The sequence below is a fragment of the Escherichia sp. E3659 genome (assembly GCF_005781135.1).
GTDB lineage: Bacteria > Pseudomonadota > Gammaproteobacteria > Enterobacterales > Enterobacteriaceae > Escherichia.
In genome coordinates, this window is the sequence record NZ_VATQ01000006.1 from 1 (window position 1) to 109,954 (window position 109,954).

131 protein-coding genes, 3 tRNA genes and 1 pseudogene (1 of these 135 cut by a window edge) are annotated in these 109,954 nt (G+C 50.2%); 93 read left to right on the plus strand and 42 right to left on the minus strand.

What is annotated here, in order from left to right; genetic code table 11:
• Position 1: 1 nt before the first annotated feature.
• Positions 2–89: transfer RNA gene (locus FEK47_RS05180), tRNA-Ser, on the minus strand.
• A gap of 233 nt (positions 90–322) precedes the next feature.
• On the opposite strand from FEK47_RS05180, the gene ghrA reads away from it, so the two are divergent.
• From ghrA to FEK47_RS05200, 4 genes are all read left to right on the plus strand, one after another.
• Positions 323–1,261 (plus strand): glyoxylate/hydroxypyruvate reductase GhrA, encoded by a 939-nt coding sequence (gene ghrA / locus FEK47_RS05185; RefSeq protein ID WP_135486311.1) that lies wholly within the window; start codon positions 323–325, stop codon positions 1,259–1,261.
• 54 nt (positions 1,262–1,315) lie between these two features.
• On the plus strand, positions 1,316–2,053 hold the full coding sequence (gene ycdX / locus FEK47_RS05190) for a zinc-binding phosphatase (RefSeq protein ID WP_130205456.1): 738 nt from the start codon (positions 1,316–1,318) through the stop codon (positions 2,051–2,053).
• A gap of 22 nt (positions 2,054–2,075) precedes the next feature.
• Positions 2,076–2,630, plus strand: coding sequence for a molecular chaperone YcdY (gene ycdY, locus FEK47_RS05195; RefSeq protein ID WP_135486310.1), 555 nt, complete (start codon positions 2,076–2,078; stop codon positions 2,628–2,630).
• Positions 2,631–2,731: 101 nt separating this feature from the next.
• Positions 2,732–3,223 (plus strand): DUF1097 domain-containing protein, encoded by a 492-nt coding sequence (locus FEK47_RS05200; RefSeq protein ID WP_130205460.1) that lies wholly within the window; start codon positions 2,732–2,734, stop codon positions 3,221–3,223.
• Between the two features lie 61 nt (positions 3,224–3,284).
• On the opposite strand, the gene csgG is transcribed toward FEK47_RS05200, so the two are convergent.
• Genes csgG through csgD form a run of 4 tightly spaced genes read right to left on the minus strand, consistent with a single transcriptional unit; the run spans position 3,285 to position 5,627 of the window.
• Complete coding sequence (csgG, locus tag FEK47_RS05205; protein WP_130205462.1) at positions 3,285–4,118, minus strand: curli production assembly/transport protein CsgG; 834 nt, start codon at positions 4,116–4,118, stop codon at positions 3,285–3,287.
• A gap of 25 nt (positions 4,119–4,143) precedes the next feature.
• Entirely contained in the window at positions 4,144–4,560 is a 417-nt protein-coding gene (gene csgF / locus FEK47_RS05210; protein WP_064528489.1) for a curli production assembly/transport protein CsgF, read from the minus strand.
• 22 nt (positions 4,561–4,582) lie between these two features.
• Complete coding sequence (gene csgE, locus FEK47_RS05215) at positions 4,583–4,972, minus strand: curli production assembly/transport protein CsgE (protein ID WP_130205465.1); 390 nt, start codon at positions 4,970–4,972, stop codon at positions 4,583–4,585.
• Between the two features lie 4 nt (positions 4,973–4,976).
• Positions 4,977–5,627 carry a biofilm master transcriptional regulator CsgD gene (csgD, locus tag FEK47_RS05220; protein ID WP_064528493.1) on the minus strand — a complete coding sequence of 217 codons (651 nt, stop codon included), beginning with the start codon at positions 5,625–5,627 and terminating at the stop codon, positions 4,977–4,979.
• 757 nt (positions 5,628–6,384) lie between these two features.
• On the opposite strand from csgD, the gene csgB reads away from it, so the two are divergent.
• From csgB to clsC, 6 genes are all read left to right on the plus strand, one after another.
• Positions 6,385–6,840, plus strand: a complete 456-nt coding sequence (gene csgB / locus FEK47_RS05225; RefSeq protein WP_130215852.1) for a curli minor subunit CsgB — start codon at positions 6,385–6,387, stop codon at positions 6,838–6,840.
• A 40-nt stretch (positions 6,841–6,880) separates the two neighbouring features.
• Complete coding sequence (gene csgA / locus FEK47_RS05230) at positions 6,881–7,339, plus strand: curli major subunit CsgA (RefSeq protein ID WP_000771421.1); 459 nt, start codon at positions 6,881–6,883, stop codon at positions 7,337–7,339.
• A gap of 58 nt (positions 7,340–7,397) precedes the next feature.
• Positions 7,398–7,730 carry a curli assembly chaperone CsgC gene (gene csgC, locus FEK47_RS05235; RefSeq protein ID WP_000992819.1) on the plus strand — a complete coding sequence of 111 codons (333 nt, stop codon included), beginning with the start codon at positions 7,398–7,400 and terminating at the stop codon, positions 7,728–7,730.
• A 117-nt stretch (positions 7,731–7,847) separates the two neighbouring features.
• On the plus strand, positions 7,848–8,159 hold the full coding sequence (locus tag FEK47_RS05240; protein ID WP_130205471.1) for a type 1 fimbrial protein: 312 nt from the start codon (positions 7,848–7,850) through the stop codon (positions 8,157–8,159).
• Positions 8,160–8,253: 94 nt separating this feature from the next.
• Positions 8,254–8,787, plus strand: a complete 534-nt coding sequence (ymdB, locus tag FEK47_RS05245) for an O-acetyl-ADP-ribose deacetylase (protein ID WP_135486309.1) — start codon at positions 8,254–8,256, stop codon at positions 8,785–8,787.
• Positions 8,729–10,210 carry a cardiolipin synthase ClsC gene (clsC, locus tag FEK47_RS05250; protein ID WP_138183132.1) on the plus strand — a complete coding sequence of 494 codons (1,482 nt, stop codon included), beginning with the start codon at positions 8,729–8,731 and terminating at the stop codon, positions 10,208–10,210. Before ymdB ends, clsC begins: the two co-directional genes overlap by 59 nt.
• A 7-nt stretch (positions 10,211–10,217) precedes the next feature.
• Here clsC and mdoC read toward each other — a convergent pair whose 3' ends face one another.
• Positions 10,218–11,375: a glucans biosynthesis protein MdoC gene (gene mdoC, locus FEK47_RS05255; RefSeq protein ID WP_130258285.1), complete on the minus strand. Its 1,158-nt coding sequence runs from the start codon at positions 11,373–11,375 to the stop codon at positions 10,218–10,220.
• Between the two features lie 393 nt (positions 11,376–11,768).
• On the opposite strand from mdoC, the gene mdoG reads away from it, so the two are divergent.
• The 3 genes from mdoG (at position 11,769) to FEK47_RS05270 (ending at position 16,240) form a co-directional block, all read left to right on the plus strand.
• On the plus strand, positions 11,769–13,304 hold the full coding sequence (gene mdoG / locus FEK47_RS05260) for a glucans biosynthesis protein MdoG (RefSeq protein WP_130222255.1): 1,536 nt from the start codon (positions 11,769–11,771) through the stop codon (positions 13,302–13,304).
• The gene (gene mdoH / locus FEK47_RS05265; protein WP_135486308.1) at positions 13,297–15,840 is read left to right on the plus strand and encodes a glucans biosynthesis glucosyltransferase MdoH; all 2,544 of its coding nucleotides are present in this window, start codon (positions 13,297–13,299) and stop codon (positions 15,838–15,840) included. Before mdoG ends, mdoH begins: the two co-directional genes overlap by 8 nt.
• Positions 15,841–16,012: 172 nt before the next feature.
• Positions 16,013–16,240: a YceK/YidQ family lipoprotein gene (locus tag FEK47_RS05270; RefSeq protein WP_130205481.1), complete on the plus strand. Its 228-nt coding sequence runs from the start codon at positions 16,013–16,015 to the stop codon at positions 16,238–16,240.
• On the opposite strand, the gene FEK47_RS05275 is transcribed toward FEK47_RS05270, so the two are convergent.
• The 3 genes from FEK47_RS05275 to lpxL all read right to left on the minus strand — a co-directional run bounded on the left by FEK47_RS05275 (position 16,241) and on the right by lpxL (position 19,016).
• Positions 16,241–16,615: a MysB family protein gene (locus FEK47_RS05275; protein WP_130205483.1), complete on the minus strand. Its 375-nt coding sequence runs from the start codon at positions 16,613–16,615 to the stop codon at positions 16,241–16,243.
• 82 nt (positions 16,616–16,697) lie between these two features.
• The gene (gene mdtG, locus FEK47_RS05280; RefSeq protein WP_135486307.1) at positions 16,698–17,924 is read right to left on the minus strand and encodes a multidrug efflux MFS transporter MdtG; all 1,227 of its coding nucleotides are present in this window, start codon (positions 17,922–17,924) and stop codon (positions 16,698–16,700) included.
• A gap of 171 nt (positions 17,925–18,095) precedes the next feature.
• Positions 18,096–19,016, minus strand: a complete 921-nt coding sequence (gene lpxL, locus FEK47_RS05285) for a kdo(2)-lipid IV(A) lauroyltransferase (protein WP_130258286.1) — start codon at positions 19,014–19,016, stop codon at positions 18,096–18,098.
• Positions 19,017–19,239: 223 nt separating this feature from the next.
• Here lpxL and FEK47_RS05290 point away from each other — a divergent pair, with 223 nt between their 5' ends.
• Positions 19,240–20,292 carry a rhodanese-related sulfurtransferase gene (locus FEK47_RS05290; protein ID WP_130222911.1) on the plus strand — a complete coding sequence of 351 codons (1,053 nt, stop codon included), beginning with the start codon at positions 19,240–19,242 and terminating at the stop codon, positions 20,290–20,292.
• Between the two features lie 41 nt (positions 20,293–20,333).
• Here the strand turns inward: FEK47_RS05290 and FEK47_RS05295 are convergent, their stop codons facing one another.
• The 10 genes from FEK47_RS05295 to mdtH form a co-directional block, all read right to left on the minus strand.
• Positions 20,334–20,909: a YceI family protein gene (locus FEK47_RS05295; protein ID WP_138183133.1), complete on the minus strand. Its 576-nt coding sequence runs from the start codon at positions 20,907–20,909 to the stop codon at positions 20,334–20,336.
• Positions 20,910–20,912: 3 nt separating this feature from the next.
• Positions 20,913–21,479, minus strand: coding sequence for a cytochrome b (locus tag FEK47_RS05300; protein WP_135486306.1), 567 nt, complete (start codon positions 21,477–21,479; stop codon positions 20,913–20,915).
• Positions 21,480–21,740: 261 nt separating this feature from the next.
• Entirely contained in the window at positions 21,741–21,854 is a 114-nt protein-coding gene (locus tag FEK47_RS05305; protein ID WP_001253741.1) for a YceO family protein, read from the minus strand.
• Positions 21,855–21,901: 47 nt separating this feature from the next.
• On the minus strand, positions 21,902–23,020 hold the full coding sequence (gene solA / locus FEK47_RS05310) for an N-methyl-L-tryptophan oxidase (RefSeq protein WP_130258288.1): 1,119 nt from the start codon (positions 23,018–23,020) through the stop codon (positions 21,902–21,904).
• A 114-nt stretch (positions 23,021–23,134) separates the two neighbouring features.
• Positions 23,135–23,389 carry a biofilm formation regulator BssS gene (gene bssS / locus FEK47_RS05315; protein ID WP_000414435.1) on the minus strand — a complete coding sequence of 85 codons (255 nt, stop codon included), beginning with the start codon at positions 23,387–23,389 and terminating at the stop codon, positions 23,135–23,137.
• A 283-nt stretch (positions 23,390–23,672) separates the two neighbouring features.
• On the minus strand, positions 23,673–23,918 hold the full coding sequence (gene dinI, locus FEK47_RS05320) for a DNA damage-inducible protein I (protein ID WP_001217771.1): 246 nt from the start codon (positions 23,916–23,918) through the stop codon (positions 23,673–23,675).
• Between the two features lie 73 nt (positions 23,919–23,991).
• Entirely contained in the window at positions 23,992–25,038 is a 1,047-nt protein-coding gene (pyrC, locus tag FEK47_RS05325) for a dihydroorotase (protein WP_135486305.1), read from the minus strand.
• 105 nt (positions 25,039–25,143) lie between these two features.
• Positions 25,144–25,704: a lipoprotein gene (locus tag FEK47_RS05330; protein WP_064528527.1), complete on the minus strand. Its 561-nt coding sequence runs from the start codon at positions 25,702–25,704 to the stop codon at positions 25,144–25,146.
• A gap of 133 nt (positions 25,705–25,837) precedes the next feature.
• Positions 25,838–26,485, minus strand: a complete 648-nt coding sequence (grxB, locus tag FEK47_RS05335) for a glutaredoxin 2 (RefSeq protein WP_135486304.1) — start codon at positions 26,483–26,485, stop codon at positions 25,838–25,840.
• Between the two features lie 63 nt (positions 26,486–26,548).
• Complete coding sequence (gene mdtH / locus FEK47_RS05340) at positions 26,549–27,757, minus strand: multidrug efflux MFS transporter MdtH (RefSeq protein WP_135406377.1); 1,209 nt, start codon at positions 27,755–27,757, stop codon at positions 26,549–26,551.
• Between the two features lie 235 nt (positions 27,758–27,992).
• On the opposite strand from mdtH, the gene rimJ reads away from it, so the two are divergent.
• The 4 genes from rimJ (at position 27,993) to murJ (ending at position 31,805) form a co-directional block, all read left to right on the plus strand.
• Complete coding sequence (rimJ, locus tag FEK47_RS05345) at positions 27,993–28,577, plus strand: ribosomal protein S5-alanine N-acetyltransferase (RefSeq protein WP_130205501.1); 585 nt, start codon at positions 27,993–27,995, stop codon at positions 28,575–28,577.
• Positions 28,578–28,587: 10 nt separating this feature from the next.
• Positions 28,588–29,235: a YceH family protein gene (locus tag FEK47_RS05350; protein ID WP_064528533.1), complete on the plus strand. Its 648-nt coding sequence runs from the start codon at positions 28,588–28,590 to the stop codon at positions 29,233–29,235.
• A gap of 1 nt (position 29,236) precedes the next feature.
• Positions 29,237–30,160 (plus strand): Gfo/Idh/MocA family oxidoreductase, encoded by a 924-nt coding sequence (locus tag FEK47_RS05355; RefSeq protein ID WP_130215874.1) that lies wholly within the window; start codon positions 29,237–29,239, stop codon positions 30,158–30,160.
• A gap of 109 nt (positions 30,161–30,269) precedes the next feature.
• On the plus strand, positions 30,270–31,805 hold the full coding sequence (gene murJ, locus FEK47_RS05360) for a murein biosynthesis integral membrane protein MurJ (RefSeq protein ID WP_130205507.1): 1,536 nt from the start codon (positions 30,270–30,272) through the stop codon (positions 31,803–31,805).
• A 39-nt stretch (positions 31,806–31,844) separates the two neighbouring features.
• On the opposite strand, the gene flgN is transcribed toward murJ, so the two are convergent.
• From flgN to flgA, 3 genes are all read right to left on the minus strand, one after another.
• Positions 31,845–32,261 (minus strand): flagella biosynthesis chaperone FlgN, encoded by a 417-nt coding sequence (gene flgN, locus FEK47_RS05365; protein WP_130205509.1) that lies wholly within the window; start codon positions 32,259–32,261, stop codon positions 31,845–31,847.
• Between the two features lie 4 nt (positions 32,262–32,265).
• Positions 32,266–32,559 (minus strand): flagellar biosynthesis anti-sigma factor FlgM, encoded by a 294-nt coding sequence (gene flgM, locus FEK47_RS05370; protein ID WP_130205511.1) that lies wholly within the window; start codon positions 32,557–32,559, stop codon positions 32,266–32,268.
• Between the two features lie 74 nt (positions 32,560–32,633).
• Positions 32,634–33,293 (minus strand): flagellar basal body P-ring formation chaperone FlgA, encoded by a 660-nt coding sequence (gene flgA, locus FEK47_RS05375; RefSeq protein ID WP_135486303.1) that lies wholly within the window; start codon positions 33,291–33,293, stop codon positions 32,634–32,636.
• Positions 33,294–33,446: 153 nt separating this feature from the next.
• Between flgA and flgB the strand changes: the two genes are divergently transcribed.
• The 11 genes from flgB (at position 33,447) to flgL (ending at position 43,387) form a co-directional block, all read left to right on the plus strand.
• Positions 33,447–33,863: a flagellar basal body rod protein FlgB gene (gene flgB, locus FEK47_RS05380; RefSeq protein ID WP_130216143.1), complete on the plus strand. Its 417-nt coding sequence runs from the start codon at positions 33,447–33,449 to the stop codon at positions 33,861–33,863.
• A gap of 3 nt (positions 33,864–33,866) precedes the next feature.
• Complete coding sequence (gene flgC, locus FEK47_RS05385) at positions 33,867–34,271, plus strand: flagellar basal body rod protein FlgC (RefSeq protein ID WP_135486302.1); 405 nt, start codon at positions 33,867–33,869, stop codon at positions 34,269–34,271.
• Positions 34,272–34,282: 11 nt separating this feature from the next.
• Positions 34,283–34,978 carry a flagellar hook assembly protein FlgD gene (flgD, locus tag FEK47_RS05390; RefSeq protein WP_064528545.1) on the plus strand — a complete coding sequence of 232 codons (696 nt, stop codon included), beginning with the start codon at positions 34,283–34,285 and terminating at the stop codon, positions 34,976–34,978.
• Between the two features lie 24 nt (positions 34,979–35,002).
• A complete protein-coding gene (gene flgE, locus FEK47_RS05395; RefSeq protein WP_135486301.1) occupies positions 35,003–36,208 on the plus strand; it encodes a flagellar hook protein FlgE in 1,206 nt (401 codons plus the stop codon).
• Positions 36,209–36,227: 19 nt separating this feature from the next.
• Entirely contained in the window at positions 36,228–36,983 is a 756-nt protein-coding gene (gene flgF, locus FEK47_RS05400; RefSeq protein ID WP_135486300.1) for a flagellar basal-body rod protein FlgF, read from the plus strand.
• Between the two features lie 158 nt (positions 36,984–37,141).
• Positions 37,142–37,924 (plus strand): flagellar basal-body rod protein FlgG, encoded by a 783-nt coding sequence (flgG, locus tag FEK47_RS05405; RefSeq protein WP_000625837.1) that lies wholly within the window; start codon positions 37,142–37,144, stop codon positions 37,922–37,924.
• Positions 37,925–37,967: 43 nt separating this feature from the next.
• Positions 37,968–38,663: a flagellar basal body L-ring protein FlgH gene (gene flgH, locus FEK47_RS05410; protein ID WP_135486299.1), complete on the plus strand. Its 696-nt coding sequence runs from the start codon at positions 37,968–37,970 to the stop codon at positions 38,661–38,663.
• Between the two features lie 11 nt (positions 38,664–38,674).
• The gene (flgI, locus tag FEK47_RS05415; RefSeq protein ID WP_130258293.1) at positions 38,675–39,772 is read left to right on the plus strand and encodes a flagellar basal body P-ring protein FlgI; all 1,098 of its coding nucleotides are present in this window, start codon (positions 38,675–38,677) and stop codon (positions 39,770–39,772) included.
• A complete protein-coding gene (flgJ, locus tag FEK47_RS05420; RefSeq protein ID WP_135486298.1) occupies positions 39,772–40,713 on the plus strand; it encodes a flagellar assembly peptidoglycan hydrolase FlgJ in 942 nt (313 codons plus the stop codon). Before flgI ends, flgJ begins: the two co-directional genes overlap by 1 nt.
• A 65-nt stretch (positions 40,714–40,778) precedes the next feature.
• Complete coding sequence (gene flgK, locus FEK47_RS05425) at positions 40,779–42,422, plus strand: flagellar hook-associated protein FlgK (RefSeq protein ID WP_135486297.1); 1,644 nt, start codon at positions 40,779–40,781, stop codon at positions 42,420–42,422.
• Between the two features lie 11 nt (positions 42,423–42,433).
• On the plus strand, positions 42,434–43,387 hold the full coding sequence (gene flgL / locus FEK47_RS05430) for a flagellar hook-associated protein FlgL (protein WP_130215892.1): 954 nt from the start codon (positions 42,434–42,436) through the stop codon (positions 43,385–43,387).
• A 97-nt stretch (positions 43,388–43,484) separates the two neighbouring features.
• Here the strand turns inward: flgL and FEK47_RS05435 are convergent, their stop codons facing one another.
• The 3 genes from FEK47_RS05435 to rne form a co-directional block, all read right to left on the minus strand.
• Positions 43,485–43,976 (minus strand): GNAT family N-acetyltransferase, encoded by a 492-nt coding sequence (locus tag FEK47_RS05435; RefSeq protein WP_135486296.1) that lies wholly within the window; start codon positions 43,974–43,976, stop codon positions 43,485–43,487.
• Positions 43,973–44,266, minus strand: coding sequence for a DUF1778 domain-containing protein (locus FEK47_RS05440; protein ID WP_130205535.1), 294 nt, complete (start codon positions 44,264–44,266; stop codon positions 43,973–43,975). Before FEK47_RS05440 ends, FEK47_RS05435 begins: the two co-directional genes overlap by 4 nt.
• 133 nt (positions 44,267–44,399) lie before the next feature.
• Positions 44,400–47,591, minus strand: coding sequence for a ribonuclease E (gene rne, locus FEK47_RS05445; protein ID WP_135486295.1), 3,192 nt, complete (start codon positions 47,589–47,591; stop codon positions 44,400–44,402).
• Between the two features lie 572 nt (positions 47,592–48,163).
• On the opposite strand from rne, the gene rluC reads away from it, so the two are divergent.
• A complete protein-coding gene (gene rluC, locus FEK47_RS05450; RefSeq protein WP_130258298.1) occupies positions 48,164–49,123 on the plus strand; it encodes a 23S rRNA pseudouridine(955/2504/2580) synthase RluC in 960 nt (319 codons plus the stop codon).
• A 111-nt stretch (positions 49,124–49,234) separates the two neighbouring features.
• Here rluC and yceF read toward each other — a convergent pair whose 3' ends face one another.
• Entirely contained in the window at positions 49,235–49,819 is a 585-nt protein-coding gene (yceF, locus tag FEK47_RS05455) for a 7-methyl-GTP pyrophosphatase (RefSeq protein ID WP_135486293.1), read from the minus strand.
• A 198-nt stretch (positions 49,820–50,017) separates the two neighbouring features.
• Here yceF and yceD point away from each other — a divergent pair, with 198 nt between their 5' ends.
• The 22 genes from yceD to FEK47_RS05565 all read left to right on the plus strand — a co-directional run bounded on the left by yceD (position 50,018) and on the right by FEK47_RS05565 (position 69,275).
• Complete coding sequence (gene yceD / locus FEK47_RS05460) at positions 50,018–50,539, plus strand: 23S rRNA accumulation protein YceD (protein ID WP_001174481.1); 522 nt, start codon at positions 50,018–50,020, stop codon at positions 50,537–50,539.
• Between the two features lie 51 nt (positions 50,540–50,590).
• Complete coding sequence (rpmF, locus tag FEK47_RS05465; RefSeq protein ID WP_000290727.1) at positions 50,591–50,764, plus strand: 50S ribosomal protein L32; 174 nt, start codon at positions 50,591–50,593, stop codon at positions 50,762–50,764.
• Positions 50,765–50,844: 80 nt separating this feature from the next.
• Positions 50,845–51,915 (plus strand): phosphate acyltransferase PlsX, encoded by a 1,071-nt coding sequence (gene plsX, locus FEK47_RS05470; protein ID WP_074399521.1) that lies wholly within the window; start codon positions 50,845–50,847, stop codon positions 51,913–51,915.
• Positions 51,916–51,982: 67 nt separating this feature from the next.
• Complete coding sequence (gene fabH, locus FEK47_RS05475; RefSeq protein ID WP_130205541.1) at positions 51,983–52,936, plus strand: beta-ketoacyl-ACP synthase III; 954 nt, start codon at positions 51,983–51,985, stop codon at positions 52,934–52,936.
• Positions 52,937–52,951: 15 nt separating this feature from the next.
• Complete coding sequence (gene fabD, locus FEK47_RS05480) at positions 52,952–53,881, plus strand: ACP S-malonyltransferase (protein WP_135486292.1); 930 nt, start codon at positions 52,952–52,954, stop codon at positions 53,879–53,881.
• Positions 53,882–53,893: 12 nt separating this feature from the next.
• On the plus strand, positions 53,894–54,628 hold the full coding sequence (fabG, locus tag FEK47_RS05485; RefSeq protein ID WP_001008542.1) for a 3-oxoacyl-ACP reductase FabG: 735 nt from the start codon (positions 53,894–53,896) through the stop codon (positions 54,626–54,628).
• Between the two features lie 210 nt (positions 54,629–54,838).
• Positions 54,839–55,075 carry an acyl carrier protein gene (gene acpP, locus FEK47_RS05490; RefSeq protein ID WP_000103754.1) on the plus strand — a complete coding sequence of 79 codons (237 nt, stop codon included), beginning with the start codon at positions 54,839–54,841 and terminating at the stop codon, positions 55,073–55,075.
• 89 nt (positions 55,076–55,164) lie between these two features.
• The gene (fabF, locus tag FEK47_RS05495) at positions 55,165–56,406 is read left to right on the plus strand and encodes a beta-ketoacyl-ACP synthase II (protein ID WP_130205545.1); all 1,242 of its coding nucleotides are present in this window, start codon (positions 55,165–55,167) and stop codon (positions 56,404–56,406) included.
• Positions 56,407–56,525: 119 nt separating this feature from the next.
• Complete coding sequence (pabC, locus tag FEK47_RS05500) at positions 56,526–57,335, plus strand: aminodeoxychorismate lyase (protein ID WP_130215902.1); 810 nt, start codon at positions 56,526–56,528, stop codon at positions 57,333–57,335.
• Positions 57,336–57,337: 2 nt separating this feature from the next.
• A complete protein-coding gene (gene yceG, locus FEK47_RS05505; RefSeq protein WP_130215904.1) occupies positions 57,338–58,360 on the plus strand; it encodes a cell division protein YceG in 1,023 nt (340 codons plus the stop codon).
• Positions 58,350–58,991, plus strand: coding sequence for a dTMP kinase (gene tmk / locus FEK47_RS05510; protein WP_130205551.1), 642 nt, complete (start codon positions 58,350–58,352; stop codon positions 58,989–58,991). Before yceG ends, tmk begins: the two co-directional genes overlap by 11 nt.
• Positions 58,988–59,992, plus strand: a complete 1,005-nt coding sequence (holB, locus tag FEK47_RS05515; RefSeq protein ID WP_130215906.1) for a DNA polymerase III subunit delta' — start codon at positions 58,988–58,990, stop codon at positions 59,990–59,992. The genes tmk and holB overlap by 4 nt, the downstream gene beginning before the upstream one ends.
• A 10-nt stretch (positions 59,993–60,002) precedes the next feature.
• Positions 60,003–60,800: a metal-dependent hydrolase gene (locus tag FEK47_RS05520; protein WP_130205555.1), complete on the plus strand. Its 798-nt coding sequence runs from the start codon at positions 60,003–60,005 to the stop codon at positions 60,798–60,800.
• A gap of 294 nt (positions 60,801–61,094) precedes the next feature.
• Entirely contained in the window at positions 61,095–62,528 is a 1,434-nt protein-coding gene (gene ptsG / locus FEK47_RS05525) for a PTS glucose transporter subunit IIBC (protein ID WP_000475698.1), read from the plus strand.
• A 498-nt stretch (positions 62,529–63,026) separates the two neighbouring features.
• Positions 63,027–63,386 (plus strand): purine nucleoside phosphoramidase, encoded by a 360-nt coding sequence (hinT, locus tag FEK47_RS05530; protein WP_054445830.1) that lies wholly within the window; start codon positions 63,027–63,029, stop codon positions 63,384–63,386.
• 2 nt (positions 63,387–63,388) lie between these two features.
• Positions 63,389–63,766 carry a YcfL family protein gene (locus FEK47_RS05535; protein ID WP_130205557.1) on the plus strand — a complete coding sequence of 126 codons (378 nt, stop codon included), beginning with the start codon at positions 63,389–63,391 and terminating at the stop codon, positions 63,764–63,766.
• A 13-nt stretch (positions 63,767–63,779) separates the two neighbouring features.
• On the plus strand, positions 63,780–64,421 hold the full coding sequence (lpoB, locus tag FEK47_RS05540; protein WP_130205559.1) for a penicillin-binding protein activator LpoB: 642 nt from the start codon (positions 63,780–63,782) through the stop codon (positions 64,419–64,421).
• Positions 64,402–65,226 carry a thiamine kinase gene (gene thiK, locus FEK47_RS05545; RefSeq protein WP_135486291.1) on the plus strand — a complete coding sequence of 275 codons (825 nt, stop codon included), beginning with the start codon at positions 64,402–64,404 and terminating at the stop codon, positions 65,224–65,226. The genes lpoB and thiK overlap by 20 nt, the downstream gene beginning before the upstream one ends.
• Before the next feature lie 10 nt (positions 65,227–65,236).
• The gene (gene nagZ, locus FEK47_RS05550; protein ID WP_130222875.1) at positions 65,237–66,262 is read left to right on the plus strand and encodes a beta-N-acetylhexosaminidase; all 1,026 of its coding nucleotides are present in this window, start codon (positions 65,237–65,239) and stop codon (positions 66,260–66,262) included.
• A 22-nt stretch (positions 66,263–66,284) separates the two neighbouring features.
• Positions 66,285–66,827, plus strand: a complete 543-nt coding sequence (gene ycfP, locus FEK47_RS05555; protein WP_075331716.1) for an alpha/beta hydrolase YcfP — start codon at positions 66,285–66,287, stop codon at positions 66,825–66,827.
• Between the two features lie 394 nt (positions 66,828–67,221).
• Positions 67,222–68,526: an NADH-quinone dehydrogenase gene (gene ndh, locus FEK47_RS05560; RefSeq protein ID WP_064528597.1), complete on the plus strand. Its 1,305-nt coding sequence runs from the start codon at positions 67,222–67,224 to the stop codon at positions 68,524–68,526.
• 209 nt (positions 68,527–68,735) lie between these two features.
• Positions 68,736–69,275, plus strand: coding sequence for a glycine zipper 2TM domain-containing protein (locus FEK47_RS05565; protein ID WP_064528599.1), 540 nt, complete (start codon positions 68,736–68,738; stop codon positions 69,273–69,275).
• 62 nt (positions 69,276–69,337) lie between these two features.
• On the opposite strand, the gene comR is transcribed toward FEK47_RS05565, so the two are convergent.
• On the minus strand, positions 69,338–69,970 hold the full coding sequence (gene comR / locus FEK47_RS05570) for a TetR family copper-responsive transcriptional repressor ComR (protein ID WP_130205569.1): 633 nt from the start codon (positions 69,968–69,970) through the stop codon (positions 69,338–69,340).
• Positions 69,971–70,210: 240 nt separating this feature from the next.
• Here comR and bhsA point away from each other — a divergent pair, with 240 nt between their 5' ends.
• A complete protein-coding gene (gene bhsA / locus FEK47_RS05575; protein WP_000800147.1) occupies positions 70,211–70,468 on the plus strand; it encodes a multiple stress resistance protein BhsA in 258 nt (85 codons plus the stop codon).
• Positions 70,469–70,549: 81 nt separating this feature from the next.
• Here the strand turns inward: bhsA and ldtC are convergent, their stop codons facing one another.
• The 3 genes from ldtC to FEK47_RS05590 all read right to left on the minus strand — a co-directional run bounded on the left by ldtC (position 70,550) and on the right by FEK47_RS05590 (position 76,301).
• Complete coding sequence (gene ldtC, locus FEK47_RS05580) at positions 70,550–71,512, minus strand: L,D-transpeptidase LdtC (RefSeq protein ID WP_165383267.1); 963 nt, start codon at positions 71,510–71,512, stop codon at positions 70,550–70,552.
• A gap of 144 nt (positions 71,513–71,656) precedes the next feature.
• A complete protein-coding gene (gene mfd / locus FEK47_RS05585; protein WP_138183134.1) occupies positions 71,657–75,103 on the minus strand; it encodes a transcription-repair coupling factor in 3,447 nt (1,148 codons plus the stop codon).
• 127 nt (positions 75,104–75,230) lie between these two features.
• Entirely contained in the window at positions 75,231–76,301 is a 1,071-nt protein-coding gene (locus tag FEK47_RS05590; protein ID WP_135486290.1) for an acyltransferase family protein, read from the minus strand.
• 261 nt (positions 76,302–76,562) lie between these two features.
• Between FEK47_RS05590 and lolC the strand changes: the two genes are divergently transcribed.
• Genes lolC through cobB form a run of 5 tightly spaced genes read left to right on the plus strand, consistent with a single transcriptional unit; the run spans position 76,563 to position 81,477 of the window.
• Positions 76,563–77,762 (plus strand): lipoprotein-releasing ABC transporter permease subunit LolC, encoded by a 1,200-nt coding sequence (gene lolC / locus FEK47_RS05595; RefSeq protein WP_095092169.1) that lies wholly within the window; start codon positions 76,563–76,565, stop codon positions 77,760–77,762.
• The gene (gene lolD, locus FEK47_RS05600; RefSeq protein WP_001033695.1) at positions 77,755–78,456 is read left to right on the plus strand and encodes a lipoprotein-releasing ABC transporter ATP-binding protein LolD; all 702 of its coding nucleotides are present in this window, start codon (positions 77,755–77,757) and stop codon (positions 78,454–78,456) included. Before lolC ends, lolD begins: the two co-directional genes overlap by 8 nt.
• Positions 78,456–79,700 carry a lipoprotein-releasing ABC transporter permease subunit LolE gene (lolE, locus tag FEK47_RS05605; protein ID WP_135486289.1) on the plus strand — a complete coding sequence of 415 codons (1,245 nt, stop codon included), beginning with the start codon at positions 78,456–78,458 and terminating at the stop codon, positions 79,698–79,700. Before lolD ends, lolE begins: the two co-directional genes overlap by 1 nt.
• A 28-nt stretch (positions 79,701–79,728) precedes the next feature.
• On the plus strand, positions 79,729–80,640 hold the full coding sequence (nagK, locus tag FEK47_RS05610; protein WP_130205577.1) for an N-acetylglucosamine kinase: 912 nt from the start codon (positions 79,729–79,731) through the stop codon (positions 80,638–80,640).
• Positions 80,641–80,655: 15 nt separating this feature from the next.
• Positions 80,656–81,477 (plus strand): Sir2 family NAD+-dependent deacetylase, encoded by an 822-nt coding sequence (gene cobB / locus FEK47_RS05615; RefSeq protein WP_096938882.1) that lies wholly within the window; start codon positions 80,656–80,658, stop codon positions 81,475–81,477.
• Between the two features lie 137 nt (positions 81,478–81,614).
• Here cobB and FEK47_RS05620 read toward each other — a convergent pair whose 3' ends face one another.
• From FEK47_RS05620 to potC, 4 genes are read right to left on the minus strand one after another with little or no spacing between them, the layout of a single operon-like run.
• The gene (locus FEK47_RS05620; RefSeq protein ID WP_135486288.1) at positions 81,615–82,403 is read right to left on the minus strand and encodes a TPM domain-containing protein; all 789 of its coding nucleotides are present in this window, start codon (positions 82,401–82,403) and stop codon (positions 81,615–81,617) included.
• Positions 82,400–82,861 carry a DUF3592 domain-containing protein gene (locus FEK47_RS05625; RefSeq protein WP_135486287.1) on the minus strand — a complete coding sequence of 154 codons (462 nt, stop codon included), beginning with the start codon at positions 82,859–82,861 and terminating at the stop codon, positions 82,400–82,402. Before FEK47_RS05625 ends, FEK47_RS05620 begins: the two co-directional genes overlap by 4 nt.
• 57 nt (positions 82,862–82,918) lie before the next feature.
• On the minus strand, positions 82,919–83,965 hold the full coding sequence (gene potD, locus FEK47_RS05630; protein ID WP_130215933.1) for a spermidine/putrescine ABC transporter substrate-binding protein PotD: 1,047 nt from the start codon (positions 83,963–83,965) through the stop codon (positions 82,919–82,921).
• Positions 83,962–84,756, minus strand: coding sequence for a spermidine/putrescine ABC transporter permease PotC (gene potC, locus FEK47_RS05635; protein ID WP_000580316.1), 795 nt, complete (start codon positions 84,754–84,756; stop codon positions 83,962–83,964). Before potC ends, potD begins: the two co-directional genes overlap by 4 nt.
• A gap of 308 nt (positions 84,757–85,064) precedes the next feature.
• Between potC and FEK47_RS05640 the strand changes: the two genes are divergently transcribed.
• Positions 85,065–85,268 carry a hypothetical protein gene (locus FEK47_RS05640; protein ID WP_135486286.1) on the plus strand — a complete coding sequence of 68 codons (204 nt, stop codon included), beginning with the start codon at positions 85,065–85,067 and terminating at the stop codon, positions 85,266–85,268.
• Complete coding sequence (locus FEK47_RS05645; RefSeq protein ID WP_135522810.1) at positions 85,246–85,713, plus strand: DUF2335 domain-containing protein; 468 nt, start codon at positions 85,246–85,248, stop codon at positions 85,711–85,713. Before FEK47_RS05640 ends, FEK47_RS05645 begins: the two co-directional genes overlap by 23 nt.
• Positions 85,714–85,789: 76 nt before the next feature.
• Here FEK47_RS05645 and FEK47_RS05650 read toward each other — a convergent pair whose 3' ends face one another.
• The 8 genes and pseudogenes from FEK47_RS05650 to FEK47_RS05685 all read right to left on the minus strand — a co-directional run bounded on the left by FEK47_RS05650 (position 85,790) and on the right by FEK47_RS05685 (position 91,941).
• Positions 85,790–86,908, minus strand: a complete 1,119-nt coding sequence (locus FEK47_RS05650) for a phage integrase Arm DNA-binding domain-containing protein (protein ID WP_138183135.1) — start codon at positions 86,906–86,908, stop codon at positions 85,790–85,792.
• Positions 86,877–87,146, minus strand: coding sequence for an excisionase (locus FEK47_RS05655; RefSeq protein WP_000003742.1), 270 nt, complete (start codon positions 87,144–87,146; stop codon positions 86,877–86,879). The genes FEK47_RS05650 and FEK47_RS05655 overlap by 32 nt, the downstream gene beginning before the upstream one ends.
• 61 nt (positions 87,147–87,207) lie before the next feature.
• Complete coding sequence (locus tag FEK47_RS05660) at positions 87,208–89,679, minus strand: exonuclease (RefSeq protein WP_138183136.1); 2,472 nt, start codon at positions 89,677–89,679, stop codon at positions 87,208–87,210.
• Positions 89,680–89,772: 93 nt separating this feature from the next.
• Entirely contained in the window at positions 89,773–89,964 is a 192-nt protein-coding gene (locus FEK47_RS05665; RefSeq protein WP_129541791.1) for a DUF1482 family protein, read from the minus strand.
• Positions 89,961–90,254 (minus strand): cell division inhibition protein DicB, encoded by a 294-nt coding sequence (gene dicB, locus FEK47_RS25345; RefSeq protein WP_240726863.1) that lies wholly within the window; start codon positions 90,252–90,254, stop codon positions 89,961–89,963. Before dicB ends, FEK47_RS05665 begins: the two co-directional genes overlap by 4 nt.
• Positions 90,255–91,109: 855 nt before the next feature.
• A pseudogene (gene ydfB, locus FEK47_RS25650) lies at positions 91,110–91,211 on the minus strand (protein YdfB); the annotation flags it as partial.
• Between the two features lies 1 nt (position 91,212).
• Entirely contained in the window at positions 91,213–91,368 is a 156-nt protein-coding gene (locus tag FEK47_RS05680) for a DUF1391 family protein (protein ID WP_135486283.1), read from the minus strand.
• Positions 91,369–91,533: 165 nt separating this feature from the next.
• Positions 91,534–91,941 carry a helix-turn-helix domain-containing protein gene (locus FEK47_RS05685; protein ID WP_001585633.1) on the minus strand — a complete coding sequence of 136 codons (408 nt, stop codon included), beginning with the start codon at positions 91,939–91,941 and terminating at the stop codon, positions 91,534–91,536.
• A gap of 82 nt (positions 91,942–92,023) precedes the next feature.
• Here FEK47_RS05685 and dicC point away from each other — a divergent pair, with 82 nt between their 5' ends.
• From dicC to FEK47_RS05850, 33 genes are all read left to right on the plus strand, one after another.
• Positions 92,024–92,254 carry a dicB transcriptional regulator DicC gene (gene dicC, locus FEK47_RS05690; protein ID WP_135486282.1) on the plus strand — a complete coding sequence of 77 codons (231 nt, stop codon included), beginning with the start codon at positions 92,024–92,026 and terminating at the stop codon, positions 92,252–92,254.
• Positions 92,238–92,759, plus strand: a complete 522-nt coding sequence (locus FEK47_RS05695; protein ID WP_135486281.1) for a toxin YdaT family protein — start codon at positions 92,238–92,240, stop codon at positions 92,757–92,759. Before dicC ends, FEK47_RS05695 begins: the two co-directional genes overlap by 17 nt.
• The gene (locus FEK47_RS05700; RefSeq protein ID WP_135486280.1) at positions 92,740–93,705 is read left to right on the plus strand and encodes a hypothetical protein; all 966 of its coding nucleotides are present in this window, start codon (positions 92,740–92,742) and stop codon (positions 93,703–93,705) included. The genes FEK47_RS05695 and FEK47_RS05700 overlap by 20 nt, the downstream gene beginning before the upstream one ends.
• A 40-nt stretch (positions 93,706–93,745) precedes the next feature.
• The gene (locus tag FEK47_RS05705) at positions 93,746–94,168 is read left to right on the plus strand and encodes a DUF977 family protein (RefSeq protein WP_135486279.1); all 423 of its coding nucleotides are present in this window, start codon (positions 93,746–93,748) and stop codon (positions 94,166–94,168) included.
• Positions 94,165–94,371: a hypothetical protein gene (locus tag FEK47_RS05710; protein WP_135409910.1), complete on the plus strand. Its 207-nt coding sequence runs from the start codon at positions 94,165–94,167 to the stop codon at positions 94,369–94,371. The genes FEK47_RS05705 and FEK47_RS05710 overlap by 4 nt, the downstream gene beginning before the upstream one ends.
• Entirely contained in the window at positions 94,368–94,634 is a 267-nt protein-coding gene (locus tag FEK47_RS05715) for a hypothetical protein (protein WP_135486278.1), read from the plus strand. Before FEK47_RS05710 ends, FEK47_RS05715 begins: the two co-directional genes overlap by 4 nt.
• A complete protein-coding gene (locus FEK47_RS05720) occupies positions 94,621–95,262 on the plus strand; it encodes an ead/Ea22-like family protein (protein ID WP_135486277.1) in 642 nt (213 codons plus the stop codon). The genes FEK47_RS05715 and FEK47_RS05720 overlap by 14 nt, the downstream gene beginning before the upstream one ends.
• Positions 95,240–95,596, plus strand: coding sequence for a hypothetical protein (locus FEK47_RS05725; RefSeq protein ID WP_000403783.1), 357 nt, complete (start codon positions 95,240–95,242; stop codon positions 95,594–95,596). The genes FEK47_RS05720 and FEK47_RS05725 overlap by 23 nt, the downstream gene beginning before the upstream one ends.
• Before the next feature lie 97 nt (positions 95,597–95,693).
• A complete protein-coding gene (locus tag FEK47_RS25350; RefSeq protein ID WP_135486276.1) occupies positions 95,694–96,422 on the plus strand; it encodes a DUF551 domain-containing protein in 729 nt (242 codons plus the stop codon).
• A gap of 293 nt (positions 96,423–96,715) precedes the next feature.
• Positions 96,716–96,871 carry a type I toxin-antitoxin system toxin HokD gene (hokD, locus tag FEK47_RS05735; protein WP_000813254.1) on the plus strand — a complete coding sequence of 52 codons (156 nt, stop codon included), beginning with the start codon at positions 96,716–96,718 and terminating at the stop codon, positions 96,869–96,871.
• 338 nt (positions 96,872–97,209) lie between these two features.
• Positions 97,210–97,470 carry a hypothetical protein gene (locus FEK47_RS05740; RefSeq protein ID WP_135486275.1) on the plus strand — a complete coding sequence of 87 codons (261 nt, stop codon included), beginning with the start codon at positions 97,210–97,212 and terminating at the stop codon, positions 97,468–97,470.
• 66 nt (positions 97,471–97,536) lie between these two features.
• Positions 97,537–97,815, plus strand: a complete 279-nt coding sequence (locus FEK47_RS05745) for a hypothetical protein (RefSeq protein ID WP_135486274.1) — start codon at positions 97,537–97,539, stop codon at positions 97,813–97,815.
• A 1-nt stretch (position 97,816) separates the two neighbouring features.
• Positions 97,817–98,866 (plus strand): DUF968 domain-containing protein, encoded by a 1,050-nt coding sequence (locus FEK47_RS05750; protein ID WP_135486273.1) that lies wholly within the window; start codon positions 97,817–97,819, stop codon positions 98,864–98,866.
• A gap of 12 nt (positions 98,867–98,878) precedes the next feature.
• A complete protein-coding gene (locus tag FEK47_RS05755) occupies positions 98,879–99,250 on the plus strand; it encodes a RusA family crossover junction endodeoxyribonuclease (RefSeq protein ID WP_135486272.1) in 372 nt (123 codons plus the stop codon).
• Positions 99,243–99,620 carry an antiterminator Q family protein gene (locus FEK47_RS05760; RefSeq protein ID WP_135486343.1) on the plus strand — a complete coding sequence of 126 codons (378 nt, stop codon included), beginning with the start codon at positions 99,243–99,245 and terminating at the stop codon, positions 99,618–99,620. The genes FEK47_RS05755 and FEK47_RS05760 overlap by 8 nt, the downstream gene beginning before the upstream one ends.
• 73 nt (positions 99,621–99,693) lie before the next feature.
• Positions 99,694–100,101, plus strand: a complete 408-nt coding sequence (locus tag FEK47_RS05765) for a hypothetical protein (protein WP_205948676.1) — start codon at positions 99,694–99,696, stop codon at positions 100,099–100,101.
• A gap of 220 nt (positions 100,102–100,321) precedes the next feature.
• A complete protein-coding gene (locus tag FEK47_RS05770; protein WP_000917767.1) occupies positions 100,322–100,519 on the plus strand; it encodes a hypothetical protein in 198 nt (65 codons plus the stop codon).
• A gap of 150 nt (positions 100,520–100,669) precedes the next feature.
• Positions 100,670–101,716 carry a site-specific DNA-methyltransferase gene (locus FEK47_RS05775; RefSeq protein WP_135486270.1) on the plus strand — a complete coding sequence of 349 codons (1,047 nt, stop codon included), beginning with the start codon at positions 100,670–100,672 and terminating at the stop codon, positions 101,714–101,716.
• 168 nt (positions 101,717–101,884) lie between these two features.
• Positions 101,885–101,960, plus strand: a tRNA-Thr gene (locus FEK47_RS05780).
• A 3-nt stretch (positions 101,961–101,963) separates the two neighbouring features.
• Positions 101,964–102,043 (plus strand) — tRNA-Leu (locus tag FEK47_RS05785).
• Between the two features lie 568 nt (positions 102,044–102,611).
• On the plus strand, positions 102,612–103,037 hold the full coding sequence (locus FEK47_RS05790; RefSeq protein ID WP_135486269.1) for a tellurite resistance TerB family protein: 426 nt from the start codon (positions 102,612–102,614) through the stop codon (positions 103,035–103,037).
• Complete coding sequence (locus tag FEK47_RS05795) at positions 103,034–103,186, plus strand: DUF3927 family protein (RefSeq protein ID WP_000833649.1); 153 nt, start codon at positions 103,034–103,036, stop codon at positions 103,184–103,186. Before FEK47_RS05790 ends, FEK47_RS05795 begins: the two co-directional genes overlap by 4 nt.
• A 92-nt stretch (positions 103,187–103,278) precedes the next feature.
• Complete coding sequence (locus FEK47_RS05800; protein WP_135486268.1) at positions 103,279–103,668, plus strand: putative holin; 390 nt, start codon at positions 103,279–103,281, stop codon at positions 103,666–103,668.
• A complete protein-coding gene (locus FEK47_RS05805) occupies positions 103,662–103,937 on the plus strand; it encodes a phage holin family protein (protein WP_135486267.1) in 276 nt (91 codons plus the stop codon). Before FEK47_RS05800 ends, FEK47_RS05805 begins: the two co-directional genes overlap by 7 nt.
• A 2-nt stretch (positions 103,938–103,939) precedes the next feature.
• Entirely contained in the window at positions 103,940–104,317 is a 378-nt protein-coding gene (locus FEK47_RS05810) for a M15 family metallopeptidase (RefSeq protein WP_135486266.1), read from the plus strand.
• A gap of 166 nt (positions 104,318–104,483) precedes the next feature.
• Positions 104,484–104,597, plus strand: a complete 114-nt coding sequence (locus tag FEK47_RS05815) for a hypothetical protein (RefSeq protein ID WP_135486342.1) — start codon at positions 104,484–104,486, stop codon at positions 104,595–104,597.
• A 28-nt stretch (positions 104,598–104,625) separates the two neighbouring features.
• Positions 104,626–104,781: a hypothetical protein gene (locus tag FEK47_RS25060; protein WP_167854637.1), complete on the plus strand. Its 156-nt coding sequence runs from the start codon at positions 104,626–104,628 to the stop codon at positions 104,779–104,781.
• Between the two features lie 174 nt (positions 104,782–104,955).
• Positions 104,956–105,252, plus strand: a complete 297-nt coding sequence (locus FEK47_RS05820; RefSeq protein ID WP_135486341.1) for a hypothetical protein — start codon at positions 104,956–104,958, stop codon at positions 105,250–105,252.
• Positions 105,253–105,539: 287 nt separating this feature from the next.
• Positions 105,540–106,037 (plus strand): DUF1441 family protein, encoded by a 498-nt coding sequence (locus tag FEK47_RS05830; protein ID WP_000373396.1) that lies wholly within the window; start codon positions 105,540–105,542, stop codon positions 106,035–106,037.
• The gene (locus FEK47_RS05835; RefSeq protein ID WP_138183137.1) at positions 106,037–108,154 is read left to right on the plus strand and encodes a phage terminase large subunit family protein; all 2,118 of its coding nucleotides are present in this window, start codon (positions 106,037–106,039) and stop codon (positions 108,152–108,154) included. The genes FEK47_RS05830 and FEK47_RS05835 overlap by 1 nt, the downstream gene beginning before the upstream one ends.
• Positions 108,145–108,369 (plus strand): hypothetical protein, encoded by a 225-nt coding sequence (locus FEK47_RS05840; protein ID WP_000260557.1) that lies wholly within the window; start codon positions 108,145–108,147, stop codon positions 108,367–108,369. Before FEK47_RS05835 ends, FEK47_RS05840 begins: the two co-directional genes overlap by 10 nt.
• 8 nt (positions 108,370–108,377) lie before the next feature.
• A complete protein-coding gene (locus tag FEK47_RS05845; protein ID WP_135486264.1) occupies positions 108,378–109,889 on the plus strand; it encodes a phage portal protein in 1,512 nt (503 codons plus the stop codon).
• Positions 109,846–109,954, plus strand: the start of a protein-coding gene (locus FEK47_RS05850) for a ClpP-like prohead protease/major capsid protein fusion protein (RefSeq protein ID WP_135486263.1). Its footprint extends 1,982 nt past the window's final position; only the first 109 of its 2,091 coding nucleotides appear in the window; it begins with the start codon at positions 109,846–109,848; the stop codon falls past the right edge of the window. Before FEK47_RS05845 ends, FEK47_RS05850 begins: the two co-directional genes overlap by 44 nt.

Here is a 109,954-nt window from a genome sequence, read left to right on the forward strand (position 1 = left end):
ATGGCGGTGAGGCGGGGATTCGAACCCCGGATACGTTGCCGTATACACACTTTCCAGGCGTGCTCCTTCAGCCACTCGGACACCTCACCAAATTGTTGTTCCTGTCTTGCTGGAACGGGCGCTAATTTAGGGAAATAGTCGCCTCGGGTCAACAAACTTTTTTAAAAAAAAGTGCGTTTATTCAAACTTCAATCAATTTGTGGCTTAAATAAGCAAGTTTTGCTTTTTTTGCCACCGACAGCAGATTTGCTATTCTGATGTTCCTTGCAGATCATAACAATAAGCGCGAATAAATTCCGCTCAACTCTTTTCGGGAGCCAATATGGATATCATCTTTTATCACCCAACCTTTGACTCAAAATGGTGGATTGAGGCGCTGAGTAAAGCGATACCTCATGCCAGGGTCAGAGCCTGGAAAAACGGAGATAACCAGGGCGCGGATTATGCGTTAGTCTGGCATCCTCCAGTTGAAATGCTGGCAGGACGCGATCTTAAAGCAGTGTTTGCACTAGGTGCCGGAGTGGATTCTATATTGAGTAAACTACAGGCACACCCTGAAATGCTTAAACCCTCCATTCCGCTTTTCCGCCTGGAAGATACCGGTATGGGCGAGCAAATGCAGGAATATGCTGTTAGCCAGGTGCTACATTGGTTCCGACGTTTTGACGATTATCGAATCCAGCAAACGGCTTCGCACTGGCAACCGCTGCCTGAATATCATCGGGAAGATTTTACAATTGGTATCCTGGGCGCTGGCGTGTTGGGCGGTAAAGTCGCACAGAGTCTACAAACATGGCGCTTTCCGCTGCGTTGCTGGAGTCGCAGTCGTAAATCCTGGCCAGATGTACAAAGCTTTGCTGGAAGCGAGGAGCTGAAGGCATTTCTGAGTCAATGCCGGGTACTGATTAATCTGTTACCGAATACGCCCGAAACGGTTGGCATTATTAATCAACAATTATTCAATCAATTACCGGATGGCGCGTATCTTCTTAATCTGGCGCGTGGCGTCCATGTGGTGGAAGATGACCTGCTCGCGGCGCTGGAAAGTGGCAAGATTAAAGGAGCCATGCTGGATGTTTTTAATCGTGAACCTTTACCGCCGGAAAGCCCACTCTGGCAACATCCACGCGTCACGATAACGCCACATGTGGCAGCTATTACTCGCCCCGTCGAAGCAGTGGAGTATATTTCGCGCACCATTTCCCAGCTAGAAAGAGGTGAGGCCGTCAGCGGGCAAGTCGACCGAGTTCGAGGCTACTAATAAAGCGCCAGGATTCCTGCTATCCTTGGCAAGAATTGAATACAGGAGAGAGTTATGTATCCCGTCGACCTACATATGCATACCGTTGCCAGCACGCATGCATACAGCACATTAAGTGACTACATTGCCCAGGCTAAACAGAAGGGAATCAAGCTTTTTGCAATTACCGATCACGGCCCGGATATGGAAGATGCGCCGCATCACTGGCATTTCATTAATATGCGTATTTGGCCACGAGTGGTTGATGGGGTAGGGATCCTGCGCGGCATTGAAGCCAACATTAAAAATGTTGATGGTGAAATTGACTGTAGCGGCAAAATGTTTGAGTCGCTGGATTTAATCATTGCTGGTTTTCATGAACCGGTTTTTGCACCACATGATGAAGCGACCAATACGCAAGCGATGATCGCGACTATCGCCAGCGGCAATGTGCACATAATAAGCCATCCGGGCAATCCGAAATATTCCATTGATTTCAAAGCAGTTGCGGAAGCAGCCGCGAAACACCAGGTCGCGCTGGAAATCAATAATTCGTCCTTCTTACACTCGCGCAAAGGCAGTGAAGATAACTGCCGTGCAGTTGCCGCTGCGGTGCGCGATGCTGGCGGTTGGGTGGCATTAGGCTCGGATTCTCATACCGCGTTTACTATGGGGGATTTTGAAGAGTGTCGTAAAATTCTTGACGCGGTTGATTTTCCAGAAGAACGCATTTTGAATGTTTCACCGCGCCGTTTACTCAACTTCCTGGAATCCCGCGGTATGGCGCCGATTGCGGAATTTGCTGAACTTTAATTGCTTTTATGGAAATAAATAAATGAACGAGTTTTCTATCCTGTGTCGTGTACTGGGGTCACTTTATTACCGCCAACCGCAGGACCCTTTACTGGTTCCGCTGTTTACCCTGATTCGTGAGGGAAAATTGGCGGCGAGCTGGCCTCTGGAGCAGGATGAGTTGCTGGCACGCTTGCAGAAAAGTTGTGATATGGCGCAAGTATCTGCCGATTACAATGCGCTGTTTATCGGCGATGAATGTGCAGTACCGCCTTACCGCAGTGCCTGGGTTGAGGGCGCGACGGAAGCGGAAGTGCGTGCTTTTCTTTCAGAACGCGGGATGCCGTTAGCAGATACGCCAGGCGATCACATCGGCACGTTACTGCTTGCGGCTTCCTGGCTGGAAGATCAGTCAACGGAAGATGAAAGCGAAGCACTGGAAACGTTGTTCAGCGAGTATCTGTTGCCGTGGTGTGGCGCATTTCTCGGTAAAATTGAGGCCCATGCAACCACGCCGTTCTGGCGCACTATGGCACCACTGACCCGCGATGCTATCGGCGCAATGTGGGATGAACTTGAGGAAGAAAAAGAAGAATAAGCGTGATCGTGATCACTAATGAATGCAACATCAAACTCTACGTTGCATAAAATGTGTGCTCGATCTCATTCATGGCCGCATTTTCTGCTATCATTCGCGGCATGAACATACTTCTCTCTATTGCAATCACAACGGGCATTCTCTCCGGTATCTGGGGATGGGTGGCCGTTTCCCTTGGTTTACTCAGCTGGGCGGGTTTCCTTGGCTGCACGGCCTACTTTGCCTGTCCGCAAGGCGGCCTGAAAGGGTTGGCGATCTCCGCTGCAACGCTGCTTAGCGGTGTGGTGTGGGCAATGGTCATTATTTACGGTAGTGCGCTGGCACCCCATCTGGAAATAGTTGGCTATGTCATGACTGGCATTGTCGCTTTCCTGATGTGTATTCAGGCCAAACAGCTATTGCTGTCATTTGTTCCGGGTACATTTATCGGTGCGTGTGCGACGTTTGCCGCGCAGGGAAACTGGAAACTGGTATTGCCATCTCTGGCGCTTGGGCTGGTGTTTGGTTACGCGATGAAAAACAGTGGGCTTTGGTTGGCGGCGCGCAGTGCTAAGACCGCTAACCATGAGCAACAAGTAAAAAATAAAGCGTGAGAGAATCACGCTTTATATTGAATATGTAAAAGCCGGATTAATACTCCGGCATTTTTATGGATCAGGATTCCGGCGGTACTGACAGATGGCGGTATTTCACCAGAATGTCATTCTGCAGATCTGCTTTATTCTGCAAATCCCACAGACCGCGGTCGATACCATCATTAATCAGGAAGATAACACCGGTTTCAATCGCCGACATCAGGCATAGCATAACGGGTTCGTTCGAGGTATATCCTACTTCCCCTTCCAGTAACCGCTGGTAGTCGATAAAGCGGAAGACGCCGGCCTGGACTTCATAGGAAAGAATGGTCTTACTGGTGTTCACTGATGACAGGATTTCACCGGTGCTGACATTAACGACACGCAAGTTCACCGCGATTTGGTCAAGTTGGTACTGCGTATCGGCGCCAATACCGAAGTATCTCGCCCCGGCACCGCCCGATTTCACATTACTTTCATAACCAATAATCGACCCTTCAACCATGATATTGGCTGCCGTCAGCGACTGTAGCGGGATCCGGTTATTGAGCGCAACGGTGCCGTTTTCTTGTGCCGCACGAATAATCTTACGTTCGTTCAGTAAGTTTTGTAGGCCCTGACGCTCCAGTGGTACAAACCAACGCGAATCTTTCAATGCGGTGACCAACATGGCGGTCGCGCTTTGCGGAACTGCGGTGGAGAAGTTACTCGCCGGATAGGGTTTAAATTGTCCAGTTTCATCCTGGATGTTGTATACCGAGACAAAGATTTTGCCCGTTGGCGAAGGCAAATGGGTTAAATCTTTGTAGCTTTGAGCTCGAGGCATTAATGTCGGCTTGGCGGCTTCTTTTGGTGGTGCTGTTAAGCATCCACTCAGCAACATGACTGCAACCAAAACAAATAAGCGCTGCATATTATTTTCCTTACAAAGCTGGGGCTTAAAAATCGGTTGAGTTATTTTGTAATCCCGAAACCTGAATCGTGGACGTTTGACCCGTTTTACGATCGGTTACGTTCAGTTGCAGCTGACCATCCCGGTTGGCAATATCGACGATATATTCGTTAGTCACCATTCGTCCTGGCTGACCCGTATTAATATTTGTCAGCAGCCCACCTAATATTTGTGACTGAATGGCCTGGGTGAAGTTATCTAACGCCGAGGGCGTTTCAATACCAAAGTCATCATCATAGCTTGGATCTTTATACGAGTTCTGTGCCTGGGCGCTGTTTAGTAAAAAAGCGCCATTATTGGGGTTGCCACCAAAATTAGGATTGCGGAACTGGAAGGTCATATTCCCGGCCCAACTTATTGGCGAAATTAGCATGAGTAGAATTACTGCATGTTTGACACGCATTGCAGCCTCCGGACAATTTAATTTAAAATTCATCAGGCGCTAAATCGCCCGTACTCAGTAAAGCCTGACTAATCTGTCGACGGTTCAGTGCTTCTTCAGTTTGTGCCAGTGCAAAGACAACAGTTTTCTCGAAGTCTCTTTTCAATGGGAATAAAAAAGTCTGGAAAATAACGTCCTGATTTACCGTTATGGTGATCCAGCTTCCCCATCGTGCACTGGGCCTTTCATTAATCGTCAAGTTCCCGGTATAGCTACTTTCCCATTTATCACTAAAGGCACGATAAAAATCGTGTCCAATGGATGAAACAGTATGGTCAGTTAACAATCCCGGTACTTCTACCTCTACGGCGTGAACATTCCCCGCAGCGAAGAAAATATTCGCTGCTACAATCCAGCATAAATAACGTTTCATGGCTTTATCGCCTGAGGTTATCGTTTGCCCATGAGACTGCTTGAGTCCGGTTTTTGACTGCTATCTTCTTGAAAAGATTATAAAGATGCGTTTTAACCGTATTTTCGCTGATGAACAGCGAACGAGCAATCTCGTTATTGGAGGCGCCGATACGCAGTTTATTAAGGATCTCTTTTTCCCTATGAGTAAGGAGGGCAGATTCCGTGCTGTTATAACGATAGTTACCTGAATGTGTAATCAGATAGCTGGCAAGTTTTTGCGTAAAGTAGCATTCCCCGCGTAAGACGCCTTGCAACCCATTGATGACGCGTTCTTGATCCTCCAGGGCGTAAAAAACACCGTTGATATGAGGCCAGTTTTCAATGTCGCGGTACGGGTAATCGTCTGGAGTATTTAACAACAGTGTTTTGATGTTGTTGTGTTTTCTGCTTAATGTATCCTGCCAGTAATGGATGAGTTTTTTATCTGCTTCCATCATATCCAACAGAATAATGCAGCCAGAAGATATATCGTCCAGAGAACGTTGAATGTTATGTAGTTTTCCTGTGATTGCCAGCGATTGTTTTAAATGCTGCAATAACGCAGTCGCTTGCAAGGAAGGTTTAGTGATTAACAGTAATGTATGACCATGAATACTATGGACTTCATTAAACATGATGAAACCCCGCTCTTTTTATTAATCGCACACCTGACAGCTGCCTTTATTCAATAAAGGCACCAGAAGTACTGACAGATGTTGCACTGCTGTGTGTAGTAATAAATCAACCCTAAATGGGTAAAAAATAAAACTAATGGATTACATCTGATTTCAATCTAGCCATTACAAATCTTAAATCAAGTGTTAAACATGTAACAAAATGTAATCTGGTAATTAAATTTGTTAACATTAAGGGATTGTTAAGTTTGCTAATGATAGAAAAGTTGTACATATGGCTTTTATTGCACAATTTTGAAAAGTCATACAAATACGCGTAACTACATGATTGTTTTTATAAAATTTATTTATCTCTGGTCCTTTTGTTGCGCTAAAATTGTCTGCATTTTCAGATTCTCTTCATGGACAATTTTTGGCTGCAAAAAAACGATGTTTGTGACGGCTTGTCAGGTAAACATATCGACAGAATCTTCGTGAATCATGAGGAGAGATAGTTTGTCGAATTTTCGCGGCCAAAAAACGACGGTTTAAAAGTAAACAAAATAATTTTTGCGTAAATAACAGCGTATTTACGCGAGTTTTAATACTTTGGCATGAGTAAAAAAAGAAAAATACAACGCGCGGGTGAGTTATTAAAAATATTTCCGCAGACATACTTTCCATCGTAACGCAGCGTTAACAAAAAACGGTTTGCGTTAACAACCAAGTTGAAATGATTTAAATTTCTTAAATGTACGACCAGGTCCAGGGTGACAACATGAAAAACAGATTGTTATTTATGATGTTAACAGTACTGGGTGCGCCTGGGATTGCAGCCGCGGCAGGTTATGATTTAGCTAATTCAGAGTATAACTTTGCGGTAAATGAATTGAGTAAGTCTTCATTTAATCAGGCAGCCATAATTGGTCAAGCTGGTGCTAATAATAGTGCACAGTTACGGCAGGGAGGCTCTAAACTTTTGTCGGTTGTTTCGCAAGATGGTAATAACAACCGGGCAAAGATTGACCAGACAGGAGATTATAACCTTGCGTATATTGATCAGGCGGGCAATGCCAACGATGCCAGTATTTCGCAGGGCGCATATGGTAATACTGCAATGATTATCCAGAAAGGTTCTGGTAATAAAGCAAATATTACGCAGCATGGTACTCAAAAAACGGCAATTGTAGTGCAGAGACAGTCGCAAATGGCTATTCGCGTAACACAGCGTTAATTTCCATTCGACTTTTAAATCAATCCGATGGGGGTTTTACATGAAACTTTTAAAAGTAGCAGCAATTGCAGCAATCGTATTCTCCGGTAGCGCTCTGGCAGGTTCTATTCCTCAGTACGGCGGTGGCGGCGGCAACCACGGTGGTGGCGGTAATAACAGCGGCCCGAATTCAGAACTGAATATTTACCAATACGGTGGCGGTAACTCTGCTGTTGCATTGCAGGCTGATGCCCGCAACTCTGATCTGACAATTACCCAGCACGGCGGTGGTAACGGCGCAGATGTGGGACAAGGTTCTGATGACAGCTCAATTGAACTGACCCAACGTGGCTTTGGTAACAGCGCGACACTGGATCAGTGGAACGGTAAAAACTCTGAAATGACTGTTAAACAGTTCGGTGGCGGCAACGGTGCAGCAGTTGACCAGACTGCATCTAACTCCAGTGTCAACGTAACTCAGGTTGGCTTTGGTAACAACGCGACCGCTCATCAGTACTAATACAGAATTTGTATTACAGAAACAGGGCGCAAGCCCTGTTTTTTTTCGGGAGAATAGTATGAACGCGTTATTACTTCTCGCGGCGCTTTCCAGCCAGATAACCTTTAATACAACCCAACAAGGTGACATGTACACCATTATTCCTGAGGTTACTCTGACGCAATCATGCTTGTGCCGGGTGCAAATATTATCTCTGCGTGAAGGCAGTTCGGGACAAAGTCAGACGAAGCAAGAAAAGACCCTTTCATTACCCGCTAATCAACCCATTGCCTTGACGAAGTTGAGTTTAAATATTTCCCCGGACGATCGGGTGAAAATAGTTGTTACTGTTTCTGATGGACAGTCACTTCATTTATCACAACAATGGCCGCCCTCTTCAGGAAAGTCTTAATGTATTGATAGTTGAGCATAAAATGAGCCGGAAGAGAATGGTCTGATACGAATCGACCACCTGAAAGCATGGATAACACACCCTCAAGGATGATTAATCATTGAGGAAATAGAAGAGATGTTCAGACCGTTATTAAACTCCCTTATGCTTGGCAGCCTGGTTTTTCCTTTCTTTGCAACAGCGGAAAGCAATGCGCAAGGTGGCGTGATTCATTTTTATGGTCAAATCGTGGAACCGGCGTGTGACGTGAGCTCCCTACAAGCGCCAGTTGAAATGACCTGTATGCAAAATGGTCCTGTACAGAGCAAAACGTATTCCAGCAAAGAGCTAATGAGCGGCAAAGTCAAAAATGCGCAAATTGCCTCAGTAAAAGTGCAGTATCTTGATGAGCAGAAAAAACTGGCTGTGATGAATATCGAATATAACTAAGTTTCTGAATCACTCACGTCGCTGACAAGAAAAATGCGATTTCTCTAAAAACCCTGCTGTACACTTAAGAAACAAGATGGTGTAAGGAGGCGTTATGAAATCGCGTATTCATGTTGTACAGGGCGATATTACCAAACTGGCCGTTGATGTGATTGTTAATGCGGCAAATCCATCGTTGATGGGGGGAGGCGGCGTCGATGGCGCTATACATCGCGCTGCCGGTCCGGCGCTGCTGGATGCCTGTTTAAAAGTCAGACAACAACAGGGCGATTGCCCTACGGGACACGCAGTAATTACCCTCGCAGGCGATCTCCCCGCCAAAGCTGTTGTACATACTGTTGGACCAGTGTGGCGCGGCGGAGAACAAAATGAAGATCAGCTATTGCAGGATGCATATCTCAATAGTCTGCGACTGGTGGCGGCGAACAGTTATACATCGGTAGCTTTCCCTGCCATTAGTACTGGTGTTTATGGATACCCACGCGCTGCAGCGGCTGAAATAGCAGTAAAAACCGTTTCGGAATTTATTACCCGTCACGCTTTACCCGAGCAGGTATACTTTGTCTGTTATGATGAAGAAAACACCCATCTCTACGAAAGACTCCTTACCCAACAAGGAGATGAATGATTTGCCACGGCTGGCGAGCGCGGTGTTGCCCTTGTGTTCGCAACATCCAGGACTGTGCGGCATTTTCCCCCTTGATAAAGGTCTGGATGCGTTTGCCGCACGTTATCGCCTGGCAGAAATGGCGGAACATACGCTGGATGTTCAGTATTACATCTGGCAGGACGATATGTCGGGGCGGTTACTGTTTTCCGCTCTGTTAGCCGCCGCGAAGCGTGGCGTTCGCGTTCGTTTGTTGCTTGATGACAACAATACACCCGGACTTGATGACATTTTACGCTTGCTCGATAGTCATCCGCGGATTGAAGTTCGACTTTTCAATCCTTTCTCATTTCGCTTATTGCGTCCGCTTGGCTATATCACCGATTTTTCCCGTCTCAATCGACGTATGCACAATAAGAGTTTTACCGTCGATGGCGTGGTGACTCTGGTGGGGGGGAGAAACATCGGCGATGCATATTTTGGAGCAGGAGAAGAACCGCTTTTTTCAGATTTAGATGTGATGGCAATGGGGCCGGTTGTTGAGGACGTCGCTGATGATTTCGCCCGCTACTGGTATTGCAAATCAGTTTCACCCTTGCAGCATGTTCTGGATGTGCCAGAAGGTGAAATGGCGGATCGTATTGAGCTACCCGCATCCTGGCATAATGACAGCATCACGCATCGCTATTTGCATAAACTGGAATCAAGCCCTTTTATGAATCAACTCGTTGAGGGGTCGTTACCGCTTATTTGGGCAAAAACGCGTTTATTAAGTGATGATCCTGCGAAAGGGGAGGGCAAAGCAAAACGCCATTCCCTTCTGCCGCAGCGTCTGTTCGATATCATGGGGTCACCCGGCGAGCGGATTGATATTATCTCTTCCTATTTTGTGCCGACGCGTGCAGGTGTAGCGCAACTGTTACGGATGGTAAGAAAAGGGGTAAAGATAGCAATCTTAACCAACTCACTTGCTGCCAATGATGTCGCTGTGGTGCATGCTGGCTACGCACGCTGGCGCAAAAAATTGCTCCGTTATGGCGTGGAACTCTATGAACTGAAGCCGACGCAGGAACAACCCGGTATACTGCACGACCGCGGAATAACCGGGAATTCCGGTGCCAGTCTGCATGCCAAGACCTTCAGTGTCGATGGCAAAACCGTATTTATTGGTTCATTCAATTTCGACCCGCGCTCAACATTGCTCAACACTGAAATGGGCCTGGTAATAGAGAGCAAAACGCTGGCGCAACTGATCGATAAACGCTTTATTCAGAGTCAGTATGATGCGGCCTGGCAGTTGCGTTTGGATCGGTGGGGGCGGATTAACTGGGTCGATCGCCACGGGAAGGAAGAAATTATTCTCAAAAAAGAACCCGCAACCAGTGTCTGGAAGCGGGTTTTGGTCAGACTGGCGTCAATATTACCCGTTGAATGGTTATTGTAAGCGTGGCTCAGCGGGCTGGCGCTTTATCATTCTCGCGCTTAATGGCCGGTTTTCCGGAGAACAAAAACTTCAACAACGGAATGCGTAAATGAATTTCATACAGAATTATCGCAATCCCTATCACAAATATCAGGCCGCAGAGAAAACCAAGCCAATTTGAGGTGATATGCGGGGTGATGTATGCGCCGAAAAACAGCGTTAACGGGTGGTGAACCAGGTAGATAAACAGCGATGCGTTTACAAAATAGGTCACCCGCGCCGACTGAAAATTGAGTAAACGGTGACCAAAGGAGAAAACCACATTCACCATCCACAAGCCGAGTACCATCGTGATCACCGACTCGGTTTCATACATCCAGGCATCGCCGCTACCGTAACGTTGATTGAGCAAATATGCGACAAATGCCATTGCTGCAGCGAGTGTGCAACCACGAGAAGGTGTGGTAAACAAGGCTTTAAGATTAGGGAAAATAAAAGCTAATGCACCAAGGATAAAAAACGGCATATAAAACAGCGTCTGCATGAAAATAAAATTGAACATGCCATCGCTTAAAATAGGCGGATAAACGATAAAGAGCGTTCTTCTTATTGCCGCATAGCCGATGCCGAGGCATAAGAAGATCACCGATAGTTTAGCCATTGAGAATTTTTTATTTTTGTTTTCGGAATTATCTAAATTATCTTTTATGCGCTTAAATATCCATATGCAAAGTGTCGTCATGACCACCAATACCAGTAAAAACCACAGGTGCGAAATTAATTCCCAGGCCAGTGTATTATATTTGTCATATAATGACAGGCCAGGCCAGCTTTCTGCTTTGCCTTTGACATACTGCAGCATAATGAATTGCGGCAAGGTCAGCAGAGGAATGGCCGTTAACATCGGGATCCCCACGCGTTCGACGCGAACTTTCCACCATTTTTTCAATGGGTAGCGCAAAAAAAGCATGTAGGAAAAATAACCAGAAATAACGAAAAATACCTGCATGCGGAACGAGTGGATGAAATCGTTAAAAAGTGTCAGCCACCAGGATGGTTCTGCGCTATTCACATGCCAGGTGTGGCTTGAATAGATTAAAGAAATATGAAAAGGGATCCCTAACAACATCAACCAGGCGCGGATGGAGTCGAGGAAATATTCACGCTGCGCGGGTACTGGATTCATATATGATTAACTAATCTCGGATTTTTCGTCTTATCCCTGCCGGGTATTGCCTTTAGGCTTTTGCCATAACAACATCGACCTGACCGCATCTGGCACAGGCTTCACGGGTGTTTTTGCGCGGCATAGTCACTACCACTAACCAAAATGGAAGCGTCTGTAAGACTGTTGATAAATAAATTTGCTGGCAAACCCTACACGAACTCGCTGCTTCTGTCTTTAGGAGAAGCACGGAAAGTGAAAACGGCCGCAATCAAGTGCTTAATCCATGAGCCAGCATGCTGAATAACACCGGGATTCTGTTGTCGTAATGGCTGGTTATCCATTAAAATAGATCGGATCGATATAAGCACACAAAGGGGGAAGTGCTTACTTATTATGAAACATAAACTACAAATGATGAAAATGCGTTGGTTGAGTGCTGCAGTAATGTTAACCCTGTATACCTCTTCAAGCTGGGCGTTCAGCATTGACGATGTTGCAAAGCAAGCTCAATCCTTAGCCGGAAAAGGCTATGAGACGCCTAAAAGCAACTTGCCCTCCGTTTTCCGCGACATGAAATACGCGGATTATCAGCAGATCCAGTTTAATCATGACAAAGCTTACTGGAACAATCTGAAGACCCCATTCAAGCTCGAGTTCTACCATCAGGGTATGTACTTCGACACACCGGTCAAAATCAATGAAGTTACTGCAACGGCAGTAAAAAGAATCAAATACAGTCCGGATTATTTTACATTCGGCGATGTTCAGCATGACAAAGACACGGTAAAAGACCTTGGTTTTGCCGGTTTTAAAGTGCTTTACCCGATCAACAGCAAAGATAAAAACGATGAAATCGTCAGCATGCTCGGGGCCAGCTATTTCCGCGTGATTGGTGCAGGTCAGGTTTATGGCCTTTCTGCCCGCGGCCTGGCAATTGATACCGCGTTGCCATCCGGTGAAGAATTTCCGCGCTTTAAAGAGTTTTGGATCGAGCGTCCAAAACCGACTGATAAACGTTTAACCATTTATGCATTGCTTGACTCACCGCGAGCGACAGGCGCTTACAAGTTTGTGGTTATGCCAGGGCGTGACACGGTTGTTGATGTGCAGTCTAAAATTTATCTGCGCGACAAAGTCGGCAAACTGGGTGTTGCGCCGCTAACCAGTATGTTCCTGTTCGGACCGAACCAGCCGTCTCCGGCGAATAACTATCGTCCGGAATTGCACGACTCAAACGGCTTGTCTATCCATGCCGGTAACGGCGAGTGGATCTGGCGTCCGCTGAATAACCCGAAACATCTGGCAGTTAGCAGCTTCTCTATGGAGAATCCGCAAGGGTTTGGTCTGTTACAGCGTGGCCGAAACTTCTCTCGTTTTGAAGATCTCGACGACCGTTACGATCTGCGTCCAAGCGCCTGGGTAACACCGAAAGGGGAGTGGGGTAAAGGTAGCGTTGAGTTGGTAGAAATCCCGACCAACGATGAAACTAACGATAACATCGTCGCTTACTGGACGCCGGACCAGCTGCCGGAACCGGGTAAAGAGATGAACTTTAAATACACCATCACCTTCAGCCGGGACGAAGACAAATTGCATGCGCCAGATAACGCCTGGGTACAGCAGACGCGTCGTTCAACGGGGGATGTGAAACAATCAAACCTGATTCGTCAACCTGACGGTACTATCGCCTTTGTGGTCGATTTTACTGGTGCAGAAATGAAAAAACTGCCAGCGGATACGCCAGTCACCGCACAAACCAGTATTGGCGATAATGGTGAGATTGTAGAGAGTACAGTGCGTTATAACCCGGTCACCAAAGGCTGGCGTCTGGTAATGCGCGTGAAAGTGAAAGATGCCAAGAAAACCACTGAAATGCGTGCTGCGCTGGTGAATGCCGATCAGACGTTGAGTGAAACCTGGAGCTACCAGTTACCTGCCAATGAATAAAACAACTGAGTACATTGACGCAATGCCCATCTCCGCCAGTGAGAAAGCGGCATTGCCGAAGACCGATATCCGCGCCGTTCATCAGGCGCTGGATGCCGAACACCGCACCTGGGCGCGGGAGGATGACTCTCCGCAAGGGTCGGTGAAGGCGCGTCTTGAACAAGCCTGGCCGGATTCACTGGCTGATGGGCAGTTAATTAAAGACGACGAAGGACGCGATCAGCTGCAGGCCATGCCGAAAGCAAAACGTTCCTCTATGTTTCCCGACCCGTGGCGAACTAACCCGGTAGGGCGATTCTGGGATCGTCTGCGCGGGCGCGATGTGACACCGCGCTATCTGGCTCGGTTGACCAAAGAAGAACAGGAAAGCGAGCAAAAATGGCGTACCGTCGGGACAATCCGTCGTTATATCCTGCTTATCCTGACACTGGCGCAAACCGTTGTCGCCACCTGGTACATGAAGACGATTCTTCCGTACCAGGGGTGGGCGTTTATTAATCCGGTTGATATGGTCGATCAGGATCTGTGGGTTTCCTTTATGCAGCTCCTGCCTTATATGCTGCAAACCGGCATTCTGATCCTCTTTGCTGTTCTTTTCTGCTGGGTGTCTGCCGGTTTCTGGACCGCGTTGATGGGGTTCCTGCAACTGCTCATTGGTCGCGATAAATACAGTATTTCTGCGTCGACCGTTGGCGATGAACCGCTAAACCCGGAGCATCGTACTGCATTGATCATGCCCATCTGTAATGAAGACGTGAATCGCGTCTTTGCAGGCTTGCGCGCAACGTGGGAATCGGTAAAAGCCACCGGCAATGCTAAACACTTTGATGTCTACATTCTGAGTGATAGTTACAACCCGGATATCTGCGTCGCAGAGCAAAAAGCCTGGATGGAGCTTATCGCTGAAGTCGGCGGCGAAGGGCAGATTTTCTATCGCCGCCGCCGCCGTCGTGTAAAGCGTAAAAGCGGTAATATCGATGACTTCTGCCGTCGCTGGGGCAGTCAGTACAGCTACATGGTAGTGCTGGATGCCGATTCAGTGATGACCGGTGATTGCTTGTGCGGCCTGGTGCGCCTGATGGAAGCCAACCCGAACGCCGGGATTATCCAGTCTTCGCCGAAAGCATCTGGTATGGATACGCTATACGCGCGCTGCCAGCAGTTTGCGACCCGTGTTTATGGGCCATTGTTCACTGCCGGTCTGCACTTCTGGCAACTTGGCGAGTCGCACTATTGGGGGCATAACGCGATTATCCGCGTGAAACCCTTTATCGAGCACTGCGCGCTGGCGCCGTTGCCGGGTGAAGGCTCTTTTGCTGGTTCAATCCTGTCGCACGACTTTGTAGAAGCGGCACTGATGCGCCGTGCAGGCTGGGGAGTATGGATTGCGTACGATCTCCCAGGCTCTTATGAAGAGTTGCCACCAAACTTGCTGGACGAGCTAAAGCGTGACCGTCGCTGGTGTCACGGCAACCTGATGAACTTCCGCCTGTTCCTGGTCAAAGGGATGCATCCGGTACACCGTGCGGTGTTCCTGACGGGGGTAATGTCTTATCTCTCTGCGCCGCTGTGGTTTATGTTCCTCGCGCTCTCGACCGCATTACAGGTAGTGCATGCGTTGACCGAACCGCAATACTTCCTGCAACCACGGCAGTTGTTTCCTGTGTGGCCGCAATGGCGTCCTGAACTGGCGATTGCACTGTTTGCCTCAACAATGGTGCTGCTGTTCCTGCCAAAATTGTTGAGTATTTTGCTCATCTGGTGCAAAGGGACTAAAGAGTATGGTGGCTTCTGGCGCGTCACCTTGTCGCTGCTGCTGGAAGTGCTGTTCTCCGTACTGCTGGCGCCGGTGCGCATGCTGTTTCATACGGTATTCGTGGTCAGTGCCTTCCTCGGCTGGGAGGTGGTGTGGAATTCACCGCAACGTGATGATGACTCCACTTCCTGGGGAGAAGCGTTTAAACGTCACGGTTCGCAACTGTTACTGGGCCTGGTGTGGGCGGTTGGCATGGCATGGCTGGATCTGAGATTCCTGTTCTGGCTGGCGCCGATTGTCTTCTCGCTGATCCTGTCACCGTTTGTTTCGGTGATCTCTAGTCGTGCGACCGTGGGGCTGCGTGCTAAACGCTGGAAACTGTTCCTGATCCCGGAAGAGTATTCACCGCCGCAGGTGCTGGTAGATACCGATCGTTTCCTTGAGATGAACCGTCAACGTTCTCTCGACGATGGCTTTATGCACGCGGTATTTAACCCGTCGTTTAACGCTCTGGCAACGGCAATGGCGACCGCGCGTCACCGCGCCAGTAAGGTGCTGGAAATCGCCCGTGACCGCCACGTTGAACAGGCGCTGAACGAGACGCCAGAGAAGCTGAACCGCGATCGTCGTCTGGTGCTTTTGAGCGATCCGGTAACGATGGCACGTTTGCATTTCCGCGTATGGAACTCTCCGGAGAAATATTCTTCATGGGTGAGTTACTATGAAGGGATAACGCTGAATCCACAGGCATTGCGTAACCTGGATGCGGCTTCGCAATAAAAACGTAGTTGCCTGATGCGCTACGTTTATCTGGCCTACATCGTTCCTGCAATATATTGAGTTTGCAAGATTTTGTAGGTCGGATAAGGCGTTCACGCCACATCCGGCAAAAACAACGAGCCAATAAAAATACCGGCGTAATGCCGGTATTTTTTTAGGAAAGAGGTATCAAATGCGTTTCATTGTGGTAGGCATCATGGTTACCTTACTGAGTGGCTGTGGCAGCATCATTAGCCGCACTTTACCGGGGCAGGGGCATGGCAACCAATATTATCCCGGGGTGCAATGGGATGTTCGTGACTCCGCATGGCGCTATGTTACGATCCTCGATCTGCCGTTCTCCCTCGTCTTTGATACCTTACTCCTGCCCATTGATATTCAACATGGGCCATATGAGTAATTAACGCTCATCCCATTCATCGGCGGCAGCGCGTCCTTCTTCAGTATCCAGAGGCGGCTCAAGCTGAAATTCGCCTTCGTCCCATTCATGCAGCGTATTTTCATCCTGCCATTCCTGGCGGATTTCAATTTCATCATAATCGCCGTCAAAGACGCTTTGTGCAGCTTCACCGCTGAACATTGGCAGACATTCACCTTCTTCGCCTTCATCAGCAAAAAACTCAACCTGCCACATAATGTCGCCATCTTGCAGAATGTATTTCTGGACATTGAACTGTTGCACATTTGCTTCATCTGCATCGATTCCGGGGTTGTCAGCAAGAAATTCTTCCCGTGCGGCATCAATGGCTTCTTCAAGCGTTGCGTACATAGTCATCACGATTCTCCCTTTGATTTGATGATGTATTCAGGGAAAGAATAGCTGATTATGCGCTTTTGCAAGTATGAAAGGCGAAAAATCAGCCTGTCACTTGGGGCAATCGGCGGCGACGCAAACTGTTCCAGGAATAAACCGCGTTAAACAACACAACTCCTGCGGTGACCAGAAACACTGCGCGGAAACCATAGTTTGCCGAGATAGCCGCGCCCATCAATGGTCCCGTAACGTTGCCAATATCACGAAATGACTGGTTGTAGCTGAAAATTCGTCCGGCGATTTGGTTTGTTGAGTTATAGACCAGTAGCGTTTGTACCGCGGGGAGTAACGCGCCATCAGCGGCTCCAAGTAAAAAGCGTAAAACCCCCAGTTGGAATGGTGTCTGGACGTAAGACATAGGGATTAACAGCAGCACAGAAAAGAGCAGCGCCGTTATCAGGATCTTCTCCGGCCCGATACGATCCCCCAGTTTGCCAAGCCGTGGCGCGCTAAGTAGCGCAGCCACGCCGGGGACCGAGGCAATCATGCCACTGATAAAAGCAACATTACTGACATTCCCCGCCAGTTCGCGGACATAGAGTGTCAGGATTGGCGCGATTGAACCGGTGGCGACCTGGATGATTAATGTTGTGACAAACAGGCTAAGTACCAGCTTCGGGTTTTTAAGCGATGTCACGACATCCCGCATGTGCAGCATCTCTTTTTTGCTGACTGGCTGGAATTTCTCTTTGATACAAAACAGGGTGACGAAAAAGCAGAGTATTAGCACACTGGCGGTAATAAAAAATACCGGACGTAAGCCGTAGTTATCGGCAAGCAAGCCGCCAGCCATGGGGCCGAGCAGCGCGCCGCTAACCCCACCGGTAGAGAGCGTACCCAGCGCCCAGCCGCTTTTATTGCGTGGGACCTGAGTGGCGATTAGTGCGTTGGCATTAGGGACAAATCCACCGAGCAGACCCAGCAATGCTCGCAGGATCAGAAATTGCCAGATATTTTGCACTACCCCCATCAGCACCATCACGATACCCATCCCGAGCGCAGAGCGCAGGAGCATAATTTTTCGACCTTTGCGGTCAGCTAATCCTCCCCAGAACGGAGAAGCAATGGCGGAAAATAGAAAGGTAATACTGAAGACAATCCCTGACCACATATTTAGCGCCGAGTGGCCCGTAACGCCAAGTTGCTCAACGTAGAGGGGTAAGAACGGCATTACCAGACTGAAGGCGGCGCCGGTAAGAAAACAGCCAAGCCAGGCAACGAGCAGGTTTCGTTTCCAGTTTATGGGAGTGTCATTTTCACTGGGTGACATAGCAATCCGCTGTTGGTGCGCCAGGGCGCGGTGAACAAGAGAATAAAAGATAAGCACACTAATTATGCGCCTGACTTATAAGTGACGCAATGCAGAGAGCTTTTATCGCTAAATCAGGGGATTTGATGCTGATGTGCCAGATGCGATGCTGCGCATCTGGCATAAAGAAGGTTAGTAACGTGAAGGAACGCCTTCCGGGCGCGTTTTGAAGCGGCGATGCAACCACATGTATTGTTCTGGCGCCATCATGATGCATTTTTCGACCACTTTGTTCATCCACGCGGCGGTGGTTTCAGCGTTATCCAGAGGCGGTGAACACTCTGGCGGTAGCATGATCAACTGGTAACCTTTGCCGTCCGGCTTACGACGAGGGACAAATGGCACCAGACATGCGCCGGACATTCGTGCCAACATCCAGGTGCCGCTAGTGGTTGCCGCCTGCTCAACGGCGAACAATGGCACAAAAACGCTTGAGCGCGGACCGTAATCGTGATCCGGCGCATACCAGACGACTTCACCTTTTTTAAGTGCTTTAATCATCCCTTTTAAATCTTTGCGATCGAGCATTGATTTATTCGAACGCAGGCGGCCCCAGGTTTGCAGCCAGTCGATCAATGGATTGTCATTTGGGCGATAAACCCCGATCCCCGGCTCCTGCATTCCAAATTGTCGTGCACCGAGTTCCAGCGTCAGAAAATGGATGCCAACTAACAGGATGCCACGCTTTTGCGCCTGCACGTCACGGACATGCTCCATGCCGATAACTTCCGTCCAGCGGGCAACCCGACTTTCTGGCCAGAACCATGCCATGCCGGTTTCCATCAGTCCCATGCCAACGGATTCAAAATTCTTAATCACCATCTGCTGGCGCTCTTGTTCGCTCATTTCCGGGAAGCACAGTTCCAGGTTGCGATGCACAATTTTGGCGCGTCGTTTCATAAAACGTAACGCCAGTCGTCCTGTCACACAGCCGAGGCGATAGATAATCGGGTAGGGCAATTGCACGACCAACCAAAGTACGCCAATACCCAACCAGGTTAACCAATAACGCGGATGAAGCAGTGCAGTGGAGAACTTGGGTAGATTCGTCATATCAATCCTGTCTTTCAACCTATACGGGCAATTGTATGTATTGTCGCATTTTTTCGCCCTCAACCAAAATTTGAGGCTGAAGACTGGGCGAAAATGCCGCGCATGTAAACCATTAATAATTTTTTATGCGCAAATGTAGCGTAAAATGTATGGATGTTAATTTGCGATAATTGCTATATCATGCGCCGGATTTTACTTTCCCACCTCGCAGGAACCGTACACCATGCCAGTGTTACACAACCGCATTTCCAACGACGCACTGAAAGCCAAAATGCTGGCCGAGAGTGAACCGCGCACCACCATTTCGTTTTATAAATATTTCCATATTGCCGATCCTAAAGTGACCCGCGATGCTTTATATCAGCTATTTGCTTCGTTGAATGTTTTTGGCCGGGTCTATCTGGCTCATGAGGGGATCAACGCGCAAATTAGTGTACCAGCGAGCAACGTCGAGACATTTCGCGCACAGCTTTATGCTTTTGATCCTGCGTTAGAGGGTTTACGCCTGAATATTGCGTTAGATGATGACGGAAAATCCTTCTGGGTGCTGCGCATGAAGGTCCGCGAGCGGATTGTCGCTGACGGGATTGACGATCCTCAATTTGATGCCACTAATGTCGGGGAATACCTGCAAGCGGCGGAAGTGAATGCCATGCTTGATGATCCCGATACGCTGTTTATTGACATGCGCAACCACTATGAATATGAAGTCGGTCATTTCGAAAATGCGTTGGAAATTCCGGCTGATACCTTCCGTGAACAACTACCGAAAGCGGTTGAGATGATGCAGACGCATAAAGATAAAAAAATCGTCATGTACTGCACTGGTGGCATTCGTTGCGAAAAGGCCAGTGCCTGGATGAAGCATAACGGCTTTAATAAAGTCTGGCATATTGAAGGCGGCATTATTGAATACGCCCGTAAGGCGCGTGAACAAGGCTTACCAGTGCGTTTTGTTGGCAAAAATTTCGTTTTTGACGAACGGATGGGTGAACGCATCTCTGATGAAATTATTGCGCATTGCCATCAGTGCGGCACGCCATGTGACAGCCATACCAACTGTAAAAATGATGGCTGTCACTTGCTGTTTATCCAGTGTCCGACATGTGCTGAGAAATTCAAGGGGTGTTGTAGTGAAATTTGCTGCGAAGAGAGCGCGTTACCGCCAGAAGAACAGCGACGCCGTCGAGCCGGGCGAGAAAATGGCAATAAAATCTTCAATAAGTCGCGGGGACGCCTGAATACGACACTGGGCATACCTGATCCAGCGGAATAAACATCATTGCCGGATGCGCGTCATCCGGCAACATTTCAGCATTATTTCTGCTGTACACCTTCCACCGAAATAATCAGATCAACTTCCTGAGAGGCCGGACCTAAATCTGACTTGATATTGAAGTCTTTCAGCTTAATTTTACCTTCAGCTTCGAAGCCTGCACGTTTACCGCCCCATGGGTCGTCGCCCTGACCAATCAACTTCGCTTCCAGCGTTACTGGTTTAGTTACGCCATTCAGTGTCAGATCACCTGTGATATCCAGCTCGTCACCGTCTTTCTTTACGCTAGTGGACGTAAAGGTTGCCTGCGGATATTTTGCTGTGTTGAGGAAATCCGCGCTGCGCAGATGTTTATCGCGCTCGGCATGGTTGGTATCTACGCTGGTGGTGTTAATGGTGACATTGACTTTATCGGCAGCCGGATTCTTTTCATCAAACGTAAAAGTACCGTCGAAATCTCTAAATGTGCCGTAAACCCAGCTGTAGCCCAGATGTTGTATGCGGAAATTGACAAAGGCGTGCTGGCCTTCTTTGTCAATTTTGTAATCGGCAGCAATAGCTGAACCGGCAGAGAACAACAGGGAAGCGAAGGTTAAACCAAGCAGGCTTTTTTTCATTTTTTATACTCCATAGTCAGATGACGGCTTTCCCAGCATGCGTTTCAGGGTGTCGTCTTTATCGATGAAATGATGTTTCAGCGCCATAAATCCGTGCATAACTGACAGGACGACGACACTCCAGGCAAACCAGAAATGTAGAGCTCCTGCTAAGTCAGCTTGCGTGCCTGCGTCGGCAAGCGTTGCGGGGATTTCAAACCAACCAAAGATGCTGATGGGTTTGCCATCGGCGGTCGAAATAAGGTAGCCGCTCAAGCCAATAGCAAAGAGCAAAAGATAAAGTGCCAGATGGCCTGCTTTCGCTCCGTAACGTATACCGGGGGAATAGCTTTTCAATGGGCCAGGCGGAGGAGAAATCAAACGCCAGAGAACGCGAATAACCAGCCCCATCATTAACAGAATACCGATACTTTTATGCAACTCTGGCGCCTTGTGATACCAACCGTCGTAATAACTTAACGTTACCATCCACAAACCTAAAGCAAACATGCCATAGACAATAATTGCCGTCAGCCAATGTAAAGCGGCAGAAATAACACCATAGCGTTGAGGGGAATTTATGAATTGCATAACTGCATCCAGAACATATTCACGAGGTAATGAAAATGGCCTGTCATGAGATGAATTGCAACTTAAAAACAACAATCCGAATGATATTTATTTTTATTTCAATAATTTTGATTTAATAATGAAAGAATCTTCATAAGTTTAGTGGTTCCAGGCTGAGGGATGTCTGGTGAATGCTGTTGCGACTGGAATGAGCTTATTCAAATTTTCACGCCAAATGAAAGGGAAATTAAATTTTTGTCAGTTTGTGTCAGCGTCTGGTGATTAAAAATAAAACACATAGATCAGATCCATAATCGCCAATACCCCCCAGAGAAAAAGATAAAGCATGAGATGTTCGCGAATATTATTGATGAGATAGTTCACCAGGCGACGCATTAAAAGCTCCTGTAAAAACGGCCTCAACCTGGAGGCCGTGATGATGATTATTGGAAGCGGGAAAGCCGGAATGGCGTTAAATCAAAATCGATTTTTTTGTCTTGCGCAAAGTCAGCGGCTATTTCCCCTAATACCGAAGCAAATTTAAAGCCATGCCCACTCAGGCCGGTAATCAGTAGCGTATTAGCGTGTCCGGGTAGGGTATCGATAATAAAATCTTCGTCAGGCGAATTATCATAGGTGCAAGCAGCGCCATACAGGCAGCAGCCGATACCAGGCAACACACTACGTAAGAATGGGAAAGCTTCGGAACCGTCACTGTCGATTTCCGCAAACGGAACACGTTCATCCGCTGAATGAATGACCTGACCACCGTTATGTTTCCCAATCTTCAGAGCATCGTTTTCCGCCGGAAAACCGTAGTATTGATCGCCATTGGGCAATTCACCGGTAAAGGCCGGGAATTTATTCTTCACGCTATAGCGGCCATCGGCCTGATACCAGGCGAATACTTTACGTACGGGCTGGATGGGCAGTTCTGGTAGCAGCTCTTTTACCCAGGTACCCGCACAGACGATCGCTTTCTTCGCCTGGTACTCGCCGTCCGCCGTTTCAATAGTTACGCCGTTATCATCATGACGAATTGCGGTGACCGGACAGTTAAACAGTTGCGCGCAGCCAGCTTCATTCGCCAGTTTGATCCAGGTTTTAATTGCCAGTTCGCTGCGTAAAAAACCGGAATCGGCCTCAAACAAGCCGATGTAATTGTCAGGGACGCGTATTTCCGGCCAGCGGGCCATAATGGTCTGTGCATCCAGTTTTTCGACGTTGAGTTGCCATTGTTCCGCGCTGTGGGCGACATTGGCGAGAAACTCGGAGTCGGCAGGGCCGAGGTTGATGACGCCGGAGCGCACAAAAACGGGGTCTTCTTCGTTGTGACGGGAGAGTTCATCCCACAGGGTTTGCGCACGGAGTACTAGCGGGACATACTTTTCGCCTTCGCCATAAGCATGACGAATTAATCGCGTATCTCCATGGTGGCTGCCGTGTTGATGTGGCGGCATATGGCTGTCGGTCATCAGCACTTTCAAACCGGCCTGGGTGGCATAATACCCGGCTGCAGCGCCTACGGAACCGCTGCCAATAATGATGAGATCGTATTTCATTTTTTTCTCTCTGCTCTCATGGTTTAAGCAGAGTAAATAAGTAACAAACGATATACAACCCAGAAATGGTAAAGGCACCGTTAAGGTGCCTTTTGGGTGGATGGTCATGTCATGTTAATGACGACGATACTCATTGACATGGAAATCACCAGATTCAATTTTGGCGATTCCTGCTTCTAATATCGAAATAAATTGTCTGGCAACATCAGTAGTTAACCAGAGTGTCTGACCAACTTCAGTCCCTTCCTGCTCGGACTTATTTGGGGTCTGGTAGTGCAAACGCAACATCAGCGCATCATAGCTATCAACGGTGCTGATGTCCCACCCTACGAGCGGATGAGTCTGAATGACTTCATTGTTTTTTTCCATCATGGCCCCCTAATTCGTGTTACTAGACAACGTTATTCGAGGTTCAATGCGTTTTTATCTGAAGCAACTTCAGTATATCAATAAATATGGCTATTCACCGAAATTTTAAAGGGGTAGTGAGATATTTTTTTGCTTTTAAGATTTATATGAACAATAAAACAGCATGTCGTTCATATTTTTTTAGCATATTGTGCAATTATTTTGAGGGAGTGTAAAATTTGTACGAACAATCTTAAAATATAAAAAAGCCGGGGCGACCCGGCAAAACAAACATCACTGCATATTATTCGCTAACAAACCAGTCATCGGCGCTTTCCCACGTTTCTTGTAGAATTTCGCTAATGCGCTGTTTATCTTCTTTTGTTGCGCCAATAACCGATAAATTATTTGCCGCAGCATATCGTACCGATACGTGACCTTCATTGTCCGGAAACGCATACTGAATGCGACGAGAAAGTTCACCCGCCAGAGCGTCAATGGCCCCAGTGGGTAGTGGAGAAGTTTTCGCTATGGTGACTTCAATTCGCATAATAGCCCCCTGTTGAATATACTGGTTATTTATACAGGCAAAATAAGCTAAAGACAACAGGTGGCTACGTTTTTTATTGCTTAACGGACCAACGTACAGTTTCCCCAGCCAGGAAAGGAACAAGCGTGTCGTCTGTCAGAGCGATGCTTTCAGCAATTTGCTGTTCTTCGCGTATCAGCTCAATAAACGATTCATTGACCGGTAATCCATAGAATTTCGGCCCGTTTAAAGAACAGAATGCTTCAAAATGCTGTAGTGCATTCATCTCTTCAAATACGGTTGCATAGCTACCCAGCGCCGATGGCGCGTTAAAGCAACCAGCACAGCCGCAGCTACTCTCTTTACGATGACGAGCATGAGGCGCGGAATCGGTACCCAGAAAAACGCGATCAAAACCACTGGCGACCAGCTCACGCAGCGCCTGTTGGTGAATATTGCGTTTGAGGATCGGCAGACAGTAGAGATGCGGACGCACACCACCAACCAGCATATGGTTACGGTTAAACATCAGATGCTGGGGAGTAATGGTGGCGGCCAATAGTTCATTTCCGTCACGAACATAGTCGGCAGCGTCTTTGGTGGTGATGTGCTCAAAAACGACTTTCAGCGCGGTCAGGCGCTGGCGTAACGGCTCCATGACCGTCTCAATAAAGCGCGCTTCACGGTCAAAAATGTCGATGTCAGCGTGGGTCACTTCGCCATGCACCAGCAGCGGCATACCGATTTTTTCCATGCGCTCAAGTACTGGCATGATAGCGTCAACCGACGTCACACCGTGGCTGGAGTTGGTGGTGGCGTTCGCAGGGTAAAGTTTTGCGGCGGTGAACACGCCTTCGTTAAATCCACGCTCCAGCTCATTGGGGTCCAGCGAATCTGTTAAATAACAGGTCATCAGCGGGGTGAAATCGTGTCCGTCCGGTACGGCGTCAAGAATACGTTGGCGATAAGCCACAGCAGCCTCAACGGTTGTTACAGGCGGTGCCAGATTGGGCATAACGATGGCCCGACCATAGGTTTCGCTGGTATACGGCACGACAGTTTTTAACATGTCGCCATCGCGGAGGTGAAGGTGCCAGTCGTCTGGGCGGCGGATCTTTAATACCTGGGATGGTGCAGTCATTAATTTCTATGCTCCGGCTGAAGGGATGTTTTTGCCGGACACAAAGGATAAGCGGAAACGTTTTCCTTTGCACGAAAAATAAAGGGCGCAAATACGCCCTCGTAATTAATCAGTGAACGGAATGACTATTTCACCTGGTTTCACTTCAATGCCTTTTGCCAGTTTTTTAGCCATTGCTTCGCCTTTGCTGCCATCTTCGCGCAGGATGTAAGCCGGCTGCTGGTTAAAGTAATTGCGTAATGCCTGATTCAAATAGGGAAGTAACGTTTGCATCACGGTTTGCATTTTTTCCGGCTGCACGGTCGCGTCGACCACTTCCATCTCTTTCAGGAAGATGGCGCCTTTCTCTTTATCAAACACAGGCAACGCTTTCAGCTTCAGTTTCATGGTTGCTTTTTGGCTACCGAACAGAGAGTTCATATCCAGATTGGCGTCCCCGGTTAGGGTAACCTTATTAGGTTCTTCACGACCAATTTGGCTGGTCAGGTTTGTCAGCACTATATGGGCGTCAGCCACGCCGGGCAAACCGATATCTTTTGAGAAATTATTATGTTTCGCAAGCGACTGGTTAATCTCTTGTTCGGTGATGGTGTATTGGGTGAGTTGATTACAGCCAACGAGCAGGCCACTGACGATTAATGCAGCGGCAAATAAAAACTTGTTCATGGTAGTCCTCGACATGAAATCTGCGTCAATATCCTGACACAACGCAGCATGTGTCACCAGCGATAAACTCGCCAGCAGAAAAAACTGAAAACAGCGGCAACCCGCGAATACAGGCTGCCGCGGCAGGTCAGGATTAAATCGCCATTGATGATAGTAAATTGATTTGCGTCTGTTTAGCCATGTTATCGCGGTAATCAGCGACGCGGCTTGGCCAGTTTATTCCTGCAACCAGCGTCAGATTATGCAGCAGCGGAAAAAGTTGAATGTCATCTTCCGAAAGCTCGCCATTTACGGCGTTTGGCTTGACGATGAGTTTATCCAGTGCACGTAAATCATCGCTGATATTTTTAATTAACCCATCAGAATGAGAGAGAAGCTCGGCAAAATTACCCGCGCTGGCCTCTTTCTTGTCGATGAAGTATTTGCGTGCGGCGGGAGTAGAAAACTCATCAAAAGCTGATTTGGCAAAACGCGGCAACAGCAGTTTATTGGCATAGCCGTTGACCTTGCGCAGCCACTCTTCAATGGCGGCGGAGCGTTTACCAGTCAGTAACGGTTTGCCGTCGAGCTTATCAACATAGTGAACAATGTCCATGCTTTCTGGCATATAGCGGCTGTCATCTTTTTGCAGAATGGGAACCTGTTTTTGACCGACCATCCGGGTGGGTGTTTCTGCATCGTCGTTGAGCAGAACGTGTAATTCGACGGGGATATTTTTCAGGCCGAAAATCATGCGGGCTTTGAGGCAGTAAGGGCAGTGATCGTAAATATATAGCTTCACGTGACTCCTCCATTTGGCTGTCAGTTCACTTTCAGTATGGAGGAGTCAGGGGGGAGTATCAAATCAGGCGTCGTGTTCCAGCAACCGACGCGCGGCACGTTTATGGCTAAATTGCCAGCCCAATGCAAGGAAGGTGATGACGCCAATAACGCCCAACATCATCCACGGCAACTCCGGTTGTTGCGTGGATTTACCCAGGTCAAACAGCCAGCCGCCGCCGATATAGCCAATAGCGCCGCCTATCGCCAGGCCCAGCCGACTAAATCCCATATAACTGCCGCGCGCTCGTGCATCCGCTAACGAGGCGCTAAGAGTTTCACGCGCAGGTTCGGCAATGATCGAGCCAATATAAAACAGACAAATCAGGGTGAAAAGTTGTTGCAGGCCGCTGACCATGCCCACGGGTATCATGCTTAATGACATCACCAGTAGCCCCGCCATCAACCGGTGTTCCAGACGAAAACGCTTTTCGCTCCAGCGGGCGATAGGGTAGAGCAACGTTAACGACAGACACGCTTCGATGGCATACATCCATTTAACGGCAGAGGGCGCTCCGGCAACGTCGTTGACCATAATCGGCAGCATCAACATCACCTGCACAGCCAGCATGTAGTAGCCCGCGAGTGTCAGGACATAGGTGACAAAACGTTTATCGCGCATCACGCGGGTCATGCCTTCGCGGACTGGCGTACGTACGGTAGAGAGTTTCCATGCGGGCAACAGCCAGGCGTTAAACGCTGCACACAATACAAACAGAATTGCCCCCGTGGCGCAGACCAGGCGAAAATCGTATTGCAATAACCAACTCCCCAACAGCGCGCCAATGACCGCACCGGCACTGTCCTGCATCATCAACAGGGAGAAAAAACGGCCCCGTTGTTCCGGACGAATTAATTTCACCACCAGCGCCGAACGCGGCGGATCAAATAACGTACCGCCGAGGCCCGAGAGCAAACAAGAAAACCACAGCATCCAGGGCTCATGGGCGATGCCCATGGTGGCGAATCCGGCGGCGCGCATCAGCATACCGGTAACGATCATCGGTTTAGCGCCAAAACGGTCGGCAATAGCACCACCGAAAATGCCTAATCCTTGCTGAATGAACTGACGCAGACCGAGGGCAATACCGACCATTACGGCGGCCCAGCCCATTTGATCAACGAAGCGGATAGAGATCAGCGGGAAGACAACAAAGAACCCCAGCACGACCAGCATATTATCGACGAGAAGGAAATATTTACCCAGGTTCCTCGCCTGCGATACGCGCGACATTTCCCCTCCCGGGAAATAAAAGATGAGCACTTTCTATTCTGCATTGCTGCTAAGATTTTTCCCATCATATCGGGGACAATATTTTTTTATCAAAACGTCGCTTTGATAGAGAATTTTTATCCAATATGTGAATAATGCAGAAAATGGCATTTTGGACTTTTCACAGGCTCTGGTTGCGCAGGTATAGTAATACTTACAGCGTATTAAAGACGTTACGGGAAGGAGTAGGTATAGAATGTTTGGCTATCGCAGTAACGTGCCAAAAGTGCGCTTAACCACCGACCGACTGGTCGTGCGTCTGGTGCATGAACGTGATGCCTGGCGACTGGCTGATTATTACGCAGAGAATCGCCATTTCCTGAAGCCCTGGGAGCCGGTGCGCGATGAAAGCCACTGCTATCCTTCAGGCTGGCAGGCCAGGTTAAGCATGATTAACGAATTTCATAAACAGGGCTCAGCCTTTTACTTTGGATTATTTGATCCAGATGAGAAAGAGATTATTGGCGTAGCCAATTTTTCCAATGTGGTACGCGGCTCTTTTCACGCCTGTTATCTCGGTTATTCGATCGGACAAAAATGGCAGGGTAAAGGACTGATGTTTGAAGCTCTGACCGCCGCCATTCGCTATATGCAACGTACCCAACATATTCATCGCATTATGGCCAACTATATGCCGCACAATAAACGCAGCGGTGATTTGCTGGCGCGGTTGGGGTTTGAAAAAGAAGGCTATGCGAAAGATTATTTGTTGATTGATGGAAAATGGCGCGATCACGTACTGACGGCATTAACCACCCCGGACTGGACGCCCGGCCGCTAAGGAGAATTTCATGAAGTATCAACTTACCGCACTGGAAGCCCGTGTGATTGGCTGTTTGCTGGAAAAACAGGTGACGACGCCAGAGCAATACCCGCTTTCCGTGAATGGCGTGGTAACGGCCTGTAACCAGAAAACAAACCGTGAACCGGTAATGAATCTGAGCGAATCCGAGGTGCAGGAGCAACTGGATAATCTGGTAAAACGCCATTATCTGCGCACGGTGAGTGGCTTTGGTAATCGAGTCACCAAATATGAACAGCGTTTCTGCAACTCTGAGTTTGGTGACCTGAAACTTAGCGCCGCGGAAGTCGCATTAATTACCACCTTGTTGTTGCGCGGTGCTCAGACGCCAGGTGAACTGCGCAGTCGCGCGGCGCGGATGTATGAATTCAGCGATATGACGGAAGTAGAAACGACGCTGGAACAACTGGCTAATCGCGAAGATGGGCCTTTTGTCGTTCGTCTGGCTCGCGAACCGGGTAAACGCGAAAGCCGCTATATGCATCTTTTCAGTGGCGAGGTGGATGATCAGCCTGTGCTTACAGAAACGTCAGACGCGGTTGGCGGTGATTTACAATCCCGCGTCGAAGCCCTGGAAATCGAGGTGGCAGAACTGAAACAGCGTCTTGATTCGTTGCTGGCCCATCTGGGAGATTAACGTGAAAAAATTACGTATCGGCGTAGTGGGTTTAGGCGGCATCGCGCAAAAAGCGTGGCTGCCAGTGCTGGCAGCGGCGTCTGACTGGACGCTACAAGGGGCGTGGTCGCCAACGCGTGAGAAAGCCATCTCAATTTGTGAAAGCTGGCGCATTCCTTACGCCGATTCGTTATCTAACCTTGCCGCCAGTTGCGATGCGGTATTTGTCCACTCCAGCACCGCCAGTCATTTTGAGGTGGTCAGTGCGTTATTAAATGCAGGTGTACATGTCTGTGTCGATAAACCGCTGGCGGAAAATCTGCGCGATGCCGAGCGACTGGTTGAACTCGCAGCGCGCAAAAAACTGACATTGATGGTCGGCTTTAACCGCCGTTTCGCGCCGCTGTACTGTGAGTTAAAAACACAGCTTGCCAGCGCGTCCTCGCTAAGAATGGATAAACATCGTACCAATAGCGTCGGGCCACACGATCTTTATTTCACCTTACTGGATGATTATTTGCATGTGGTTGATACCGCGCTGTGGTTGTCTGGCGGCAATGCAACTCTCGAAAGCGGTACGCTGCTGACCAATGAGTCCGGCGAAATGCTGTTTGCCGAGCACCATTTTTCGGCAGGTCAGTTACAAATCACCACCTGTATGCATCGTCGTGCCGGAAGTCAACGTGAAGCGGTGCTGGCAGTGACTGAAGGGGCATTAATCGACATCACCGATATGCGTGAATGGCGTGAGGAGCGTGGGCAGGGCGTGGTGCATAAACCGATTCCTGGCTGGCAAAGTACCCTCGAGCAGCGTGGATTTGTCGGTTGCGCGCGCCATTTCATTGAATGCGTGCAAAATCAGACAGTTCCGCAAACCGCGGGTGAACAGGCGGTGCTGGCGCAGCGCATCGTTGATAAGATCTGGCGCGATGCGATGAGTGAATAAACCCTGTAACATCTGGCGGTAGCAATTCACCATAATCCAGGTAGACTATTCGCCTCTTTCAGCGCCTGCCTTGCAGGCGTTTTGCCCGTGGGTCTGGATTAGAACACCGATGAATTTATTAAAATCGCTGGCCGCCGTCAGCTCGATGACCATGTTTTCGCGTGTGCTTGGCTTCGCACGCGACGCTATTGTCGCCAGAATCTTTGGCGCAGGGATGGCAACCGACGCCTTTTTTGTCGCGTTCAAACTTCCTAACTTGTTACGCCGTATCTTTGCTGAAGGGGCATTCTCCCAGGCTTTCGTGCCAATTCTGGCGGAATATAAAAGCAAGCAGGGTGAAGATGCTACGCGGGTCTTTGTCTCCTATGTCTCTGGCCTGCTGACACTGGCGCTGGCGGTTGTGACGGTCGCCGGTATGCTCGCCGCGCCGTGGGTGATCATGGTAACCGCGCCGGGCTTTGCGGATACTGCCGACAAATTCGCACTTACCAGCCAGTTATTACAGATTACCTTTCCTTATATCTTATTGATTTCACTGGCATCGCTGGTGGGGGCAATTCTGAATACCTGGAACCGTTTCTCGATTCCGGCATTTGCCCCAACGTTACTCAACATCAGCATGATTGGCTTTGCGCTGTTTGCTGCGCCGTACTTTAATCCACCAGTGCTGGCGCTGGCGTGGGCAGTTACGGTGGGCGGCATCCTGCAACTGGTTTATCAGCTACCGCATCTGAAGAAGATTGGCATGTTGGTATTGCCGCGCATTAACTTCCACGATGCCGGGGCGATGCGCGTAGTGAAACAGATGGGGCCGGCGATTCTTGGCGTCTCTGTTAGCCAGATTTCCTTAATCATCAACACTATTTTTGCCTCATTTCTTGCCTCCGGCTCGGTGTCATGGATGTATTACGCCGACCGTTTGATGGAGTTCCCGTCTGGTGTACTGGGCGTGGCGCTGGGGACCATTTTGCTGCCGTCGCTGTCGAAAAGTTTTGCCAGCGGTAATCACGATGAATACAACCGTCTGATGGACTGGGGGCTGCGTCTTTGTTTCCTGCTGGCTCTGCCAAGTGCGGTGGCGCTGGGCATCCTCTCCGGTCCGTTAACTGTTTCGCTGTTCCAGTACGGTAAATTTACCGCCTTTGATGCGTTGATGACCCAGCGGGCGTTAATTGCCTACTCGGTAGGTTTGATTGGCCTGATTGTGGTGAAAGTACTGGCTCCGGGCTTTTATTCACGGCAGGACATTAAAACGCCGGTGAAAATTGCCATCGTCACGCTGATTTTGACGCAATTGATGAACCTTGCATTTATCGGCCCGTTGAAACATGCCGGGCTATCGCTTTCCATTGGTCTGGCGGCGTGTCTGAATGCTTCGCTGCTTTACTGGCAGTTGCGTAAGCAGAAAATCTTTACCCCACAACCCGGCTGGACTGCGTTTCTGCTGCGTTTACTCGTGGCGGTTCTGGTGATGTCTGGTGTGCTTTTAGGCATGTTGCATATTATGCCGGACTGGTCGTTAGGCACTATGCCCTGGCGTTTACTGCGTTTGATGGCGGTCGTTGTTGCGGGAATTGCAGCGTACTTTGCCGCACTGGCCGTGTTGGGCTTCAAAGTAAAAGAATTTGCTCGTCGTACTGCTTAACGTAGAATTCCGGCCTGCATCGCAGGCCGGAGAAAATCTTCAAATAGAAATCTTTTTACCACCGCGCCAGGGTGTTGAGGTCTGACCGTTCGCCCCGTACAGTGTCGGCTCCTGATGCGGTTTCAGCATTTCCAGTGCCTGTTGATTGCGCTCAATCTGCCCTTCCAGTAGCCAGCCGTTATGCTGATTTAACTGGCGCAATTGCTGCGTTTTCTCGGTGATTTCCTGCCAGCATTGCGCAATATCTTCACTTATTTCTGTATCCGGTGCCTGTCGACGCAGCTGTTCCAGGTAATCCAGAGTCGCCAGCATTGAGCTTTTTTGTTCTGTAATATGTTGCAACTGGCTACCGGTGAACTGCCCCATAGAGAGATGTTGCTGCTCCTGGACCATCACTATATTAAGCTCGTTAAGCACCACAGACATCTGGTTGAGAATCTCAGCAAGACGCGGCATCTGATTATTTACTCATTAAATCTTGTTGCACTTCGTTGATCAGCGCATCGGCAATTTTGCCGACATCCATTTTTAGTTCACCATTACGAATCGCCAATTTTAATGCTTCAACGCGTTCAAGATTGATATCACTGCTGCCCGGTTGCATCAGTGTTGCCTGCGCATCGCTTAACTTGACGTTAGTACTGGCGGTAGCCGTCGTTTTTGCTGCGCGGGTATTGGCTACCGGAGCGTCACTGGTTTCACGTGGCTGAACGGTGCTTACAGGCTTCAGGGGGGAAGTGCGGTCAATACTCATGGTTTATTCCTCATTGAGGGCGCTTTATCATTTGTTGCTTATTTATCGGCAATGGACGGGCAATCTTTAATAGCTTACAGGTTTATAAGAATATTCCCATCGGCATCCACTACGCCACTGACTACCTGACCCGATATCATTCTCACGCGGGCCTTTTGCGCGACGGAAGCGTTATTCAGCGCCAGACCTTCAGCATTTGCACTGAACCCATCGCCACTGGCAATCACATTAACGCGTTGTCCTGCTTTTACCCGCCAGGCCTGACGCAGCATAGTCAGCTGTATAGGTTGTTCGGGGACCAAATCGCGCAGGCTAACCGCATCAACCAGTTGATTAGCATCCAGAACGGTACGCGGCGGTAGTGTATCCAGTCTGCCGCGTTTAAGTTTTACACTGCCTGCGTCAAGCTTTCCCCCACGCACAACCGGCATTGCTGCAACAACATAATTCCCTGTCGCCTGTACATTCACTTGCACGTAATGCTTATCGTTGCCACAGCGAGCCAGCACATTCACATTGCCCCACAGGCGGGCGTTATTAGTCATGGAAAGCAACGGCTGTTCGCATGGCGGCAATAAATTGGGTGCAGTACGAATAGAGACGTGGACCTCATCACTTAGCCCTGCCAGTTGTGCAACGAAAAAGGTTTGCAATTGTGAGGGGAAATCGCCAGCCGCACTAAGTGGGCTGAACAACATCGTGATGATCGCCACACAGCGCATTATTGTCAGCATTTTTGCCCCCGGCCATTTTCACAGCCTGAATTGTACCCGTACGCAATGACCATCAACGGCATAAATAGCAACCCATTTTGCTTTTATTCCGCCGATAACGCGCGCGTAAAGCCTTTAAGCTGACGGCAGAATTTTGATATCTGCGGAGGAGATATGCTCGATAAGCTCGACGCCGCCTTACGTTTTCAGCAAGAGGCACTCAATCTGCGCGCCCAGCGTCAGGAAGTGCTGGCGGCAAATATCGCCAATGCCGATACCCCTGGTTATCAGGCGCGCGATATGGATTTTGCCAGTGAACTTAAAAAAGTGATGCAGCGCGGGAGAGATGAAACCAGCGTGGTCGCGCTGACGTTGACCTCGTCGCAGCATATTCCAGCACAGGCGTTGTCACCTCCTGCCACAGAATTGCAATACCGTATTCCGGACCAGCCTTCACTGGACGGCAATACCGTGGATATGGATCGCGAACGCACCCAGTTTGCCGATAACAGCCTGCAATACCAGATGAGCCTTAGCGCGTTGAGCGGGCAAATCAAAGGCATGATGAACGTATTACAAAGCGGAAATTAACGGATGGCACTGCTGAATATTTTTGATATCGCCGGATCGGCGTTAACCGCTCAGTCTCAGCGTCTGAACGTGGCTGCCAGCAACCTGGCCAACGCCGACAGCGTGACGGGGCCAGATGGTCAGCCGTACCGGGCAAAACAGGTGGTGTTCCAGGTGAACGCCGCGCCAGGGGCTGCGACGGGCGGAGTCAAAGTGGCTGACGTGATTGAAAGCCAGGCCCCGGAAAAACTGGTCTATGAACCGGGTAATCCGCTGGCGGACGCGAAGGGCTACGTGAAAATGCCAAACGTCGATGTGGTAGGCGAGATGGTTAACACCATGTCGGCGTCGCGCAGCTATCAGGCCAACGTTGAAGTACTCAATACGGTGAAAAGCATGATGCTGAAAACCCTCACGCTCGGTCAATAAAGGAGAAAGCCATGTCCATTGCGGTAACCACCACCGATCCGACAAATACCGGCGTCAGCACTACCAGCAGTAGTTCGATTACGGGCAGTAACGCCGCCGATTTACAGAGCAGCTTTCTGACTTTGCTGGTGGCGCAACTGAAAAACCAGGATCCGACCAATCCAATGGAAAACAACGAGCTGACGTCACAACTGGCGCAAATCAGCACGGTCAGCGGGATTGAAAAGCTCAACACCACACTCGGTTCGATTTCCGGGCAGATTGATAACAGCCAGTCACTACAGGCCAGCAACCTGATTGGTCACGGCGTGATGATCCCCGGCACCACCATTCTTGCCGGTACTGGCAGTGAAGAAGGGGCGGTGACCACCACCACGCCGTTTGGTGTTGAGCTGCAACAGGCTGCAGATAAAGTAACCGCAACCATAACCGATAAAAATGGCGCAGTTGTGCGCACCATTGATATTGGTGAGCTCAGCGCCGGAGTCCACAGTTTCACCTGGGACGGCACGTTGACTGATGGTACGACCGCGCCGAACGGTTCTTATAACGTGGCAATTAGTGCCAGCAACGGCGGTACGCAGTTGGTTGCCCAGCCATTGCAGTTTGCGCTGGTACAGGGCGTGATTCGCGGCAATAACGGTAACACGCTGGATCTCGGCACTTACGGCACCACCACCCTCGACGAAGTACGGCAGATAATTTAAGCCTTCACATTTCAGGAGTCAGTCATGGCCTTTTCTCAAGCGGTTAGCGGATTAAACGCTGCTGCCACCAATCTCGATGTCATTGGCAACAATATCGCCAACTCCGCCACCTATGGCTTTAAATCCGGCACGGCTTCTTTTGCTGATATGTTTGCTGGTTCGAAAGTGGGACTGGGAGTAAAAGTTGCAGGCATCACTCAGGATTTTACCGATGGCACTACCACAAATACTGGTCGTGGGCTGGACGTTGCTATCAGCCAGAACGGTTTTTTCCGTCTGGTAGACAGTAACGGTTCGGTGTTTTACAGCCGTAACGGACAATTCAAACTGGATGAAAACCGTAACCTTGTGAATATGCAAGGTTTACAGTTGACTGGGTATCCGGCAACCGGTACGCCTCCGACCATCCAGCAAGGGGCGAATCCGGGCAATATTTCGATTCCAAATACCTTGATGGCGGCGAAGACCACGACCACGGCGTCCATGCAGATTAACCTTAACTCCAGTGATACGCTTCCTACCGTTACGCCATTCAGCGCCAGTGATGCCGATAGCTATAACAAAAAAGGTTCGGTAACGGTGTATGACAGTCAGGGTAATGCCCATGACATGAGCGTCTACTTTGTGAAGACGCAAGATAATACCTGGGATGTTTACACCCAGGATAGTAGTGCTCCAAACAGCATTGCAACGATAGCGACAACACTGGAATTTGATGCCAATGGTGTTCTGAAGTCGGATCCAACAAAGGATATTACCACTGGCGCGATTAACGGCGCGGATCCTGCGACATTCTCCCTCAGCTTCCTCAACTCTATGCAGCAAAACACCGGCGCTAACAATATTGTGGCAACCACCCAGAACGGTTACAAACCGGGCGATCTGGTGAGTTATCAAATCAACGATGACGGCACGGTAGTCGGGAACTATTCGAACGAACAAACCCAATTGCTGGGGCAGATTGTGCTGGCCAACTTTGCCAACAACGAAGGGCTGGCATCAGAGGGGGACAACGTCTGGTCTGCAACGCAATCTTCTGGTGTAGCGCTGCTGGGAACCGCCGGGACCGGCAATTTTGGCGCACTGACCAACGGCGCCCTGGAAGCGTCCAACGTCGATCTCAGCAAAGAACTGGTCAATATGATTGTCGCCCAGCGTAACTATCAGTCTAACGCCCAGACCATCAAAACTCAGGATCAGATCCTCAACACGCTGGTTAACTTACGCTAATTGCTGACGGGATAGCTCGATGGATCACGCAATCTATACCGCGATGGGCGCCGCCAGCCAGACGCTGAATCAACAGGCGGTGACCGCCAGCAATCTGGCGAATGCCTCCACGCCCGGTTTTCGCGCGCAGTTAAACGCCTTGCGCGCAGTGCCGGTGGAAGGGCTTTCTCTGCCCACACGCACTCTGGTGACGGCATCTACGCCAGGTGCAGATATGACGTCCGGCAAGATGGATTACACCTCGCGCCCCCTGGATGTTGCGTTGCAGCAGGATGGCTGGCTGGCCGTGCAGACCGCTGACGGCAGCGAAGGGTATACGCGTAATGGCAGCATTCAGGTTGATCCCGGTGGACAACTGACGATTCAGGGGTATCCGGTGATTGGCGAGGCGGGGCCGATTGCCGTGCCGGAAGGGGCGGAAATTACTATCGCCGCCGATGGCACCATTTCGGCGCTCAATCCGGGCGATCCGGCAAATACCGTTGCGCCAGTAGGACGGTTGAAACTGGTGAAAGCCATGGACAGTGAAGTGCAGCGTGGTGATGATGGGATCTTTCGTTTGAGTGCGGAAAGTCAGGCCACGCGTGGTCCGGTGTTACAGGCTGACCCGACGTTACGGGTGATGTCGGGCGTGCTGGAAGGTAGCAACGTTAATGCCGTTTCGGCAATGAGCGACATGATTGCCAGTGCGCGGCGTTTTGAAATGCAGATGAAAGTAATAAGCAGCGTCGATGATAACGCTGGTCGCGCCAACCAACTGCTGTCGATGAGTTAATTGAAAGGATACATGACAAACATAAGTTGCCCGACGGGCCTGCGGGATGATTCGCAATTTATTGATTTTGCGAGCTCTTGTAGGCCGGATAAGGCGTGTACGCCGCATCCGGCAAGAAGACATATGCGATTTGTCAGCAATCCACTACAGGACATTTTATGATCAGTTCATTATGGATCGCCAAAACGGGCCTTGACGCCCAGCAAACCAATATGGACGTCATTGCCAACAACCTGGCAAACGTCAGTACCAATGGTTTCAAGCGCCAGCGGGCGGTGTTTGAAGATTTACTTTATCAAACTATTCGCCAGCCTGGCGCGCAGTCTTCCGAACAAACTACCTTGCCATCCGGGTTACAAATCGGTACGGGAGTACGTCCGGTCGCCACTGAACGCTTACACAGCCAGGGCAACCTGTCGCAAACCAATAACAGCAAAGATGTGGCGATTAAAGGGCAGGGCTTTTTCCAGGTCATGCTGCCGGATGGCTCATCAGCCTATACCCGCGACGGCTCTTTCCAGGTGGATCAGAACGGACAACTGGTGACGGCGGGCGGTTTTCAGGTGCAGCCAGCAATCACCATTCCGGCGAATGCGTTAAGTATTACCATTGGTCGTGATGGCGTGGTCAGCGTTACCCAGCAAGGCCAGGCTGCTCCGGTTCAGGTTGGACAACTCAATCTCACCACTTTTATGAACGACACTGGCCTGGAGAGCATTGGCGAAAACCTCTACACCGAAACACAATCCTCCGGCGCACCGAACGAAAGCACGCCAGGTCTGAACGGCGCTGGGCTGTTGTATCAAGGATATGTTGAAACGTCTAACGTCAACGTAGCGGAGGAACTGGTCAACATGATTCAGGTACAGCGCGCCTACGAAATCAACAGTAAAGCGGTATCCACCACCGACCAGATGCTGCAAAAACTGACGCAACTCTAAAGCATACCGGTAGGGCAACTTACCGGTTTATTGATTTTTGAAGATGATAGCCATGCGAAAAAAATACGGCATTTCCACCTTGTTGGTGCTTTCACTGACCGGCTGCGCCTGGATCCCGTCCCCCCCGCTGGTGCAGGGGGTGACCACGGCACAACCTGTACCCGGCCCGACGCCCGTCGCCAATGGTTCCATTTTTCAGTCTGCTCAGCCGATTAATTATGGCTATCAGCCGTTATTTGAAGATCGCCGACCACGCAATATCGGCGATACGCTGACTATTGTGTTGCAGGAGAATGTCAGCGCCAGCAAGAGTTCGTCTGCTAATGCCAGCCGCGACGGAAAAACCAACTTCGGGTTTGATACTGTGCCGCGCTATTTGCAAGGGCTGTTTGGTAATGCCCGTGCCGATGTCGATGCCTCTGGCGGTAATAGCTTCAATGGTAAAGGCGGGGCGAATGCCAGCAATACCTTTAGCGGTACCTTGACCGTGACGGTTGATCAGGTGCTGGTCAACGGCAACCTGCATGTGGTGGGCGAAAAACAGATAGCCATTAATCAGGGTACGGAATTTATTCGTTTCTCCGGCGTGGTCAATCCACGCACTATCAGTGGCAGCAACACTGTACCGTCAACCCAGGTGGCAGACGCGCGTATTGAGTACGTTGGCAATGGCTACATTAACGAAGCACAAAACATGGGCTGGTTACAGCGTTTCTTCCTTAACCTGTCTCCAATGTAAGTGAGGCTGTGGTGATTAAATTTCTCTCTGTATTCATTCTTCTGCTGGTAGCGACCGTTGCACAGGCTGACCGCATCCGCGATCTCACCAGCGTACAGGGCGTACGACAAAACTCGCTGATTGGTTATGGTCTTGTTGTTGGCCTTGACGGTACGGGCGACCAGACAACCCAGACGCCGTTTACCACTCAAACGCTTAATAACATGCTCTCACAGTTGGGAATTACCGTTCCGACTGGCACCAATATGCAGCTAAAAAACGTCGCTGCGGTAATGGTGACGGCGTCACTTCCGCCGTTTGGACGCCAGGGGCAAACCATCGATGTGGTGGTTTCTTCCATGGGTAATGCCAAAAGCTTGCGTGGCGGTACGTTGTTGATGACACCGCTTAAGGGCGTCGACAGCCAGGTTTATGCGCTGGCGCAGGGCAATATTCTGGTCGGAGGCGCGGGGGCATCGGCGGGTGGCAGCAGTGTTCAGGTTAACCAACTGAATGGCGGGCGGATCACCAACGGTGCGATTATTGAGCGCGAATTGCCCAGCCAATTCGGCGCTGGCAATACCCTCAATTTGCAGCTAAATGACGAAGACTTCGCGATGGCGCAGCAGATCGCCGATACCATCAACCGCACCCGAGGATTCGGCAGTGCCACGGCGTTAGATGCCCGAACTATTCAGGTTCGCGTGCCGAACGGTAATAGTTCCCAGGTGCGTTTCCTTGCCGATATCCAGAATATGCAGGTCAATGTCACCCCGCAGGACGCCAAAGTAGTGATTAACTCGCGCACCGGTTCGGTGGTGATGAATCGTGAAGTGACCCTCGACAGCTGCGCGGTGGCGCAGGGCAATCTCTCGGTTACGGTAAATCGTCAGGCCAATGTCAGCCAACCAGATACGCCGTTTGGTGGCGGGCAGACCGTGGTAACGCCACAAACACAGATCGACTTACGCCAGAGCGGCGGTTCGCTGCAAAGCGTGCGTTCCAGCGCCAGCCTCAATAACGTGGTGCGCGCGCTCAACGCCTTGGGAGCCACCCCGATGGATTTAATGTCCATACTGCAATCTATGCAAAGCGCGGGATGTCTGCGGGCAAAACTGGAAATCATCTGATGATTAGCGACAGCAAACTGCTGGCGAGCGCCGCCTGGGATGCACAATCACTTAACTATCTGAAAGCGAAAGCGGGCGAAGATCCAGCAGCAAATATTCGCCCGGTAGCTCGCCAGGTGGAAGGGATGTTTGTGCAGATGATGCTAAAAAGCATGCGTGAAGCCTTACCGAAAGATGGCCTGTTCAGCAGCGAGAATACCCGGCTCTACACCAGCATGTATGACCAGCAGATAGCCCAACAGATGACAGCAGGCAAAGGTCTGGGACTTGCGGAGATGATGGTAAAACAGATGACGCCAGAGCAGCCATTGTCCGCAGAAGAAATGCCTGCAGGACCGATGAAATTTCCACTTGAAACAGTGATGAGTTTTCAAAATAAAGCGCTCAAGCAGATGGTGCAAAAAGCTTTACCGCACAATTTCGATGCTTTGTTGCCTGGTGACAGCAAAGCGTTCCTTGCACAGCTCTCGCAGCCAGCTCAATTGGCAAGTCAGCAAAGCGGTGTGCCACATCACCTGATCCTCGCCCAGGCTGCACTGGAATCAGGCTGGGGACAACGACAAATTCGTCGCGAAAATGGCGAGCCGAGCTACAACGTGTTTGGCGTAAAAGCGTCAGGTAACTGGAAGGGGCCAGTTACTGAAATCACTACTACCGAATATGAAAACGGCGAAGCGAAGAAAGTTAAGGCGAAGTTTCGTGTTTACAGTTCTTATTTCGAAGCATTGTCAGATTACGTTGGGCTGTTAACCCGTAATCCACGCTACGCCGCCGTGACTCGCGCTGCCAGCGCCGAGTTGGGGGCGCAGGCATTACAGGACGCGGGCTATGCTACCGATCCTGAGTATGCCCGCAAACTCACCAATATGATTCAGCAATTGAAATCGGTAAGCGACAAGGTGAGCAAAACCTACAGTATGAGTATCGATAATCTGTTCTGAATAATTCAAGTCCGGCGGGTGTCTGCCGATAATGCTCTGTAATTGAAGGCTTACAAGGAACCTCCATGTCCAGCTTGATTAATAACGCCATGAGCGGGCTTAACGCTGCCCAGGCGGCGTTAAATACGGCGAGTAATAATATTTCCAGCTATAACGTTGCCGGATATACCCGACAAACCACCATTATGGCGCAGGCTAACAGTACGTTAGGTGCGGGCGGTTGGGGAGGCAATGGCGTCTATGTTTCTGGCGTGCAGCGTGAATACGATGCGTTTATTACCAATCAGTTACGTGCGGCTCAGACCCAGAGTAGCGGCCTGACTTCCCGTTATGAGCAAATGTCGAAAATCGACAATATGCTCTCTGGCAGCACCACGTCGCTGGCAACGCAAATGCAGGACTTCTTTACCAGTTTGCAAACGCTGGTCAGTAACGCAGAAGATCCGGCTGCGCGGCAGGCGCTGATTGGCAAGGCGGAAGGTCTGGTAAATCAGTTTAAAACCACCGACCAGTATCTGCGCGACCAGGACAAACAGGTCAATATCGCGATAGGTGCCAGCGTCGACCAGATCAATAATTATGCCAAACAAATCGCCAGCCTGAACGATCAGATCTCCCGTTTAACAGGCGTGGGAGCAGGGGCTTCACCCAACGATCTCCTTGATCAACGCGATCAACTGGTGAGTGAATTAAACCAGATCGTTGGTGTTGAGGTCAGCGTTCAGGATGGCGGTACTTACAATATCACCATGGCCAATGGGTATTCGCTGGTTCAGGGCAGTTCGGCACGTCAGCTTGCAGCAGTCCCATCCAGTGCCGATCCTTCTCGTACGACAGTCGCTTATGTTGATGGGACGGCGGAAAATATCGAGATCCCAGAGAAATTGCTGAATACGGGGTCACTGGGCGGCATTCTGACATTTCGTTCTCAGGACCTGGACCAGACGCGTAATACGCTCGGGCAACTGGCGCTGGCATTTGCTGAGGCTTTCAATGCCCAACATAACAAGGGGTATGATGCCAATGGTAAAGAAGGGGAGGATTTCTTTGCTATTGGTAAGCCCGCTGTTCTGGAAAATAGCAAAAACAAAGGAAGCTCCGCGATCGGTGCTACGGTAACCGATAGTTCCGCTGTGCTGGCGACAGATTACAAAATCTCGTTCAAAGATAATCAGTGGCAGGTCACCCGTCTGGCCAGCAATACCACTTTTACGGTGGTGCCGGATGCCGACGGTAAAGTCTCATTTGATGGTCTGGAACTGACCTTCACCGGAACGCCAAAACCAAACGACAGCTTCACGTTGAAACCGGTAAGCGATGCCATCGTCAATATGGATGTACTAATCACTGACGAAGCGAAAATCGCCATGGCCAGCGACGAAACTGCCGGTGAAAGCGACAACCGCAATGGTCAGGCGCTGCTGGATTTGCAAACTAATGGCAAAACGGTCGGCGGGGGGAAATCCTTTAACGATGCCTATGCCTCGTTGGTTAGCGATATCGGGAATAAAACCGCCACGTTGAAAACCAGCAGCACTACTCAAAGTAATGTGGTGACGCAACTTTCTAATCAGCAGCAGTCTATCTCTGGCGTCAATCTCGACGAAGAGTACGGCAATCTGCAACGTTTTCAGCAGTATTATCTGGCCAATGCACAGGTTCTGCAGACGGCGAATGCCATTTTTGATGCGCTGATTAACATTCGCTAAGGGGAGATAAGATGCGTTTCAGTACCCAGATGATGTACCAGCAAAATATGCGTGGTATTACCAATTCTCAGGCGGAATGGATGAAGTACGGCGAACAGATGTCGACGGGTAAGCGAGTCGTTAACCCTTCTGACGATCCCATTGCAGCATCACAAGCCGTAGTTCTCTCCCAGGCGCAGGCGCAAAACAGCCAGTACACACTGGCGCGGACTTTTGCAACCCAAAAGGTGTCGCTGGAAGAAAGCGTGCTTGGCCAGGTGACGACGGCAATCCAGAATGCCCAGGAAAAAATTGTTTATGCCAGCAACGGCACGTTAAGTGACGATGACCGGGCATCGTTGGCAACGGATATTCAGGGGATCCGCGACCAGTTGTTAAATCTGGCGAATACCACGGATGGGAACGGGCGCTACATTTTTGCCGGTTATAAAACAGAATCCGCGCCGTTTAGTGAAGCTGACGGTGATTATGTCGGCGGAACAGAAAGTATTAAGCAGCAGGTCGATGCCTCTCGCTCAATGGTGATAGGGCATACCGGTGACAAAATTTTCAACAGTATCACCAGCAACGCGGTAGCGGAACCTGACGGTAGCGATTCTGAAACTAACCTGTTTGCTATGCTGGATAGCGCCATCGCGGCGCTAAAAACGCCAGTCGCGGATAGCGAAGCGGATAAAGAAACTGCCGCTGCGGCATTGGATAAAACCAACCGTGGCCTGAAAAACTCACTGAATAATGTCCTGACCGTACGTGCTGAACTCGGCACGCAACTGAATGAACTGGAGTCGCTGGATTCATTAGGTAGCGATCGCGCTTTAGGGCAAACGCAGCAGATGAGTGATCTGGTTGATGTGGACTGGAATGCAACTATTTCCTCTTACATCATGCAGCAAACGGCATTGCAGGCGTCGTACAAAGCATTTACCGATATGCAGGGATTGTCACTCTTCCAACTCAACAAATAAGCTCGCTTTAAAACATATCATGAAACTGGGTATGTTTTGTCTGCCTGCTCTGGGATCGCCGGGGCGGCATTTTTTTGCTATGAGGCATAAAGAACTATTACAGACATGCCTGCAAATCAGCCAATGTTGCCATCAGTATCATAGAATCGACAGGTGACGGCTCAAAACCCACTCGCAGATAAAACTCGCGGGCCTGGTCTGATAACGCATGGACCAACATTCCGCGAATACCAATGACTTCAGCTGCCTGTAGTACTCGTAGACCGGCATCTCTGACCATCGCGCGACCGATACCCTGACCCTGTAATGATTTATCTATTGCCAAACGACCAAGTACTACAACAGGGATCGGTTCTGGCATATTACGGCGAAATCGTCCTGTTGCGACATGCATTTCGACGGCGCTTGAGGCAAGCGAATAATAAGCCAAAACGTTGCTATGAGTATCACAGCCAACAAATGTACGTGATGCACCTGCAAGCTGATTTTTTAGGGCCCTCTGCTTTAGCCAGTTATCCATCGTTTCTACCCCCGAGCAAAAAGAGATGAATTGATGCTTTGCCTGGAGTGGTTCGGGGGCCTGAATCATTTTTTCTGTTCCCACGGCGCGGGTGTTTGCATGGTTTTGCGTAATGCAGAATTGGGCGCGGGTGGCTGATCCAGCCGATTCAAAAATAGCTGATAATCATCAGAATCCATCCTGAAAATTCGCTGCTCAATGAGCGCCTCTTCAGCTGCGGCTCTGGCGGCCTCAAGGACAAATTCGGTGCGATTTTTTCCTCGGGCTTTAGCGGCCCGGTCGATAAGATCGCGTTCTGCGGGTTTTATGCGCAGATTTAAAGATTCGCGCCTGGCTGGAATGTTGTTGGCGGCTGGCATAAAAAAATCCTTCAGCTTTATATGGATAATAATTATACAACATATGTAACGCTAATGTCATTACAGCAAAGGCACTGCCCCTGAAATAAAAAGCCCCGGCGGTTGCCAGGGCTTGATCACTTTGAGTTAAGTTTTACTCAACAGGTTGCGGACGAGCAGGGCCAGCAGATGCATGATGTGTTGCTGCATGACCACCTGCGGCACCTTTACCTTCAAAGGCAAAGCTTGGGCGCTGCCAGTCACTGTGACGCGGTGCTTCCGGAACATATTCCGGTGCCGGAGCGCGTGTCATCGGCGCAGTGGCGTGGTTATGTTCAACGGTTACCTCGGATACAACAGGAGCTACCGTTTCAACTTCAGCTGCGACTTCAGCGACGACCGGGGCGGCGGGTTGAGCGACAACTTCAGGTTCGGCAACCACAACCTCGGCAGTTTCGGCAACTTCTTCAATGTCTGCCGTCTCTTCCTGCGGTTCAACTACCGGTTCTGCGTGCTCTGCAACGTCCTGCGCTACGGCAACATCGGCCTCGGCAATCACCTGAGGCTGTTCTGTTACCGCTGCGGCAATCACTTCAGGATGCGTTGTTTCAACAACTTCTGGTTGCGGTTCTGCAACCTGAACAGGTGTTTCTACAACTTCAGCCACCTCTTCAACAACCGGCGCAGCAACAACAGGTTCGACAGCGGCGGCGACAGGTACCTCAGTCACCATCGGCTGCACTTGTACTTCTTCCTGTTCGCGCTGTTCTTCAACCTGTACATCTTGCGGACGTACAATTGGATAGCGGATCCAGACTTTGCCAGAGGCCAGTTCCGGAGACGCGCACGCTACGGTCAACGGCATTGGCGACTGGGTTGGATAACGCTCATCACGATAGCGACGACGACGCTGACCACTCACGCGCAGGTGACGAGGCGAGCGGCGAGAACGGCGCGGCATGCCACCGTTGTCACGGTTATCGGCACTGTTCTCTTCTTGCTGTTCCGACGCAGTTTGCGCTACGACTGGCAGCGGTACTTTCACCAGTTCAGTGCTCGGGGCTTGCGCTTCCTGAGTATGAGTAACAGGCTCGGCAGCGACAGTTTCTTCAACCACCGGTGCGGTGACCACTTCTTCCGCAACGCTTTGTTCATAGCGCACTTTCTGATTCAGCTGACGTTGTTTACGACGCGGCTGAACCGGACGTACACGTTCTTCCTGTTCGGTTTCCTGAACAGATTGCTCTTCAACATTCAGCGCCTTCACTTCTTGTTGCGCCTGACGTTTATCATCGTTACGGCGGCGGCTACGTTCACGACGCGGCGCTTGCTGTTCGTCAGTGGTACGCGCTTTTTCCGTTACATCAGCCTGCTGACGGCTATCACGCGTCTCAGCCGTTTGCTGCTGCGCCTGGCGACGATTACGACGGTTTTCTTCGCGATTATCGCTACCCTCTGTACGTTCGCTACGCGTGTCGCGGCGTTCATTACGGTCACGGCGGTTGTTCTGACGAGGCTTACGGCGATCCTGTTGGCGCTCCGGTTTCGCTTCCTCTTTTGGTGCAGGTTGCTCGACCGATTTGCTTTCTTCACCGCCACTGAACAGCGATTTCAGTACACTGAAAAGGCGGCTCAACAGACCCGGTTGTGCCGGAGCTGCTGGCGTTGCTGGTGCCGCTTTAGGTGCCGGGGCTGCTGCAGGCGCTACAGGTTCAGCCGGAGCTGGCGCTGGTGGCACATCCGGCATAGCAAAGGTTGCCAGTGCAGGTTGTTCAGGACGCTTACGTTCAGCGAACTCTTCTTCAGACGGCAACGCCATCGCTTCTTCATGCAGTTTCGGCAGCATGTAGCTTAAGGTCGGCGTTTCTTCCCCTTTACGCACGCGCAGCACGTGGTAGTGCGGTGTTTCCATCTGATCGTTTGGTACAATCACACAGCGCACGCCGTCCTGACGAGTTTCAATGGCATTTACCGCAGAACGTTTTTCGTTCAGCAGGTAAGAAGCGATTGGCACAGGAACAATGGCGTGGACTTCCTGGGTGTTCTCTTTCAGCGCTTCTTCTTCAATCAGACGCAGAATAGAGAGCGACAGGGATTCATTGTCACGCACGGTGCCAGTACCGGAACAACGCGGACAAACGTGATGACTGGATTCACCCAGCGACGGGCTCAGGCGCTGACGGGACATCTCCAGAAGGCCGAAGCGAGAAATATGGCTGATTTGAATACGAGCACGGTCCTGACGCACCGCTTCGCGCAGACGGTTTTCTACCGCACGCTGGTGGCGTACTGGCGTCATGTCGATGAAGTCGATAACAATCAGACCACCGAGGTCACGCAGACGCAGCTGACGAGCAATTTCATCAGCAGCTTCCAGGTTGGTGTTAAACGCAGTTTCTTCGATATCGCCGCCGCGAGTTGCACGTGCGGAGTTGATGTCGATGGCGGTTAACGCTTCGGTGCTGTCGATAACAATGGAGCCACCAGACGGCAGACGGACTTCACGCTGGAAGGCGGACTCAATCTGGGATTCAATCTGGTAGTGGCTGAACAGCGGAATTTCACCGGTGTACAGTTTGATTTTGCTACTGAAATCCGGGCGACCTAATGCAGCGATATGCTGACGCGCCAGTTCGAGCACTTTCGGATTATCGATAAGAATTTCGCCGATGTCCTGGCGTAAGTAATCGCGGAATGCGCGAACGATTACGTTGCTCTCCTGGTGAATCAGGAACGGAGCAGGGCGACTTTCAGCGGCTTTTTTGATCGCTTCCCAGTGTTTCAGACGGAAGCTTAAATCCCATTGTAGCGCCTCGGCAGATTTGCCGACGCCTGCGGTACGCACGATAAGCCCCATGCCTTCCGGCAGTTCCAGGCTTGCCAGTGCTTCTTTTAATTCGGTACGGTCGTCGCCTTCAATACGGCGAGAAATGCCACCCGCGCGCGGGTTGTTTGGCATCAGAACCAGATAGCTACCCGCCAGGCTGATAAAGGTGGTCAGCGCAGCCCCTTTGTTGCCGCGCTCTTCTTTATCAATCTGAACAATAACTTCCTGGCCTTCACGCAACACATCTTTAATGTTGGGGCGACCATGAGCACTGTAGTTAGCTGGGAAATATTCGCGGGCAATTTCTTTTAGAGGGAGGAAACCGTGACGTTCAGCGCCGTAATCAACAAAAGCAGCTTCCAGACTCGGTTCAATGCGGGTGATTTTACCTTTGTAGATGTTAGCCTTTTTCTGCTCATGCCCCGGGCTTTCGATATCCAGGTCATACAGACGCTGCCCATCTACAAGGGCAACGCGCAACTCTTCCTGCTGAGTTGCGTTAATTAACATTCTTTTCATCGTAACTTACTCATTATTCTTACATTGACGACTAAGCTGCGGGCAAAGTAACGCCTTGCCGGGTGTGAACCGATGGCCTCGTGTCTAGTCGCGTCGCCAACCTCACGGTTATCGTCAGCTCAAAGAGGCGCAGAGTGTCGGTTGCCCGTTTTTCATGCGGAAAAACAGCGCAATTATCAGAGAAACAGACTGGGTATTACTCTCCAGAAATATTTCCATCTACCGGTAAGGACTGCAACCCGCAGCCCGCTAACTGCCTGAAAGATCAATACGTCTTACGCCATTGCTGCGTTGATGATCGGTCGGGCAAAATGGGTTATTCCGTAAAATTTCTTGTTTTAACAAGGTTGGACACGGAAACGTTCTCATTATTCCATTGCAAGCCTTGTTATAGCAAGATGACTTTTACCATTTATCACCCACTTACTCACAGTTTTTTCACTTCTTGCTGGCGATTGGTTTAATAACCACCAATTAGGTGATCACCCTGCGAAGTAATAAGGTGCAAAACTAAATATAAGCATAGAAAAATGAGTGGCGCGAATCCTGCTGGCTATTTAGAATCGCCCACCATGAAAACAGAGACTCCATCCGTAAAAATCGTTGCTATCACTGCTGACGAAGCAGGGCAACGTATCGATAATTTTTTGCGTACCCAACTGAAAGGCGTACCAAAAAGTATGATCTACCGTATTTTGCGTAAAGGTGAAGTACGGGTGAACAAAAAACGTATTAAACCTGAATATAAACTCGAAGCTGGCGATGAAGTGCGTATCCCGCCAGTTCGCGTTGCCGAACGGGAAGAAGATGCGGTGTCGCCACATTTGCAAAAAGTGGCGGCGCTGGCGGATGTCATCTTATATGAAGATGATCATATTCTGGTGCTGAATAAACCGTCCGGCACGGCGGTACATGGCGGCAGTGGTTTAAGTTTCGGCGTTATTGAAGGTTTGCGGGCGTTGCGCCCTGAAGCGCGATTCCTCGAACTGGTGCATCGACTCGACAGAGACACTTCAGGCGTGCTGCTGGTGGCGAAAAAACGCTCGGCGTTACGTTCGCTGCATGAGCAGTTACGTGAAAAAGGCATGCAGAAAGATTACCTGGCGCTGGTGCGCGGCCAGTGGCAGTCACACGTGAAGAGTGTACAAGCGCCGTTATTGAAGAATATTTTGCAAAGCGGTGAGCGTATTGTGCGTGTGAGTCAGGAAGGTAAACCATCCGAAACGCGTTTTAAAGTGGAGGAACGCTATGCGTTTGCCACCCTGGTGCGTTGTAGCCCGGTTACCGGACGTACTCATCAGATCCGTGTGCATACTCAGTATGCCGGTCATCCGATAGCGTTTGACGATCGTTACGGCGACCGTGAATTCGATAAACAACTAACTGAATCGGGAACGGGGTTAAATCGTTTGTTCCTGCATGCGGCGGCGTTGAAGTTTACGCATCCGGGGACCGGTGAGGTGATGCGTATCGAAGCGCCAATGGATGATGGTTTGAAGCGTTGTTTGCAGAAACTGCGTAACACGCGTTAATGCGAGCATATAAACCTGGTAGTAGGCGGTAGGCCTGATAAGGCATTTTCGCCGCATCAGGCAGTCAGCACCAATTGCCGGATGCGGCGTAAACGCGTCCGGCCCATAAAATTATCCCATCAGCGGGTTTTGCCCTTCCCGGCGCAACATCTGACAGAGCGCAATAAGCGGCAAACCAACCAGCGTGTTAGGGTCACGCCCCTCTAAGCGCTCAAACAGCGTAATACCAAACCCTTCACTCTTAAAGCTGCCTGCGCAGTGCAGGGGATGTTCTTTGCGCACGTAATTATCAATCTCCGCCTCGCTCAGGTGACGGAAATGGACGTCAAAAGGTTCAACTTCTGTTTGCAGATGCCCATTCGCCGAATTAAACAGCGCCAGCCCGGTATAGAAGGTGACAATATTGCCACTGGCTTTACGTAATTGCTGACGGGCATTTTCTTCCGTTAACGGTTTGCCAGTGATTTCACCGTCCAGTACACACACCTGATCAGAACCAATAATTAAATGATCCGGATAACGTGACGCCAGGGATTGCGCTTTTTCCTGCGCCAGTCGAAGCACCAACTGGCGCGGTGATTCATCGCTGCGCGGGGTTTCGTCGACCTCCGGCGCGGCACATTCGAAAGAGATTTGCAGTTTTTCCAGTAGGACGCGGCGCCAGGGCGATGTGGAGGCTAAAATAAGTTTAGGCATATTTTTTTCCATCAGATATAGCGTATTGATGATAGCCATTTTAAACTATGCGCTTCGTTTTGCAGGTTGATGTTCGTTGTCAGCACTGAACGAAAATAAAGCAGTAACCCGCAATGTGTGCGAATTATTGGCAAAAGGCAACCACAGGCTGCCTTTTTCTTTGACTCTATGACGTTACAAAGTTAATATGCGCGCCCTATGCAAAAGGTAAAATTACCCCTGACTCTCGATCCGGTTCGTACGGCTCAAAAACGCCTTGATTACCAGGGTATTTATACTCCTGATCAGGTTGAGCGCGTCGCCGAATCTGTGGTCAGTGTGGACAGTGATGTGGAATGCTCCATGTCGTTCGCTATCGATAACCAACGTCTCGCGGTGTTAAACGGCGATGCGAAGGTGACGGTAACGCTCGAGTGTCAGCGTTGCGGGAAGCCGTTTACTCATCAGGTCTACACAACGTATTGTTTTAGTCCTGTGCGTTCAGACGAACAGGCTGAAGCACTGCCGGAAGCGTATGAACCGATTGAGGTTAACGAATTCGGTGAAATCGATCTGCTTGCAATGGTTGAAGATGAAATCATCCTCGCCTTGCCGGTAGTTCCGGTGCATGATTCTGAACACTGTGAAGTGTCCGAAGCGGACATGGTCTTTGGTGAACTGCCTGAAGAAGCGCAAAAGCCAAACCCATTTGCCGTATTAGCCAGCTTAAAGCGTAAGTAATTGGTGCTCCCCGTTGGATCGGGGATAAACCGTAATTGAGGAGTAAGGTCCATGGCCGTACAACAGAATAAACCAACCCGTTCCAAACGTGGCATGCGTCGTTCCCATGACGCGCTGACCGCAGTCACCAGCCTGTCTGTAGACAAAACTTCTGGTGAAAAACACCTGCGTCACCACATCACTGCCGACGGTTACTACCGCGGCCGCAAGGTCATCGCTAAGTAATCACGCGTCTGCGTGATGAAGCTTAGTGAGGATTTTCCCCAGGCAACTGGGGAAAGACCAAACCGGGCGGCGACGATACCTTGACACGTCTAACCCTGGCGTTAGATGTCATGGGAGGGGATTTCGGTCCTTCCGTGACAGTGCCTGCAGCTTTGCAGGCACTGAATTCTAATTCGCAACTCACTCTTCTTTTAGTCGGTAATCCCGACGCCATCACGCCATTACTTGCTAAAGCTGACTTTGAACAACGTTCGCGTCTGCAGATTATCCCTGCGCAGTCAGTTATCGCCAGTGATGCCCGGCCTTCGCAAGCTATTCGCGCCAGTCGCGGTAGCTCAATGCGCGTGGCGCTGGAGCTGGTTAAAGAAGGTAGAGCACAAGCCTGCGTCAGCGCCGGTAATACCGGAGCGTTGATGGGACTGGCAAAATTATTACTCAAGCCCCTTGAGGGGATTGAGCGTCCTGCGTTGGTGACGGTGCTGCCGCATCAGCAAAAGGGCAAAACGGTGGTCCTTGATTTAGGGGCCAACGTCGATTGTGATAGCACAATGTTGGTGCAATTCGCCATTATGGGCTCTGTTTTGGCTGAAGAGGTGGTGGAAATTCCCAACCCTCGCGTGGCGTTGCTCAATATTGGTGAAGAAGAAGTGAAGGGTCTTGACAGCATTCAGGATGCCTCAGCTGTGCTGAAAACAATCCCTTCTATCAATTACATCGGCTATCTTGAAGCCAATGAGTTATTAACTGGCAAGACAGATGTGCTGGTCTGTGACGGCTTTACAGGAAATGTCACATTAAAGACGATGGAAGGTGTTGTCAGGATGTTCCTTTCTCTGCTGAAATCTCAGGGTGAAGGAAAAAAACGGTCGTGGTGGCTACTGTTATTAAAGCGTTGGCTACAAAAGAGCCTGACGAGGCGATTCAGTCACCTCAACCCCGACCAGTATAACGGCGCCTGTCTGTTAGGATTGCGCGGCACGGTGATAAAAAGTCATGGTGCGGCCAATCAGCGAGCTTTTGCGGTCGCGATTGAACAGGCAGTGCAGGCGGTGCAGCGACAAGTTCCTCAGCGAATTGCCGCTCGCCTGAAATCTGTATACCCAGCTGGTTTTGAGCTGCTGGACGATGGCAAAAGCGGAACTCTGCGGTAGCAGGACGCTGCCAGCGAACTCGCAGTTTGCAAGTGACGGTATATAACCGAAAAGTGACTGAGCGTACATGTATACGAAGATTATTGGTACTGGCAGCTATCTGCCCGAACAAGTGCGGACAAACGCCGATCTGGAAAAAATGGTGGATACTTCTGACGAGTGGATTGTTACTCGTACCGGTATTCGCGAACGCCATATTGCTGCGCCAAACGAAACCGTTTCAACCATGGGTTTTGAAGCGGCAACGCGTGCAATTGAAATGGCAGGCATCGATAAAGACCAGATTGGCCTGATTGTTGTGGCAACGACTTCTGCCACCCACGCCTTCCCGAGCGCAGCATGTCAGATCCAAAGCATGCTGGGCATCAAAGGCTGCCCGGCGTTTGACGTTGCCGCAGCCTGCGCAGGTTTCACCTATGCATTGAGCGTGGCCGATCAATACGTGAAATCTGGCGCGGTGAAGTATGCTCTGGTCGTCGGTTCCGATGTACTGGCGCGCACCTGCGATCCCACAGATCGTGGGACCATTATCATTTTTGGCGATGGCGCGGGCGCTGCGGTGTTGGCTGCCTCTGAAGAGCCGGGAATCATCTCTACCCATCTGCATGCCGACGGTAGTTATGGTGAATTGCTGACGCTGCCAAACGCCGACCGCGTGAATCCAGAGAATTCAATTCATCTGACCATGGCGGGCAACGAAGTCTTCAAAGTTGCGGTAACGGAGCTGGCGCACATCGTTGATGAGACGCTGGAAGCAAATAATCTTGACCGTTCCCAACTGGACTGGCTGGTTCCACATCAGGCGAACCTGCGTATTATCAGCGCAACGGCGAAAAAACTCGGCATGTCAATGGACAATGTCGTTGTGACGCTGGACCGTCATGGTAATACCTCTGCCGCTTCTGTACCGTGCGCGCTGGATGAAGCCGTACGCGACGGGCGTATTAAGCCGGGGCAGTTGGTTCTGCTTGAAGCCTTTGGCGGTGGATTCACCTGGGGCTCCGCGCTGGTTCGTTTCTAGGATAAGGATTTAAACATGACGCAATTTGCATTTGTGTTCCCTGGTCAGGGTTCTCAAACCGTTGGCATGCTGGCTGATATGGCGGCGAGCTATCCAATTGTCGAAGAAACCTTTGCTGAAGCTTCTGCGGCGCTGGGCTATGACCTGTGGGCGCTGACCCAGCAGGGGCCAGCCGAAGAACTGAATAAAACCTGGCAAACTCAGCCAGCACTGTTAACTGCCTCTGTTGCACTGTACCGTGTATGGCAGCAGCAGGGCGGTAAAGCACCGGCGATGATGGCCGGTCACAGCCTGGGGGAATACTCCGCGCTGGTTTGCGCTGGTGTGATTGATTTTGCTGATGCGGTACGTCTGGTTGAGATGCGCGGCAAGTTCATGCAAGAAGCCGTACCGGAAGGAACTGGCGCAATGGCGGCAATCATCGGTCTGGATGATGCGTCTATTGCGAAAGCTTGTGAAGATGCAGCAGAAGGTCAGGTCGTTTCTCCGGTAAACTTCAACTCTCCGGGCCAGGTGGTTATTGCTGGTCACAAAGAAGCGGTTGAACGTGCTGGCGCTGCCTGTAAAGCTGCGGGCGCGAAACGTGCGCTGCCGTTGCCGGTGAGCGTACCTTCTCACTGTGCGCTGATGAAACCCGCTGCCGACAAACTGGCGGTTGAATTAGCGAAAATCACCTTTAACGCGCCGACCGTTCCGGTTGTGAATAACGTTGATGTCAAATGCGAAACCAATGGCGATGCCATTCGTGATGCACTGGTACGTCAGTTGTATAACCCGGTTCAATGGACAAAATCTGTTGAATACATGGCATCGCAAGGCGTTGAGCATCTTTATGAAGTGGGGCCGGGCAAAGTGCTTACTGGCCTGACGAAACGTATTGTCGACACCCTGACCGCCTCGGCGCTGAACGAACCTTCAGCGATGGCAGCGGCGCTCGAGCTTTAAAAGAGGAACAACATGAATTTTGAAGGAAAAATCGCACTGGTAACCGGTGCTAGCCGCGGGATTGGCCGTGCAATCGCTGAAACGCTCGCAGCTCGTGGCGCGAAAGTTATCGGTACTGCGACCAGTGAAAGCGGTGCTCAGGCGATCAGTGATTATTTAGGCGCCAACGGTAAAGGTCTGATGTTGAATGTGACCGACCCGGCATCTATCGAATCTGTTCTGGAAAAAATTCGCGCAGAATTTGGTGAAGTCGATATCCTGGTCAATAATGCCGGTATCACTCGTGATAACCTGTTAATGCGAATGAAAGATGATGAGTGGAACGATATTATCGAAACCAACCTTTCATCTGTTTTCCGTCTGTCAAAAGCGGTAATGCGCGCTATGATGAAAAAGCGTCATGGTCGTATTATCACTATCGGTTCTGTGGTTGGTACCATGGGAAATGGCGGTCAGGCCAACTACGCTGCGGCGAAAGCGGGCTTGATCGGCTTCAGTAAATCACTGGCGCGCGAAGTTGCGTCACGCGGTATTACTGTAAACGTTGTTGCTCCGGGCTTTATTGAAACGGACATGACACGTGCGCTGAGCGATGACCAGCGTGCGGGTATCCTGGCGCAGGTTCCTGCGGGTCGCCTCGGCGGCGCACAGGAAATCGCCAACGCGGTTGCATTCCTGGCATCCGACGAAGCAGCTTACATCACGGGTGAAACTTTGCATGTGAACGGCGGGATGTACATGGTCTGACCGCGATTTGCACAAAATGCTCATGTTGCGCGCAGTCTGCGTGGTTATGAGTAATAATAAGTGCAAAATGATTTGCGTTGTTGGGGGGTATGGCCTCAAAATAACGCAAAATCGTGGTAAGACCTGCCGGGATTTAGTTGCAAATTTTTCAACATTTTATACACTACGAAAACCATCGCGAAAGCGAGTTTTGATAGGAAATTTAAGAGTATGAGCACTATCGAAGAACGCGTTAAGAAAATTATCGGCGAACAGCTGGGCGTTAAGCAGGAAGAAGTTACCAACAATGCTTCTTTCGTTGAAGACCTGGGCGCGGATTCTCTTGACACCGTTGAGCTGGTAATGGCTCTGGAAGAAGAGTTTGATACTGAGATTCCGGACGAAGAAGCTGAGAAAATCACCACCGTTCAGGCTGCCATTGATTACATCAACGGCCACCAGGCGTAAGTGAACATCTCCAGGCGGTCGTTCGACCGCCTGAGTTTTTTCTTTTTTGTCCCACTAGAATCATTTTTTTCCCTCCCTGGAGGACAAACGTGTCTAAGCGTCGTGTAGTTGTGACCGGACTGGGCATGTTGTCTCCTGTCGGCAATACCGTAGAGTCTACCTGGAAAGCTCTGCTTGCCGGTCAGAGTGGCATCAGCCTAATCGACCATTTCGATACTAGCGCCTATGCAACGAAATTTGCTGGCTTAGTAAAGGATTTTAACTGTGAGGACATTATCTCGCGCAAAGAACAGCGCAAGATGGATGCCTTCATTCAATATGGAATTGTCGCTGGCGTTCAGGCCATGCAGGATTCTGGCCTTGAAATAACGGAAGAGAACGCAACCCGCATTGGTGCCGCAATTGGCTCCGGGATTGGCGGCCTCGGACTGATCGAAGAAAACCACACATCTCTGATGAACGGTGGTCCGCGTAAGATCAGCCCATTCTTCGTTCCGTCAACGATTGTGAACATGGTGGCAGGTCACCTGACTATCATGTATGGCCTGCGTGGCCCAAGCATCTCTATTGCGACCGCCTGTACTTCTGGCGTGCACAACATCGGTCAAGCTGCGCGTATTATCGCGTATGGCGATGCTGACGTGATGGTTGCAGGTGGCGCAGAGAAAGCCAGTACGCCGCTGGGCGTTGGTGGTTTTGGCGCGGCACGTGCATTATCTACCCGCAATGATAACCCGCAAGCGGCTAGCCGTCCGTGGGATAAAGAGCGTGATGGTTTCGTACTGGGCGATGGCGCCGGTATGCTGGTACTTGAAGAGTACGAACACGCGAAAAAACGCGGTGCGAAAATTTACGCTGAACTCGTCGGCTTTGGTATGAGCAGCGATGCTTACCATATGACGTCGCCGCCGGAAAACGGCGCAGGCGCAGCACTGGCAATGGCAAATGCTCTGCGTGACGCAGGAATTGAGCCTGGCCAGATTGGCTACGTGAACGCGCACGGTACTTCTACGCCAGCTGGCGATAAAGCTGAAGCGCAGGCCGTGAAAACTATCTTCGGTGAAGCTGCAAGCCGTGTGCTGGTAAGCTCCACGAAATCCATGACCGGTCACCTGTTAGGTGCAGCAGGTGCAGTAGAGTCTATCTACTCCATCCTGGCGCTGCGCGATCAGGCTGTTCCGCCGACCATCAACCTGGATAACCCGGATGAAGGTTGCGATCTGGATTTTGTGCCGCATGAAGCGCGTCAGGTCAGCGGAATGGAATACACCCTGTGTAACTCCTTCGGCTTCGGTGGCACCAATGGTTCTTTGATCTTCAAAAAGATCTAAGTCGCCATTTCCCACCTACATAAAAGGTCCGCTTGCGGGCCTTTTTTCTTAGATTTTATTCAGACTTGTTCCGCAGTGAACATGCTGCCACACTTACAATCCTATTATAAGGAGCCGGTATGTTCTTAATTAACGGTCATAAACAGGATTCGCTGGCAGCAAGCGATCGGGCCATACAATTTGGCGATGGCTGTTTCACGACAGCCAGAATTATCGACGGTAAAGTCAGCTTATTATCCGCGCACATTACGCGACTACAGGAAGCCTGTCAGCGGTTAATGATCGTTTGTGACTTCTGGGTGCAGCTTGAGCACGAGATGGCGACTCTGGCGGCAGAGCAGCAGAATGGAGTGCTGAAAGTGGTGATCAGTCGTGGCAGTGGTGGGCGAGGTTACAGTACGTTAAACAGCGGACCGGCAACGCGCATGCTCTCAGTTACGGCTTACCCAACGCATTACGACCGCTTACGCAAAGAGGGAATGCTGCTGGCACTAAGCCCGGTACGCCTGGGACGCAATCCTCATCTTGCGGGAATTAAACATCTTAATCGTCTTGAGCAAGTGTTGATTCGCTCTCATCTTGAGCAGACAAACGCCGACGAGGCGCTGGTTCTTGACAGTGAAGGGTGGGTTACGGAATGCTGTGCAGCTAATTTGTTCTGGCGTAAAGGCAACGTGGTCTACACGCCGCGTCTGGATCAGGCTGGAGTTAACGGTATTATGCGACAATTCTGTATCCGTTTACTGGCACAATCCTCCTATCAGATTGCCGAAGTGCAAGCCTCGTTGGAAGACGTGATGCAGGCAGATGAAGTGATGGTTTGTAATGCGCTGATGCCAGTTATGCCTGTGCGTGCCTGTGATGATGTCTTCTTTTCGTCAACAACGCTATATGAATATTTAGCCCCACTTTGTGAGCACCCGAATTAGTCATGAAAAAAGTGTTATTGATTATCCTGTTATTGCTGATGGTACTGGGTATCGCCGCTGGTGTGGGCGTCTGGAAGGTTCGCCATCTTGCCGACAGCAAATTACTGATTAAAGAAGAGACAATATTCACCCTGAAACCTGGAACCGGAAGAATGGCTCTCGGTGAACAATTGTATGCCGATAAAATCATCAATCGCCCCCGCGTCTTTCAGTGGTTGCTGCGTATTGAGCCGGACCTTTCCCATTTCAAAGCCGGGACTTATCGCTTTACGCCGCAGATGACCGTGCGCGAAATGTTACAGCTGCTGAAAAGCGGGAAAGAAGCGCAGTTTCCGCTACGCCTGGTAGAAGGGATGCGTCTGAGCGACTACCTCAAACAATTGCGTGAGGCACCCTATATCACGCACACGTTAAGCGACGATAAATACGCTACCGTGGCGCAGGCCCTGGAACTTGAAAATCCGGACTGGATTGAAGGCTGGTTTTGGCCAGACACCTGGATGTATACCGCTAATACCACTGATGTCGCGTTACTCAAACGAGCGCACAAGAAAATGGTGAAAGCGGTCGATAGCGCCTGGGATGGGCGAGCGGATGGTCTGCCGTATAAAGATAAAAACCAGTTGGTAACGATGGCGTCGATAATCGAAAAAGAAACCGCCGTTGCCAGCGAGCGCGATCAGGTTGCCTCAGTATTTATCAACCGTTTACGTATCGGCATGCGCCTGCAAACCGACCCGACGGTGATTTACGGGATGGGAGAGCGTTATAATGGCAAACTTTCTCGTGCAGATCTGGAAACGCCGACAGCGTATAACACCTACACCATTACTGGTCTGCCGCCAGGCGCGATTGCTACGCCGGGGGCGGATTCGCTGAAGGCTGCTGCGCATCCGGCGAAAACGCCGTATCTCTATTTTGTGGCCGATGGTAAAGGCGGTCACACGTTTAATACCAATCTTGCCAGTCATAACAAGTCTGTGCAGGATTACCTGAAAGTGCTTAAGGAAAAAAATGCGCAGTAAGTATATCGTCATTGAAGGGCTGGAAGGCGCAGGCAAAACCACCGCGCGAAACGTGGTGGTTGAGACGCTTGAGCAACTGGGGATCCGCGACATGGTTTTCACTCGAGAACCTGGCGGTACGCAGCTGGCGGAAAAATTAAGAAGCCTGGTGCTGGATATCAAATCGGTAGGCGATGAAGTCATTACCGATAAAGCCGAAGTACTGATGTTTTATGCCGCGCGCGTTCAGCTGGTGGAAACTGTCATCAAACCGGCGCTGGCGAAAGGCACCTGGGTGATTGGCGATCGGCACGATCTCTCCACTCAGGCGTATCAGGGCGGCGGTCGTGGCATTGACCAGCATATGCTGGCAACGCTGCGTGATGCTGTTCTGGGGGATTTTCGTCCTGACTTGACGCTTTATCTTGATGTGACCCCAGAAGTGGGGCTAAAACGCGCCCGTGCGCGTGGCGAACTGGATCGCATTGAGCAAGAGTCATTCGATTTCTTTAATCGTACTCGCGCCCGCTATCTTGAACTGGCGGCACAGGATAAAAGCATTTACACCATTGATGCCACTCAGCCACTGGAATCAGTGATGGAGGCGATTCGCACCACCGTGACTCACTGGGTTAAGGAACATAACGCATGAGATGGTATCCGTGGTTAAGACCCGATTTCGAGAAACTGGTAGCCAGCTATCAGGCCGGAAGGGGTCACCATGCGCTACTCATTCAGGCGTTACCTGGCATGGGCGATGACGCCTTAATCTACGCTTTAAGCCGTTACCTCCTGTGCCAACAACCAGAGGGGCATAAAAGCTGCGGCCACTGTCGTGGATGTCAGTTGATGCAGGCGGGAACGCATCCCGACTATTACACACTTGCTCCCGAAAAAGGGAAGAACGCGCTGGGCATTGATGCGGTGCGTGAAGTCACTGAAAAACTGAATGAACACGCGCGTTTAGGCGGTGCTAAAGTTGTCTGGATAACCGATGCCGCCTTGCTGACCGACGCTGCGGCGAACGCTTTGCTAAAAACACTCGAAGAGCCGCCGGCAGAAACCTGGTTTTTCCTTGCTACCCGAGAGCCTGAACGTTTACTGGCGACATTACGTAGTCGTTGTCGGCTACATTACCTCGCACCACCGCCAGAACAGTACGCCGTGACCTGGCTTTCACGTGAAGTGACAATGTCACAGGACGCGTTACTTGCCGCACTGCGCTTAAGCGCCGGTTCGCCTGGCGCGGCGTTGGCGTTGTTTCAGGGAGATACCTGGCAGGCCCGCGAAACACTTTGCCAGGCGTTGGCTCACAGTGTGCAATCTGGCGACTGGTATTCCCTGTTGCCGACACTTAATCATGAACAAGCTCCGGCGCGTCTGCACTGGCTGGCAACCCTGATGATGGACGCGCTCAAGCGCAAGTATGGCGCTTCGCAGGTTACCAATGTTGATGTGCCGGGCGTTGTTGCTGCGCTGGCAAACCAGCTTTCTCCCGCGCGCCTGCAGGCTATACTGGGAGATGTTTGTCACACCCGTGAGCAGTTAATTTCTGTCACTGGCGTAAACCGCGAGCTTCTCATCACCGATCTTTTACTGCGTATTGAGCATTACCTGCAACCGGGCGTTGTGCTACCGGTTCCTCATCTTTAAGAGAGACATCATGTTTTTAGTCGACTCACACTGCCATCTCGATGGTCTGGATTATGAATCTTTGCATAAGGACGTGGATGACGTTCTGGCAAAAGCCGCTGCGCGCGATGTGAAATTTTGTCTGGCGGTCGCCACGACATTACCGGGTTATCTGCATATGCGGGATCTGGTAGGCGAACGTGACAATGTCGTATTTTCTTGCGGTGTGCATCCGCTCAACCAGAACGATCCCTATGATGTGGAAGATTTACGCCGCCTTGCGGCGGAAGAGGGCGTTGTTGCCCTTGGGGAAACCGGGCTGGATTATTATTACACGCCGGAAACTAAAGTGCGTCAGCAAGAGTCTTTCATCCACCATATCCAGATTGGTCGTGAACTGAACAAGCCGGTTATTGTCCATACGCGTGACGCCCGCGCCGATACGCTGGCAATTCTGCGCGAAGAAAAGGTGACGGATTGCGGTGGCGTACTACACTGTTTTACAGAGGACAGAGAAACGGCAGGCAAATTACTGGATCTTGGATTTTACATCTCCTTCTCCGGCATTGTGACCTTCCGTAATGCAGAACAACTACGTGATGCCGCGCGTTATGTGCCGCTCGACCGGTTACTGGTCGAAACTGACGCGCCTTATCTGGCACCTGTGCCGCATCGAGGAAAAGAGAATCAACCTGCAATGGTTCGTGATGTTGCTGAATACATGGCTGTGTTGAAAGGTGTTGCCGTTGAAGAGCTGGCGCAGGTAACCACCGATAACTTCGCCCGCCTGTTTCACATCGACGCTTCCCGCCTTCAATCCATCCGTTAAATGAATTTATTTTAAGACTCGTAATTAATTACTAAAACGAGTAAAGTTCACCGCCGCAAATTGGGCGGTGAATAACCATGTTCGACGCATTATGGCATTTATTTTGTCAATACGTGCAACTTCGCTAAAGGTCCGAAGTTGAAACGTGATAGCCGTCAAACAAATCGGCCATGAATTATTTTACTCTGTGTAATAAATAAAGGGCGCTTAGACGCCCTGTACACGGCAAGGTTCTCCCCCCCTTGCCACGCGTGAGAACGTTAAAAGCACCCATACTCAGGAGCACTCTCAATTATGTTTAAGAATGCATTTGCTAACCTGCAAAAGGTCGGTAAATCGCTGATGCTGCCGGTATCCGTACTGCCTATCGCAGGTATTCTGCTTGGCGTCGGTTCCGCGAATTTCAGCTGGCTGCCCGCCGTTGTATCGCATGTTATGGCAGAAGCGGGCGGTTCCGTTTTTGCAAACATGCCACTGATTTTTGCAATTGGTGTCGCCCTCGGCTTTACCAACAACGATGGCGTATCCGCTCTGGCCGCAGTTGTTGCCTATGGCATCATGGTAAAAACCATGGCCGTGGTTGCGCCGCTGGTACTGCATTTACCTGCTGAAGAAATCGCCGCTAAACACCTGGCGGATACGGGCGTACTCGGGGGGATCATCTCCGGTGCGATCGCAGCGTACATGTTTAACCGTTTCTACCGTATTAAGCTGCCTGAGTATCTTGGCTTCTTTGCCGGTAAACGCTTTGTGCCGATCATTTCTGGCCTGGCTGCCATCTTTACTGGCGTTGTGCTGTCCTTTATTTGGCCGCCAATTGGTTCCGCCATTCAGACCTTCTCCCAGTGGGCTGCTTACCAGAACCCGGTAGTAGCGTTTGGCATTTACGGCTTCATCGAACGCTGCCTGGTACCGTTTGGTCTGCACCACATCTGGAACGTACCTTTCCAGATGCAGATCGGTGAATACACCAACGCCGCAGGTCAGGTATTCCACGGTGACATTCCGCGTTATATGGCGGGTGACCCGACTGCGGGTAAACTGTCTGGCGGCTTCCTGTTCAAAATGTACGGTCTGCCGGCTGCCGCGATTGCTATCTGGCACTCTGCTAAACCAGAAAACCGCGCTAAAGTGGGCGGTATCATGATCTCCGCGGCGTTGACCTCGTTCCTGACCGGTATTACCGAGCCAATCGAGTTCTCCTTCATGTTCGTTGCGCCGATCCTGTACATCATCCACGCGATTCTGGCAGGTCTGGCATTCCCGATCTGTATCCTGCTGGGTATGCGCGATGGTACATCGTTCTCGCACGGTCTGATCGACTTCATCGTTCTGTCTGGTAACAGCAGCAAGCTGTGGCTGTTCCCGATTGTCGGTATCGGTTATGCGATTGTTTACTACACTATCTTCCGCGTGCTGATTAAAGCTCTGGATCTGAAAACCCCGGGCCGTGAAGACGCAACTGAAGATGCGAAAGCTACCGGCACCAGCGAAATGGCACCGGCTCTGGTTGCTGCATTTGGTGGTAAAGAAAACATCACTAACCTTGACGCATGTATTACCCGTCTGCGTGTTAGCGTCGCTGATGTGTCCAAAGTGGATCAGGCTGGCCTGAAGAAACTGGGCGCAGCGGGCGTAGTGGTTGCAGGTTCCGGTGTTCAGGCGATTTTCGGTACGAAATCCGATAACCTGAAAACCGAAATGGATGAGTACATCCGCAACAACTAATCCGTAAGACGTTGGGGAGACTAAGGCAGCCGAATGGCTGCCTTTTTTACAGCCGCTAATCAGACCGGTCATCATTAAATTGCGTGTTGCGCCCGGGACGATAGTTCCTTTCACGTCGATATCGTAGGGTTTGTCGAGCAGATTATTTCCAGCAATGAGACGTTTTGGGGTATCTGATAACAGGCGAACAGCTCCACCTGCGAATAGCAATTTTGCCCGGCAGTGGAAGGAAACTGTCAAAGCAATGCTGGTGGTAGCAGGAAGGGCCTGGTAGCCGATATCCCTGTTATTATCTAAACCAAAGAGAAAAGGTGTTTTCGGCCCATTCATAGGCAAAAATGGGAATAATGGCGATGTATACGGCAGTAAAACGATTTTTTACTTATAAATCGTGGCTTAAGGTTGAAAGAGCAGGTTTAACTCGACCATACTCTATACTCGCAGTGTAGCGCGGCGTAGCATGGCGCAACGCATGGCAATTTGAAAAAGGAAAATGTCGTGGCAGAAGAAACTATTTTCAGCAAAATTATTCGTCGTGAGATCCCCTCCGATATCGTCTACCAGGATGAGCTGGTAACGGCGTTTCGCGATATTTCGCCGCAAGCGCCAACGCATATTCTGATCATTCCAAATATCCTTATCCCTACCGTGAACGATGTGTCTGCCGAGCATGAGCAGGCGCTGGGGCGTATGATCACCGTAGCGGCAAAAATTGCCGAGCAAGAAGGCATTGCCGAAGATGGCTATCGTTTGATCATGAATACCAACCGTCATGGCGGACAAGAGGTCTATCACATTCATATGCACCTGCTGGGTGGCCGTCCGTTGGGACCAATGCTGGCGCATAAAGGCCTGTAACGATGAGAAAAGGGTGCTTTGGACTGGCGTCTCTGGCGTTGCTATTGCTGGTCGGTTGTCGTTCACATCCGGAAATCCCGGTGAATGATGAACAGTCACTGGTGATGGAGTCATCTTTGCTGGCAGCGGGCATTAGCGCAGAAAAGCCCGTTCTTTCAACGTCTGATATTCAGCCTTCAGCATCCTCGACGCTTTATAACGAAAGGCAAGAACCCGTTACCGTTCATTATCGTTTTTACTGGTATGACGCCAGGGGGCTTGAGATGCACCCTCTGGAAACGCCGCGCAGCGTCACCATTCCCGCACGTTCAGCGGTGACTCTGTACGGCAGCGCCAATTTTCTTGGAGCGCACAAAGTCAGACTTTATCTTTATTTGTAAGGGGTGAATCTTGATGACAAAAATGAGTCGCTACGCTTTAATCACCGCGCTGGCGATGTTTCTTGCCGGGTGTGTGGGGCCACGTGAACCCGCACCGGTAGAAGAAGTAAAACCTGCGCCGGAGCAACCGGCTGAGCCGCAACAGCCAGTACCTACAGTGCCATCAGTGCCGACGATCCCGGAGCAGCCAGGGCCAATTGAGCACGAAGACCAAACCGCACCGCCTGCGCCGCATATTCGTCATTATGACTGGAATGGCGCAATGCAGCCGATGGTCGGTAAGATGCTTGGGGCCGATGGCGTGACCGCAGGCAGCGTCTTGCTGGTTGATAGCGTCAATAACCGCACCAATGGTTCTTTGAATACCGGGGAAGCGACAGAAACGCTGCGCAATGCACTGGCTAATAACGGTAAATTTACCCTCGTTTCCGCCCAGCAGCTTTCGATGGCCAAGCAGCAGTTAGGTTTGTCGCCGCAGGATAGCTTAGGCACCCGTAGTAAAGCCATTGGTATTGCTCGCAACGTGGGGGCTCATTACGTGCTGTACTCCAGCGCCTCTGGCAACGTTAACGCTCCGACCCTGCAAATGCAGTTGATGCTGGTGCAGACGGGCGAAATTATCTGGTCAGGTAAAGGTGCCGTTCAGCAACAATAATCCCATCACGCGCGACGAGTTATTGTCGCGCTATTTCCCGCAGTATCACCCCGTCGCGACGTTTAACAGTGGACTTAGCGGCGGGAGTTTTCTCATTGAACATCAGGATCAGCGTTTTGTTCTGCGTCAGACTCACGATCCTGATGCGCCGCAGTCCGTGTTTCTGCGCCAGTACCGGGCGTTATCACGATTACCGGCATACCTTGCACCAAAGCCACATCTCTATCTCCGTGGCTGGATGGTGGTCGACTATTTGCCCGGCGAGGTAAAAACGCAATTGCCGGATACCGACGAACTGGCAGGCTTGCTGTATTATCTGCATCAACAACCGCGTTTTGGCTGGCGAATAACCCTGCTGCCGTTACTGGAACGGTACTGGCAGCGAAGCGATCCGGCGCGGCGGACAGCGGGTTGGCTGCGACTATTAAAACGTCTGCGCAAAATACGGGAACCGCAGCCATTACGTTTAAGCCCGTTGCATATGGATGTTCATGCAGGGAACTTAGTCTATACCTCGTCAGGGCTAAAGCTCATCGACTGGGAGTATGCCGGTGATGGTGATATCGCTCTGGAACTGGCGGCGGTGTGGGTGGAAAATAGTGAGCAGCACCGGCAATTAGTTAATGACTATGCCGTGCGGGCGAATATGAATCCGGCGCATTTGTGGCATCAGGTCAGGCGCTGGTTTCCCTGGTTACTGATGCTGAAAGCAGGGTGGTTTGAGTACCGCTGGCAACAAACCAGCGATCAACAATTTATCAGGCTGGCCAATGACACCTGGCGGCAGCTATCAATAAAACAATAAGGAGAGCAGTGTGGGTCCAGTAATGTTGGATGTTGAAGGTTATGAACTGGACGCGGAAGAGCGCGAAATACTTGCGCATCCGCTGGTGGGAGGGCTGATTCTCTTTACACGTAACTATCATGATCCAGCACAGTTGCGCGAACTGGTACGCCAGATCCGCGCAGCTTCACGCAATCACCTGGTGGTGGCGGTGGATCAGGAAGGCGGACGTGTGCAGCGTTTTCGTGACGGTTTTACCCGCTTACCGGCAGCACAATCATTCGCTGCGCTTTTAGGAATGGAAGAGGGGGGCAAACTGGCGCAAGAGGCAGGTTGGCTGATGGCCAGCGAAATGATCGCTATGGATATTGATATCAGCTTTGCACCAGTGCTGGACGTAGGACATATCAGCGCGGCGATTGGTGAACGTTCTTATCATGCCGATCCAGAAAAAGCCCTCGCAATCGCCAGTCGGTTTATTGATGGGATGCATGAAGCCGGAATGAAAACCACCGGTAAACATTTTCCTGGCCACGGTGCCGTAACTGCAGATTCACACAAAGAGACGCCGTGCGACCCACGCCCGCAAGCGGAAATTCGTGCCAAAGATATGTCGGTTTTCAGTACGTTAATTCGCGAAAATAAACTCGATGCCATTATGCCCGCGCATGTGATCTACAGCGATGTTGATCCGCGTCCGGCGAGCGGTTCTCCCCACTGGTTGAAAACTGTTTTACGTCAGGAGCTGGGGTTTGACGGCGTGATTTTCTCTGACGATTTATCGATGGAAGGTGCCGCGATTATGGGCAGTTATGCCGAGCGTGGACAGGCATCACTGGATGCAGGTTGCGATATGATCCTGGTCTGCAATAATCGTAAAGGGGCCGTCAGCGTGTTAGATAATCTGTCACCGATCAAGGCAGAACGTGTTACACGTTTGTATCATAAAGGTTCATTTTCGCGACAGGAACTGATGGACTCGGCTCGCTGGAAAGAGATCAGCGCCCGTCTGAATCAGTTACATGAACGCTGGCAGGAAGAGAAGGCAGGTCACTAACCCTGGCTTATGTGAGGAAGCGATGATTATCTATTTGCACGGTTTTGACTCTAACAGTCCGGGTAACCACGAGAAAGTCTTACAATTGCAGTTTATTGACCCGGATGTACGGCTAATAAGCTACAGCACGCGGCATCCGAAACATGATATGCAGCATTTGCTCAAAGAAGTGGACAAAATGCTGCAACTGAACGTCGACGAGCGCCCGCTCATTTGTGGTGTTGGTCTGGGCGGTTATTGGGCAGAGCGGATTGGTTTTCTCTGTGATATTCGCCAGGTGATCTTCAATCCCAATTTGTTCCCTTATGAGAACATGGAAGGGAAGATTGATCGCCCGGAAGAGTATGCCGATATTGCCACCAAGTGTGTGACCAACTTCCGTGAGAAGAATCGCGATCGTTGCCTGGTGATTTTGTCGCGTCACGATGAAGCGCTTAACAGTCAGCGGACATCTGAAGAGCTGCATCATTATTACGAGATTGTCTGGGACGAAGAGCAGACGCACAAATTCAAAAATATCTCTCCGCATTTGCAGCGCATTAAGGCATTCAAAACCCTCGGTTAATTGGCATCGTCGCATCAGGTAACCTTGCCGGTACCTGATGCGACCCGGATTAAGGCGTTCACGCCGCATCCGACAGCCGAGCACCAATGCCTGATGCGATGCTGCGCATCTTATCAGGCCTGGCAAACGCCCTCCATACACGCCTCACGCTATATAACCCTTCCGAATTAGCACGAATAATAAACAATAAACTCTGTTTTTTGATCTCAACAGGTAAATCCGCCTATCTTTTCAGCAACAAAACTTGATTGACATCAATTTTGGTATGACCAATGCACCATTCATGTTATTCTCAATAGCGAAGAACATTTTCATTGCTGTAACCTGTTGTTAATTAAGAGCTATGTTAATAACCATTAATTAACAATTGGTTAATAAATTTAAGGGGGTCACGTTGACTACGCCATTGAAAAAAATTGTGATTGTCGGCGGCGGTGCTGGTGGGCTGGAAATGGCAACACAGCTTGGAGATAAGCTGGGGCGCAAGAAAAAAGCCAAAATTACGTTGGTCGATCGTAACCACAGTCACCTGTGGAAACCGTTGCTGCACGAAGTGGCGACCGGATCGCTCGATGAAGGCGTTGATGCGCTGAGCTATCTGGCCCATGCGCGTAATCATGGTTTCCAGTTTCAGCTGGGTTCTGTGGTTGATATCGATCGTGAAGCGAAAACAATCACCATTGCTGAACTGCGCGACGAAAAAGGTGAATTGTTAGTTCCAGAGCGGAAAATTGCTTACGACACGCTGGTGATGGCGCTGGGTAGCACCTCTAACGATTTCAACACGCCGGGCGTAAAAGAGAACTGCATTTTCCTTGATAACCCGCATCAGGCACGTCGTTTCCATCAGGAGATGCTGAATCTGTTCCTGAAGTTTTCTGCTAACCTGGGCGCCAATGGCAAAGTGAATATTGCGATTGTTGGCGGCGGCGCGACCGGCGTAGAGCTCTCTGCCGAATTGCACAATGCCGTGAAACAACTGCACAGTTACGGTTACAAAGGGCTGACCAACGAAGCCCTGAACGTTACTCTGGTGGAAGCGGGAGAGCGAATTTTGCCAGCGTTACCGCCGCGTATCTCTGCTGCGGCTCACAATGAGTTAACGAAACTGGGCGTTCGCGTGCTGACGCAAACTATGGTTACCAGTGCCGATGAAGGCGGTTTGCACACTAAAGATGGTGAATATATTCAGGCCGATCTGATGGTGTGGGCTGCCGGGATAAAAGCACCAGATTTCCTGAAAGATATTGGTGGTCTTGAAACCAATCGTATCAACCAACTGGTGGTGGAACCGACGCTGCAAACCACGCGCGATCCAGACATTTACGCTATTGGCGACTGTGCGTCATGCCCGCGTCCGGAAGGGGGCTTTGTACCGCCGCGCGCTCAGGCCGCACATCAGATGGCGACCTGCGCAATGAACAACATTCTGGCGCAGATGAACGGTAAACCGCTGAAAAATTATCAGTATAAGGATCACGGTTCGCTGGTATCGCTGTCCAACTTCTCCACCGTCGGTAGCCTGATGGGTAACCTGACGCGCGGTTCAATGATGATTGAAGGACGAATTGCGCGCTTTGTGTACATCTCGCTATACCGAATGCATCAGATTGCGCTGCATGGCTACTTTAAAACCGGATTAATGATGCTGGTGGGCAGTATCAACCGCGTTATCCGTCCGCGTTTGAAGTTGCATTAATCGGCGTACACTGGCGGATGTGGCGTAAACGCCTCATCCGCCCTTGAGGAACAGTGCGATCGGTAGCCGCGTCGTATCAGGCATCCTTTCAGACTTCTCTGAATCCTTCAGCTTTTCCAGCTATTCCCACGCTTTTCATCTTCTGTCTGATAGCTGCTTTTCCCCTTCGCTTGCATGATTGTCATAACTGCAAAGAAGGAGGTGTTCCCGTGAATAAATCAATGTTGGCGGGTATCGGGATTGGTGTAGCGGCTGCGCTTGGCGTAGCGGCAGTGGCCAGTCTGAACGTGTTTGAACGTGGCCCGCAATACGCTCAGGTTGTCTCAGCAACCCCAATCAAGGAAACGGTTAAAACACCGCGTCAGGAGTGTCGCAATGTCACGGTGACCCATCGCCGACCGGTGCAGGATGAAAACCGCATTGCTGGTTCGGTCCTCGGGGCCGTCGCTGGCGGGGTGATAGGGCATCAGTTTGGCGGTGGTCGCGGTAAAGATGTCGCCACTGTTGTGGGGGCGCTGGGCGGTGGATATGCCGGTAACCAGATCCAGGGCTCTCTCCAGGAAAGCGATACTTACACTACCACGCAGCAGCGTTGTAAAACGGTGTATGACAAGTCAGAAAAAATGCTCGGTTATGATGTGACCTATAAGATTGGCGATCAGCAGGGCAAAATTCGGATGAACAGCGATCCGGGTACGCAAATCCCATTAGATAACAATGGGCAACTGGTTCTGAATAACAAAGTATAACAAGGCTGTACTCTGCAATTTAGCCCCTCATTCGCTCAGGCTGAGGGGCTTTTTTTGGCGTCTTACTTTACCAGTTCAGGCCATAAACGCAGCGTTGTCCGGGCAATCAGCATCAGTTTTTCCAGCGATGCGCCTTCACGGGCGCTTATCGACATCCCCTGAATAATACAATTAAGAAATTCCGCAAGATGCGTTACGTCACAGTGGGCGGGAATTTCCCCGCGTGCCTGGCGTTGACTTAAAAACTGCTGCAAGGTGCGTTCTTGCATTGCGTGACGTGATTTCACCGTATGAGCAATATCGCCCGAATCCGCTGAAAGCGTGGTGCAGTTGTTAATCATAAAGCAACCCGCGGGGGTGTCTTTGCTGGTAAAGCAGCTGGCGACGGCAGCGAAATAGTCCGCCAGTGCAGACTCCACGCTTTTTTCTTCACAAAACAACTGCGCTTCATGCTTAGCGGCAAAGCGATCGATATAACGGTCGAGTACGGCGCGAAATAACCCCTCTTTGTTGGTAAATTCTGCGTAGAGCGTTGGCGCTTTAGCTCCGGTCGCTTCAACGAGGTCCGCAAGGGAAGTCGCTTCATAACCGTGCTGCCAGAACAATTTCATGGCCTTATCAAGCGCGGCGTCCCTGTCGAACACTTTTGGGCGGCCACGGCTTTTTTTTACACAATGTGTTGAGTCTGTTGCCATGATGCCATTGTACCTGGTGGCTGTGAATGAATGGTTATTATAAAAATAATCACCTCCCTTCACCAGTCCAGAAAATAGAAAAATAAAAACTCTCTATTTAACTGAAATTTAAAGTTTTTTAATTTAATTAATGATTATTATAAAAAACATCTTGTATGTGATCCAGATCACATCTATCATTTAGTTATCGATCGTTAAGTAATTGCTTGCGACGCCATTCACCTGCATAAGGCCACTATTATGAAAAACGTAAAAACCCTCATCGCTGCGGCGATTTTAAGTTCCATGTCATTTGCCAGCTTTGCGGCTGTCGAAGTTCAGGCAACACCAGAAGGCCAACAAAAAGTGGGTACTATTAGTGCTAACGCGGGGACAAATCTGGGATCGCTGGAAGAACAGCTGGCACAAAAAGCGGATGAGATGGGCGCAAAATCTTTCCGTATTACTTCAGTCACCGGTCCGAATACCCTCCACGGAACGGCAGTCATTTATAAATAAGCATTAACCCTCATTAATGCCCGCTATTGCTGCTTTTTTCCCCGCGACATGCTGTGCCGCGGGGATTTTTTTATCCGGGAGTTACAGCGATTGTGGGCTCAGTTGATGGCGGCGCACATCTACCGGCATCCCGGAACGGACATCCATCACATGCTGCATCACTTCAGCGTCAGTTTGCGCTGCATCTTTAAATGATTGCATTGCACTATTCAGCGTTATCGGCAATAGCTGCGGATCATCATCAATCTTCTCTGATAGCGGCTGATGCACTTCAACCAGACGCGCACCGTTTGGTTCGGCAGAGACTTTAATCGGCGTGTTGATGATATTCACTTTGGTGCCTGGGGTGACCTGGCTAAAGAGTGTTTTGATATCGTCATCACGCAGACGTATACAGCCAGAACTTACCCGCATGCCAATGCCGAAATCGGCGTTCGTACCGTGAAGCAAATAAACGCCGCCATAGGCCGCCAGACGAATCGCATGATGGCCCATTGGGTTATCTGGTCCAGCCGGAACTACCGCAGGCAACTCAATTCCCTGTGCTTTATACCGCGCGCGAATGTTTGCCGTTGGCGTCCAGGTTGGGTTTGCACGCTTGTCAGAAACGGTGGTCACCATTGTCGGTGTCAGCGTGTCACCACCCAACTGACCAATGCCGATGGGATACACGGTCACCGAATTTTTACCCGGCGGGTAGTAATAGAGACGCAGCTCCGCAATGTTGATCACAATGCCTTCGCGCGGCGCGTCTGGAAGTAGGGTTTGCAATGGGATCGTTAACACGCTACCCGCGCGTGGCACGTAAGGATCAACGCCGGGGTTAGCCTGTAACAGAGCGAGAAAGCCGACGTTATATTTTTTGGCGATCGCTTCCAGCGAACCACCGTCATTTTCCACCACATGAAATTTGTTTTCGCCAACCAGGCGACTGCCCGCTGGCGGCAGCGGCCAGGTGTTGGCTTTTGCCGGTAGCGTCAGCGCCACGGCTGCGGCGAACGTAAAAAACGTTAGCCAGCGAGAAAAACGCGTTTTGATCATCACCAAAAATCCATAATAAATATAAGGTTATTGTAATAAAAAGATAAGCCTGAATTATGGATGGTGACAGTGTCGGATAGTGCAGGGAAGTGCAAAGAATTTGTAAATGTTGCAGATGGGGGCGCAGAAACGCCCCCGATCTCACCATTAAGCGATCGCGTTCTCTTCCAGTTCACGCATAAACTGGCGAACCCATTCGATACGCGTTTTCCGTTCGCTCAAATCCTGAATAAACTTCAGGCGCGTCGGGCCATCAAGGCGATAATGCTGCGGCTGTTTTTGCAGCAAACCAATCAACCAGGCTGGATTAACGTGATTTTTCTCGGCAAATTCGATCACGCCGCCTTTCTCATTACCTTCCAGCTTCCTGATCCCCAGTTTCTGCGCTTGCTGGCGCAGACGGGCAATATCCAGCAGGGTACGCGCCGGATCAGGCAGCAGGCCGAAGCGATCGATAAGCTCGACTTTGATCTCTTCCAGTTCGTTTTCCGTTTTGGCGCTGGCAATACGTTTATAGAACGACAAACGCGTATTCACGTCAGGAATGAAATCATCTGGCAATAGCGACGGCATCCGCAGCTCGACTTCTGTTTGCTGGCTGGTGAGATCTTCCAGCGACGGCTCGCGTCCGGCTTTCAGTGCATCGACGGCGTTTTCCAGCAACTCCATATACAGCGAGAAACCGATGGTTTCCATCGAGCCGCTCTGTTCTTCGCCAAGCAATTCACCCGCGCCGCGGATCTCCAGATCGTGCGTTGCCAGCGCAAAGCCTGCCCCGAGATCTTCCAGCGAGGCAATCGCTTCAAGACGTTTTTGCGCATCGGTAGTCATCGCTTTCGGATGCGGCGTCAGCAGCCATGCATATGCCTGATGATGTGAACGTCCGACGCGACCGCGCAACTGGTGCAGCTGCGCCAGACCGAAGTGATCCGCGCGTTCAATGATAATGGTGTTGGCAGTCGGGATGTCGATCCCGGTTTCGATAATGGTGGTACAAACCAGCACGTTGAAACGTTGATGATGGAAATCATTCATCACCCGTTCCAGTTCGCGCTCGCGCATCTGCCCGTGACCAATAGCAATCCGCGCTTCTGGCACCAGTTCCGCCAGCCGTCCGGCGGCTTTCTGGATGTTTTCCACATCATTGTAGAGATAATAAACCTGACCGCCGCGCAGAACTTCACGCAGGATCGCCTCCCGGACCACCAGACTGTCATACTCGCGGACAAACGTTTTGACCGCCAGACGACGGGCGGGCGGCGTGGCGATAATCGACAGGTCACGCATTCCGCTCATCGCCATATTCAGCGTACGTGGGATCGGCGTAGCGGTAAGCGTCAGAATATCCACGTTCGCACGCATCGCTTTAATGCGCTCTTTATGACGCACCCCGAAGCGGTGTTCTTCATCGACAATCAGCAAGCCTAAATCTTTAAACTTGACGTCATTTTGCAGCAGTTTGTGCGTACCGATCAGAATATCGATTTTCCCTTCCGCCACTTCCGCAAGGATTTGCGTCTGCTCTTTGGCGCTGCGGAAACGGGAGATCATTTCGATACGTACCGGCCAGTTGGCGAAACGGTCGCGGAAGTTGTCGTAATGCTGCTGCGCGAGAAGAGTGGTAGGCACCAGCACCGCTACCTGCTTGTGGTTATCTACTGCCAGGAAAGCGGCGCGCATCGCCACTTCTGTTTTCCCAAAGCCAACATCGCCGCACACCAGACGATCCATTGCCAGCGGCTGACACATGTCGCTAAGCACCGCATTAATGGCCTGCGCCTGATCCGGCGTGGTTTCAAACGGGAAGCTGTCGCAGAACAACTGATACTGCTCGCGATCGTGTTTAAACGCGAAGCCCTCTTTGGCGGCGCGTTGCGCGTAGATATCCAGCAATTCCGCCGCCACATCACGCACTTTTTCCGCCGCTTTCTGCCGCGCGCGTGACCACGCATCGCCGCCAAGTTTATGCAGCGGGGCGTTTTCTTCCGCTCCACCTGCGTAACGGCTAATCAGATGCAGTGACGACACCGGAACATACAGTTTGGCGTCGTTGGCATAGGTGAGCATCAGGTACTCACCAGTAATGCCGCCCGCTTCCAGCGTGGTCATTCCGGCATAGCGCCCGACGCCGTGCTCCAGATGGACCACCGGCTGACCAATATGCAATTCCGCGAGGTTGCGGATCAGTGTATCGGGGTTGATGGTGCGGCGAGAATCCTGACGACGGCGGGCAACACGTTCACCAAGCAGATCACTTTCGCAGATCAGCGCCAGATTACGCACCGTATCGACAAAACCATGTTCGGCAGCGCCAATCATCAAATAGCGCCCACGGTCGCTGGCTTCATCAAGACGCATAATGCGTTGCGGAGCAATTTTAATTCGCGCGAGCAGTTCACCCAGCGCTTCACGGCGACCTTCACTTTCTACCGAGAACACCACCGGACCATCGAAAGACTCGAGGAACTTACGCAGCGCATCCAGCGGCGCTTTTTGTTGTGCCTGAACGGCCAGGTCTGGCAGCTTCTCGAAGCCTAAATTGGCATTCGCTGCTTTTGTCGGTAAATGTTCAGTTTTTAGCTGCACCCGGGGCCAGTTTTTCAGCTCTGAGAAGAGCTCATCCACCCGCAGCCAGAGCGCTTGTGGTGGCAACAGTGGGCGCATCGGATCGACGCCGCGATTCTCAAAACGCGCCAGCGTATCTGCCTGGAAACGTTCGGCACTGTTTTCCAGATCGCCAGTATTCACCAGCAGCGTATTGGCAGGGAAATAACTGAACAGCGGTGGCAGCGGTTCGCTGAAGAACAGTGGCTGCCAGTACTCGATCCCGGCAGGCAATGTGCCTTTACTCACTTGCTGGTAAATATGTTCCGGATCGCGCTTCACTTCGAAGGTATCGCGCCACTGGCTGCGGAACAGTTCAATTGCCGCTTTATCGGTCGGGAATTCGTGTGCGGGCAGCAGGTTGATCGCTTCTACTTCCTCCAGCGTGCGCTGGCTGTCGACGTCAAACACCCGCAGGCTGTCGATTTCATCATCAAAGAAATCAAGACGATAAGGCAGTTCGCTGCCCATCGGGAAGAGATCCAACAACGCGCCGCGGGTGGCGTATTCACCGTGCTCCATCACCTGGTCAACATGGCGATAACCGGCGCTGTCCAGTTGGGTTCGCAATGCATCTCGTGACAGGCGCTGACCTTTTTTCATTACCAGTGCATGACCATGGAGAAAACTGTGCGGGCAAACGCGCTGCATAAGCGTACTCACCGGAACAATCAGTACGCCACGCTGCATCGTCGGTAGCTGGTAAAGGGTGGAAAGGCGCGAGGAGATAATGTCCTGATGAGGCGAAAAACTGTCGTAAGGGAGGGTTTCCCAGTCCGCCAGATTCATCACCATCTGATCGGTGAACTGGCTGATTTCATCATGCAAACGCAGAGCATTTTGCATATCTGGTGCAATGAGTACCACCGGACCGGCGTGACGTTCGGCAATTTCCGCCACCAGCGTCGCGCAGGCAGCGCCAGTTAACTCGCCCAGCAGACGCTGCTCACCCGCTTTGACGGGCAGCGTATAACGATATTGTTCAGGCATAACGGTTGTCAGAGTCTCGTTAGGATATGCCCCAACATATGGGGGCATATCTCTGATAAGCAATGCTGTTCATTATCCGTAATCGACATGGTTTAGCAAATTGAATCGCCCCGGCTGGGGCGATGGCTTAACGAGAGTAACTGGTGGCAGGCAGAGAAGGCGGGGAGAACAACAGGTCGCTGAATGCGCGTTGTGAAAATTTTCGCACCAGTAATCCAGCAACAGTACAAATCAACAAACTGACAAAGGGATAAACCAGCAGGAGCGTCAGTTCGAGTTGCGGCGACCAGCGGGCTGCATTCATTTGCGGAATCAGACTTAAGCTGAATATCTCTACCAGAATGCGATGGGTGGTGTAGATGGCAATGGTGTTAGAACCAATCACATTCAGCAGGCTGGAGGAACGCATACCGAAACGCTGCTCGTACTGATAAAACAGTTTCATGATCACCACAATCGATACCAGCGACAACAGCAGCGAGATATTAAACAACCAGGCAGCAACCGCCAGAACAGCCAGCAAAGAAGCCATCAGCAGATGGCGGCGCAACGGCACCTCTTTAACACAGGTCATTATTGTTGCGCCAAACCATGCGCCAAGGCTGTAATAAGGCAAATTGCGGATCACACTGTTCATTCCCCACCATGGCGTGGGAACGAAATTAACCGCCACACTCATCAGCACAAACAGAACGAATAGTGGCAGAGCCAGGCGGTTAAAAATTTTACATATCACGAAATAGACAATTAACGCATACAGATACCACAAGCTGGTGCTGGCGGTGAGCATCCCGTGCAGGAACTCGCCAGTGGAATCGGCATAAGCAGCATTGGAGGCATTGCTTAAATCGCGCTCAGGCGCCAGCCACGGGTTCAGTGTACTTAACGCCATCCACTGCACCACGCCCCAAAGCGCCAGCACCCAGAAGATGTTCCAGATGCGTTTATCGAGACAATTTCCCCAGGGTACGCTGTCGATATAGCGGCGAATCAAATAGCCGGAAATAAAGAAAAAAACCGGCATACGAAAGGGCGCAAGGTAAAGATTGAAATAGATCCAGCATTTGCTCAGGACTTCCGATAACGGATGCTGAAAAGTGGTCAGATGCGGATAAAAGGTAATGACCGAGTGATAAACCACCACCAGACAAATACATAACCCTTTGATCTGGTTAATCCATAGCTCTTTTTGTTTCATCAGGACAACACGCTCTTTTTATTTAACATGCTGTTAATCCTGCGGGGCGAGTTGCGTGGTGTAATGCGTATCTGTCTGTATTTGGTTATTTTTCAGATAAAGATCAGGCCACAAGGCCGATGAGAAAATGAGGCCCTTTAGTCGATTGATTTGCTGGTACTTTTCAGATTAGCCCTGACGATCACTTACAGTTCAGACGTTTACCCATCCCGCTTTCGCTTATATACTCGTGTCTTTGCTAACAGCAACCAGACGGATTTCATGTACCAACCTGTCGCTCTATTTATTGGCCTGCGTTACATGCGTGGGCGTGCAGCGGATCGCTTCGGTCGTTTCGTCTCCTGGCTTTCTACCATCGGCATTACCCTCGGGGTGATGGCGCTGGTCACAGTATTGTCAGTGATGAACGGCTTTGAGCGCGAGTTGCAAAACAACATCCTTGGCCTGATGCCACAGGCAATTCTCTCTTCTGAGCATGGCTCTCTTAACCCGCAGCAACTCCCGGAAACGGCAGTCAAACTGGACGGCGTTAATCGTGTCGCACCTATCACTACCGGTGATGTGGTACTGCAAAGCGCGCGCAGCGTGGCGGTCGGGGTGATGCTGGGTATCGACCCGGCGCAAAAAGATCCACTAACGCCGTATCTGGTCAATGTGAAACAAACTGACCTCGAGCCGGGGAAATATAATGTCATCCTCGGTGAACAGCTGGCCTCACAGTTGGGCGTCAATCGCGGTGATCAAATCCGCGTGATGGTGCCATCTGCCAGCCAGTTCACGCCGATGGGGCGTATTCCAAGTCAGCGCCTGTTCAATGTGATTGGCACTTTCGCCGCCAACAGTGAAGTCGATGGCTATGAAATGCTGGTGAATATTGAGGATGCCTCGCGTCTGATGCGTTATCCGGCAGGCAATATTACCGGCTGGCGTTTGTGGCTGGATGAGCCGCTGAAAGTCGACTCATTAAGCCAGCAAAAACTGCCTGAAAGCAGCAAATGGCAGGACTGGCGTGACCGTAAAGGCGAGCTGTTCCAGGCCGTACGCATGGAAAAAAATATGATGGGCTTACTGCTGAGCCTGATTGTCGCCGTTGCGGCGTTTAACATTATTACCTCGCTGGGGCTGATGGTGATGGAGAAGCAGGGCGAAGTAGCGATCCTGCAAACGCAAGGCTTAACTCCGCGACAAATCATGATGGTCTTTATGGTGCAAGGGGCCAGCGCCGGGATTATCGGTGCGATCCTCGGAGCGGCGCTTGGCGCACTGCTTGCCAGCCAGTTGAATAATCTGATGCCGATAATCGGCGTCCTGCTTGATGGCGCGGCGCTGCCGGTGGCTATCGAACCTTTACAGGTCATTGTTATTGCGCTGGTGGCGATGGCTATCGCGCTGTTGTCTACGCTTTACCCTTCCTGGCGCGCTGCCGCCACTCAACCCGCTGAGGCTTTACGTTATGAATAAGATCCTGTTGCAATGCGACAACCTGTGCAAACGCTATCAGGAAGGCAGTGTGCAAACCGATGTACTGCACAATGTCAGTTTCAGCGTGGGCGAAGGTGAAATGATGGCGATCGTCGGTAGCTCTGGTTCCGGTAAAAGTACCTTGCTGCACCTGTTAGGCGGGCTGGATACGCCAACCTCCGGCGATGTGATCTTTAACGGTCAGCCGATGAGCAAACTGTCTTCGGCGGCGAAAGCAGAACTGCGCAACCAGAAGCTGGGCTTTATTTATCAGTTTCACCACCTGCTGCCGGATTTTACTGCCCTGGAAAACGTGGCTATGCCGCTGCTGATTGGCAAGAAAAAGCCCGCTGAAATCAACAGTCGAGCGTTGGAAATGTTAAAAGCGGTGGGGCTGGAGCATCGTGCGAATCACCGCCCGTCAGAGCTTTCCGGCGGTGAGCGCCAGCGTGTGGCGATTGCCCGTGCGCTGGTCAATAACCCGCGTCTGGTACTGGCGGATGAACCTACCGGTAACCTTGACGCGCGTAACGCAGACAGCATCTTCCAGTTGCTTGGGGAGTTGAATCGCTTGCAGGGCACCGCCTTCCTGGTGGTCACTCACGACCTGCAACTGGCGAAACGTATGAGTCGCCAACTGGAGATGCGTGATGGGCGTCTGACGGCGGAACTGAGCCTGATGGGGGCGGAGTAATGGCGATGCCTTTATCGTTATTAATTGGCCTGCGTTTTAGTCGCGGACGGCGGCGCGGCGGCATGGTGTCGCTGATCTCCGTCATTTCTACCATTGGCATTGCCCTTGGCGTAGCGGTATTGATTGTCGGCTTAAGCGCGATGAACGGCTTTGAACGCGAACTGAACAACCGTATTCTGGCGGTGGTGCCGCATGGTGAAATTGAGGCGGTAGATCAGCCGTGGACTAACTGGCAGGAAGCACTGGATAACGTGCAGAAAGTGCCGGGTATTGCCGCCGCTGCGCCGTATATCAATTTCACCGGGCTGGTGGAGAGCGGCGCGAATCTGCGCGCTCTGCAGGTTAAAGGCGTTGATCCGCAACAGGAACAGCGTCTGAGCGCGCTGCCATCATTTGTCCAGGGCGATGCCTGGAACAATTTTAAAGCCGGCGAACAGCAGATTATCATCGGCAAAGGGGTGGCGGATGCGCTGAAAGTGAAGCAGGGGGATTGGGTGTCGATCATGATCCCAAACTCGAATCCCGAGCATAAGCTGATGCAGCCGAAACGTGTGCGTTTGCACGTTGCGGGTATTTTGCAGTTGAGTGGCCAACTCGATCACAGTTTTGCCATGATCCCGCTGGCGGATGCCCAACAATATCTTGATATGGGTTCCAGTGTGTCAGGCATTGCCCTTAAAATGACGGATGTTTTTAACGCTAACAAACTGGTACGTGACGCGGGTGAAGTAACCAACAGCTACGTTTATATTAAAAGCTGGATTGGTACTTACGGCTATATGTATCGCGATATCCAGATGATCCGCGCCATTATGTATCTGGCGATGGTACTGGTGATTGGCGTGGCCTGTTTCAACATCGTCTCCACGCTGGTGATGGCGGTGAAAGACAAGAGTGGCGATATCGCAGTATTAAGAACGCTGGGGGCGAAAGATGGTTTAATTCGCGCCATCTTTGTCTGGTATGGATTGCTGGCAGGGCTGTTCGGCAGCCTGTGTGGTGTGATTATCGGCGTAGTGGTTTCACTGCAACTTACCCCGATTATTGAGTGGATTGAAAAGCTGATCGGTCATCAGTTCCTCTCCAGCGATATCTATTTTATTGACTTCCTGCCATCGGAATTGCACTGGCTGGACGTCTTCTACGTACTGGTCACAGCATTGTTGCTGAGTCTTTTGGCAAGTTGGTATCCGGCGCGACGCGCCAGTAATATTGACCCTGCGCGAGTCCTTAGCGGCCAGTAAAGGCAGTACATTAAAACAAGGAGCGGCAATGTATTACGGGTTTGATATTGGTGGAACGAAAATTGCGCTAGGCGTGTTTGATAGCGGTCGGCAGTTGCAGTGGGAAAAGCGGGTGCCGACACCGCGTGACAGCTATGACGCATTTTTAGATGCAGTGTGCGAGCTGGTGGCCGAAGCCGATCAACGTTTTGGCTGTAAAGGCTCTGTCGGCATCGGTATTCCGGGAATGCCGGAAACAGAAGATGGCACGCTGTATGCCGCCAATGTCCCCGCCGCAAGTGGTAAACCGCTGCGTGCCGATCTGAGCGCACGCCTTGAACGCGATGTGCGCCTTAATAACGACGCCAACTGCTTTGCCCTTTCTGAAGCCTGGGACGATGAATTTACCCAATATCCGTTGGTGATGGGACTGATCCTGGGGACTGGCGTTGGCGGTGGACTGGTATTCAACGGTAAACCGGTAACGGGTAAAAGCTATATTACTGGTGAATTTGGGCATATGCGCCTTCCCGTTGATGCGTTAACCATGATGGGGCTGGATTTCCCGTTACGTCGCTGCGGCTGTGGTCAGCACGGTTGCATTGAAAATTATCTGTCTGGTCGCGGCTTTGCGTGGCTGTATCAACACTATTACCATCAACCGTTGCAGGCTCCCGAAATTATTGCGCTTTATGAGCAAGGCGATGAGCAGGCAAGGGCGCACGTTGAGCGTTATCTGGATTTATTAGCGGTTTGTCTGGGAAATATCCTGACCATTGTTGACCCTGATTTGCTGGTCATTGGTGGTGGCTTATCGAATTTCCCGGCAATCACAACGCAACTGGCGGACAGGCTGCCTCGTCATCTCTTACCTGTAGCTCGTGTTCCGCGCATTGAACGTGCGCGTCATGGGGATGCAGGAGGAATGCGTGGTGCGGCCTTCCTACATCTAACCGATTAATCAACAGAGGTTGCTATGTTGTCGCGTCGGGGTCATCGGTTAAGTCGTTTTCGTAAAAATAAACGCCGCCTGCACGAGCGTTTGCGTCAGCGTATTTTTTTCAGAGATAAAGTGGTGCCGGAAGCAATGGAAAAACCAAGAGTACTCGTACTGACAGGGGCAGGAATTTCTGCGGAATCAGGTATTCGTACCTTTCGCGCAGCAGATGGCCTGTGGGAAGAACATCGGGTTGAAGATGTGGCTACACCGGAAGGTTTTGATCGCGATCCTGAACTGGTGCAAGCGTTTTATAACGCCCGTCGCCGTCAACTACAGCAGCCAGAAATTCAGCCTAACGCTGCGCATCTTGCTCTGGCTAAACTGCAAGACGCCCTCGGCGATCGCTTTTTGCTGGTGACGCAGAATATCGATAATCTGCATGAACGCGCAGGTAATACAAATGTGATTCATATGCATGGGGAATTGCTGAAAGTACGTTGTTCGCAAAGCGGTCAGGTTCTCGACTGGACCGGAGACGTTACGCCAGAAGATAAATGCCATTGCTGCCAGTTCCCGGCTCCGCTGCGCCCACACGTAGTATGGTTTGGCGAAATGCCACTCGGCATGGATGAAATTTATATGGCGTTGTCGATGGCCGACATTTTCATTGCCATTGGTACTTCCGGGCATGTTTATCCGGCGGCTGGGTTTGTTCACGAAGCGAAGCTGCATGGCGCGCATACGGTTGAACTCAATCTCGAACCGAGTCAGGTCGGTAATGAATTTGCCGAGAAATATTACGGCCCGGCAAGCCAGGTGGTACCAGAGTTTGTTGAGAAGTTGCTGAAGGGATTATAAATCAGGAGTAATTGCCTGATGCGCTACGCTTATCAGGCCTACAAGGGGACGCAATTAATTGAATTTGCGGGTTTTGTGGGCCAGATAAGGCGTTCGCGCCGCATCCGGCATAATACACGCGCACTTTACTGCCTCTTTTACCGTTTACTCGTCAATAACAACGCGGCAATAAACGTACAGACTCCAATCAGTCCCGCCCAGAGCGGCGATATTCTGGTAATCGCAAAGCTATTATCGATATACAGGCATAAAGCCTGATAACCCATATTGGCAATAGTCATCGCCACTGCAAACTTTAATGCATAAATAAAACGAGTCGTGTAGTTAAAAAATGCAGTAAAGACGATGAATGCAACCGCCCAGGCAAAAAGGCCTAATGTCGTGGTACTGCCGGGAGGATCATTCTCCTGCTGTTGTCTGGGATGCGGATAATATGTCAATGGCGGCGTCGGTTGTTTTAATATCTGTGCTTGTAAAACAGCCAATGCATTATTGATTCCCTGATACCATAGGTCCGCATGTAAATAAGCCAGCGTGTGATTTTCTACCAGGAGGCCGAGATGTTTATCGTCCAGACGGCTTTCAACCTGGCCGTTGGTTATCACAATTAACCGTGGCTCCCGGGTAGTAAAAAGCAACAGAACACTTCCTTTTACATCACTCAATGAAGATGACGCATGCGCCAGCATCGCTTTGCCATTTTGCCTGAGACTGGCTTCATTATTAATGTCGGGTAAAACCACAATAAATGGCGCAATCCCGGTTTGTTGACGAAAAATCTCGGCTTTACGCGCGATCTCTTCAGCATCTGGTACAGTACCGGTAACATCCGTAAAAAGTGTCTTCATTATTGGAATCAATGGCTTACTGGCTGCTGTCAGAGGCAGGAGTATCAGTAAACTGAGCAGTATAATGAATTTTTTCATGGGCGGGACTTCCGTTTCCTGCGTGTCTTTTTAGAGGAGAGCATACTGATTAATAAACCGACGGCGATAAAAATAACACCCATAATGCCGATAAACCCCCATTTAAAAAAATTAACCCACGGGTTATTTATCTCAGCCTTTTCAGGATGTCCTGGAGAATAATAAACATTAACTTTATCGCCTTCGCTGTCTTCATAAAAATCGCTGCCAATATTCGAATTGAAAATTAGCGTGTAATCTGGCGTCGGACGAAAAGCAACGACGGGATACCACGAACCATTTTTACCCGTGCGATGAGAATGACTGGAGTGCCAGACGGTATCAACAATGACGCCCTCGGTATGAATCGCGTCTTTGCTATAGGTGAACTGGTTATAAAAGATAACAACAGAAATGAGGGTCAGTACCAGACCGATACCGAGGAATATACGAAAGAAAACTTTACTGTCCTGACTCATTAGCCACATCCTTGCTAAATAAAAAACGGGCGGTAATACCACCGCCCGTTTGCTGAATTAACGTCCTGCTTTCAGCTTCTGATAATACTCTTCATAAATGCTGCTGGCTGGGCCAACGTCACTCTGCCATTCGCCATTTTTAATGGTTTCAGCATCCGGGTAGAGCGTCTTGTCGTTCGCTATTTCCGGGCTTAACAGTTTGCGCGCGGCGAGGTTTGGTGTTGGATAACCGATAGTTTCGGCAACCTGTTTTGCCACATCCGGGCGCAGCAGGAAGTTGATCAGTTTCAGCGCGCCTTCTTTGTTTTTGGCATTTGCCGGGATCGCCAGGCTGTCCATCCAGAAAATGCCGCCTTCTTTCGGCCATACCACGTCAATTGGCGTACCCGCCTGGCGAGCGACGAAAGCAGAGCCGTTCCAGATCATGCCGAGGTTAACTTCGCCTTCCATGTACGGGTTTGCCGGGTTATCGGAGTTAAACGCCGCGACGTTTGGCATCAGTTTTTTCAGCTCGTTATACGCAGCTTCAATCTCTTTCGGATCGGTGGTATTACCGGAGTAGCCCAGCTTACGCAGCGCCATCTGGAATACTTCACGGGCATCGTCGGTCAGCAGCAGGCTGCCTTTGTACTCAGGCTTCCACAGATCGGCCCAGCTGGTGACAGATTTCGGATCCACCGCATCACCGTTAACGCCAATCGCCGTCGCACCCCAGATATACGGAATGGAGTAGTCGTTATTCGGATCAAACGGCTTGTTGAGCATTTCTGGATCGAGATTGCTGAAGTTTGTTAACTTCGACTTGTCGATCTTCTGGATCATCCCTTCTTTACGCATTTTATCAACGTAATAGGTTGAAGGAACCACCAAATCATAGGCACCGTCTTTGTACGTTTTCAGCTTGGCGTACATGGTTTCGTTCGACTCGTAAGTCGAATAGATAACCTTAATACCGGTTTCTTTGGTGAACTGTTCAAGCAGTCCAGGCGGTACGTACTCGGTCCAGTTGTAGAAATACAGTGTGTTGTTGTCATCAGCGTGAGCGGCACTCATGCCCAGTGCCAGAGCACCCGCCGCGAGCAGGTGGCGTGACCATTTTTTCATTTAACGTCCCCTGTGTTACCTTTCGTTTTATCACGAGCAATAAGCTGGCTGGCAATAACCATCACCAGCGACAGCACCAGTAATATGGTTGCCAGCGCGTTAACTTCCGGCGATACGCCGACTTTGACCATCGAATAAATTTTTAACGGCAGAATTTCATAACTCGGCCCGGTGACGAACGAAGAAACCACCACATCGTCCATCGACAGGGTAAAGCTTAATACCCAGCCCGCCGCCACCGCTGGCATTGCCAGTGGCAGGATGATTTTTCGCAGAATGGTAAATTCACTGGCACCGAGATCTTTCGCCGCTTCCAGCATTCGCACGTCAAAACCTTTCAGGCGCGAATACACCGTCACCACCACAAACGGCAGGCAGAAGGTGATATGCGAGAACAGCAGCGACCAGAAGCCAAGCTGAATACCCAGCAGCATAAACAGCACCAGCAGAGAAATCGCCATCACGATATCTGGCGACATCATCACCACAAACAGCATTCCGCTAACGAACGGCTTACCACGAAAGCGATAGCGGTACAGCGCAACTGCCGTCAGTGAACCGATAAGCGTGGCAAACGTCGCCGAAAACACCGCCATCGTCAGTGAATGCTGCGCTGCCTGTAACAGGCTGTCGTTGTTCATCAGCAGGCTATACCATTTGGTGGTAAAACCCTGCCAGTTGATGCCAAAGCGCGAGCTGTTGAAGGAGTTCACAATCAAAATAATGATTGGGATATACAGGTACGCGTAGATAGCGGTCATAAAACCGCCGCGAAGCAGTCGACCGATCATTCGAGTTCCACCTTCTTATTCATAAGGCGGGACACTTTCAGGATTTTGAATTTATTCAATTTTTTCCTTTCTCCAAAATCTCTCCAAAACTTTTCCCCAAAACAGGACCACGCATTTTACAGCATTTTTATACATGGGTGAGCTTACCAGGACAGAAAAGTATTCCAGTTTGTTTACCCATATCGCTTTCCGAATGAGATTTTTGATGTGATTTCTTCGTGTTGAAAAACCACATAATGTGGTATTAGAATTAGCTAACAGGATTAACTTTGAATCCGTTTTGAATCTCATTGAACTCAGGAGTGACTATGAATCGTAAAAGGGTTGCTTTGCTGCAAGCCATTGGCTCGGTTATAGCCCTGAGCCCGGCGGTCGTTTCAGCAAGTGGCATGCCAGCAAATTCAGTTGCCGCTTTGCGTCAGGATGCGGCAGCTATCAGAGGTGATTTCCAAAGAGCAGCGGTATCCGTTAACTTCGAAAAACTGAACAATGCCAGACCAAAAAGAAAGTGAGAATGCTGAACTCACCAGTGAAGAACAAAAAGATAACGAACTGGTTTCTCGAGTAATCGAAAATCCAGAGGTTTTAAATCGGGTTTTGGATAGCCCGCAAGGGCGAGCTATCGTTTGCCAGCATTTTCAGGGACCGGTTCCTCCGCCATCAATGCTGAAAGAGTATGAGCAATTGATTCCCGGGCTTGCAAATCGACTCGTTGAATTGACGGAAAAAGAGCAAGCTCATCGCCATAAAACAGTCGCTGATAGTATAAAGATCACAAAAAATGGTCAGAAAATGGCTTTCTGTATCGCGCTGATTATCATACTGGCAGCCGTCTTTTTTGGCGCGAGGGGACAAACAGGTCTTGCTGTAACACTCGTTTCAGTAGATCTTTTGGCATTAGTTTCCGTATTTATTGCTGGTAAACATTACTCTAACCAGGCATCAGATCAAGATTAGTCTCCGAACCCCGGTTGATGCCGGGGTTTTTACACTAGCAAAGCAATATCAACATTTTTCAGCTGTATTTATTTCGTCAAACAACCAATTTAACCCATTCCTGACCACGAGTATCGTTATAGCGATCGGTGGTTGCCTGGACTTTATGTCCCAGTAATGTTTTTGTATCGATACCCTGTGCGCGGTACAGCCGTTCTGACAGGGAGCGTTGTTCATGAAATGTTGGCGGTGTTTTTCCTGCTGGTGGAATTATTCCAGCCAGCTCCCGCGCTTTGGCAAAGTAATCGCTCAGGTTGTCTTTACTCATTGGTTTTGGTTGTTTCTGGTGCCGACTATGAATCAGGTATGGACTCAATATTCTGTCCCTGCATCCATTAATCACTTCTTTTAGCGATATCCCAATGGCATCACAGCGTAGCGTAAGCGGTAACGCCAGACGCATTCCAGTTTTTCCCTGGGTAATATGCAGGTGATCGTTCCACACATCTGAAAAACGCATGTGGCATATGTCATCACGGCGCTGGCCAGTAACAATCGCAAGAAGCATTGCGTTACGGATAAAGTGTTTTTCAGGTGTTGCGTTGTAAATTTTTTGCCAGTCTTCCAGAGTGAGCCTGGCTCTGGTTACTTTAGGGATCGGTTTACGGGTAGCCTCCGGAGGATTCCATCCGGGAGGGACTTCCCCTGCATGCTGTGCTTCTTTATAAATATCAACCCATAATCCGCGATTTACTCTCGCTGTGCTCACCATGTCTTTATCCAGCCACTCGTCCAGTATCAATGCAAAGTCTCTTACTTCAAGTTCTTTCAATGGGTGGTTTCCCAGGCGGGAAACCAGGTATGCAGCCATTCGCGCTTTTTCTTTGTGGGTTGTAGCTGCAATATCCCCATTTTTCAGTCGTGTATCCTGTATTTTCAGATACCGATCAACCCATGCTTTTAATCTGATACCCCGACGTTTTGTTGCTGACGGACTTTCATCAATTTTGCGCATGAAGTATTCAGCTTCTGCTGCAGCTATTCGCTGATTGGCTGTGGAAGCGATTCTTTCTGCTTTGCCTTTGTCTGTTCCGAGCCCGTGAAATTTTCCAGTCACAGGGTTTTTATACTGGTAGTAAACCCTGCCAGTTCTGCGATCAAACTTTTCGTAAAGACCGGCTACGTCAGTGCTGTTTTTTCGTGGCCTCGGTGACATGAGTTAAAATCTCCTTCAGTGCATCATCATCGCCAGTATGAATTTCCGGCGCAATTCCTGTTTCACCTGGTCCAACAAATACTGCCCGGCGATCTATCAGCCAACGCCCACGAATTTTTTGTGGTCTCGGAACGATGTATCCAAGTTTTCCGTATTTCACCAAGGTAGTGTTTGTTATTGGGAGACTGAACCGTTTAGGTTTCCACTCGTCGAGCGTTATCAGGTACTGTTCGCTCATGGCTATCACTCCGGAACGCGCCAGTTGCAGAATACCAACTACAACTGGCGACGGTTGAACATTAAAAATCAATCTGATTAGGGATCAGTTTTTGCCAGATTGCTGAAATGTATTTCGCCTGGTGGCGGGCGTCATCCAGTGCATTGTGGGGTACACCCTCGAACGGAATAGCCGCTCTGGCATCAAATTCCAGGGCTTTTCCCAGCTCAACGATTGTGCGCACATCGCGATCGTTGTAGTAACGCCACGGACAGGGGATTCCCTGTCGTTCATATGAACGGCGTAAAATCACGTTGTCGAAGTTGGCCCCATTTCCCCAGGCCCGAACAAAAAATTCACCGGAGTTTTCGTCTATAAATTCACGCAACTGCAGCAGTGCATCATCCAACGGGATTTCATCGACCAGAATGGCGGATTGCGCTTCGCGTGATTGTTTCAGCCACCATTTAATGGCGTCCCGATCAATGATTCCGCCTGCAGTTTCCAGATCAACAGTCTTAATAAATTCCGGCCCCATATCTCCGGTTTGCGGATCGAAAAATATTGCACCTATTGAGATAATCGGAGCATCAGGATTTTTTCCCATCGTTTCAAGGTCGATCATCAGATGGTGCCACACCCTGCTGGTGGATGTGGTTTCATGATGACCGTTCACCTTAACTAAGGGAGCTGTCACCTCGCCAGTTTCATTATCGCTGACGTGGTCCTGATCGCCGCCAGTGTTCTCCTTGTGCGGATGCTCAGTGCCTTCCATTTCCTCCGGACTTTCTTCCCGAGATTCATCCTGATTTTCTCCATCGAATGTTTCCTGGTATGTTGCGTCGCCCATCACTGCACCACAATCAGGGCAGTTGCCACCGCCTGTCTGCCCGCAGGCGGTGCAACCTTTTTCCACTTCTTGTTGCACTACTGGTTCAGGCTGTTTCGTTTCTGGCTCGTTTTGTAACGCATTTTGGCTGTTTTGTTCCGCTTTCTGGTCGTTCTGTTCCGTTTCTTGCAGGTTCTGGTTCACAGAATCGCGAGTCTGGATCCCCTTAACCCATTTTGGGTCATTCGGGTCGCTAATCCCGTCAACAAATTCACCACGTGATACAGCAAGCAACTTATCGGCGTCAGTCTGCTTGATATTGGCTGCCTGCATAATTTGGTTTACTTCGTCAGCGGTAACTTTTACCAGTTCCGGTTGTGCGATCGTGTCAGATGCACCAGTATTTTGTTGTGAACCTGAGTATGTACCGTTTTTGCGGGCAAAATATTCTTCTTTCGTGATTTCAGTAGCTCCCGCAGCCAGCGCCTTATCCAGACCAGAAAGTTTGTTTGCGCGACCGTATTTTTCGCCATCTTTATCGGTAAAGAGGAAGTAGAACGGCCCCTCACGCTCTACAGATGGTTCAGTTTCCAGCGTGCTTTCATTTTTTTTGGTATCAGATACTTCAGTTTCCACTGCATCAGTTTGTGCTGCTGACGGTTGGAGAATATCAGCAGTGCTCTGGTCTGTTTCTTCATCCTCAAACACGCCCTTTGTCGCCAGGTATTCAGTGATGTATTTGTTCAGTGCCACAGGGTCTTTGTGAATGTCGATCGGGCGCTCACGGACAAGACCAAAAATAGTCTGACAGCTGTAGCGAAGCGCATCAGGCTGTTTGCGCATAGATGCTGAAATACGCTTCCAGTCTTCGCGATCCTTGGCGATAACTTCATTTTTTGCCCAGCGAAGGATGCTGCCGTCAATGTTTCCGGCATCCATATCACTAGGCCAGAGATAGCAGGCCAGTTCTTCATCCAGTGTTTTCCATGTCTGCTTGTATTCGCGACGAATGGCAGCAGTGACAGGGTGGATTTTTCCCGCCGGGTTTTCAGTGTGCTGTCGGTTGGCTTTGGCGCGGGCAAGATCAACAACAGACGTGTATTTTCCAGTCTCTTTGCGCTCTGCGTCCTGCCGTTTTTTCCAGTTACGTAATTCAGTCTGAATTTCGGGCCATTTGGCACTCGGCTTACATTTGTGCTTAACCCATCCGATAGCGAACAGTTTGCGTTCCGGATACATAGCGTTAATTTCAGGCGTTTTCATTAATGCTTCAACGATATGCCCGTCGAATGTTGCCATGTCTTCCTGCAGTAACTCCTGTGCGCTAATCACCATATCAACGGTGATGTTTTCACATGTACCGAACTTAACCAGGACCGCGTTCTGTACTTCAAGGGACAGCTTGTCAAAATTGACGTTCATCGGATCGGATTCTGGTTCGACCAGGACAAAAGAAGCTGAGTTTTCATCCCAGCGATTTTCCTGCATATATTCGGTATCCCAGGAATCGAGGGCAGGGCGTGGCATGCCGGGCTTATCCTCGCAGACAAGAAATTTATAAGCGCAGTCCTGAGCAGCCGGATATTGCTCCAGGAATTGCCATGCAAATTTAGCACGGGCGCGGCGTTCGTCGCCGGCTTCAATGGCAGTGGCTACAGCAACTGCACCGTCTTCCTTTATTGCCTGTTCGTCCGGAATGGCGGCGCAAATAAAGACTTTACTCATTTTGTTTTAACCTCATTACAGATTTAAGGGTGAACAAATCCCTGCCATTGCTGGCATATAAAAATGGAACCGGATATTTACTGCAGGTCTGTTTTAAAGCCCTGCCGGGATTTCGCTATTATCTGTGTGAATAACTTTATCGACCGGATAACAGTTACCGGGAATTTTTTGTTCGTCTGCAGCGGTCGTGCATTCTTTCATTGAGCCGTATACACCTGTAACCAGGTCAACAGGCTCTCCGGTATTAAGGAAAACTGTCAGAACAAGTGCAAATGCAGTATTCATTGCAAGCATCCTTTTTTCATCAGGTTTAAGCGAGCCATCTTTGAAGCAATGCATACTTTATTTAATAAATCTGGCATGCGCTTTATCTGATTAATGGCATCCTCAATAAAAGTTTTATCACCAGTTATAACGCCAATTTCAAAACGGGTTTCAGGCGTAGTGGAATTGATTAATAACGTTTCCATTATCGCGTCCTCAACAATGAATTTTGTGATGCGGTGCCTGGTGCCTCCAGGTGACGTTAACCAGTTAACAATTAACGCCGGATACAGAGAATCCACCCATAACACTGTTTTTGGTTTTAACTGTTCCGCGTGCGCTTAGCCGCATTCACCGCATCACAAAATTCACTTTAAAAATGGCGGCAGAGCAGTCACGGAGTAAAACTGATACCGCCAAACGTCACCAGAAAATTGATAACAGAGGGCGTTGCAGCGGGGTTGTCACTTAAGCGTATGGTCAACCTGACAACCCGGCGTCCTCAACGGGGAAGGAATAACCCCGCCATACTTACCGCCGCGCCATTTCGCGGGTTGCCACAACCGGAAGCGCACGGTCGAATTAAATTTAACGACACCGTACAGTGAGACGAACTTCGCCGTGCGCTTTCGTGTTGTGTGCCTGCTTTTAACCACGTCAGGCGAGGTGGTATCCTTAAAATCACCACAGTTTTAAGGATTCATTAAGCAATGTCGCAACCACCAATAAATCCGCTTAAGAACATGAAAATTGATTACTGGTATAAATCGCTTGCAGTTGTTGGCGCTGCGTTGTTTGTCTTTAATGGAACGTCTTTTTTCGACAGATATCCCGTTGTACCATTGGGTTTTTTGTCCTCCGGCATCTTTTTTATTGGTTTGGGAGAGTGGATTAACCACCCTCTCAAAGTGAGATTTATTGGTCCTGGAGTTTGGGCTCGTGGATATAACCGTTCTTCGTGCTCACTCGGTATCATCTTCGACATACTTGGTTGTTGCCTTATTGTTACAGGAGTCGTCAAGTTCTTCTGATGTAAAACCGCAAATGGGGCACGTAGAGGGAATTTTGAAAAGCGTTTCACCGGGTTTCATAACAAAATTTTCTGCGGTTTGATTTCGCTTCTCATATTTGTGCTCCGCATCATTGAGAGAGCACATTCTTATTCTGAGTGCCTGTTTAAATTCACTGAAGCTGAGTGCTTCTTCGCCTTCGGCAAGGCCTTCGAAGTATTCTTCGTAAGCCTTTTTCATGATTGTGTCGAAATCCATATCACTCGCCTGAGTTTCTTTCCAGCCAGCGACGGGCACCATTTTCGGTTTTAAACGTTTTGCTTTTGGTATACGTCATAGCGGTGAACGTACCGTCCTGGTTGGGAAACACACCGTATGCCAGAGATTCGTTGTTGCCAAGATTGATAGTATCCATGTGACCTCATTTCCCCTTAACGCCAGGGTAGCGGAACTGTTTGCTGAGAACACCGTGCGGTGTCTTGATGCAAACAAGATTAGCCATGACTAACAATTAGGTCAAGTGTTTTTGTTTGTTATGGCTAACATTTATGACAACAAAAAAGATAACACATTGATTGTGTTATCTTTTGTTTGTTCGTTGACGGGCTTTTAATAATTCTTCAAAGAGTTTGTTGAAATTTTTTACTCGGGCGCGCATCTCGGTGAGCTGAGCATCCTGTTCTGATTCAGGCAATGCATTAAAAAGCTCAAGGAGCTCGTGTTCTTTGGGGGATAAAGCAACTGGCTCCTCAATAGGTGGTGATGGCTGCTTGTCTTCATCGCCAAATAGAATCCATGTTGGCGAGCACTGCAGTACATTGCTGAGGGCAAAAAGATTCTTCCCTGTAGGTTCGCTATCATCCCGTTCCCATTGTGAAACCGATACATGAGAAATTTTCAGGGCTTTAGCAAGAGACCTTTGGGTGTATTTGAGGTTTTTTCGGCGATACCTAATGCGTTCGCCAATGGTTAAATTTTTTGTATCCATAGTTAGCTAATGCTAAATCTTATTGACTATGTTTTTGTTAACATCTATTTTGTTAGCCATGGCTAACAAGTAGGTGCTTTAAATGCTTAAAACTGACGCACTTTTGTATTTCGGTTCAAAAACAAAACTTGCACAAGCTGCTGGTATTCGTTTGGCTTCGCTTTATAGCTGGAAAGGGGAGCTAGTACCTGAAGGTCGCGCGATGCGCCTGCAAGAGGCATCTGGCGGGGAACTTCAGTACAACCCCAAGGTTTATGACGAATATCGTAAGGCAAAGCGGGCGGGGCGGTTGAACAATGAAAATCACCCCTGAACAGGTTTGTGAAGCCCTGGATGCCTGGGTATGCCGACCAGGAATGACACAGGAGCAGGCGACGATACTAATCACAGAAGCCTTCTGGGCTCTGAAAGAACGCCCGAGCATCGATGTTCAACGTGTCACGTTTGATGATGGCGCGGTTGATCAACGGGCGCTAGGCGTTAATCGGGTGAAGATATTCGAACGCTGGAAAGCTATCGATACCAGGGATAAGCGTGAAAAATTCACGGCGCTGATTCCGGCAATTATGGAGGCTATCCGGATAAGTGATTTCAGGTTGTATCGTGAAATTACTGACGGAAAAAGCATTACGTACATGATCGCCGGGTTAAACAAAGAATATGGCGATGTGGTGGAGTCAGGGCTGCTTTTTGCCGATCCAGCCGTTGTGGAACGTGAGACTGACGAGCTTATAGAAAAAGCCATTGCTTTCAAGCTTGCGTATCGACAGCAATATCAACAAAAAGCCGGATGGAATTATGAGCCTTCTTTTTGCTGAACGCCCACTGGTTATAAACACGCAGCTGGCGATGAAAATTGGCCTAAACGAAGCCATTGTATTGCAGCAGCTACATTACTGGTTGAGAGATACCAATTCTGGCATGGAATGTGATGGTGTTCGCTGGATTTATAACACAACGGAACAATGGCTGGAACAGTTCCCGTTCTGGTCAGAGTCAACGTTAAAGCGCGCGTTTGCAAGTCTGAAAACGCTGGGGCTTTTGCGTTGTGAAAAGCTCAATAAATCAAAGCGCGACATGACCAATTTCTACACGATCAACTACGGGAGCGAGCTTTTAGATGGTGGCAAATTGAGCGAATCCATCAGTTCAGAATGCGCCGCTCCATCAGGTCAAAATGACATGATGGAAGGGGTCAAAATGAAACGCTCCATTGGTTCAAAACGACCCAATGTCATCGGGTCAAAATGGCCCGATGATCCTACAGAGAATACAACAGAGATTACTACAGAGAATAAAAACACTTTTCGTCCGGAAGCTTCGCAACCGGACCTGCAGGCGGCTGAACAGGATTTTTTAACACGACACCCTGACGCGGTTGTGTTCAGTGCGAAAAAACGCCAGTGGGGTAGCCAGGAGGATCTGGCGTGTGCGCAGTGGATCTGGGGGCGGATTGTGGGTCTCTACGAACAGGCAGCTAGTGATGATGGCGAGATCATGCGGCCAAAAGAGCCTAACTGGACTGCCTGGGCCAATGACGTGCGCACAATGCGGATGCTGGATGGCAGAAGCCACAGACAAATTTGCGAAATGTTTGGTCGGGTTCAGCGAGATCCATTCTGGGTAAAAAACATCATGAGCCCGTCAAAGCTTCGCGAAAAATGGGATGAGCTGGTTATTCGCTTGGGGTGTTCGCCAATACAGCGTTGTGTGAATCATATTTCTGAACCGGATACCGAAATTCCACCTGGGTTCAGAGGGTAATTGTTGATTTCAGGTCATAAGGTAATTTTTAGGAGGACTTGTGGCAAAAGTATTTACACAAGAAGAGCGGGAAAAAATTAAGGGGCAGGTTGTTGAACTCGTGCGCCAGAGTGGGCGCGAGACGTTACGACAACTGGAAACCAAGACTGGTGCGACAAGATATTTAATGAGCGTTCTCGCAAGAGAGCTGGTCGCCAGTGGTGATGTATACAACTGTGGCTACGGGTTATTTCCCTCAGAACAGGCTCGTAAGGACTGGCAAAACGCCCGCAAAAAACTCTCGAGGACAAAGGCGAAGAAACCGGTTGTGGTTGATCCGGACCTTATCTGGTCATTACCAGGCGGAGAAATACGCCGCTACGACAGGCGTATGAACATAATCTGTCGCGAGTGTCGGAAGAGCGAGGTTATGCAGCGCGTGCTGGCGTTTTATCAGAGGAATTTTCAGGAGGCGGCGCAGTGAGCAGGATTGACTACCAGGAATTGGCTGCTGCTAACGCTTTCCTGGCGGATGTGCGGGCGGGGGCGTTTAACGACCTTTGCGCGGCGTTTGTCAGGCACGCAAAAATTGCAGGACTGGACGATGGCGATCTCGTTACGGTGAAAGAAGCGACTGATGCGCTGCTGCACTGTGCAGAACAGCTTCGGGAGGGATTCAAGCAATGAGTGAATCAAAATGCCGGGTTAATGGCAATCAGATAGAGCCGTGTGCGGCACTGGCAAGGTCCCTTGAGCATGATGCTGAATACACGACGCGAAAAGGTCTGCTGAAATACAAAATCTATAACAATGAATTAATTTACTCGCAAGACTTGATCATGCTGCGGTCAGGAGAGTTTTCTAAATCGCCGATTCGAATTTCATTTTGCCCGTTCTGTGGTGAAAGTCTGAAAACGTGGGAAGCGGAGGCAACCAGTGAGCAAAATTAACTACCAGGTACTACGTGAGATAGCAAAACAGGCAACACAGGGCGAATGGGTCGCATTTATTTCGACGGGTACTGGTACGTATGCGGTGCATACGCCCGGTGATAAACGATGTGAAGACGTTATCAAATGGACCGGCTTTGACGGACAGAAAAACGCAGAGAACAACGCTCGTTATATCGCAGCTTTCAACCCTGCAGTAGTGCAGGCACTGCTGGATGAGCGGGAAGCCCAAAGCAAACGCATTGCAGAGATGGAGACTAATCTTGCGGCGCTGGCAGCGGAGAATGCGAGACTGAAGGTGATGTGTGAGGACCGCCGCAGGTTCATCATGAAAGGAGTGCAACTGGGGTATATCAAGGTGCCAAAAGCGGAAACAGATCCGGACCTTGAGACAATTCGTATTGCTATATCACCACAAAAGCCCACTCCGGCCACCGATGCTTTTTTGGCTGAAGTAAGGGCGCAGGGGGTAGAGATGATGCGCGAACACCCATCAATCAAACTTTGCTCTTTGACGCACATATGTGATGAGTTAGCCGCCCAGCTTCGCAAAGGAGAGTTGCATATGATGTTTGACGCTGGCATTCACATCAAAGGAGAAGAGCATGGAAATAAAACCAGAAGATGAGTTAAGTAATATTGTTTTATTTCCGGTAAAAGAGGATGACCCGCGTAATCAGGTTAATTTTCTTTATGAACCATCGGAAAGACCATATTGCCATCATGCCTCTGTCCGGGTTGATGAAAAAGAGCGTCAGGTCCGGTGCAAAATCTGTGGTGCGGTTGTGGAGCCATTTGACTGGATGCTCTCTGTGGCGAAAAGAGAAACCAGGCTGGCAGATGATGTAAGGCTATTGCGTCAGGAGGAACAGGAAAGACGGAAAAATATAGAAAAGCTAATTCAGATTGAGCGTAACGCGAAAGCGCGGATACGCAGAGCGACAAAATCCAGAACTGAATAATTAAATTTAGTGCTGTAAATAAAATTTAATCCTTAACCGGAGGGATTTCTGCACCCTCAGAACATCAGGAGGCCGCCCGAAAGGGCGGTAATGAAAAATGACTGAATTAACAAAAGAACAATTAATCGAAGAGGCCAAATTAAAAATAGCGGTTGCGAAATGTTACCCCAATTCAGAGATGGCACGGGTAGAGTGCGAGTTATTCAAAATTGCACTGACATCACTGGAAGCAGACCCGGTGGCGTGGAAGGCAACCTTCACGCAAATTGACAATGAATATAATACGTTCACCGATATGTATTCTGACAAAGCAGAAGCCGAACAGTGGGTGCAGCTGCATAAACTGGGTGATTTTCGGTCAGAAATAACACCGCTTTACGCAGCCCCGCCAGCGACGGTAGTGCCGGATGAACGGGCTGCCTATGAGTTATTTATGGAGAAGCGTTTCGGGGATTCTGTAGATCGCCGCAGGGCAAAAAATGGCGGTAGCGAATACATGGCATGGGATATGGCGATTGGCTGGATTATCTGGTGTCACCGCGCCGCTATGTTTCAGGCCGGAAACTTTCGGGAAAATAATAATTCGTCAACCAGTTCCCCGGCAACTCCGGATGGTTGGATAAGCTGTAGTGATGCAGTTCCAGCGGAATACTGCGATGTGATTCTTTGCGATGATCTCGGGAATGTATTCCCCGGTTCCTGGGATAAGGTTTTTTGCCCCACTCGTGGCGGGAATAAGATGGCTTTTGTGGACGAAGACGGCGTCGAAGTAGAGAGCTCAACTCACTGGATGCCGCTACCGGAACCACCGCAGGAGGTGAACTGATGACCTAGCCTAAAGCATTCACAACAGTAGGAATTGCACTGGCGGTGGCGCTGGTGGTGTATTCGATTTGCCGCTGGGGATAAAAACGATTTGCGGGAGAAAGATAGTTAAGTAGAATTGCTGCGGGTGCTTGAGGCTGTCTGCCTCGGGCATGCCACTGTAAGGCAGACAGAGAAAAGCCCCAGTTAACATTACGCGTCCTGCAAGACGCTTAACATTAATCTGAGGCCATATCTATGACTTGCACACGTAGGTTAGCCTCTTACGTGCCGAAAGGCAAGGAGAAGCAGGCTATGAAGCAGCAAAAGGCGATGCTAATCGCCCTGATCGTCATCTGTTTAACCGTCATTGTGACGGCACTGGTAACGAGGAAAGACCTCTGCGAGGTACGAATCCGAACCGGACAGACGGAGGTCGCTGTCTTCACAGCTTACGAACCTGAGGAGTAAGAGACCCGGCGGGGGAGAAATCCCTCGCCACCTCTGATGTGTCAGGCATCCTCAACGCACCCGCACTTAACCCGCTTCGGCGGGTTTTGTTTTTCATGAATAAGGGAGATTAATGATTTTAACTGAAGTTATATTGCTCTGCTGTCCGAATAGTTAATTAATTTTCGATATGGTTGTATTTGTTGTTTTTAGTGTGTTTGTTTTTATTTTCTATTTTATTTTTTGCGATTGCTTCGAAATAAAGATTAATTAGAATTCCCCCGTTTTGAGTAGCGCGCAGGGAGAAGATGGATGGACCCCGAACAGGGGAGTGCTATTTATCTGGAAGGATTCTGAAGATGAAAATCGAAGAATTACGTGAATTTTTTAGTGAAAATGGCCTCTATGCTGTGCGCGTTGAGAATAGAACTATTGTCAGTCACTGCCGTATTAAATGTTTACAATCCCAACCAAGGAAGAGTGGGGCTGCGTTAATTTATTTTGTGGATGAGCTTCTGACGGACGGTTTTATTTTGCGCGAAAATGAATTTGTCACATCATTGCAGTCTCTGAAAGAAACCGTGCTTAAGGCTGGTTTTTCTACTTTTGAAGATGAGTGAATTCAACTACAATTCAGCGCAGGGCTGAACCCCTGTTGAGTAACACTGTGCCACCGGAGAAAGCCGATGGCGCAAAATTCCAGACCACACAATTCTGATAATCTCGCCGTCCTTGCCAGCAGGCTCGGGCGGCGTTCTCACGCATTCAAATCTGACTGGTTCCAGCATGACCCCTGCACTGAAGAACAGGCCGAATGGCTGATTCAGAACTACCGCAGACGTGGGTACGAGGTTCAGAAAGATCTCAGCCTCGATTATCGTCACTGGATAATCTCAGTCAGACTGCCTTACTCTGAACGCCCGCCGCGTCCGTCCCGCACATTCCAGCAACGGATCTGGAGGTAACGTGCGGGTATTACTTAGACCCGTTCTGGTGCCAGAACTTGGGCTGGCGCTCCTTAAGCCGGGCCGTGAATCCATGCAGGTATTTCATAATCCTCGAGTGCTGGTAGAGCCGGAACCGAAAAGCATGCGCAGTCTGCCGTCCGGAGTCGTTCCTGCCGTTCGCCAGCCGCTGGCGGAAGATAAATCATTACTGCCATTTTTCAGCGATGAGCGGGTGATTCGCGCTGCAGGCGGTGCTGGTGCACTGTCTGACTGGCTCCTGCGTCATGTTAAATCCTGCCAGTGGCCTCATGGTGACTACCATCACAGTGAAACCGTCATTCACCGTTACGGTGCTGGCGCGATGGTGTTGTGCTGGCACTGCGACAACCAGCTGCGCGACCAGACCTCCGAATCACTCGAGAAACTTGCTCATCAAAACCTGGCTGCATGGATGATTGACGTCATCCGTCACGCAATGAATGGAGCACAGGAGCGAGAATTATCGCTGGCTGAATTATCCTGGTGGGCGGTCTGTAATCAGGTGGTGGACGCATTACCGGAGGCAGTAATACGTCGTTCGCTGAGATTACCAGTGGAAAAAATCCGTTCCGTATATCGCGAAAGCGACATCGTACCGGGAGAGCAGAGAGCCACCAGCATACTGAAGCAGCGCACAAAAAATATTGCGTTACCGCCTCACGTCCACCAGCAACAGAGCCTGCCACAGGAAAAGACGGTGGTAAGCATCGCTGTTGATCCGGAGTCTCCAGAATCTTTCATGAAGCGACCAAAACGTCGCCGCTGGGTTAATGAAAAGTACACGCGCTGGGTTAAGGCGCAGCCGTGTGCGTGTTGTGGTAAGCCAGCCGACGATCCCCACCACCTGATAGGCCACGGTCAGGGCGGAATAGGGACAAAAGCCCACGATATTTTCACGCTACCGCTGTGCCGGGAGCATCACAACGAACTTCATGCTGATCCGCTGGCATTTGAAGAAAAGCATGGTTCCCAGATTGATTTAATTTTCCGTTTTCTTGATCACGCCTTTGCAACCGGCGTGCTTGGGTAAAAGAGGTTACTGATGCGTATAGAGTTTGTTTTGCCTTACCCGCCGACGGTGAACACCTACTGGCGACGTCGTGGCAGCACATATTTTGTATCAAAAGCCGGTGAGCGTTATCGCCGTGATGTGGCGCTTATTGTTCGTCAGCAGCGGCTGAAATTAAACCTGTCCGGAAGGCTGGCAATAAAGATTGTTGCAGAGCCACCGGATAAGCGCCGCCGCGACCTGGACAACATCCTGAAAGCACCACTGGATGCACTGACGCATGCGGGACTGCTTATCGATGACGAGCAGTTTGATGAAATTACTATTGTGCGTGGGCTGCCTGTTCTTGGTGGGCGACTGGGTGTGAAGATTTTCGAAATTACAGGTGATAACGATGATGCGTGATATTCAGATGGTCCTTGAGCGTTGGGGGGCGTGGGTTGCAAATAATTATGAAGATGTGGCCTGGCCTACTATTGCGGCAGGATTCAAAGGGCTTATTCCTTCAAAAGTCAAATCACGACCACAATGTAGTGATGACGATGCAATGATTATTTGTGGATGTATGGCCCGCCTTAAGAAAAATAATAATAGATTACATGATCTGTTGGTCGACTATTACGTTGCTGGAATGACATTCATGAGACTGGCAGAGAAACATGGGTGTTCTGATACTTGTATTGGTAAACGATTGCAAAAAGCAGAAGGCGTTATTGATGGTATGTTAATGATGCTGGATGTTTCTCTTGAGATGGATTTGGCTGTGTCGGTTTGACTTGTATCATTTTTTTATTCGGAATGAATGGAGAGAATAAAAAAGTTCTCGTAATACATTAAGCAAGGTGGATATGTTTAGAACGTCAATTTTTTTAACATTGGTGATTTGTTTGTTTTTTTCTTCTTTTTCTGATGCAAAGCGGAGATATAAAAGATCGTACCATCGTTCACATACACATCATTATCATAGATATAATAATGCAAGTAAGGATGAGTCTCATTCAGCTAGAGGGGTCGATTATTTTGGGGCAGTCGATGGAGCGAATATAAAGCAGAGTGAGGAGCAAGAATCTACCATTCAAAAGAAAAGAACAAATAAGGTGAACAACAAAATATCGCGCATAAAAAACAATCAACCTGATGTGCGAGCGAAAAACACGCATCAAGAGAAAAAAAGTGGGCCGACTTGTGCACCTCTGCATATGGCGCATCAGCCGGGGTATACGAATTTGCCAATATGTGCGGACGGACAATATTAACCAACTCAAAAGTATTTACGATCGTAAAAATTTAGATACCCTGTTAAGAGTGGTTGCTTCGCCACGCAGCTTAAACCCGCCGCCAAGCGGGTTTTTTTATACCTGAAAAAGGCACAGGACGTTAAACGCGCTGGTGGTTGCGAATACCTGTCTTTCAGCTTGCTGTCTTTTTAGACAAGAGTTATTGGTATGTCACGTTAACCAGAAAATGGAAAAAGACATGCTAAAACAGCAGGATATGACCGAAACCGCCAGAGTGGTGTTTAATGAATTAAGCGTCACCGAACCGGCGACCGTCGGGGAAATTGCGCAGAATACTTACCTTTCACGCGAACGCTGCCAGTTAATACTGACCCAGCTTGTTATGGCGGGTCTGGCAGATTATCAGTTCGGTTGTTACAGACGCCTTCCGCAGTGAAGGTTTTTTAATTTGTGGTAATGGGCGGCTGGTGGGTGTTAGCGGAACCTGCCAGCCATCTGCTCATGCGTTGGGGTCACAAGCAAACCTCAGGCCCATCTGCTTTGCGCAAAAGCGGTATGAGCCTATCAGAGAAGTGCTTATTGATCTATGGTTGATACTGTAAAAATATCCAGTTGTGAATTAATCAACGCTAATTGCCTGGAATTTATCCAGACTTTACCGGAAAACTCTGTCGATCTGATAGTCACAGACCCGCCATACTTTAAAGTGAAGCCCGAAGGCTGGGATAACCAGTGGAAGGGCGACGATGATTACCTGAAATGGCTGGACCAGTGTCTGGCGCAGTTCTGGCGGGTACTGAAACCTGCCGGAAGTCTTTATCTGTTCTGTGGGCATCGCCTAGCATCTGATATCGAAATCATGATGCGTGAACGTTTTAATGTGTTGAACCACATTATCTGGGCGAAACCGTCCGGACGCTGGAACGGGTGCAATAAGGAAAGCCTGCGGGCGTATTTCCCGGCAACAGAGCGCATTCTGTTTGCTGAACATTATCAGGGGCCATATCAACCCAAAAATGACGGCTACGCGACAAAGGGTCGCGAGCTTAAACAGCACGTCATGGCCCCGCTGATTTCTTACTTTCGTGATGCACGTGAATCACTGGGGATAACGTCGAAACAGATAGCGGAAGCTACCGGAAAGAAAAATATGGCTTCGCACTGGTTTGGTGCCAGTCAGTGGCAGTTACCGAACGAGGATGATTACAGAAAACTGCAGGCGTTGTTTGCGCGTGTTGCAGCAGAAAAACATCAACGCGGTGAACTGGAAAAGCCACACCACCAGTTGGTCAGCACATACAGTGAACTGAACCGGCAATATGTCAGTCTGCTGGATGAGTACAAATCCCTGCGGCGTTATTTTTCCGTATCGGCTGCCGTTCCTTATACGGATGTCTGGACGCACAAGCCAGTGCAGTATTACCCCGGCAAACATCCCTGTGAAAAACCGGCGGATATGTTGCGTCAGATAATTACTGCCAGCAGTCGTCCCGGTGATTTGGTTGCGGATTTTTTCATGGGTTCAGGCTCAACAATAAAAGCGGCATTGTCGTTGGGGAGGAAAGCGGTTGGGGTGGAGCTTGAGGAAAACAGATTTAAACAGACTGTTAATGAAATTGATTTGAGTGTTTAATTTTTTATTTCTGAAATTTCAACAGAGCAAAAATAAAAGATATAATTACTAATCCGGAGATTATTTTCGGATTATTTCAGTTGAGGTGTTTTTTTTATTCGTTATTATACGCCGCGGTTCTGAGGGGAACTCCTCTTCAAGGTGGTATCGCTCCCCCGAGGAACCAATGCCGACTTAGCTCAGCAGGCAGAGCAACTGACTTGTAATCAGTAGGTCACCAGTTCGATTCCGGTAGTCGGCACCATATGCGGGTATCGTATAATGGCTATTACCTCAGCTCAACCTTCCAGGCTGATGATGCGGGTTCGATTCCCGCGACCCGCTCCAGAGAAACAAGCCTTATTGTATCGTGGCACTGGCGTATTTTTTTGTTACGTGGGGGCTGGTTGTTTTTAAAAGACATTCTGTTTTCTGGCTATGATTTGAGGTCGGTTGTAGTCACAGTGCTGTTTTTTTACAACAACGGAATGGTGCATTATCGGTGGAGGTTTTGTATTTCCTGGCAGGGCCGATGATGCACTATCCCGGTGTTGTAAATAACACTAAAGAGGTGTTCCTCAGTGCGAGGGTGGTTTATATAGTGGTTTAGCGGGGAATCACAATATCTGTTGTAGGGATGGATATTTCGGGAGGCACCCGACACCTCGATTCTTATTACAATAAAATGATTTATCTCATGCATTGACCAACCGCCTCCACCGGGCGGTTTTTTTTATTCTGAATTCAGTTTCTTCATGGCTTGCTACGGCGGGCCTTTTTTATTTCCGCGCCACGCCCGGCGCACATCAAAACCACAGAGCCTTTCAGGGGTGAACTTACGGGATGGTCAGTGTGACTTTCTCTGTGGGCTGGTCACCCCCGGGCGCAGGCTCACCCACTAAAAGGAAACGTCACGATGTTTGGTATTTTCAAAAAGAAAACCCGCAAAGCCATTACTGAAGTAAAGAAAATGGAGAACCGCGATGCAGTGGAGGCGACTGTCTGGGGTGCGTATTCCATTGCATTCGCCGACGGTACTTGTGATGCGAAAGAAATCGCGGTACTGGAGAAAACCATTGCAGCACTTCCTGCCTTTGCGCCGTTCTCCGGTGAGATTGCCCAGATGAGTGCCAATATCCGCGCCCGTTATGAAGCGTCACCGCGTTCTGCCAATGCCGAAGCCCTTCGTCAGCTGGCTGATGTTGCCGGTACTGATGACGCAGTTAATGTGCTGTGCCTGTGTCTGGATATTGCTGACCAGGATGGCATTGGTCCGGAGGAGGAGACACAGCTCAAGAAAATTGCGCAGGCGCTGCAGCTACCACTGGAGCAGTATCTGTGAAAAGTGCGCGCCTTGTGCTGGCTGCCATCCTGCTGTTTCTGGTAGTGGTGGTGGATTTCACCGGACGGCTGATGTCGGTACTGGCAGATGGTGTGCTGGTGGCAATGGCGCTGGTCGTGCTCCGGCCTTTACTGCGTAAATCTGAATAACACCACACAAAAGGCGTCTGCGGGCGCCTTTGATTGGGTGCTGTTTTTTTACGGGCCGCTGGTGGCCCTTTTTTATTTACAGGAGAAAAAGTATGTCTGAACCCTTGTCCGGTTCCGGTACGGCTGCGGCGCTCGGTGGGGCGACGGTATTCGGGCTGTTTACCGGAACGGATTTCGGGATTGTGTTTGGTGCATTTGCGGGAGCGTTGTTTGTGGCAACGATGCCGCAGTCACTTTCAGCCTGGCGTGTGGCTGCGCATTTTCTGGTGTCGTTCATTGTCGGCGTGCTGGGGGCACGTGTGCTGTCAGCTTGGATTGCATCAAAAACAGGTTATGACGGTACATCTGCGGATGCACTTTGTGCAGTGCTGGTGTCAGTGGTGTCGGTGAAGATTCTGTCGTTCATCCACCAGCAGGATATTGCATCACTGGTGTCCGGTCTGTTCTCCCGCCTGCGGGGCGGAGGAGGCGGCAAATGTTAAGTAACCTTCCCGGATTGCTGAACGTGGCGTTATGCATGGTTATCGTGCTGACGCTCTTTTTTTATCGACGTAAAGATTCCACGCATAAACCGCTGATGTCATGGCTGGCCTGGCTGCTGATGCTGCTTTATGCCATTGCGCCACTCAGCTATCTGTGTGGTCGCCCGTTAGCAACGGGCTGGCTGGACGTATTTTTTAATCTGTTGTTCTGCGTACTGGTAATACGTGCACGCGGGAACGTCACAAGAATCTTTCCATTGTTGAGGTGAGTATGTCGGGTAAATTCAGATTCAGCCGTCGCAGTGAAAAAAATCTGGAGGGCATCAAACCACAGCTGGTTGCTGTCGTTCGCCGTGCGCTGGAGCTGACGGAGGTTGATTTTGGTATTACGGAAGGCCTGCGCAGTAAGTATCGCCAGAAACAGCTGGTCGCGGAAGGAAAAAGTCAGACCATGAACAGCCGCCACCTGACGGGTGATGCGGTGGATGTTGTGGCCTACGTTGGCAGCCAGGTGTCATGGGACTGGCCTCTGTACGAGAAAATCGCGCAGGCATTTAAGCAGGCTGCCGCAGAGCTGGGAACTGCCATCGAATGGGGCGGGGACTGGAAAACACTGAAAGACGGACCTCACTTTCAGTTGAAACGATAAGCAAAACAAAACCCCGGCTGCTGGAACAGTCCGGGGTTTTTAGTTTTCACGCCATGAAAAGGAACAACAAGTTGCAAAACAGCATGAGGTGAGGAAATTGTGAACAGTGAGTGCGGAGAAAATCCTCGTGGGAAAGTATAAAAGATTCTTTTTGAGGTTGTCCATTATGAGAGGCATAGAAGTTGAAACTCCCGCGAGCCTTGATCTGACAAGGGCTGCAGCCTTTGCAATTCGCCTTGTGGCGATCGCTGTTCTGATTTGGGCTGTGCGTTGGTGGTGACATGAGTCGAAGACACTGGACACACAGAATGCCGCGAACGGCGGCGAAATGGGCACTGGTAGTGATACTGGTGCCTTTTTTATTGGTGGGATGCGCCAGCCTGGATAAGGCGCGCCAGCTTTTCGATACAGCTTCTCAGGTCTGTGAAATTGTCGACGTTGTTCGGCTGTGTCTGCAGAACTGATCGCCTGTAAGAGCAGAATATTTTGCTGAAAAATGAAGGGCGCGTCTACGTCCGGAAAGCATGAAATTCTGTGGTTGTGGCTACTCAATAAAATAAATTCTTTCTGTCGCCGCGAATACTCAAATGTTGATCAGTGCCCGGTGCGGCGACGGGCTTCGATATCAGGATACGATGATGGAAAAAACAGAAAACAAACCGATTGTAATTGGTGCTGATGTTGCTCCGTTTAAGTTTGAGTTGTCTCAACTGGTGGAGATGCGCATCAGTGATGAATGGGGTGAGGTTAAAGCCCGCGCGCAGTATGCGGATGGCGAAAACCAGTACTTGATCCACTACAAAGCAGCTGATGGTCGAGCCACGACGGAGTGGTTTGGTGAGTCAATGCTGGAAGCAACAGAAGATGATCGTCATCCTGGTTGTCCGGTATTTGCCTGCATGAAATTACCGGAAGGAGCAGTTGTTACTGAGTAACAGGTATTACAGCAGCCCTTCAGTGAGGGGCTGCGATAATGCAGGTGTTGGAATGTGTGTAAATGATAATTACTCCCATTTTTACGGGTCCTTTCCAGAATCTGAAACACCGGGGGGATGCGGACGCGCAGAAATCGCCAAATTTTTGCATTTTCATTCGTCATCATCATCTTGTTAACTACATGATATTTATTGTTAATTTAGTTCTTCTATGTCGAAATTGGTGTTTTTTTATTCGACAACATAAAACTCGTCGTGACCTTGGTTTTTTATGTGTCTGGTGAATTATGGATCGTGAACTGAAGAATCTTGCACTCAACATCAGTCAGGTAGCTGCTCTGTCTGGGTTACACCGACAAACGGTGTCTGAAAGGTTAAAAAAAATTAAAACCACGGGTGGGCACGACAAACTTAAGTTGTACAAACTCACTGATATTCTGGCTGAGTTATTGAAGTTGCCACCGCCTGTCGCTGAAGGGGAAATGGATCCCCATGACCGAAAAGCCTGGTATCAGTCAGAACGGGAACGTCTGAAATTCGAACAGGAGGTCGGAGAACTGATCCCTGCGTCTGATGTCGCCCGTGAATTTGCTGAAATGGCAAAGGCTATGGTGCAGGTTCTGGAAACCCTCCCCGATATTCTTGAACGCGATTGCGCTCTTGAGCCTTCGGCTGTCATGCGGGTGCAAAGCATTATTGATGATCTGCGTGACGAAATTGCGCGGCGGGTGGCAGATGACAGCAAACAGGAAGATACAGAGGAGGAAAATCAGGAGGACGAATAATGCCTGTGCAGGCGACCGCCAGATCGTTGAAACTGGATACGGGCCAGTTAATTAAAGCGCCGCGCAGAATGCCTGTTGCCGAAGCGGTACAAAAATTTATGCGAGTCCCTACATCTGGTGGCAACTCTGTTCCGTGGGATCCGATGGTTGCGCCGTATGTGATTGACCCCATGAACTGCCTGTCGTCCCGTGAGTTTGATGCGGTTGTTTTTGTTGGCCCTGCCCGTACGGGTAAGACTAACGGCCTGATTGATGGCTGGGTGGTTTATAACATTGTCTGCGATCCGTCGGACTTTTTGCTGGTGCAGATGACGCAGGATAAGGCGCAGGAGCACTCCAAAAAGCGCCTGGCAAGAACATTTCGTTGCAGCCCGGAGGTCAGAAAACGCCTCAGCCCACGCCGTAACGATAACAACGTTCATGACAAATATTTTCTGTCAGGCAGCTTTCTGAAAATCGGCTGGCCTTCCATCAATGTCATGTCATCCTCTGATTTTAAATGTGTTGCGCTGACTGATTACGACCGATTTCCTGAAGATATCGATGGCGAAGGTGATGGTTTCTCCCTGGCTTCAAAACGTACCACCACATTTATGTCAGCTGGTATGACGCTGGTGGAGAGTTCCCCTGGACGTGAGATCACAAACAGCAAATGGCGCAGAACGTCACCGCATGAGGCCCCGCCCACCACGGGGATCCTTTCTCTGTATAACCGTGGCGATCGTCGTCGCTGGTACTGGCCCTGTCCGGATTGTGGTGATTATTTTCAGCCATCAATGGAGGCTATGACGGGATATCGTGACAATCCTGATCCTGTAAAAGCCAGTGAAGCGGCTCATATATTGTGTCCGCATTGTGGCAGTCAAATCACTGCAGATATGAAACGTGAACTGAATGGTCGCGGCGTCTGGTTGCGTGAAGGTGAGCAGATTGACAGAGAAGGGAATGTTACCGGAACGCCACGTCATTCAAGGATAGCCAGCTTCTGGATGGAAGGGCCGGCTGCTGCGTATCAGACCTGGGCGCAACTGGTTTACAAACTACTGACTGCTGAGCAGGAATATGAAGCCACAGGCAGTGAGGAAACGCTGAAGGCGGTGATTAACACCGACTGGGGATTACCTTATTTGCCTCGTTCCGCAATGGAGTTGCGCAGTGCAGATGTTCTGATGCAGCGGGCTGAGGATTACGGTAAGCGCCTGGTACCGCCGAAAGTGCGTTTTCTTATTGCGGCGGTGGACGTGCAGGGCGGGAAGAACCGACGGTTTGTGGTGCAGATTATTGGTTATGGCGAGGACGGTGAACGCTGGCTGGTGGACCGTTATAACATCCGACAGTCATTGCGCTGCGATGAAAATGGCGAAGCATTACCTGTGCATCCCGGGGCTTATCCTGAAGACTGGCAGTTGCTGGTCACCGATATACTAGAGAAAACGTATCCGCTCCAGTCCGATCCGGCCCGCAGAATGCCTGTACTGGCAATGGCGGTGGACAGTGGTGGTGAAGACGGGGTGACGGATAACGCCTATAAATTCTGGCGAAAATGTCGTCAGGATGGAGTGGGGAGACGGGTTTTTTTGGTAAAGGGAGACAGCACGAAACGCCAGAAAATTATCACCATCACACACCCGGATAATACCGGGCGAAGCGATCGCCGTGCGGATGCTCAGGGAAAGGTGCCGGTATATCTCCTGCAGACAGACCTGCTGAAAGATCAACTAAGCAATAACCTGCAACGTGAAATGCCCGGACCGGGCTACATTCATTTTCCTGACTGGCTCGGGGAGTGGTTTTATGAAGAGTTGACCTATGAGGAACGCGGTGCTGACGGGAAATGGCGCAAGCCGGGAAAAGGGAATAACGAAGCGTTTGACCTTTTTTGCTATGCACATGCCGTCGCCATTCTGCGTGGCTATGAAAAAATCCGTGACTGGAGCAACCCTCCCCAGTGGGCAAGAGGGCAGGATGCTGACGCGGGGGCTTCGGCAGACAGACGTTCTTCCGGCACAGTGGACAAGAAAAACGTTGCCGGCAGAGATGAGCGGCAAAAAGCAGCGTCGCCGGAAGCGTTATCCGGAAACTGGTTATCACTACCCCGAAACGGAGGATGGTTGTGAAAAAAGATGAGATTTTCCAGATGCTGGTTATCGTGCGTCAGGCATACAGGGATTCCCTGGATGGTAAAAGTGTGTCTTTTACCGGGGTGAATGGCAGAGCGATCACCAACCATGATCCTGTTGCATTGCGCAGGGAGCTTGAATACTGGGAAAAACGCTGGGCGGCGGCCTGCCAGCCCACAAGGAAACCGTACAAACTCGCCCGTTTCTCCTGAGGTTTTTTATGGGTTTTTTTGATAAAGCACTTGGCGCAATTGCGCCAGGGTGGGCAGTTTCGCGCGCCAGAAACAAAATGCTGCTGAGAGCTTATGAGGCGGCGCAGCCTTCACGCCTGAATAAAGCCCGGCGTGAGAGTCGTTCTGCCGATACAGCAGTTTTTTCTGCCGGCACTTCGTTAAGGGAGCAGGCCAGGGCGCTGGATGAAGATCATGATATCGTGATTGGTCTGCTGGATAAGCTGGAAGAGCGGGTTATTGGTGCGCAGGGGATCCAGGTTGAACCACAACCACTGAGAAGCGATGGCACCCTGCATGAATTGCTGGCAGAGCAGATCTCGGCATTGTGGTCTGAATGGTCTGTTCGCCCTGAGGTCACGGGGATGTTCACCCGCCCGGAGGCCGAACGGATGGCATTGCGATCTGCTTTGCGTGATGGCGAGATGTTCGTACAACTGGTGCGTGGTCCTGTCGCCGGTCTGAATCATTCCACTGTGGTGCCATTATCACTGGAACTTCTCGAAGCAGATTTTGTTCCGGTCAGTCTGAACACGAACGCGGGTCAGCAAGTCCGTCAGGGCATTATTCTTAACAACTGGGGGCGGCCTGTAGGGTATCGGGTTTATAAATACCATCCTGCAAATATGCGTGGATTCAGCGCCGATCTCAAAACTGTTCACGCAGACAGCATGCTTCATCTGGCGATGCGGAAACGGCTTCATCAGGTGAGAGGTGTCAGCCTGTTACATGGTGTGATTCGCCGGATTGCTGATCTGAAAGATTACGAAGAATCAGAGCGTGTGGCTGCCCGTATTGCTGCCGCGCTGGGGTTCTACATTAAGCGTGGTGATGCCGCCAGCTTTCCTACGGATAACGACTGGACACCCACAGAACAAAAACCCCGGTATTTTGATATTTCGCCGGGCATGATTTTTGACGAACTGGCGCCGGGTGAAGATCTGGGGATGGTGGAGTCGAATCGTCCGAATGTTCATCTTTATGAATTCCGGAACGGGCAGTTGCGTGCTGTGGCTGCCGGAACCCGTGGCAGTTATTCCAGTATTGCTCGTGACTATAACGGCTCCTACAGTTCGCAGCGTCAGGAGCTGGTGGAAGGTTACGAAGGCTATGGGGTTTTACAGCAGTGGTTTGTCGGTCAGTACAGCCGCCCGGTGTACCGGGCATGGCTGGAGCAGGCGATACCTTTTCTTGAAATTCCTCCTGATGTGGATATGTCCACGCTTTTCAATGCCACTTATCTTGGGCCGGTGATGCCGTGGATTGATCCGGTGAAGGAGGCTGCAGCATGGCGGGCCATTCTTCGCGGTGGTGCCGGGACGGAGGCCGAGTGGATACGTGCCCGTGGGCAGTCACCGCAGGAGGTCAAACGTCAGCGACTGCGTGAAACTGAATTTAACCGGGAAAACGGGCTGGTGTTCGATTCTGACGCCGCTAACGATAAAGGAGTGCTCCCTGATGCAGCAAATGATAAACCCGCGTCTTCGCGGGACGATGATTAATCCCCGCGCCAGCCTTGCGGGGGTGGATGCCGCTAATGGTCAGTGCTGGTACGAAATCCGGGCAC

What these genes read in the sequence shown, in the direction of transcription:
- ghrA (WP_135486311.1), top strand. Translation starts at nt 323, where the DNA reads ATGGATATCATCTTTTATCACCCAACCTTTGACTCAAAATGGTGGATT.
- ycdX (WP_130205456.1), top strand. Translation starts at nt 1,316, where the DNA reads ATGTATCCCGTCGACCTACATATGCATACCGTTGCCAGCACGCATGCA.
- ycdY (WP_135486310.1), top strand. Translation starts at nt 2,076, where the DNA reads ATGAACGAGTTTTCTATCCTGTGTCGTGTACTGGGGTCACTTTATTAC.
- FEK47_RS05200 (WP_130205460.1), top strand. Translation starts at nt 2,732, where the DNA reads ATGAACATACTTCTCTCTATTGCAATCACAACGGGCATTCTCTCCGGT.
- csgG (WP_130205462.1), bottom strand. Translation starts at nt 4,118, where the DNA reads ATGCAGCGCTTATTTGTTTTGGTTGCAGTCATGTTGCTGAGTGGATGC.
- csgF (WP_064528489.1), bottom strand. Translation starts at nt 4,560, where the DNA reads ATGCGTGTCAAACATGCAGTAATTCTACTCATGCTAATTTCGCCAATA.
- csgE (WP_130205465.1), bottom strand. Translation starts at nt 4,972, where the DNA reads ATGAAACGTTATTTATGCTGGATTGTAGCAGCGAATATTTTCTTCGCT.
- csgD (WP_064528493.1), bottom strand. Translation starts at nt 5,627, where the DNA reads ATGTTTAATGAAGTCCATAGTATTCATGGTCATACATTACTGTTAATC.
- csgB (WP_130215852.1), top strand. Translation starts at nt 6,385, where the DNA reads ATGAAAAACAGATTGTTATTTATGATGTTAACAGTACTGGGTGCGCCT.
- csgA (WP_000771421.1), top strand. Translation starts at nt 6,881, where the DNA reads ATGAAACTTTTAAAAGTAGCAGCAATTGCAGCAATCGTATTCTCCGGT.
- csgC (WP_000992819.1), top strand. Translation starts at nt 7,398, where the DNA reads ATGAACGCGTTATTACTTCTCGCGGCGCTTTCCAGCCAGATAACCTTT.
- FEK47_RS05240 (WP_130205471.1), top strand. Translation starts at nt 7,848, where the DNA reads ATGTTCAGACCGTTATTAAACTCCCTTATGCTTGGCAGCCTGGTTTTT.
- ymdB (WP_135486309.1), top strand. Translation starts at nt 8,254, where the DNA reads ATGAAATCGCGTATTCATGTTGTACAGGGCGATATTACCAAACTGGCC.
- clsC (WP_138183132.1), top strand. Translation starts at nt 8,729, where the DNA reads ATGATGAAGAAAACACCCATCTCTACGAAAGACTCCTTACCCAACAAG.
- mdoC (WP_130258285.1), bottom strand. Translation starts at nt 11,375, where the DNA reads ATGAATCCAGTACCCGCGCAGCGTGAATATTTCCTCGACTCCATCCGC.
- mdoG (WP_130222255.1), top strand. Translation starts at nt 11,769, where the DNA reads ATGATGAAAATGCGTTGGTTGAGTGCTGCAGTAATGTTAACCCTGTAT.
- mdoH (WP_135486308.1), top strand. Translation starts at nt 13,297, where the DNA reads ATGAATAAAACAACTGAGTACATTGACGCAATGCCCATCTCCGCCAGT.
- FEK47_RS05270 (WP_130205481.1), top strand. Translation starts at nt 16,013, where the DNA reads ATGCGTTTCATTGTGGTAGGCATCATGGTTACCTTACTGAGTGGCTGT.
- FEK47_RS05275 (WP_130205483.1), bottom strand. Translation starts at nt 16,615, where the DNA reads ATGACTATGTACGCAACGCTTGAAGAAGCCATTGATGCCGCACGGGAA.
- mdtG (WP_135486307.1), bottom strand. Translation starts at nt 17,924, where the DNA reads ATGTCACCCAGTGAAAATGACACTCCCATAAACTGGAAACGAAACCTG.
- lpxL (WP_130258286.1), bottom strand. Translation starts at nt 19,016, where the DNA reads ATGACGAATCTACCCAAGTTCTCCACTGCACTGCTTCATCCGCGTTAT.
- FEK47_RS05290 (WP_130222911.1), top strand. Translation starts at nt 19,240, where the DNA reads ATGCCAGTGTTACACAACCGCATTTCCAACGACGCACTGAAAGCCAAA.
- FEK47_RS05295 (WP_138183133.1), bottom strand. Translation starts at nt 20,909, where the DNA reads ATGAAAAAAAGCCTGCTTGGTTTAACCTTCGCTTCCCTGTTGTTCTCT.
- FEK47_RS05300 (WP_135486306.1), bottom strand. Translation starts at nt 21,479, where the DNA reads ATGCAATTCATAAATTCCCCTCAACGCTATGGTGTTATTTCTGCCGCT.
- FEK47_RS05305 (WP_001253741.1), bottom strand. Translation starts at nt 21,854, where the DNA reads ATGCGTCGCCTGGTGAACTATCTCATCAATAATATTCGCGAACATCTC.
- solA (WP_130258288.1), bottom strand. Translation starts at nt 23,020, where the DNA reads ATGAAATACGATCTCATCATTATTGGCAGCGGTTCCGTAGGCGCTGCA.
- bssS (WP_000414435.1), bottom strand. Translation starts at nt 23,389, where the DNA reads ATGGAAAAAAACAATGAAGTCATTCAGACTCATCCGCTCGTAGGGTGG.
- dinI (WP_001217771.1), bottom strand. Translation starts at nt 23,918, where the DNA reads ATGCGAATTGAAGTCACCATAGCGAAAACTTCTCCACTACCCACTGGG.
- pyrC (WP_135486305.1), bottom strand. Translation starts at nt 25,038, where the DNA reads ATGACTGCACCATCCCAGGTATTAAAGATCCGCCGCCCAGACGACTGG.
- FEK47_RS05330 (WP_064528527.1), bottom strand. Translation starts at nt 25,704, where the DNA reads ATGAACAAGTTTTTATTTGCCGCTGCATTAATCGTCAGTGGCCTGCTC.
- mdtH (WP_135406377.1), bottom strand. Translation starts at nt 27,757, where the DNA reads ATGTCGCGCGTATCGCAGGCGAGGAACCTGGGTAAATATTTCCTTCTC.
- rimJ (WP_130205501.1), top strand. Translation starts at nt 27,993, where the DNA reads ATGTTTGGCTATCGCAGTAACGTGCCAAAAGTGCGCTTAACCACCGAC.
- FEK47_RS05350 (WP_064528533.1), top strand. Translation starts at nt 28,588, where the DNA reads ATGAAGTATCAACTTACCGCACTGGAAGCCCGTGTGATTGGCTGTTTG.
- murJ (WP_130205507.1), top strand. Translation starts at nt 30,270, where the DNA reads ATGAATTTATTAAAATCGCTGGCCGCCGTCAGCTCGATGACCATGTTT.
- flgN (WP_130205509.1), bottom strand. Translation starts at nt 32,261, where the DNA reads ATGCCGCGTCTTGCTGAGATTCTCAACCAGATGTCTGTGGTGCTTAAC.
- flgM (WP_130205511.1), bottom strand. Translation starts at nt 32,559, where the DNA reads ATGAGTATTGACCGCACTTCCCCCCTGAAGCCTGTAAGCACCGTTCAG.
- flgA (WP_135486303.1), bottom strand. Translation starts at nt 33,293, where the DNA reads ATGCTGACAATAATGCGCTGTGTGGCGATCATCACGATGTTGTTCAGC.
- flgB (WP_130216143.1), top strand. Translation starts at nt 33,447, where the DNA reads ATGCTCGATAAGCTCGACGCCGCCTTACGTTTTCAGCAAGAGGCACTC.
- flgC (WP_135486302.1), top strand. Translation starts at nt 33,867, where the DNA reads ATGGCACTGCTGAATATTTTTGATATCGCCGGATCGGCGTTAACCGCT.
- flgD (WP_064528545.1), top strand. Translation starts at nt 34,283, where the DNA reads ATGTCCATTGCGGTAACCACCACCGATCCGACAAATACCGGCGTCAGC.
- flgE (WP_135486301.1), top strand. Translation starts at nt 35,003, where the DNA reads ATGGCCTTTTCTCAAGCGGTTAGCGGATTAAACGCTGCTGCCACCAAT.
- flgF (WP_135486300.1), top strand. Translation starts at nt 36,228, where the DNA reads ATGGATCACGCAATCTATACCGCGATGGGCGCCGCCAGCCAGACGCTG.
- flgG (WP_000625837.1), top strand. Translation starts at nt 37,142, where the DNA reads ATGATCAGTTCATTATGGATCGCCAAAACGGGCCTTGACGCCCAGCAA.
- flgH (WP_135486299.1), top strand. Translation starts at nt 37,968, where the DNA reads ATGATAGCCATGCGAAAAAAATACGGCATTTCCACCTTGTTGGTGCTT.
- flgJ (WP_135486298.1), top strand. Translation starts at nt 39,772, where the DNA reads ATGATTAGCGACAGCAAACTGCTGGCGAGCGCCGCCTGGGATGCACAA.
- flgK (WP_135486297.1), top strand. Translation starts at nt 40,779, where the DNA reads ATGTCCAGCTTGATTAATAACGCCATGAGCGGGCTTAACGCTGCCCAG.
- flgL (WP_130215892.1), top strand. Translation starts at nt 42,434, where the DNA reads ATGCGTTTCAGTACCCAGATGATGTACCAGCAAAATATGCGTGGTATT.
- FEK47_RS05435 (WP_135486296.1), bottom strand. Translation starts at nt 43,976, where the DNA reads ATGATTCAGGCCCCCGAACCACTCCAGGCAAAGCATCAATTCATCTCT.
- FEK47_RS05440 (WP_130205535.1), bottom strand. Translation starts at nt 44,266, where the DNA reads ATGCCAGCCGCCAACAACATTCCAGCCAGGCGCGAATCTTTAAATCTG.
- rne (WP_135486295.1), bottom strand. Translation starts at nt 47,591, where the DNA reads ATGAAAAGAATGTTAATTAACGCAACTCAGCAGGAAGAGTTGCGCGTT.
- rluC (WP_130258298.1), top strand. Translation starts at nt 48,164, where the DNA reads ATGAAAACAGAGACTCCATCCGTAAAAATCGTTGCTATCACTGCTGAC.
- yceF (WP_135486293.1), bottom strand. Translation starts at nt 49,819, where the DNA reads ATGCCTAAACTTATTTTAGCCTCCACATCGCCCTGGCGCCGCGTCCTA.
- yceD (WP_001174481.1), top strand. Translation starts at nt 50,018, where the DNA reads ATGCAAAAGGTAAAATTACCCCTGACTCTCGATCCGGTTCGTACGGCT.
- rpmF (WP_000290727.1), top strand. Translation starts at nt 50,591, where the DNA reads ATGGCCGTACAACAGAATAAACCAACCCGTTCCAAACGTGGCATGCGT.
- fabH (WP_130205541.1), top strand. Translation starts at nt 51,983, where the DNA reads ATGTATACGAAGATTATTGGTACTGGCAGCTATCTGCCCGAACAAGTG.
- fabD (WP_135486292.1), top strand. Translation starts at nt 52,952, where the DNA reads ATGACGCAATTTGCATTTGTGTTCCCTGGTCAGGGTTCTCAAACCGTT.
- fabG (WP_001008542.1), top strand. Translation starts at nt 53,894, where the DNA reads ATGAATTTTGAAGGAAAAATCGCACTGGTAACCGGTGCTAGCCGCGGG.
- acpP (WP_000103754.1), top strand. Translation starts at nt 54,839, where the DNA reads ATGAGCACTATCGAAGAACGCGTTAAGAAAATTATCGGCGAACAGCTG.
- pabC (WP_130215902.1), top strand. Translation starts at nt 56,526, where the DNA reads ATGTTCTTAATTAACGGTCATAAACAGGATTCGCTGGCAGCAAGCGAT.
- yceG (WP_130215904.1), top strand. Translation starts at nt 57,338, where the DNA reads ATGAAAAAAGTGTTATTGATTATCCTGTTATTGCTGATGGTACTGGGT.
- tmk (WP_130205551.1), top strand. Translation starts at nt 58,350, where the DNA reads ATGCGCAGTAAGTATATCGTCATTGAAGGGCTGGAAGGCGCAGGCAAA.
- holB (WP_130215906.1), top strand. Translation starts at nt 58,988, where the DNA reads ATGAGATGGTATCCGTGGTTAAGACCCGATTTCGAGAAACTGGTAGCC.
- FEK47_RS05520 (WP_130205555.1), top strand. Translation starts at nt 60,003, where the DNA reads ATGTTTTTAGTCGACTCACACTGCCATCTCGATGGTCTGGATTATGAA.
- ptsG (WP_000475698.1), top strand. Translation starts at nt 61,095, where the DNA reads ATGTTTAAGAATGCATTTGCTAACCTGCAAAAGGTCGGTAAATCGCTG.
- FEK47_RS05535 (WP_130205557.1), top strand. Translation starts at nt 63,389, where the DNA reads ATGAGAAAAGGGTGCTTTGGACTGGCGTCTCTGGCGTTGCTATTGCTG.
- lpoB (WP_130205559.1), top strand. Translation starts at nt 63,780, where the DNA reads ATGACAAAAATGAGTCGCTACGCTTTAATCACCGCGCTGGCGATGTTT.
- ycfP (WP_075331716.1), top strand. Translation starts at nt 66,285, where the DNA reads ATGATTATCTATTTGCACGGTTTTGACTCTAACAGTCCGGGTAACCAC.
- comR (WP_130205569.1), bottom strand. Translation starts at nt 69,970, where the DNA reads ATGGCAACAGACTCAACACATTGTGTAAAAAAAAGCCGTGGCCGCCCA.
- bhsA (WP_000800147.1), top strand. Translation starts at nt 70,211, where the DNA reads ATGAAAAACGTAAAAACCCTCATCGCTGCGGCGATTTTAAGTTCCATG.
- mfd (WP_138183134.1), bottom strand. Translation starts at nt 75,103, where the DNA reads ATGCCTGAACAATATCGTTATACGCTGCCCGTCAAAGCGGGTGAGCAG.
- FEK47_RS05590 (WP_135486290.1), bottom strand. Translation starts at nt 76,301, where the DNA reads ATGAAACAAAAAGAGCTATGGATTAACCAGATCAAAGGGTTATGTATT.
- lolC (WP_095092169.1), top strand. Translation starts at nt 76,563, where the DNA reads ATGTACCAACCTGTCGCTCTATTTATTGGCCTGCGTTACATGCGTGGG.
- lolD (WP_001033695.1), top strand. Translation starts at nt 77,755, where the DNA reads ATGAATAAGATCCTGTTGCAATGCGACAACCTGTGCAAACGCTATCAG.
- lolE (WP_135486289.1), top strand. Translation starts at nt 78,456, where the DNA reads ATGGCGATGCCTTTATCGTTATTAATTGGCCTGCGTTTTAGTCGCGGA.
- nagK (WP_130205577.1), top strand. Translation starts at nt 79,729, where the DNA reads ATGTATTACGGGTTTGATATTGGTGGAACGAAAATTGCGCTAGGCGTG.
- cobB (WP_096938882.1), top strand. Translation starts at nt 80,656, where the DNA reads ATGTTGTCGCGTCGGGGTCATCGGTTAAGTCGTTTTCGTAAAAATAAA.
- FEK47_RS05620 (WP_135486288.1), bottom strand. Translation starts at nt 82,403, where the DNA reads ATGAAAAAATTCATTATACTGCTCAGTTTACTGATACTCCTGCCTCTG.
- FEK47_RS05625 (WP_135486287.1), bottom strand. Translation starts at nt 82,861, where the DNA reads ATGAGTCAGGACAGTAAAGTTTTCTTTCGTATATTCCTCGGTATCGGT.
- potD (WP_130215933.1), bottom strand. Translation starts at nt 83,965, where the DNA reads ATGAAAAAATGGTCACGCCACCTGCTCGCGGCGGGTGCTCTGGCACTG.
- potC (WP_000580316.1), bottom strand. Translation starts at nt 84,756, where the DNA reads ATGATCGGTCGACTGCTTCGCGGCGGTTTTATGACCGCTATCTACGCG.
- FEK47_RS05640 (WP_135486286.1), top strand. Translation starts at nt 85,065, where the DNA reads ATGAATCGTAAAAGGGTTGCTTTGCTGCAAGCCATTGGCTCGGTTATA.
- FEK47_RS05645 (WP_135522810.1), top strand. Translation starts at nt 85,246, where the DNA reads ATGCCAGACCAAAAAGAAAGTGAGAATGCTGAACTCACCAGTGAAGAA.
- FEK47_RS05650 (WP_138183135.1), bottom strand. Translation starts at nt 86,908, where the DNA reads ATGTCACCGAGGCCACGAAAAAACAGCACTGACGTAGCCGGTCTTTAC.
- FEK47_RS05655 (WP_000003742.1), bottom strand. Translation starts at nt 87,146, where the DNA reads ATGAGCGAACAGTACCTGATAACGCTCGACGAGTGGAAACCTAAACGG.
- FEK47_RS05660 (WP_138183136.1), bottom strand. Translation starts at nt 89,679, where the DNA reads ATGAGTAAAGTCTTTATTTGCGCCGCCATTCCGGACGAACAGGCAATA.
- FEK47_RS05665 (WP_129541791.1), bottom strand. Translation starts at nt 89,964, where the DNA reads ATGAATACTGCATTTGCACTTGTTCTGACAGTTTTCCTTAATACCGGA.
- FEK47_RS05680 (WP_135486283.1), bottom strand. Translation starts at nt 91,368, where the DNA reads ATGGATACTATCAATCTTGGCAACAACGAATCTCTGGCATACGGTGTG.
- FEK47_RS05685 (WP_001585633.1), bottom strand. Translation starts at nt 91,941, where the DNA reads ATGGATACAAAAAATTTAACCATTGGCGAACGCATTAGGTATCGCCGA.
- dicC (WP_135486282.1), top strand. Translation starts at nt 92,024, where the DNA reads ATGCTTAAAACTGACGCACTTTTGTATTTCGGTTCAAAAACAAAACTT.
- FEK47_RS05695 (WP_135486281.1), top strand. Translation starts at nt 92,238, where the DNA reads ATGAAAATCACCCCTGAACAGGTTTGTGAAGCCCTGGATGCCTGGGTA.
- FEK47_RS05700 (WP_135486280.1), top strand. Translation starts at nt 92,740, where the DNA reads ATGAGCCTTCTTTTTGCTGAACGCCCACTGGTTATAAACACGCAGCTG.
- FEK47_RS05715 (WP_135486278.1), top strand. Translation starts at nt 94,368, where the DNA reads ATGAGTGAATCAAAATGCCGGGTTAATGGCAATCAGATAGAGCCGTGT.
- FEK47_RS05725 (WP_000403783.1), top strand. Translation starts at nt 95,240, where the DNA reads ATGGAAATAAAACCAGAAGATGAGTTAAGTAATATTGTTTTATTTCCG.
- FEK47_RS25350 (WP_135486276.1), top strand. Translation starts at nt 95,694, where the DNA reads ATGACTGAATTAACAAAAGAACAATTAATCGAAGAGGCCAAATTAAAA.
- hokD (WP_000813254.1), top strand. Translation starts at nt 96,716, where the DNA reads ATGAAGCAGCAAAAGGCGATGCTAATCGCCCTGATCGTCATCTGTTTA.
- FEK47_RS05740 (WP_135486275.1), top strand. Translation starts at nt 97,210, where the DNA reads ATGAAAATCGAAGAATTACGTGAATTTTTTAGTGAAAATGGCCTCTAT.
- FEK47_RS05745 (WP_135486274.1), top strand. Translation starts at nt 97,537, where the DNA reads ATGGCGCAAAATTCCAGACCACACAATTCTGATAATCTCGCCGTCCTT.
- FEK47_RS05755 (WP_135486272.1), top strand. Translation starts at nt 98,879, where the DNA reads ATGCGTATAGAGTTTGTTTTGCCTTACCCGCCGACGGTGAACACCTAC.
- FEK47_RS05760 (WP_135486343.1), top strand. Translation starts at nt 99,243, where the DNA reads ATGCGTGATATTCAGATGGTCCTTGAGCGTTGGGGGGCGTGGGTTGCA.
- FEK47_RS05765 (WP_205948676.1), top strand. Translation starts at nt 99,694, where the DNA reads ATGTTTAGAACGTCAATTTTTTTAACATTGGTGATTTGTTTGTTTTTT.
- FEK47_RS05770 (WP_000917767.1), top strand. Translation starts at nt 100,322, where the DNA reads ATGCTAAAACAGCAGGATATGACCGAAACCGCCAGAGTGGTGTTTAAT.
- FEK47_RS05775 (WP_135486270.1), top strand. Translation starts at nt 100,670, where the DNA reads ATGGTTGATACTGTAAAAATATCCAGTTGTGAATTAATCAACGCTAAT.
- FEK47_RS05790 (WP_135486269.1), top strand. Translation starts at nt 102,612, where the DNA reads ATGTTTGGTATTTTCAAAAAGAAAACCCGCAAAGCCATTACTGAAGTA.
- FEK47_RS05800 (WP_135486268.1), top strand. Translation starts at nt 103,279, where the DNA reads ATGTCTGAACCCTTGTCCGGTTCCGGTACGGCTGCGGCGCTCGGTGGG.
- FEK47_RS05805 (WP_135486267.1), top strand. Translation starts at nt 103,662, where the DNA reads ATGTTAAGTAACCTTCCCGGATTGCTGAACGTGGCGTTATGCATGGTT.
- FEK47_RS05810 (WP_135486266.1), top strand. Translation starts at nt 103,940, where the DNA reads ATGTCGGGTAAATTCAGATTCAGCCGTCGCAGTGAAAAAAATCTGGAG.
- FEK47_RS05815 (WP_135486342.1), top strand. Translation starts at nt 104,484, where the DNA reads ATGAGAGGCATAGAAGTTGAAACTCCCGCGAGCCTTGATCTGACAAGG.
- FEK47_RS25060 (WP_167854637.1), top strand. Translation starts at nt 104,626, where the DNA reads ATGCCGCGAACGGCGGCGAAATGGGCACTGGTAGTGATACTGGTGCCT.
- FEK47_RS05820 (WP_135486341.1), top strand. Translation starts at nt 104,956, where the DNA reads ATGGAAAAAACAGAAAACAAACCGATTGTAATTGGTGCTGATGTTGCT.
- FEK47_RS05830 (WP_000373396.1), top strand. Translation starts at nt 105,540, where the DNA reads ATGGATCGTGAACTGAAGAATCTTGCACTCAACATCAGTCAGGTAGCT.
- FEK47_RS05835 (WP_138183137.1), top strand. Translation starts at nt 106,037, where the DNA reads ATGCCTGTGCAGGCGACCGCCAGATCGTTGAAACTGGATACGGGCCAG.
- FEK47_RS05840 (WP_000260557.1), top strand. Translation starts at nt 108,145, where the DNA reads ATGGTTGTGAAAAAAGATGAGATTTTCCAGATGCTGGTTATCGTGCGT.
- FEK47_RS05845 (WP_135486264.1), top strand. Translation starts at nt 108,378, where the DNA reads ATGGGTTTTTTTGATAAAGCACTTGGCGCAATTGCGCCAGGGTGGGCA.